Annotated in this window: 93 protein-coding genes, 2 tRNA genes and 2 pseudogenes; 10 read left to right on the top strand and 87 right to left on the bottom strand. The window is 48.9% G+C overall.

Annotated features, from left to right (window positions below):
* A pseudogene (locus BN1234_RS02505) lies at positions 1-294 on the top strand (MBL fold metallo-hydrolase); the annotation flags it as partial.
* 78 nt (positions 295-372) lie between these two features.
* Positions 373-603, top strand: a complete 231-nt coding sequence (locus tag BN1234_RS02500) for a DUF3892 domain-containing protein (RefSeq protein ID WP_054955093.1) — start codon at positions 373-375, stop codon at positions 601-603.
* 100 nt (positions 604-703) lie between these two features.
* Here BN1234_RS02500 and BN1234_RS02495 read toward each other — a convergent pair whose 3' ends face one another.
* Positions 704-1147, bottom strand: a complete 444-nt coding sequence (locus BN1234_RS02495) for a GNAT family N-acetyltransferase (RefSeq protein ID WP_054955092.1) — start codon at positions 1145-1147, stop codon at positions 704-706.
* Between the two features lie 315 nt (positions 1148-1462).
* Positions 1463-1729, bottom strand: coding sequence for a hypothetical protein (locus tag BN1234_RS02490; protein WP_054955086.1), 267 nt, complete (start codon positions 1727-1729; stop codon positions 1463-1465).
* Between the two features lie 125 nt (positions 1730-1854).
* Here BN1234_RS02490 and BN1234_RS02485 point away from each other — a divergent pair.
* The 3 genes from BN1234_RS02485 to BN1234_RS02475 all read left to right on the top strand — a co-directional run bounded on the left by BN1234_RS02485 (position 1855) and on the right by BN1234_RS02475 (position 4004).
* A tRNA-Val gene (locus BN1234_RS02485) sits at positions 1855-1927 on the top strand.
* 1132 nt (positions 1928-3059) lie between these two features.
* The gene (locus BN1234_RS22425; RefSeq protein WP_170307974.1) at positions 3060-3215 is read left to right on the top strand and encodes a hypothetical protein; all 156 of its coding nucleotides are present in this window, start codon (positions 3060-3062) and stop codon (positions 3213-3215) included.
* A 270-nt stretch (positions 3216-3485) separates the two neighbouring features.
* Positions 3486-4004: a L,D-transpeptidase gene (locus BN1234_RS02475; RefSeq protein WP_245640063.1), complete on the top strand. Its 519-nt coding sequence runs from the start codon at positions 3486-3488 to the stop codon at positions 4002-4004.
* 119 nt (positions 4005-4123) lie between these two features.
* On the opposite strand, the gene BN1234_RS02470 is transcribed toward BN1234_RS02475, so the two are convergent.
* The 17 genes from BN1234_RS02470 to BN1234_RS02390 form a co-directional block, all read right to left on the bottom strand.
* Complete coding sequence (locus BN1234_RS02470) at positions 4124-5107, bottom strand: 1-phosphofructokinase family hexose kinase (protein WP_054955084.1); 984 nt, start codon at positions 5105-5107, stop codon at positions 4124-4126.
* Entirely contained in the window at positions 5104-5973 is an 870-nt protein-coding gene (gene fba / locus BN1234_RS02465) for a class II fructose-1,6-bisphosphate aldolase (protein ID WP_054955083.1), read from the bottom strand. Before fba ends, BN1234_RS02470 begins: the two co-directional genes overlap by 4 nt.
* Positions 5974-6013: 40 nt before the next feature.
* Positions 6014-6982 carry an ROK family protein gene (locus BN1234_RS02460; RefSeq protein WP_054955082.1) on the bottom strand — a complete coding sequence of 323 codons (969 nt, stop codon included), beginning with the start codon at positions 6980-6982 and terminating at the stop codon, positions 6014-6016.
* A gap of 21 nt (positions 6983-7003) precedes the next feature.
* Positions 7004-7786, bottom strand: a complete 783-nt coding sequence (locus BN1234_RS02455) for a DeoR/GlpR family DNA-binding transcription regulator (RefSeq protein ID WP_054955081.1) — start codon at positions 7784-7786, stop codon at positions 7004-7006.
* A gap of 86 nt (positions 7787-7872) precedes the next feature.
* A complete protein-coding gene (locus BN1234_RS02450; RefSeq protein ID WP_054955080.1) occupies positions 7873-8922 on the bottom strand; it encodes an SIS domain-containing protein in 1050 nt (349 codons plus the stop codon).
* Positions 8923-9190: 268 nt separating this feature from the next.
* The gene (locus tag BN1234_RS02445; RefSeq protein WP_054955079.1) at positions 9191-11917 is read right to left on the bottom strand and encodes an alpha-mannosidase; all 2727 of its coding nucleotides are present in this window, start codon (positions 11915-11917) and stop codon (positions 9191-9193) included.
* Positions 11918-11923: 6 nt separating this feature from the next.
* On the bottom strand, positions 11924-12922 hold the full coding sequence (locus BN1234_RS02440; RefSeq protein ID WP_054955078.1) for a glycoside hydrolase family 130 protein: 999 nt from the start codon (positions 12920-12922) through the stop codon (positions 11924-11926).
* A gap of 53 nt (positions 12923-12975) precedes the next feature.
* Positions 12976-14295: a glycoside hydrolase family 125 protein gene (locus BN1234_RS02435; protein WP_054955077.1), complete on the bottom strand. Its 1320-nt coding sequence runs from the start codon at positions 14293-14295 to the stop codon at positions 12976-12978.
* 32 nt (positions 14296-14327) lie between these two features.
* Positions 14328-17444, bottom strand: coding sequence for an alpha-mannosidase (locus BN1234_RS02430; protein WP_054955076.1), 3117 nt, complete (start codon positions 17442-17444; stop codon positions 14328-14330).
* A 3-nt stretch (positions 17445-17447) separates the two neighbouring features.
* Positions 17448-19745 (bottom strand): glycoside hydrolase family 3 N-terminal domain-containing protein, encoded by a 2298-nt coding sequence (locus BN1234_RS02425; RefSeq protein ID WP_054955075.1) that lies wholly within the window; start codon positions 19743-19745, stop codon positions 17448-17450.
* A 28-nt stretch (positions 19746-19773) separates the two neighbouring features.
* Positions 19774-20691, bottom strand: coding sequence for a carbohydrate ABC transporter permease (locus BN1234_RS02420; RefSeq protein WP_054955074.1), 918 nt, complete (start codon positions 20689-20691; stop codon positions 19774-19776).
* A 31-nt stretch (positions 20692-20722) separates the two neighbouring features.
* Positions 20723-21652 (bottom strand): ABC transporter permease, encoded by a 930-nt coding sequence (locus BN1234_RS02415; protein WP_170307976.1) that lies wholly within the window; start codon positions 21650-21652, stop codon positions 20723-20725.
* An 87-nt stretch (positions 21653-21739) separates the two neighbouring features.
* Complete coding sequence (locus BN1234_RS02410) at positions 21740-23227, bottom strand: ABC transporter substrate-binding protein (protein ID WP_054955073.1); 1488 nt, start codon at positions 23225-23227, stop codon at positions 21740-21742.
* 141 nt (positions 23228-23368) lie between these two features.
* Complete coding sequence (locus BN1234_RS02405) at positions 23369-24880, bottom strand: response regulator transcription factor (protein ID WP_054955072.1); 1512 nt, start codon at positions 24878-24880, stop codon at positions 23369-23371.
* A gap of 6 nt (positions 24881-24886) precedes the next feature.
* Entirely contained in the window at positions 24887-26698 is a 1812-nt protein-coding gene (locus BN1234_RS02400; protein ID WP_054955071.1) for a sensor histidine kinase, read from the bottom strand.
* Positions 26699-26862: 164 nt separating this feature from the next.
* Positions 26863-27333 (bottom strand): general stress protein, encoded by a 471-nt coding sequence (locus BN1234_RS02395; RefSeq protein ID WP_054955070.1) that lies wholly within the window; start codon positions 27331-27333, stop codon positions 26863-26865.
* Between the two features lie 299 nt (positions 27334-27632).
* On the bottom strand, positions 27633-29663 hold the full coding sequence (locus BN1234_RS02390; protein WP_054955069.1) for an outer membrane protein assembly factor BamB family protein: 2031 nt from the start codon (positions 29661-29663) through the stop codon (positions 27633-27635).
* 427 nt (positions 29664-30090) lie between these two features.
* Here BN1234_RS02390 and BN1234_RS02385 point away from each other — a divergent pair, with 427 nt between their 5' ends.
* Both BN1234_RS02385 and BN1234_RS02380 read left to right on the top strand, forming a co-directional pair.
* Positions 30091-30426 (top strand): L,D-transpeptidase, encoded by a 336-nt coding sequence (locus tag BN1234_RS02385; protein WP_054955068.1) that lies wholly within the window; start codon positions 30091-30093, stop codon positions 30424-30426.
* A 150-nt stretch (positions 30427-30576) separates the two neighbouring features.
* Complete coding sequence (locus BN1234_RS02380; RefSeq protein ID WP_054955067.1) at positions 30577-31653, top strand: AI-2E family transporter; 1077 nt, start codon at positions 30577-30579, stop codon at positions 31651-31653.
* Positions 31654-31748: 95 nt separating this feature from the next.
* Here BN1234_RS02380 and BN1234_RS02375 read toward each other — a convergent pair whose 3' ends face one another.
* From BN1234_RS02375 to BN1234_RS02350, 6 genes are all read right to left on the bottom strand, one after another.
* The gene (locus BN1234_RS02375) at positions 31749-32147 is read right to left on the bottom strand and encodes a hypothetical protein (RefSeq protein WP_054955066.1); all 399 of its coding nucleotides are present in this window, start codon (positions 32145-32147) and stop codon (positions 31749-31751) included.
* A gap of 16 nt (positions 32148-32163) precedes the next feature.
* Positions 32164-32850 (bottom strand): uracil-DNA glycosylase, encoded by a 687-nt coding sequence (locus BN1234_RS02370; protein WP_054955065.1) that lies wholly within the window; start codon positions 32848-32850, stop codon positions 32164-32166.
* A 372-nt stretch (positions 32851-33222) separates the two neighbouring features.
* A tRNA-Leu gene (locus BN1234_RS02365) sits at positions 33223-33308 on the bottom strand.
* A gap of 159 nt (positions 33309-33467) precedes the next feature.
* On the bottom strand, positions 33468-34070 hold the full coding sequence (locus BN1234_RS02360) for a replication-relaxation family protein (protein WP_054955064.1): 603 nt from the start codon (positions 34068-34070) through the stop codon (positions 33468-33470).
* On the bottom strand, positions 34070-34858 hold the full coding sequence (locus tag BN1234_RS02355) for an FtsK/SpoIIIE domain-containing protein (protein WP_245640065.1): 789 nt from the start codon (positions 34856-34858) through the stop codon (positions 34070-34072). The genes BN1234_RS02360 and BN1234_RS02355 overlap by 1 nt, the downstream gene beginning before the upstream one ends.
* Positions 34859-35510: 652 nt before the next feature.
* A complete protein-coding gene (locus tag BN1234_RS02350; protein ID WP_156337118.1) occupies positions 35511-35720 on the bottom strand; it encodes a hypothetical protein in 210 nt (69 codons plus the stop codon).
* A 129-nt stretch (positions 35721-35849) separates the two neighbouring features.
* On the opposite strand from BN1234_RS02350, the gene BN1234_RS02345 reads away from it, so the two are divergent.
* Complete coding sequence (locus BN1234_RS02345) at positions 35850-36074, top strand: hypothetical protein (protein ID WP_054955061.1); 225 nt, start codon at positions 35850-35852, stop codon at positions 36072-36074.
* Positions 36075-36120: 46 nt separating this feature from the next.
* Here BN1234_RS02345 and BN1234_RS02340 read toward each other — a convergent pair whose 3' ends face one another.
* The 29 genes from BN1234_RS02340 to terL all read right to left on the bottom strand — a co-directional run bounded on the left by BN1234_RS02340 (position 36121) and on the right by terL (position 57215).
* The gene (locus BN1234_RS02340) at positions 36121-36630 is read right to left on the bottom strand and encodes a DUF4352 domain-containing protein (protein ID WP_054955060.1); all 510 of its coding nucleotides are present in this window, start codon (positions 36628-36630) and stop codon (positions 36121-36123) included.
* Positions 36631-36757: 127 nt separating this feature from the next.
* A complete protein-coding gene (locus BN1234_RS02335) occupies positions 36758-36994 on the bottom strand; it encodes a phage holin (protein ID WP_054955059.1) in 237 nt (78 codons plus the stop codon).
* A 1-nt stretch (position 36995) separates the two neighbouring features.
* Positions 36996-37694, bottom strand: coding sequence for an N-acetylmuramoyl-L-alanine amidase (locus tag BN1234_RS02330; RefSeq protein ID WP_082423073.1), 699 nt, complete (start codon positions 37692-37694; stop codon positions 36996-36998).
* Between the two features lies 1 nt (position 37695).
* Complete coding sequence (locus BN1234_RS02325) at positions 37696-38061, bottom strand: hypothetical protein (protein ID WP_054955058.1); 366 nt, start codon at positions 38059-38061, stop codon at positions 37696-37698.
* Positions 38062-38074: 13 nt separating this feature from the next.
* The gene (locus BN1234_RS22165) at positions 38075-38215 is read right to left on the bottom strand and encodes a CD1375 family protein (protein ID WP_156337117.1); all 141 of its coding nucleotides are present in this window, start codon (positions 38213-38215) and stop codon (positions 38075-38077) included.
* Positions 38216-38276: 61 nt separating this feature from the next.
* Entirely contained in the window at positions 38277-38417 is a 141-nt protein-coding gene (locus BN1234_RS22420; protein ID WP_170307973.1) for a CD1375 family protein, read from the bottom strand.
* The gene (locus BN1234_RS02320) at positions 38410-38823 is read right to left on the bottom strand and encodes a hypothetical protein (protein WP_054955057.1); all 414 of its coding nucleotides are present in this window, start codon (positions 38821-38823) and stop codon (positions 38410-38412) included. The genes BN1234_RS22420 and BN1234_RS02320 overlap by 8 nt, the downstream gene beginning before the upstream one ends.
* A gap of 13 nt (positions 38824-38836) precedes the next feature.
* On the bottom strand, positions 38837-39799 hold the full coding sequence (locus BN1234_RS02315) for a tail fiber protein (RefSeq protein ID WP_082423072.1): 963 nt from the start codon (positions 39797-39799) through the stop codon (positions 38837-38839).
* Positions 39732-40376: a putative phage tail protein gene (locus tag BN1234_RS02310; RefSeq protein WP_245640062.1), complete on the bottom strand. Its 645-nt coding sequence runs from the start codon at positions 40374-40376 to the stop codon at positions 39732-39734. The genes BN1234_RS02315 and BN1234_RS02310 overlap by 68 nt, the downstream gene beginning before the upstream one ends.
* Positions 40373-41470: a baseplate J/gp47 family protein gene (locus BN1234_RS02305; protein WP_054955055.1), complete on the bottom strand. Its 1098-nt coding sequence runs from the start codon at positions 41468-41470 to the stop codon at positions 40373-40375. Before BN1234_RS02305 ends, BN1234_RS02310 begins: the two co-directional genes overlap by 4 nt.
* Entirely contained in the window at positions 41470-41886 is a 417-nt protein-coding gene (locus BN1234_RS02300; RefSeq protein ID WP_054955054.1) for a DUF2634 domain-containing protein, read from the bottom strand. Before BN1234_RS02300 ends, BN1234_RS02305 begins: the two co-directional genes overlap by 1 nt.
* Before the next feature lie 3 nt (positions 41887-41889).
* Positions 41890-42294: a DUF2577 domain-containing protein gene (locus BN1234_RS02295; RefSeq protein ID WP_054955053.1), complete on the bottom strand. Its 405-nt coding sequence runs from the start codon at positions 42292-42294 to the stop codon at positions 41890-41892.
* Positions 42291-43448 carry an XkdQ/YqbQ family protein gene (locus tag BN1234_RS02290; RefSeq protein WP_211751788.1) on the bottom strand — a complete coding sequence of 386 codons (1158 nt, stop codon included), beginning with the start codon at positions 43446-43448 and terminating at the stop codon, positions 42291-42293. Before BN1234_RS02290 ends, BN1234_RS02295 begins: the two co-directional genes overlap by 4 nt.
* A complete protein-coding gene (locus BN1234_RS02285) occupies positions 43448-44125 on the bottom strand; it encodes a LysM peptidoglycan-binding domain-containing protein (protein ID WP_054955052.1) in 678 nt (225 codons plus the stop codon). Before BN1234_RS02285 ends, BN1234_RS02290 begins: the two co-directional genes overlap by 1 nt.
* A 12-nt stretch (positions 44126-44137) precedes the next feature.
* Entirely contained in the window at positions 44138-46204 is a 2067-nt protein-coding gene (locus BN1234_RS22580; RefSeq protein WP_054955051.1) for a phage tail tape measure protein, read from the bottom strand.
* Positions 46205-46402: 198 nt separating this feature from the next.
* Positions 46403-46786, bottom strand: coding sequence for a phage tail assembly chaperone (locus tag BN1234_RS02275; protein ID WP_054955050.1), 384 nt, complete (start codon positions 46784-46786; stop codon positions 46403-46405).
* Positions 46787-46853: 67 nt separating this feature from the next.
* Positions 46854-47306, bottom strand: coding sequence for a phage tail tube protein (locus BN1234_RS02270; RefSeq protein ID WP_054955049.1), 453 nt, complete (start codon positions 47304-47306; stop codon positions 46854-46856).
* Positions 47307-47322: 16 nt separating this feature from the next.
* The gene (locus BN1234_RS02265) at positions 47323-48366 is read right to left on the bottom strand and encodes a phage tail sheath subtilisin-like domain-containing protein (RefSeq protein ID WP_054955048.1); all 1044 of its coding nucleotides are present in this window, start codon (positions 48364-48366) and stop codon (positions 47323-47325) included.
* A 50-nt stretch (positions 48367-48416) separates the two neighbouring features.
* Positions 48417-48839 carry a hypothetical protein gene (locus BN1234_RS02260; RefSeq protein ID WP_054955047.1) on the bottom strand — a complete coding sequence of 141 codons (423 nt, stop codon included), beginning with the start codon at positions 48837-48839 and terminating at the stop codon, positions 48417-48419.
* Between the two features lies 1 nt (position 48840).
* Entirely contained in the window at positions 48841-49269 is a 429-nt protein-coding gene (locus BN1234_RS02255) for a hypothetical protein (RefSeq protein WP_054955046.1), read from the bottom strand.
* Positions 49269-49910, bottom strand: a complete 642-nt coding sequence (locus tag BN1234_RS02250; protein WP_054955045.1) for a hypothetical protein — start codon at positions 49908-49910, stop codon at positions 49269-49271. Before BN1234_RS02250 ends, BN1234_RS02255 begins: the two co-directional genes overlap by 1 nt.
* On the bottom strand, positions 49910-50758 hold the full coding sequence (locus BN1234_RS02245) for a structural protein (protein ID WP_054955044.1): 849 nt from the start codon (positions 50756-50758) through the stop codon (positions 49910-49912). The genes BN1234_RS02250 and BN1234_RS02245 overlap by 1 nt, the downstream gene beginning before the upstream one ends.
* Positions 50755-51180 carry a hypothetical protein gene (locus BN1234_RS02240; protein ID WP_054955043.1) on the bottom strand — a complete coding sequence of 142 codons (426 nt, stop codon included), beginning with the start codon at positions 51178-51180 and terminating at the stop codon, positions 50755-50757. The genes BN1234_RS02245 and BN1234_RS02240 overlap by 4 nt, the downstream gene beginning before the upstream one ends.
* Positions 51181-51402: 222 nt before the next feature.
* A complete protein-coding gene (locus BN1234_RS02230; RefSeq protein ID WP_054955041.1) occupies positions 51403-52419 on the bottom strand; it encodes a major capsid protein in 1017 nt (338 codons plus the stop codon).
* Between the two features lie 75 nt (positions 52420-52494).
* Positions 52495-52869: a hypothetical protein gene (locus BN1234_RS02225; protein ID WP_054955040.1), complete on the bottom strand. Its 375-nt coding sequence runs from the start codon at positions 52867-52869 to the stop codon at positions 52495-52497.
* 25 nt (positions 52870-52894) lie between these two features.
* Positions 52895-53242: a hypothetical protein gene (locus BN1234_RS02220; protein WP_054955039.1), complete on the bottom strand. Its 348-nt coding sequence runs from the start codon at positions 53240-53242 to the stop codon at positions 52895-52897.
* Between the two features lie 16 nt (positions 53243-53258).
* Positions 53259-53822, bottom strand: a complete 564-nt coding sequence (locus BN1234_RS02215) for a capsid assembly scaffolding protein Gp46 family protein (RefSeq protein WP_054955038.1) — start codon at positions 53820-53822, stop codon at positions 53259-53261.
* Positions 53823-53903: 81 nt separating this feature from the next.
* Positions 53904-55415, bottom strand: coding sequence for a phage portal protein (locus BN1234_RS02210; protein ID WP_054955037.1), 1512 nt, complete (start codon positions 55413-55415; stop codon positions 53904-53906).
* 21 nt (positions 55416-55436) lie between these two features.
* Positions 55437-57215, bottom strand: coding sequence for a phage terminase large subunit (gene terL, locus BN1234_RS02205; RefSeq protein ID WP_245640061.1), 1779 nt, complete (start codon positions 57213-57215; stop codon positions 55437-55439).
* A 350-nt stretch (positions 57216-57565) separates the two neighbouring features.
* On the opposite strand from terL, the gene BN1234_RS02200 reads away from it, so the two are divergent.
* On the top strand, positions 57566-58126 hold the full coding sequence (locus BN1234_RS02200) for a recombinase family protein (RefSeq protein WP_054955036.1): 561 nt from the start codon (positions 57566-57568) through the stop codon (positions 58124-58126).
* Positions 58127-58230: 104 nt separating this feature from the next.
* Here BN1234_RS02200 and BN1234_RS02195 read toward each other — a convergent pair whose 3' ends face one another.
* The 13 genes from BN1234_RS02195 to dcm form a co-directional block, all read right to left on the bottom strand.
* A complete protein-coding gene (locus tag BN1234_RS02195) occupies positions 58231-58611 on the bottom strand; it encodes a phBC6A51 family helix-turn-helix protein (RefSeq protein ID WP_054955035.1) in 381 nt (126 codons plus the stop codon).
* 519 nt (positions 58612-59130) lie between these two features.
* Complete coding sequence (locus tag BN1234_RS22155) at positions 59131-59307, bottom strand: hypothetical protein (protein ID WP_156337116.1); 177 nt, start codon at positions 59305-59307, stop codon at positions 59131-59133.
* A 183-nt stretch (positions 59308-59490) separates the two neighbouring features.
* Positions 59491-60339 (bottom strand): hypothetical protein, encoded by an 849-nt coding sequence (locus tag BN1234_RS02190; RefSeq protein WP_054955034.1) that lies wholly within the window; start codon positions 60337-60339, stop codon positions 59491-59493.
* Positions 60340-60513: 174 nt separating this feature from the next.
* Complete coding sequence (locus BN1234_RS02185; RefSeq protein ID WP_054955033.1) at positions 60514-60732, bottom strand: hypothetical protein; 219 nt, start codon at positions 60730-60732, stop codon at positions 60514-60516.
* A gap of 116 nt (positions 60733-60848) precedes the next feature.
* Positions 60849-61064: a hypothetical protein gene (locus tag BN1234_RS02180; RefSeq protein ID WP_054955032.1), complete on the bottom strand. Its 216-nt coding sequence runs from the start codon at positions 61062-61064 to the stop codon at positions 60849-60851.
* Positions 61051-61737, bottom strand: a complete 687-nt coding sequence (locus tag BN1234_RS02175; protein ID WP_054955031.1) for an AP2 domain-containing protein — start codon at positions 61735-61737, stop codon at positions 61051-61053. The genes BN1234_RS02180 and BN1234_RS02175 overlap by 14 nt, the downstream gene beginning before the upstream one ends.
* Positions 61737-62120, bottom strand: coding sequence for a hypothetical protein (locus BN1234_RS02170; protein ID WP_054955030.1), 384 nt, complete (start codon positions 62118-62120; stop codon positions 61737-61739). Before BN1234_RS02170 ends, BN1234_RS02175 begins: the two co-directional genes overlap by 1 nt.
* 115 nt (positions 62121-62235) lie before the next feature.
* Positions 62236-62835 carry a hypothetical protein gene (locus BN1234_RS02165; RefSeq protein ID WP_054955029.1) on the bottom strand — a complete coding sequence of 200 codons (600 nt, stop codon included), beginning with the start codon at positions 62833-62835 and terminating at the stop codon, positions 62236-62238.
* The gene (locus BN1234_RS02160) at positions 62835-63101 is read right to left on the bottom strand and encodes a hypothetical protein (protein WP_054955028.1); all 267 of its coding nucleotides are present in this window, start codon (positions 63099-63101) and stop codon (positions 62835-62837) included. Before BN1234_RS02160 ends, BN1234_RS02165 begins: the two co-directional genes overlap by 1 nt.
* Positions 63098-63493, bottom strand: coding sequence for a sigma factor-like helix-turn-helix DNA-binding protein (locus BN1234_RS02155; protein WP_054955027.1), 396 nt, complete (start codon positions 63491-63493; stop codon positions 63098-63100). Before BN1234_RS02155 ends, BN1234_RS02160 begins: the two co-directional genes overlap by 4 nt.
* Positions 63493-63705 (bottom strand): hypothetical protein, encoded by a 213-nt coding sequence (locus tag BN1234_RS22150; RefSeq protein WP_156337115.1) that lies wholly within the window; start codon positions 63703-63705, stop codon positions 63493-63495. The genes BN1234_RS02155 and BN1234_RS22150 overlap by 1 nt, the downstream gene beginning before the upstream one ends.
* Positions 63706-63911: 206 nt before the next feature.
* On the bottom strand, positions 63912-65198 hold the full coding sequence (locus tag BN1234_RS02145) for an HsdM family class I SAM-dependent methyltransferase (protein ID WP_054955025.1): 1287 nt from the start codon (positions 65196-65198) through the stop codon (positions 63912-63914).
* Positions 65191-66543, bottom strand: coding sequence for a DNA (cytosine-5-)-methyltransferase (gene dcm, locus BN1234_RS02140; RefSeq protein WP_054955087.1), 1353 nt, complete (start codon positions 66541-66543; stop codon positions 65191-65193). Before dcm ends, BN1234_RS02145 begins: the two co-directional genes overlap by 8 nt.
* Positions 66544-66803: 260 nt before the next feature.
* Between dcm and BN1234_RS02135 the strand changes: the two genes are divergently transcribed.
* Complete coding sequence (locus BN1234_RS02135) at positions 66804-67169, top strand: hypothetical protein (protein WP_054955024.1); 366 nt, start codon at positions 66804-66806, stop codon at positions 67167-67169.
* A gap of 72 nt (positions 67170-67241) precedes the next feature.
* Here BN1234_RS02135 and BN1234_RS02130 read toward each other — a convergent pair whose 3' ends face one another.
* From BN1234_RS02130 to BN1234_RS22415, 20 genes and pseudogenes are all read right to left on the bottom strand, one after another.
* Positions 67242-67808, bottom strand: coding sequence for a nucleoside/nucleotide kinase family protein (locus BN1234_RS02130; protein WP_054955023.1), 567 nt, complete (start codon positions 67806-67808; stop codon positions 67242-67244).
* Positions 67805-68014: a hypothetical protein gene (locus BN1234_RS02125; RefSeq protein WP_054955022.1), complete on the bottom strand. Its 210-nt coding sequence runs from the start codon at positions 68012-68014 to the stop codon at positions 67805-67807. Before BN1234_RS02125 ends, BN1234_RS02130 begins: the two co-directional genes overlap by 4 nt.
* The gene (locus BN1234_RS02120) at positions 68014-68871 is read right to left on the bottom strand and encodes a hypothetical protein (protein WP_156337114.1); all 858 of its coding nucleotides are present in this window, start codon (positions 68869-68871) and stop codon (positions 68014-68016) included. Before BN1234_RS02120 ends, BN1234_RS02125 begins: the two co-directional genes overlap by 1 nt.
* Before the next feature lie 345 nt (positions 68872-69216).
* Positions 69217-69651 (bottom strand): 3D domain-containing protein, encoded by a 435-nt coding sequence (locus BN1234_RS02115; RefSeq protein WP_054955020.1) that lies wholly within the window; start codon positions 69649-69651, stop codon positions 69217-69219.
* 231 nt (positions 69652-69882) lie between these two features.
* The gene (locus BN1234_RS02105) at positions 69883-70149 is read right to left on the bottom strand and encodes a hypothetical protein (protein WP_054955018.1); all 267 of its coding nucleotides are present in this window, start codon (positions 70147-70149) and stop codon (positions 69883-69885) included.
* A 1-nt stretch (position 70150) separates the two neighbouring features.
* The gene (thyX, locus tag BN1234_RS02100; RefSeq protein ID WP_054955017.1) at positions 70151-70957 is read right to left on the bottom strand and encodes an FAD-dependent thymidylate synthase; all 807 of its coding nucleotides are present in this window, start codon (positions 70955-70957) and stop codon (positions 70151-70153) included.
* Positions 70954-71190 (bottom strand): hypothetical protein, encoded by a 237-nt coding sequence (locus tag BN1234_RS02095; protein WP_054955016.1) that lies wholly within the window; start codon positions 71188-71190, stop codon positions 70954-70956. Before BN1234_RS02095 ends, thyX begins: the two co-directional genes overlap by 4 nt.
* The gene (locus tag BN1234_RS02090) at positions 71187-71540 is read right to left on the bottom strand and encodes a dUTPase (RefSeq protein WP_054955015.1); all 354 of its coding nucleotides are present in this window, start codon (positions 71538-71540) and stop codon (positions 71187-71189) included. Before BN1234_RS02090 ends, BN1234_RS02095 begins: the two co-directional genes overlap by 4 nt.
* 18 nt (positions 71541-71558) lie before the next feature.
* Entirely contained in the window at positions 71559-72212 is a 654-nt protein-coding gene (locus tag BN1234_RS02085; protein ID WP_054955014.1) for a PhoH family protein, read from the bottom strand.
* Positions 72213-72415: 203 nt separating this feature from the next.
* Positions 72416-74641 carry a ribonucleoside-triphosphate reductase, adenosylcobalamin-dependent gene (nrdJ, locus tag BN1234_RS02080; protein ID WP_156337113.1) on the bottom strand — a complete coding sequence of 742 codons (2226 nt, stop codon included), beginning with the start codon at positions 74639-74641 and terminating at the stop codon, positions 72416-72418.
* A 69-nt stretch (positions 74642-74710) separates the two neighbouring features.
* The gene (locus BN1234_RS22145) at positions 74711-74860 is read right to left on the bottom strand and encodes a hypothetical protein (protein ID WP_156337112.1); all 150 of its coding nucleotides are present in this window, start codon (positions 74858-74860) and stop codon (positions 74711-74713) included.
* Complete coding sequence (locus BN1234_RS21690) at positions 74857-75195, bottom strand: DNA methyltransferase (RefSeq protein ID WP_082423069.1); 339 nt, start codon at positions 75193-75195, stop codon at positions 74857-74859. Before BN1234_RS21690 ends, BN1234_RS22145 begins: the two co-directional genes overlap by 4 nt.
* A 15-nt stretch (positions 75196-75210) precedes the next feature.
* On the bottom strand, positions 75211-75960 hold the full coding sequence (locus BN1234_RS02075; RefSeq protein WP_054955012.1) for a DNA methyltransferase: 750 nt from the start codon (positions 75958-75960) through the stop codon (positions 75211-75213).
* On the bottom strand, positions 75957-76433 hold the full coding sequence (locus tag BN1234_RS23015) for a crossover junction endodeoxyribonuclease RuvC (protein ID WP_370733779.1): 477 nt from the start codon (positions 76431-76433) through the stop codon (positions 75957-75959). The genes BN1234_RS02075 and BN1234_RS23015 overlap by 4 nt, the downstream gene beginning before the upstream one ends.
* Positions 76434-76473: 40 nt before the next feature.
* Entirely contained in the window at positions 76474-76698 is a 225-nt protein-coding gene (locus BN1234_RS22690) for a hypothetical protein (protein ID WP_054955010.1), read from the bottom strand.
* Positions 76698-77315, bottom strand: coding sequence for a hypothetical protein (locus BN1234_RS22685; RefSeq protein WP_245640059.1), 618 nt, complete (start codon positions 77313-77315; stop codon positions 76698-76700). The genes BN1234_RS22690 and BN1234_RS22685 overlap by 1 nt, the downstream gene beginning before the upstream one ends.
* Before the next feature lie 408 nt (positions 77316-77723).
* A complete protein-coding gene (locus BN1234_RS02055; RefSeq protein WP_054955008.1) occupies positions 77724-77978 on the bottom strand; it encodes a hypothetical protein in 255 nt (84 codons plus the stop codon).
* Complete coding sequence (locus tag BN1234_RS02050; protein ID WP_054955007.1) at positions 77979-78278, bottom strand: hypothetical protein; 300 nt, start codon at positions 78276-78278, stop codon at positions 77979-77981. It abuts the gene before it with no gap.
* A 2-nt stretch (positions 78279-78280) separates the two neighbouring features.
* Positions 78281-80233, bottom strand: coding sequence for a DNA polymerase (locus tag BN1234_RS02045; protein ID WP_245640064.1), 1953 nt, complete (start codon positions 80231-80233; stop codon positions 78281-78283).
* A 299-nt stretch (positions 80234-80532) separates the two neighbouring features.
* A pseudogene (locus BN1234_RS22415) lies at positions 80533-80886 on the bottom strand (hypothetical protein); the annotation flags it as partial.

Here is an 80886-nt window from a genome sequence, read left to right as displayed (position 1 = left end):
AAGAACAGTTACTCCATCTATTTCAATGACCGTGTTTTTTATAGTGCAGATATGACCTTTAATCCTGATCTTCTTGTACAATTGGTGAATGAACGGGGCTGTGAGATTATTTTGCATGAATGTCAGCTTGAAGGAGTTGGAGCAGTACATACGACACTGGAAGAGCTGCTGAGCCTGCCTGAAGATATACAGAAGAAAATATATCTCATGCATTACGGGGATGAAATGAAGCGCTTTGAGGGCCACACCCGTGCCATGCAGTTTCTGGAGCAAGGACGTCTTTATACACTGTAGCTGCAAAGTTCATTTTCAGAAGAATAGATGAGCGCTTACCCAGGGGATACTACATCTTGGGAGGCGATAATTATGGGTATGAATCAACAAGCAGAAGTCGTTGCCGTTCGTAAAAATGGTGATGGTGACATCGTTCAGCTAAAGCTGAATACAGGCAGTGTTGTCGATTATAAAACCGCGCAGCAAATGGTTCAGAATAACGAGATCAAGAATCTTAATGTGTTCCGCGGGCGTGATGATGAAATGCATCTGCGGTCCAATGCCGATGGTGATCCAAGCAATAACCTGGATAACCTGCCGATATTCTAAGGATTCGAATCACATTAAAAGGGCATTCCCGAAGACCAGGAGTCTTTGCCGGGATGCCCTTTTCTGTTAATTCGCTTCATATAAGAATCAGCGGCAGGAATTATAATTCTTTTTTCATCCGCACATGAGGAATGCCCGCATCATCGAAAGGCTCGTCTGAAACGGTCACATAACCGAGCTTACTGTAAAATCCCTCGGCCTGACACTGCGCATCAAGTACAGAGTACAGAAGCTTCAGCTCCCTCGCCTGAGTCTCCATAGCCATCAAAAGCACCCGGCCTAATCCCTTGGAGCGATAAGCCTTACGAACGGCAATGCGCTGCATTTTAGCTGAGTCTTTATTGTAATAGATCACCCGGCCCGTTGCCGCATACTCTCCGTCATATTTAATCAGGATATGAAACGCGTCGGCTTCCAGTGTATCGTACTCATCAATCTCCAGATCAGCCGGCACCTTCTGCTCCTGTACGAATACCTCCATACGAATATCCAGCGCTTCACGCAGCTGTTCCTCTGTCGTTACATTTATAATCTCTGCTGCCAATTCAAACACCTCATCTTCGGGTAAATTTGCTGCATATCCAGCTAAGTCAAGTTGAATCATTATACAAAATTTTAGTTTTCCTGTATAGTAAATTAAAACGCTTCATGTAGAAAGGAGTTGACGAGCAGGCATGGGTATTGGGGGCACTATTTTCTGGGCTGTTGTCATTTCGGTGATATTGATTTACCCCATGTTCTATACCATCAAAAAAGGCTACTCCCGTAAATGGGATGAAGAATAATCACATGCCATAAAACCGTCAGCCACTATTGGTCGACGGTTTTTACGTTCTGGATATTCATTCCTTCCCGTATGCTATTGAGTTGAATCCCGGATTGGAGCCTCTTGCAGCATAGACGGTTCGGGAAGGATACTCTCTCCCCGGCGGCTGTCCCTGGAGTACACATCCTTATTCACTGATCGTTCATAGACATCTCGCAGAACCGGTGCAGCGGGCTGAACTGTTTCCTGCGTTTCTGGTAATACTCTGGATGGAATACTGCAACCACTAAGCCATAGAACAGCTAAAAATACAGTGAAAAGCTGGGCTGAGCTGCGGTGAAGAAACTTTCGGGCTATCATGCTGTCTTCTCTCCTTATGGAAAAATCATGCTATCCATAGTGTGAACCAGCCCGCCTGTTTTTATAACGAGAAAAGCATTGACACCCTTAGGGCCAGCTGATAATATAAAGCTACATATTTTCATGATCTGTTAGCTCAGCTGGGAGAGCACTATCTTGACAGGGTAGGGGTCAGTGGTTCGAGCCCACTACAGATCATCAACGAGAACCCTTGTGGCAGTAAGCCGCAGGGGTTTTTCTTATTTACAGGATTAATTTGCACGATACACAAACACTGTATAATCATAGGTATAATTTACTATTTAGGCAATACAGATTCTATAAATCACATTCATCTTGAACTCTGGAATTAAAAGTATAGTTAAATTTCCCTGCACCTGATAAAATGTACGTAGTTCTATGGACCTTGAGGTGAAGAAGTTGATTAACGAGATAAAAGCAGCCATACAGAAAAAGCAAATCGTGATGATACATCTTATTAGTGGTGAAGTAATGCACGGTATACCCGAGAGCTGCATCGATCGTTTAGAGTTGCGGAGTGCTTATGGCCGTGTGTGGGTGCCTTTGGATGAAGTCGAACATGTGAGTAGATTGATTCCATTTAAGAAAGCAAAGGAAAAGAACAGATTATCTACCACAGGAATTACAACCTTATAATTCATAACGTACTCCTCAAACAATAAACCTCTACCATGTCTTAAAGTCGATTCGATTCAGGAAGAGACTAATATCCCACGAACAACACAAAGAAGCTTCTCCATGCTGGCGCGGAGAAGCTTCTGCTCTATATCTTAAAAGGGGTATCTTTATAATAATCTGCAAATCTTAAAGGAAACTTAAATATACCTTAGTAATTCATAAAACTTCCCACAGAAATTAAATAATTGTCCTGATCATAAGCACCGCTAGTACAAACAGCACCAAAATCCCGAGGACTATAGCCATTTACAACAAAAAGCCCTGTGGAGTATCCACAGGGCCCTATTCGTGGGAAGCGATTGTATGATCTAAGCAACTTTCCAATTGCTAGGGTGTTTTCCTTTGAAAAACCGCCGAAACTTCGACCGTTTTCTTTTCCATTTCAGGGAGCTCATGGTAAACCAACAACCTTTCGGAATGACATGACTTCTTTCCGTGTGCTGAATGATTGAAACCACTTCCCACTTGTTATTATTATAACCTGTAATGGAAGGTTCGAATCCATTTCTCCCAATTTTTTTCATAAATTTTCTACCGTATTCACAAATCCTTCACCAGTATTTAATATCCTCCATCAGGGAAAACTTTATCAGTGTATATTGCACCCTAACGAAAGGATGGTGAGTCAAAGATGAATATTAAAACGGAGGAGTATAAGATCGCATCTCTCAGTGAAGATGAGCAGACCGTTGATGCAATAAAATCAGCTGAAGCAGAGATCGCAAGCCTCTCAGGCAAAGAGGTCACACTCATTGCTTACGAAAAAACAACCGGGCAAGAGCAGTAGAGGTATATTAGACCATAAAATCTGCCTTTAAGCTTGAAAGCAGCAGAGCCATCGTATTCAGGTGGACTGCCTTGACGAGCTTAAAGGTTTTTTTATGCTAAAATTTCAAAATTAATGGTTTCCTTTTTCCGGAAAGTAACGTATATTACATATCGCGGTTTCTCTTCTCCATCAGCCAGCATCAAAAAAGTCGACTTGTACCCATACATAAAAACATTAAATACCGGCACCTTTCGAGTTCAATCGCATACACTGGAATAGCGAAAAGAGGTGATTAACATCTTCAAGTCTTTAACACGTGTACTTATCTTTACCTTGCTTCTTGTGTGTCTCTTCCCTGTCTGGAACCAAGCGGACGCCGCCAGTGCTCAGAAGCTGAGCAGTAAATATGCGAATTATCCGCAGTTTATAATCATTGATAAATCCAGCAACAAGCTGACTTACTACGAGAAGGGTATACTTATCAAGACATTTCCGGTTGCCACAGGAAGGAAACCTACCTATACGCCCGAAGGGTTGTTCAAAATTCATGAAAAAACAAAAAACAGGCCTTATTATAAAGAAAAGATTAAAGGCGGGGATCCCAGGAATCCACTAGGTGACAGGTGGCTCGGTATTAATGTAAAAATCAATGGCAAAACCAGTTATGCTTACGCTATTCACGGCAACAATAATGAAGCATCTATAGGCAAATACGTTTCTGAAGGCTGTATACGAATGCATAATAAAGATGTTCGCTGGCTGTTTGACAAGGTGAAGATGAATACTCCTGTACTCATTCAAAAATAATCTAATTATCCGCAAAAAAGCTAAGCACACTCTGATGTGTTTAGCTTTTTTCATTGAATTCACTGCATAGCGTACAAAAAAATGCCCGGTCTCAAATTTCGAAGACCAGACATTAATCCTTAATCAATCCACTTCTCTACCTCAATTTGCTCCATAAGGCGCATGTGATCCTCAGGCTCCACACACCCCGCCGTCGGTTTCAATGCATTTGCACTTCCTGCAGCAGCGGCATAACGCAGACACTGCTCCACAGGCATTTGGCGTACATGTGCATAGGCAAAGCCGGCTACGAAGGAATCTCCACTGCCTACTGGATTGACGGCTTTCAGCTCAGGGATCCGAATCCGGTACAGCACGCCATCCATACAAGCTAAAGCCCCTTTAGCGCCAAGGGATACAATGATTCTTGGTATTCCTGTATCTTTTGCGATATTTTGAATCGCCCTGCCGTAGCTGCGTAGAGAAATCCCATTTTCCATACCGAATGCATCTTTCCCGTTTCCGTCAGGCTTCAGCCAAGGCTTAATCTCATCCTCATTGGGCTTGATTAAAGCCGGTTTGCCTCTCATCCCTTCAACGAGTCCGTTTCCACTGGCATCCAGGAAGACATCAACACCTTGCAAAGTGCATATTTCAATCAACTCTTTATATAACTCAAGGCGACATCCCTTTGGCATACTCCCGGAAATAATGACCAGAGAAGCTCTTTGTGCCAATTCCTTCATATGCTCTTTCATTCTGGCCTCATCATCAATCGTGACCAAGGGACCCGGCTCCAGTACTTCTGTGAAAGAATGATTCTCTTCATCCACAATACTCAGGCATACTCTTGACTCGCCTTTGATATCAACAAATTCAGTGTGAATCCCCTCATCCTCCGCTGCCTTGGCAATAAACTGCCCATTGTATCCGGCCTTAAAACCGGTAGCAGTGACATCCTTATGCCCCAGCTGCTGCAGAACTCTGGCCACATTTAGCCCTTTTCCCCCGGCAATCGCATGGACACGGTCAACACGCATCACACTACCGCTTTCAAAGTGATTCATATAATAGGTTTTATCTATGGCCGCATTTAAAGTGACGGTGATGATCCCGGTATTCATTGCAGATAATCCCTTGCTTTACCAAAAGATCCGCACAGGCGCATTTTTTCGATCGCTGCCTTTTTCAAAGCTTCTTTAGCAGGTACCATGTACTTACGCGGATCATTTTCCTCTGGATTTTGATTAAATACTTCTTTAATAGCATTCGAGAATACAATTCGAAGTTCTGTTGCAACATTCATCTTGGACATGCCAGCTGCCACACATCTTCTAACCTGCTCTTCAGGAATTCCAGAGCCTCCGTGAAGTACCAATGGAATGGACACCTTCGATGCAATTTTCTGAATCCGGTCAAAATCAATATTAGGCTCTCCCTTATAAATGCCGTGTGCGGTCCCAATCGCAGGAGCCAGTGTATGAACGCCAGTTAATTCAACAAAACGTGCACAGTCATCGGGATCTGCAAGCAGCGCATGTTCATCGTCTACGATGATGTCATCTTCTACACCGCCAACTCTCCCGAGCTCTGCTTCAACGTTGACGCCAATCGCATTTGCTGCCTCTACCACTTGCTTGGTCTTGGCAACGTTTACATCGAACGTTTCATGGGATGCATCAATCATGACGGATGTATACCCGGCACGAATGCATTGCATGATGACGTTAAAATCAGAACAATGATCCAAATGAAGTGCAATGGGTACACTTGATCTTTCCGAAGCCACCAAGGCTGCCTTAGCTATATAATCCGGGCCCAGATGCTTTACCGTTCCCACAGTAGATTGAATGATGAGCGGTGACTGTGTTTCTTCAGCGGCTTCAACAACTGCCTGCAGCATTTCAAGGGTATGGACGTTAAATGCTCCAATACAATACCCACCACTGCGAGCCGTCTGTAATAATGGAGTTGATGATACTAATGTCATACTAAAGCCCTCCCGTGTTGATTAGAAATTAATGATTCAACTAGCTCATAATGCTGTGACGCTGTTTAGCCTGCATTGCACTTCCTATAACCCCCGCACCATCACCAAGAGACGCCGTACGGATACTGACATGTTGTCTGTAATCCGGAAGCAGACGAGTCATCAGGATGCCCCTAACCGTTGTTAGAAGCCGCTCCCCTGCATTTGCACCGCCGCCGCCTATAATAATAACCTCCGGACTCAAAAGATGTATGGTTGGAACAAGCGCTTTCCCCAGCAATTCTCCGGCGTGGTTTATAATTTCAGCAGCAAGTACATCTCCAGCATCCATCGCTTTTGAGAGATCTGCAGCCGACAAATACTGGAGCCGCTCGCCGGGAAACCACTCTGTTAGAATCGTCTTTCTTCCCTGATGAATATAACGTTTGGCTTCACGTACCATACCAGAGGCTGATGCTGCTGCTTCCAGACATCCTTCAAATCCGCAGCCACATGGAGCGGACTCTCCATCCATTGGACCGTGGCCAATCTCGCCAGCCAAATTGAGATGTCCGTAGTACAGCTGTCCCCGATTCACCATAGCGGCAGAAAGTCCGGTTCCTATGGTTAACCCAAGCACAAAGTCCACCCCTTGACCTGCACCATAGACCGCCTCACCGTAAACATACATTCGTACATCATTGTCTATATAGACAGGTAAGGAGGTTCTTTGTGTCAGCTCCGAACTGAGTGGGATATCACGCCAGTTTAGATTGGCGGAATATTGAGCTATTCCTTTCCATGGGTCAACCAGCCCTGGTATACCGATCCCAATCCCGGCGACCTGATTTTGAAGCCCCGATCCGGCTGCGAGCTCTAACGACATTTGAGCTATTTTATCAAGTACCGAAGAAGAGCCGAGAGAAGCCTCCGTAGGCTTCTTCACGGAATCCAGCACTTCACCCTTCTCATTGACAATCCCGCATACGATGTTTGTTCCTCCAACGTCTACACCTATCCAGAAACTCATTGCTTCACCCCTTAAAGATGATCAATCCTGAGCCACATATAAGGTCGTATCCGCTTCCTTGAGTGCACTCACCAATGATTCAGATGGCTGCCCATCCGTGATGCAACCATGAAGCTCATTCAGATGAGCGACCGTAAAGAGCGATGCACGCCCAATCTTCGTATGATCAAACACAGCAATTGTCTTTGCCGAACGACGCATAAGCATACGGGCAATGTTCGCTTCCAGCTCAGAGTAAGTGCTTACTCCTCCCACGGTAAAACCGTCAATACCCATGAACATCAAATTAATGTTAATCGCATTAACTGTTTGTTCCGCCAGCGGACCACACAGCTCAAAGCTTTTGTTACGAAGCACACCGCCGGTCAGAACGACCTGAAGATCACTGTTCTCCGATAGCTCCATTGCGATATTTACTGCGTTCGTAACCACTGTAATATTTTTACGCTGCTTTAATTGCTGGGAGATCAGAAATGTAGTTGTTCCTCCGGTAAGACCGATTACATCTCCCTCCTGAACCAAAGAGGCAGCCAAACGTGCAATAGCCATTTTCTCTGTGTATAAGACCTGCTGTTTCTCAATAAAAGGAACCTCATAAACCGAAGCCGGCTTTATATACATTGCTCCGCCGCCAACGCGTCTGATTATACTCCCGCTCTGCTCCAATTCCTCAAGGTCCCGCCGAGCTGTAGCTTCTGAGCAGTTGAATGTCGTCATAAGCTCTTGAAGGGACATTTCACCCTTGATCGCCAGTGTACTTAGGATCTGATTTTGTCTTTCTGCTTTCATACCAATGCGTGCCATAACTTTTCTTATCCTCCCAGCTGGTGATTAACGATTACGCCTCTTCAAGTAACCTTTCGGACATCCCCTTGATCTGTGCAGCCCGCTTAGATTTTGACGACCTGTGTCAGGTTGCGCGGTTCATCGGGATCTACCCCTTTGTTCACTGCCATCCAAAAGCCTACATATTGAAGAAGCGGTAAATACATAACAGCGCGAGCTTCATCACTAACCTCTGCTCCGCCGATTTCAAATACAGAATCCGCAAAAGCGGTGTCTTTGTCGATACGAGATGTAAGTACGAGCACGTGGGCGCCGTAATCCTTCATCTCTTCCGCAACCTTCAATTCATAGGATCTGGCGGTTTCTGACAGGAGCAATATGACTAATGACCCCGGCTCAATGATTGATTTAGGACCATGTCTAAACTCCATTGTGCCATAGCTCTCTGTCCAAGTATAAGACATTTCCTTCAGTTTAAGGCAAGCTTCTTGTGCAATTCCAAAGTAACTGCCCATACCCAGATAAATCGTTTTCGTAAAGGCGTTGTCCGCAAGCAGCTGCTGAGCAAATTCATCAGCCTCTTTAAGCTTAGCGCCGGCAAGATCCATAACCGTCTTCATTTCATTGGAGTAATTCCCGCCTGCGGCCGCCGCAATCGCTGCCTGCATCATAAAGGTCATACTCACGAATGACTTGGTCATAACTGTGCTTTTTTCTTTGCCGAACGGTGACACCAGGCATTCTGTCTGCTTAGCCATGCCACTATCCTCATAACATGTAATTCCGCAAGTATCCCAGTTATCCAGTCCTTTAACCGAATCAATCGCCAAAATGACTTCCGTTGATTCTCCCGAACGGGAAACTCCTATAAGAAGCTTCTTCCCGCGCTTTGCCGAAGATTGATCTCTGAATAAGAAGATATCCGAAGAAGGAAATGCACTGGCCGGTCTTGCAAGCCATAAACGAAAAGTAGTCGCCATCGTCTGAGCTTGATAATAGGAGGAGCCGGAGCCTATAAATATTACCTCGTCATAGGCTTCATTTCCAATGTATTTATCTACCCAATCCTGCTGCTTCGATAACTGCTCCCAAGCTGCTGCAATAGCTTCGCCCTGCTGCCCAATTTCTGGGTAAGTTAACTGTCCCTTCGTCATAACAGAACTCTCCTCTCAAGGTTATAATGTCATATTAAATCATAATAATGATATTAACAATCATTATTATGATTTAATATTTCAAAATATTGAAAAAATTAATTAGCGATAAGATCGTCAAGGCGAGAATCCCTTGCAAATCCTGTGCCTAACCCCTTTGACATAAAAAAGCAGCTGCCTCTTAGTAGAATACTTCTACTTATGGGACAGCTGCTTGTTCAAACACTATAACTTACTTTATGAAATGGTATAGTTCAATTGAATACTGTTAGGCTTTGACGCCTACCGTGATAATTTCATAAGGCTTCACAGAAAGTGAATACTCCCCGGCTTCGGTAAATGGCTGTAATTCCCCTTCATCCTCGAGAATGGTTGTCTTGTAAGCCTTTGTACCGGAAAGAGCGGAATGCAAAGCAAGTTCTACAGGAGATCCACCCATGTTAAACCAACGCAGCATCAGATCACCGGATTTACGGCTGACTTTAAGCGAAGAGAATGCCAGCTCATTACTTTCCCACTTGAATACAGTTTGATTCGGAGCAACTTTCCCCTCATGGATCCCGGTCTGGCTTGCAGTCCACGGAACCTGGAATTGATATGCCTCTGCATAAGCACCAGATGCCATACCGTCTCCATCATGCGGAATGACTTCCATACGCACTGTATTTTCACCCAGACACTGTGCCTCTGGTGTCGGGAAGTACCCCCAGTCACCCAGCTCACCAACAGCGCGAAGCATCGTTACAGCGATCGTATTTCTACCGTCACGCAGTACTTCATACTCGTTCAGTCCAAGGTTAGCTACAGTAAGACCTGCACCCTCACTGCTTACATCTACAAATGCCTGCTGGTGAGCGGTATTGCTAGGGTTCTCCCACTCTTTCGCCGGCATGTTGTTCCGCTGGGCGATTTCGAACATCGAATCGGCACGATGAACAGAAGTCTCTAGGTCCGTAGGGAACAACGCACGCAGACGATGATCCTTCGCCTGATTGTTAAAGGTTGCTTCCAGCTCTACGCCCTTCCCTTCTCTATTCAGTGAGATGAGCGTGCGGATCGACAAGGTAACCATCTCTTTCGAACGCTGAGCTTTACGTTCCGGATAGTAGATCAGCTCATGCTGCTCTTCATCCAGCTTGGCATCGGCTGAAGCAGGGATTTCCCATTCATGAATCACTTCCAGTGATGCACGGAAAGGTGTATCTTCCACGATACGAATCTTCGCAGCAAGCCCCTTGGTGGTCAGTGCCTCTTCGCCTTCCGGCTGCTTGAACATATATTCGTTACCGATATCTCCCGTGTTCTCATACACACCAAGATCACGGAAGATCTGACCATTACGTTTATCTGTCAATGTGAATGAGCCATCGTCTGCCACCTCAACCTTCAGGTTTGCGTTCTCAAGCACCTGTTCACCCGTAATTAATGATGCTGTAACTGCAGGAGCCATGTCACCTTTTACAAGTGCGTACGTTTGGATTCCTAAAGCTGCAATATCCTTAGCTTCCAGAGTCAGCTTCACCCTGCGGCACATATATGGCTGGCGGAACTTGTCGTCAGGCAGGTCATATCCGAATTGCAAGCCAAGATCCTCCATCGTGAACGCAATTGCATTCCCTTCATGATCTACAACCGCACGTCCGGTGATATCCATATCTTTCATGCAGCGGCTTGCTTCGTTCAAGGAATATCCATCGCGGAAATATAAACGTTCAGCATCCAGCTCTACGGTTACTGTGCCACTGCGCTTCCACCCTGTTGTATTAAATACAACGAAAGGCACTGCATTATCGCCATATTTAGCAAAAGATGTGGTATCAACCGCTTCAGCAATCGCCTTCTTGCTGTCATCAATAATGGATTCCGCTACATGGCGGCTATTCTCGAAACGAGTAACCATTCCACGGTGAACCTCGTCAACACTGCAGCCGCAAATACTATCATGCGGATGGTTCTGCATCAGCGTCTTCCAGGCATAAGTAAACAAATGGTGCGGATACTGCTGCCCAACCAGGCTTGCAAAAGAAGCAAGCGGCTCTGCAACCTTCTCCAGCATGCTCTGACCAACCTGGTTCATCTGCTTTAAATAAACACGAGCGGAAGCCGTATTTACCAGCGTTCCCCATCCGTCTGTCCGCTGGCTGCGAAGCTCACCTTGTACAGACGATAAGTCTTGACGAATATTGTTATTCAAATCTTCCAAATAATCGACAAAATTAGAATGGACAAACTCTGTATCCGGATAAAGCTTCTTGGCGGTTTGAATCGCTTCCGATAGATCACATTGTATCGGCTGGTGATCGCATCCGTTCATGTAGAGCAGCTGTCCTGTGGATGCATATTTCTCAGCATCAGCAAGCTTTTTAACCCAGAAGGCTTTAGCCTCTTCTTCATCAACCGGTACTTCATTACCGTTACTGTACCAGTTTGCGAACAGAATCCCGAGCACCTTGGAGCCATCCGGGCCTTCCCATACCAATTCAGAGAAGGAAGACTCAAAGTCTCCATCCGATACCGTATTGTTAAAGCCTGTAGGCTTAACACCGCGGCCAAAGAAGGCATTGTCAATACCGGATTGCTTCATCAGTTGAGGTGTTTGACCGGCAAGACCAAATGTGTCAGGGAAATAGCCGATTTTTGAAATCGTGCCGTAAGCCTCGGCGTCTTGATGTCCAATCTGCATGTTACGAACGTTCGCCTCACTGCTCGTCAAGAATGCATCCTGCAAAATATACCACGGACCGATCTGGATACGTCCATCATGGATAAGCTTCTCCAGCTGATCCTTCTTCTCCGGACGAACCTGCAGATAGTCCTCCAGAATAATGGTCTGTCCATCCAGAAAGAAATAACGGTATTCCGGGTCTTTCTCCATAGTCTCAAGCAATTGATCCATCAATTGAATAAGCCTTACATGATGCTTCTCATAAGGCAAGTACCATTCCCTGTCCCAGTGCGTATGTGAGATGATATGTGCTTTTCTAGATTGGGTCATGGTTATCTACGCCTCATCTACCAAAGGGTATTCTTCCATATAACTCATCAGCTCATCAACGGTCGTAAATGCAAGTCCGGTTACCGTGTCAGCGCAGCCATAGTAAATGGCGATACGACCTGTATCCGCGTCGGTAAGCGCCGCGCAAGGGAAGGTTACGTTAGGTACATCTCCCATGCATTCGTACGGCATTTCAGGTCCCAAGATATAGTTACGGGAACGTGCTTTCACTTTCCATGGCTGATCGAGATCAAGCAGAGCAGCACCCATGCGATAAACGAAACCGTTACATGTATTAATAACACCATGGTAAATCAGCAGCCAGCCCTTGTCTGTTTCGATCGGTGCTGGTCCAGGCCCGATTTTCTTGGACTGCCAAGCCGAAGCATCTCCATTAACGGTTCCCATAACATAACGGTGCTTGCCCCAGAAGGTAAGATCAGGGCTTACACTGTAGAAAATATCCCCGAACGGCGTATGGCCTGTATCACTCGGACGGCTGAGCATTGCGTAATAATCACCAATTTTTCGCGGGAATAATACCCCGTTACGGTTATATGGCAAAAAGGCGTTTTCAAGCTGATGGAATGTTTTGAAATCGGTTGTATAACCAATGCCGATTGTCGGTCCGTGATATCCGTTACACCAGTTAATGTAATAACGGTCTCCGATTTTAACCACTCGAGGATCGTAGCGGTATTCACGCTTTGTTATCTCCTCATCACCCTCAAACACAATCGGATCATGATTAATCGTCCAGTTTACACCATCTTCACTGAAACCGGCGAAGATATCCATGCTGACCGATCGGGAATCGCAGCGGAACACGCCAGCGAATCCGCCTTCAAACGGAACAACGGCCGAGTTGAAAATACTGTTGGAATTCGGGATTGCATGACGATCAATAATAGGATTTGCAGAATAGCGCCATACCGGACCATTGTAACCCTCAGGCTTGTCCTGCCAAGGAATGTTATTTAGGGATTCGCCAATAATTTTGCTCATTGTAATGTCTCCTTTTTTATTGCAAATATGGATAAATTCGGATGGATACAATCTTACAAAATGCCTTCCTTCATCGCCTTATACACCAGCTGCGAGAAGAGGCTGTTCGACCAAGCAAACCAAGATCTCGTAAACACTTTCGGATCATCTGCGTTAAAGCCTTCATGCATAAACCCGGTATCTGCATCTGTCGATACCAGCATTTCGATCATTTCAAGTCTTTCCTCAGTCGTCTGCGCAGTAATCCCCTGCATAGATAACGCCATATGCCAAATATAATGAGGAGGTGTGTGCGGGCTTCCAATTCCCTTAGCCGCTTTACCTTCGAAATAGAACGGATTCTCCTTGCTTAAGGCAAAGCGTCTGGTGTTCTGGTAAATTGGATCATCCGCGGTTACATAACCGAGATAAGGAATTGACATCAGACCTGGTGTTCCTGCATCATCCATCAGGCAGTAGTTACCGAATCCGTCGGTTTCGTATGCATAGATCGGTCCGAATTCCGGATGACGATAAATACCGTAAAGCTTGATGCCATAGTCAATTTCAGTCTCAAGCTTTTTAAGATCAGCAAGCAGCGTCATATCACGGAAGATCCACTCTGCGAATTCTTGCATGTGACGCAAAGCTACAACAGCAAACATATTACCTGGAATGTTGTAGTGGAAATCACAAGCATCATCGCTTGAGCGGAAGCCTGACCATACCATTCCTGTGTAATTGACCGGCATGCCGAGTCCGTTATTGCGCAGGGAGTCTTCCAGAATTCCGTTATCCCGTGTAAAACGGTATGGGGAACGTTCGAAATGGTGCTGCTCCGTCTTGAACAGCTCCACGATTTTCAGCATGGCTGCTTTAAATCCGGCATCGAACACATCCGTAAGTCCTGTCTCTTTCCAATAAGCATAAGCCAGACGCATGGAGAAGCACAGTGAATCGATTTCGAACTTGCGCTCCCACACCCAAGGGGACATATCCGTCTCATCATCTGTGTTCCAATGCCAGTCATTAGCGGATTCATTAAAAGCATTCGCATATGGATCAATATGAATATAGTTTATATGGCGCTTGATTACGCCGCTTAGAATAAGCTGCAATTCAGGATCGTTCTTGGCAAAAGGCACATAGTGAATAACTTGTTCAACGGAATCACGAAGCCACATCGCGGGAATATCTCCGGTGATGACAAATGTAGTACCATCCTCCATCAGCTTCGTTGTTGTCTCGAGTGTGTTCGGAAACGTATTCTTGAACAGCTGCAGCAATTTGGGGCGATGTGCCAGCTTCTCTTCTGCCTCATCCAGTACCTCTTGAATCGATTGGGGCAGGGTAAGTGCAGGCATCGGTATTTTAGGGAGTCTGAATTGTTCCATGTATACTGGCTCCTTTAAAGTTAAGTATTGGTTTATGAATATACGAGTTTTACCGTTTGGATCTCATAAGGCGCAAGCGAGAGTGTTATCACTCCGTCTTCGTGTGGAAGAATCTCTCCTTCTTCCTCAAGCGCGTTAGACTGATAAACCTTCACACAGGAATGAGGCCATCTTAAAGTTATAGACTCCCGGCCCCCGGAGGCTTCATACCAACGGAGAATAACACCACTGCCGTCTTCAGCCAGCTTGACCGTATCCAGAACAACATGCTTGCTCTCGAAAGGAATCCAAGAGTGGGTAGAAGGCAGTAATCCTTGCTTCGGCTCTGCCGCATGTACAGGAATTTCATAATTCAGTTCAGCAGCTTTTCTAAATGTATGCGCTTCACGCCAGTCACCTTTATGAGGATATAAGGAATAAGTGAATTGGTGTTCTCCTAAATCCGCAGTAATATCCGGCCATTTCGGAGCGCGAAGTAAGGACAATCGAATGGTGCTGCCCTGTACATCATAGCCGTACTTACAATCATTTAGGAGGCTTACACCATACCCGAACTCGGATACATCCGCAAACCGATGTCCGCATACTTCATATTGAGCCTGTTCCCAGCTCGTGTTCCGGTGGGTCGGCCGCTCAATCGTACCGAATGGAATCTCGTAAGTTGCCTTCTCCGCAATAACATCGATCGGGAACCCGACCTTCAGCAGCTTATGCGATTCATTCCAGCTGACATGGGTTTCAAAATCAATTCGGCGGTCCTGGTGATACAGAATCATATCCTGAGTAATCTCCGATTGATTCAGCCGCCAGCGGAAGCGGATAACATCCTTAACCTTCCCGGACAGAACAACCCGTTTCTCCAGCAGCTCGGCTTCACCAGCAACCTGCTCTTCATAACGGGTATCAATGTCCCAGGCATCCCACAGCGTAGGACGGTCGTGAAAGAAGTGGAAACGATTCGCCTGTTCACCATGCTTCACAACTTCACGATCAGCCTCTTTATCATACAGACTGACAATCTCACCGCGATCATTAAACTGAATTTTGTAGTACGCTGTTTCCCAGCTAGAACCCGGCATTTTCGAATCGCTCGTCGTAGTCGTATGTTCAACCGGAGTCTCTATCGATCTAACCCAGATCGTCTTGCAGCCGAACGCCGGTATCTCCGGCACGCGAACGATAATGCAGGCTCTTCCCGCTTCATCTGTTGAGGCATCACTTTCAAGCCGAGTCCCTTCAGCATCATAGACAGCATGTTTATCCGGCTGAGCATCACAATCTATCGAAATAACAGCATCACGGGACCATCCCAGGCTATTAAAGACCAGGTAAGGCATCCCGTCACCTTCCGTATTCACTTGTGCTGCCAGTATGCTTATCCCCTGCTCAAGCGAGCTGTTACCCTTCTCAAACACTTCTCCATATTCCTTCTCAGAGGTCACATAAGATTCTGTAATTGCTGAGCCAGGAATAATATCATGGAACTGGTTGAGCAGGATGAGCTTCCAGCCGTCATGGAGCTTCTCCTTTATACGATCCAGCTGACCAGCCTCCATCACTGGTTCAGCCAAGGCGTTCCACAGTTCCGCTTCACGATAGAGCATCTCCGCTCTCCGGTTATGTCTCTTATTACGGCCATGTGTAGTATAGGTGCCTCTATGAAGCTCTAAATATAGATCTCCTCTCCAAGTTGGGAGTTTCGGAGCTTTCTCATCAATATTTCTGAAAAAGTCCGCCGCTGTGCTGTAACGGCTTGAAGGTTGTCCAATCATTAACTCGGACCGATCGATATATTCCAGCATTTCGCGAGTTACACCCCCGCCGCCATCCCCATGCCCGTAAAGCAGCATCTGTTCTTGGTGAACATCCTTCTGGCGGTAAGACTGCCAATGATCATGAATGTCTTTCGGAAGGGTGTTCTCGTTCACTCCATGGTTTAAATAAGAGAGCATCGGCGTTCCATCAATGCCTACCCAGTGGAAGAGATCATACGGAAAAACATTCGTATCGTTCCAGCCAAGCTTGGTGGTCATGAAATAACGGATTCCGCCATGCTTCAAAATTTGAGGCAAAGACGCGCAGTAACCAAATGTATCAGGTAACCACTCAATGTCAGAGGTCTTCCCGAATTCCTCCTGATAGAAGCGCTGGCCATACAGCATTTGACGCATGAGCGATTCACCGCTTGGTATGTTCAGATCCGGCTCAACCCACATACCTCCAACAAGCTCCCAGCGTCCTTCAGCTATTCGGGCTTTAACCCGCTCAAACAGCTCCGGATCATTGTCTTTCAAAAACTGAAACAGAAGCGGCTGACTCTGAGCATATTTAAATTCAGGATATTCCTCCATCAAAGCATCCATCGTTGAGAATGTTCGACTCGTCTTACGTACCGTTTCCCGCACAGGCCACAGCCATGCGATATCAATATGAGACTGGCCAACCATATGCTCGGTTCCCTCAGCATTTCCTCCGATTTCCCGAACCTCACGAACAAGATCCTCTTCTAATTTTTCAACCTCTTGTCCAATACGAATCGCTGCCTCATTCATGGCTACAAACCGATCCATTGCCCGGTATAGTGCCTGCATAAGACGGGTCCGCCGGAAATCTTCTTCCGGCAGCAGCACCATGGAGTCACGAACAATCATAACAGTATACAGCAGACTCTGTACGGGTTTGTTGACGCGTACAACCATACTCCGGATTGATGTAATCGGAGGCTGTATAACTGCCTGTTGATTGAGCGGATCAACAGGCTCTGGAATCGGGTCAAACAGCTCAATTTCAAGCTCCATGGTTGTGCCCATGCGAGCAGGATCCAGGGTTACAAACTTATGGTTTCTATCAAGGCCTTGATGGGAACGGCCGTTAATACGAAGCAGACCTTCACCGCCGGATTCGAATATCAATCCGACTGTCTCATTACTCCATGCAACAGGAAGCTCTAGCTGTTTACGGAAGAAATATGTCGTGCCCTGCCTGCTCGGAAACCGATCCAATTTGTCTCCTTCGGGATATGGTGCCATGTCTTCGTATAAACCGGGGGTTTTATACGTAGAGCGCGTAATAGTCCAATCCCTAAGTCCCATCTGCTCTATCCATTGACGCTCCGACAACTCGCGGATAAATCGTCTGATTCGCTCCATGGATTAATCCTCCCGTACTGTCAAATCTACGCTTAGTGTATCGTTAACATTTCTGCCTACCATCACGCGGAACAATCCTGGCTCAACGACATATTTATAATCTTTACCAATATATTGGAGCTCTTCAGGTCCGATAGTAAATTGAACGCTTTGGGTTTCCCCCGGTTTCAGATTGATCTTGCTGAAGCCCTTTAGCTCCTTCGCAGGTCTGGTATACTGACTAACAGCATCGGAAACATACAGCTGAACGACTTCACTGCCTTCGCGTTCTCCTGTATTGGTTACATTCAGGCTAACGGTAGCATATTCATCAAGCTTGATTACTTCAGGCTCCACTTTCAAGTCGCTGTAACTGAATTCCGTATAACTCAAGCCATACCCAAACGGATAACGCGGCTGAGAGTCTTCTTCCAGATACCGTTTACCGCGGGAACGTTTCCCGCTGTAATATACAGGGAGCTGTCCGACATGCTTCGGAATAGAAATGGTCAATCGTCCGGAAGGGTTGACATCACCATATAAAATATCAGCGATTGCATGCCCGCCCTCCTGGCCTGGATACCATGCTTCAAGTATGGCATGGGCATGTTCATCAATCCAGGACTCTGTGATTGGTCTGCCGTTAATGTAGATAACTACAATCGGCTTGCCCAGCTTATGAATCGCTTGCATCAGCTCAAGCTGAACACCCGAAAGCTGAAGACTCAACCGGTCAATCCCTTCACCACAATCCATATCGCTCCACGAATGCTCTGTAACTTTAGATGCTCCGGTTCGAAGATCAATCGTGCCTTCCCCAAAATCACGGGCGCTGGACCCGCCAAGAACCATCACAATCGTATCGGCTTGTTCTGCACAGGACAATGCTAGTTCAAAACCTTCCCGCGAATCATCCTTGATGCGGCAGCCTGGCGCATACAACACACGCTTACTTTCTTCGTGAAGCTTGTCCTGAATTCCTCTTAATACGGTTGCAACATGCTTCGTTGGCTGTGGTGATGTGTAGTCTCCCAGCTGATTGTACCCTTGGTCCGCATTCGGGCCGATAACAGCAATCGTGCCGGAATCTTTTGATAAAGGAAGAATTCCACCCTCGTTCTTCAGCAGAATGGTTCCTTCAGCAGCAAGCTGACGGGCAATTCTTTGATGTTCATCGCTGCCGATAACCTTCTCGGCACGGTCAGGATCAACATATGGATTTTCAAACAGTCCTAAACGGAACTTTAGGGACAAAACGCGCAGAACGGCCTTGTCGATCACCTCAGCCTCCAGCTTGCCGAGCCTTACAGCTTCCAGCAAATGCTTACCGAACATTTCACCGGACATCTCCATATCAATCCCAGCGCGAATGGCCTGAACTGCTGCATCCATGCCGTCCTCTGCTGTATCATGACCGGAGGCAAGCATATCAATTGCTCCGCAGTCTGTAATAACCATTCCGTTAAAGCCCCACTCCTTGCGGAGTATATCTTCCAGAAGTTCAGAATTCACCGTACAAGGAACTCCATCAATCTCGTTGTATGCCGGCATAATCGATTCGGCCCCAGCTTCAACCGCTTTCTTGAATGGAAGCAAGTCAACTTCCAGCAATTCTCGTCGTCCCATATGAACGGGACCTGCATTTCTGCCGCCCTCTGAGCTTCCATACCCTGCAAAATGCTTCAGAGTGGCAGCCACACTGTCGTCTTTATCCAGCCGTTCGCCCTGGAGTCCTTCCACGGAAGCCACACCAAATTGACTAATCAGATAAGGGTCCTCTCCGAAACACTCCTCTGTCCGACCCCACCGTGGATCGCGCACCACATCAAGCACCGGAGAATAAGTTGCCACACCGCCTTGACTTCGGGTCTCCAGCGCAACGGCACGGCACATCTCGCGGTACAAATCGATGTTCCAAGTGCTGCCTATGGATAAAGGCACCGGAAAAACTGTGCCCCCAATGGCCATATGCCCGTGTGAGCATTCCTCTCCAATAAGGATCGGAATGCCCAAACGGGAATGTTCAATTGCATAGCGTTGAATCTCGTTTACTGCTTGAGCGCCTTCTTTTGGAGAAAGTCCATTCTCCAGCGTAACGCCTGTCCAGGGATCAGCACGAAGCACCCCATAGAGGGAGCCCACGCCGCCATTTGCTATTTGCTGTTTAAACGATTCTGTCAAAGAAATGCGACCATCTTCATTTTCATAGGTCTGCCAGCCAAAGGGTTGAATCAACTGGCCGACCTTTTCCTCAAGCGTCATAAGCTCCAGCAAGAGTTCAGCCCTTTCAAGGGCTGGTTTACTAGGATCTTTAAATGTCATTCCCATTTCCTCCGGTCACCTGCTTTATTTATTCCTTCACTGCACCTATCGTCAAACCTTGGATAAAGTAACGCTGGAAGAACGGATAAGCGAGAATGATAGGACCTGTTGCTAATACGACCATCGCCATACGACTTGTATCCTGAGGCAGTGATTGCAGAGCACTCATGCTCAGTGAAGCGTTCTGAGAATTCTGAAGGATAAACTGCATGCTTGTTTCAATTCTCATCAGCATCGATTGAAGAGGAACCAGATTTGGGTTGTCAATGTACAAGAGTGCGTTAAACCAGTCATTCCAGTATCCGAGTGTGCTGAACAAACCGATGGTTGCCAGGCCCGGGAGAGAGAGCGGTAGTACAAGCTTGTAAAAGATCTTAAATTCGCTTGCGCCGTCAATTTTACCGGACTCAATAATGGCATCAGGGACACTCGTGCTGTAGAACGTACGGAGAATCATAATGTAGAACGCATTTACAGCCAGCGGCCAGATTAACGCCCAGATCGAATCTTTCAGTCCTAGGAGCTGAGTAGCTACAATATATGTTGGAACCAAGCCACCGTTAAAGAGCATCGTAAAGAATGCAAAGAAAGAGAAGAAATTACGGTATCTGAAGCTTTTGCGTGACACAGCATACGCATAAAGTGCAATAACAACAAGGCTGATGATGGTACCCACAACGGTTACAAATATCGTTACACCATATGAGCGAAGCAGCATATCTCCTGTTTCAAAAACGTATTTGTACGCTTCCAGACTCCATTTTTCAGGGAGAAGCTGATACCCGTTACGAGCGAGGGAAGTCTCATCCGTAAAGGATATGATCATTACAAACAGGAACGGAAATACACAGATGAAGGCAAATATACCTGCAATCAGATTCGCTGCAATGTTCCAGCCTGTGGAGAGCTGATGAAAGTCTTTACTCTTGGTTTTTCTTTTAAACACGGCTTGTACCCCCTTTGAAGTAATTCGCTTGTTAGAACAATGCGTTGTCTTTATCGTATTTACGAACGATGTAATTGGAAGTTATAACAAGAATGAATCCGACAACGGATTGATACAAACCAGCTGCAGTACTCATACCAATTTCACCTGTTGTTTTCAGACCGCGATATACGTACGTATCAATAACGTTCGTTACCGAATAGAGAGTACCGGAATCTCTCGGCACCTGATAGAACAGTCCGAAATCCGCGTAGAAGATTTTACCGATAGCAAGCAAGGTCAGAATTGTCATAAGCGGCTTCAGCATTGGAATGGTAATTGCTTTAATCTGCTGCCATTTGTTCGCACCGTCGATCATAGCAGCTTCATACAAGGATTTGTCTATACCCATAATGGCTGCGAGGTACACAACACTGTTATAGCCGATCGCTTTCCATAAGCTGACCAATATCAAAATATACGGCCAGTATTTCGCTTCTGAATACCACTGAATTGGATCTACGCCAAACCAGCCTACAATTTGGTTGAGCATCCCTTTATCCATGCTAAGGAAGCTGAATGCAAAATAACCTACGATAACCCAAGATAAGAAGTATGGAAGAAACATACCGGTCTGGTACACTTTCGCCAGGCGTTTATTTACGATCTCCGACAATACAATCGCCAAAGCAACAGACAAGATGAGACCTAATACAATAAAGGCGAAATTGTACAACACCGTGTTTCTCGTAATGATATAAGCATCATCCGTACTGAACAGGAATTTAAAGTTCTGAAATCCAACCCATTTACTGTTCACTATACTCGCTATAAATCCTTCGCGGCTAAAGCGGTATTCCTTAAATGCGATAATTGTACCGAACATCGGCAAATAAGAGAAAAAGAGAAACCATATAGCCCCCGGCAAAACCATGAACAGCATGGCTCTATTGGTCATAATATTCTTAAAAAACTGCCCGATTGCTCTCACGTTAATCCCTCCTCGTGATGAATGAAAAAAGAAGGGCGGGAGATAATCGCCGCCCAGTCCTTTGAAATTGTCTCTCTACTACTTAATTGCTTTCCAAGCGTCAATCTGACTCTGAACTTCTGTCATAATTTTGTCCAAGCCAGCAGCTTTCAATTTCTCAACTGCTTTAGGTACGAACTGCTCAGGATCAACGGTTCCCGTCATCAAAGGAGACCAGAACTCTTCCTTAACGTTGTTGACAGCAGCAAGCTCTGTAGATACTTTGGATGGATCAAAGTTAAATCCGAGAAGTGGAGCGTTCACACCAGAAGCGTTAAACTTCTTGAATTCTTCCCACTTGTTCTCTGGATCAGCCGGATTCAGATAAGTAAGCATGACGTTTCCAAGTGAGAATGTAGGCATATCATAGTCTTTGCTCTTCGGAAGATTTTCCATTACATTTTCACTAAGCTTCTTGTAGTGCTCGCCTTCAATACCGGAGTCAACAAGGTTACGAAGATACACATCAGTATTAAGAAGGTTCAGGAATTTCATCGCTTCTTCAGGATGTTCAGAGTTAGCAGAGATTGCTTGCATGGAACCCATTACAGACCAGTTGTAAACGACTGGATCATTCGCTGGTACCGAAACAATTGGGTAACCATAGCTTTCACTCCATAGATTGTCTGCGAACGGCTGAGTAGCAGCACGGTCAACAAACCAGTTGCCGGATGTAAACAAATCTTGTGTTGAAGTGGTTGTTGCAGCTTCAGGAGAGATGTACCCAGCTTTGTAGTACTTGTTCATCGTTTTCAGACTTTGCATCATTTCAGGAGTTTCCAGAGTGTTTACTACTTTCACGTTCTCTGTGTCATCCAGTTTAACGCCCATTGGCATTTTCTCAATAACCGCGTCATATGGAGTCCAAGGACCGAAATCTTTGTTAATTGCAAGCGGCACAACATTTGGTTCGTTCTCTTTAATCACTTTGAGCAGCGGCTCAAGGCTTTCAAGGGATTTTACATTACTGATATCCAAGTTGTACTTGTCAACCAGTCCCTTGTTGAAACGCCATACTTCTTGAGCTGGAAGCTCTTTGTTAGCAGGGATTGCGTAGTTATGTCCATCAACCTTGGAACCTATGAGGAACGCTGGGTCCAATACCTCTTTAATGCCTTGGCCATGCTTCTCAATCAGGTCATCCAATTCCATGAATGCACCTTTTCTTGCATTTTGTACATAGTCAAATGCCCACGAAGAGGTGAACAAGATGTCCATAGGCTCGCCGGAAGCGGCCATAACCTGCATTTTCTGGTTGTAGTCACCGAAGTCAATCATCTTAATATCAAGCGTTACACCGATTTTTTCAGCAGTGTACTTATTTATTTCAGCTTCTACCTTCTTCAAATCTTTCGCAGGTGCTCCGATTGTGTACCAAATCAATTCAACTGGCTTTTCTGTAGCTGTGCCGCCAGTGCTTGTGCTTTCATTGGCAGGACTCTTGTCCCCGCCGCACGCGGACAGCAGCATTGAAAACGACAGCAGCATTGTAATCGGAAGCAGCCATTTCTTTCTTGACTTACTCATTTCATTTCCTCCCTTTTTTGTCCCTCTTGTTTGTTTGTCTGTTCTACAAATTAAGATTAACGGATGAAAGCATTTTCACATAGGCGAAAAATTAAAGTTATTATGGTAGAAACTAAAGAAAGAACTGCTCTGATTGATTCATCAGAGCAGTCCTTTAAAGTCTCTTGGGGAAAGGCCTACATACTTCTTGAATTGCTTGTAAAAATATCCAGTTTCCCAATATCCCACTTCTCTTGCGATTTCCTGAACTTTAAGCGGTGTTGTACGCAGGAGCTCCTTCGCCTTCTCAATCCTGTACCGGTTAATATATTCCGTAAAGCTCTCTCCTGTTTCCTTATGAAAGAGATGTCCCAGGTATACAGGGTGAATATGATAATGTGCGGCAAGCACTTTTAGTGATAGATCCTCATCATACGATTCATGAATATGATTAAGCGTCTGCTGAATGACCGGGCTTTTAATGTCACTATTCAAGGAGTCGACAAGGTTGCCGATCCCCTCTTTAACCGCTTGGATCAAGTCATCAATGGAGACGGAATCCACTATGCGTCTCAGTGTATTTTTGACAAAATCCGGAGCTGCACCATAGTGGATGTCACTGAGTTCAATTTTAAAGCGGATAATAAGTTCTACCGCTATGCTCTGCAAGACACTCGGCACAATCCCAGGAGTCATGCGAAGCCGTTCAAAGTCGCGGTCAATGATATTAAACAACTCCTGCTTGTCCCGCGCTGCAATCCCTTTGGCATAATCCGGCCAGTGCAGTGAAAAAGATCGTGAAGCCTCATCCTTGCGTTCCTGAATATCGACATAATCTATATAAGAAGGCTGTTCTAGAACAAGGAAATATTCCTGCGCTTCTTTCGCATGTCTGTAGCTTTCGGTATTATGCTCATGAAGTGCCTCCACACTGCCAAGCGAAATACTGATTTCTTCTCCGTAACATTGTTCCCGAACCTGCTGCAGCAGACGGATGGCTCTTGGTTTCTCTACGATCGGATCATCCATCGTAAAAATAGCAACCAGATCCCCGTCATAATCGACTAAATACATCACGTTGTCTTCTTGCTCCACCAAGCGCATAAGGACCTCTTCCAGCTTAATCGACTGGGACCTAAGCACGGCCACGAGAATATAAGGCTTATCCAGACGCAGGTCAAGAAGCGCAGCGCGCTCTGACAACTCTTCCATTTCGATTTTTCCGGTAAGCCACCGATATAAAATATTACTTTTCAGAATAGAAATATCATACTCATCAAGTGAATATTGCACTCTTGAAGCATTAATTTTATTCGTGGTTACAGAAAGGGTCTCTTCCAGCTCTTTAAAATTAATAGGTTTGAGCAAATAGTTCTCGATTCCAAGCTGCATAGCCTGTTTCAAATAACTGAAATCGTCAAAGCCGCTCAGAACGATAACTCTTAGCGCAGGATTGGTTTTTCTGGCCTCAGCGATAAGAGTAAGCCCTGTCATCTTAGGCATGGAAATGTCCGTTATTAGAATATCCACCGGAATACTCTCCATTTTTTCGAGCGCCTGCTGTCCGTTTTCCGCACTTCCGACAATCTCAATATCAAATCGCGGCCAATCAACCGCATCATACAATCCTTCTATGATAAAAGGTTCGTCATCCACTAAAAATACCTTGTACATTGTTCGTCACTCCTCTTGTGCCACCGGAAACTCGATAGATACCGTTGTACCAAGATCCGGATTGCTCTGGATGTTCATACCAAACTCATTACCATACGTTAGTTTCAGACGCTCATTAACACTTCTCAGGCCGAATGATTCTTCGCTGGACTCGGGAAGCCGAAGCCGATGAAGAATGCTGTCCAATTTCTCAGCTGAAATCCCCTTTCCGTTATCACGAATTTCTATATGAACCCGGTCCCCATCATGGATCCGAACCACTTTAATGCATACGTGATTATCATTGGATTCCTTCCTCAGCCCATGAACAATATAATTCTCGATAAGCGGCTGCAGTGACATCTTGATCATTGGAATGTGCCCAATTTCTTCATCACAATCTATTTCATAACTGAATTTGTCTTTATAACGAATGCGAAATAACTCAAGATATAACCGGCATGCTTCAAGTTCATCCTTAAGCCTGTAGTTATGCTTGGTCTGCACCATGTTCTTGAAAAGAACGGATAAGCTGTATATCATCTCTGCAACATCATGCGCGCCATGTGACAGCGCCCTCATCCGGATCACTTCCAGCGTATTGTATAAAAAATGAGGGTTAATTCTGGCCTGAAGTGCAGATAGCTCCGCATTTTTCTGATTAATTTCTGCTTTATATACAATTTCAATATGCCTTGTCAGTTCATCCAGCATCTCGTTAAAGCTCTGCGAAATTTGTCCCAGCTGATCCTCTTTCGGATCCTGGATTCTGGCTACCAGATCGCCGGTCTCCACTTTACGCATAAACCGGATAATGTTGTTGGTCCTCTTCGAATAATTCACAATCAGTATGGCTGGAATAAAGATGGCAATCAAAATACATAACAAGGCAATCAGGATGATCGTATTCTGAATTTTCTTATACGATGCTGCAACTTCCGATTTGGGAGCGATTCCCACAACGGTGTATCCTGCTTGATTAGGCAAGGAAGTTATATAAGATTCTTCGTCAAGTACAGCGACACCTTTCGGGTTAATAAGTTCATCTGCGTAAGGATAGCGCTTTCCGTAATATTGACGTGAAGAATCAAATAGCACTTGTCCATCTGCCGCCAGAACCAGAATATAGCCTTTCATTTCAGGATTAGAATTCTTCAGGATCTGATACATTCCCTCTGAACGAAAATAGACGAGCAGTTGGCCCAGATTTTTATATGTTCTCATATCATTAATGGGACTTCTTATGGAATACAGCAGTGCATCCTTATTTCCGGTAAGCTTATGAACCCATTGGTTAGGCAGTGTCACACTCTGGGTGTCCAGAGCCATCACATCCGGGATATAAGAATATGTAGAATTCGCCTGATAGAGCTTATTCATGCTTCCTTGTTTATAAACATACACATACTGCTTCTCGGCACTATAAAGAATGATATTCTCAATGTCAGCATCATCTTCTAGACGCTGCTTGAAATAGGCAAGGACACTTTCCGACCGGGAGCTGGCTGCTCCCGAAAACCGATCAATTCTTTTACCCATATATTCATTAAATGTATTTTGAAGAAAAAAGGAGACGTCGTCACTTAAAGCGTTATTTCGGTACAAATCATTTACATAAGACTGCACTGCCTCATACTTCTGATTCATGTACCTCTCGATCCGCTCCACTGCTTCACGCTGGTTCTGAATTTCACTGCGAATCGCCGATTGGGACATGAAATAATACATTAGATATGATAAAGAAAGTATAGTTATAATGGCAATTCCTGAGAACGACAACAGCATTTTAGTGAACATATTATTCTTTATATAATTGTTATAGAAACGAATTGGAGACATCTTTTTCTGACTCCCCCCTGCTGCAATAAAAATCTTTAATGCCGTCCATTTTCTAATATAGCATGTTTTGCCACTTTAAAGATGATGTAATAATATGGATGTACTCGGGAACAAAAAAAAGCCAAGGGTTATTATAACACCTCGACTCTTCCTGTAACAGGAAATTAGATATAAAGAGCACCTGTCTCCTTAAATAAAGCCTCCACTTCCTGCTGCTGCTCCTCATCACATTCCAGCATGACCAAGAAGCGATCTGCCTCCACTTGGCTTTCATACGCTCTCGCATCCTCTTGCGGAATGCCTAGTCCGCTTAATGCAACTGCCAGACTATTCTCTTCACCATTGCCGATCCCCGCTCCGGCTGCTCTTTGAGCAACGGGCCCAACTGCAGCAACCGGTTCAGTTAACACATCTAACCCGGATACAACGGTCCGAAGCGTACCAAGCAAACCCGTGGATGCTGGCCCTGTCTCCGGATTTTTCGTCCCTGCTATGTCACTCAAATCCTTAAGCACATCCACGTTTCTACTGATCATGGAAATGTCCTTCTTCTTGAATCCGAGCTCTTCTAATCCCTTAATGGAACGATACAGATCCGCCTCTGCTTCAAAGACACCTACCATTAGAATTGCCATCTTTATTTTCCTCCGATGCAAGGGAATTCCCTTCGATTCATATTTAATACGTACCTATTAACCATTCAATAGAAGAATTAAACGATCAGAGGGTAAGGGCTATTTTAGCTGTTCAATGCGCGTATATCTATCCTTGACATTCCTTTCCGGTCGCTTTAGGTAAACTGGCTACCCAAACGCCAGCAGGCAACAAAAAAAGCCAAGGGTTCATGTAACACCTTGACTCTTCCTGTATTAGAACATTAGATATTAAGAGTGCCTGTCTCCTTGAATAAGGATATCACTTTCGATAACTATTGTCAGTCTGCATCCTGCACGGTTATACGATCCAGCTGTGTCTTCTGATTGAAGTTGGAATAATAAAGATGACCATCATTACCCATTTCAAACTGATGTGCTTTTACAATATCTTTGTGCTCCATCGTCTTTGGATCCACGGCAATGAGCTGAGTGCCGAATAAGGCATACAGCAGACCGTCTTTGGAAAATTCCATAGGAACCGACGACCATGCCCCGAAATTGTAGTCTCCTGTAAACACTTCCTTGCTCTTGACCACCTTGAGGTTTGCCGGATGGAGAGCAAAAATATGACCATTTGCAGCCCCCCAGATCAGCTTATCAGGACCCGCAGTCAATCTTCCGATAAATTCCGGTTTATCTACGCCTTTAATTTTCGGTGAAAATTCAGTTATCTTTACACCCTTCTTAACATCGTATACAAACATTTTAGCTTCTTCGGCTGTCGAAACACTGCCGAGTCCATTATTAATATTGGTCGAACCAAAGATTTTACCGTTAAGGTATGCTAATCCCACAACGCTTTGATTTTCGACAATATTGCGGTATACCTGGATTCCTTCGGAACCTGATGCGGGATTATAAACCGTTAAGGCGCCGCCTAATTTACCATATGTGGACACACTGCCCATAAATATCTTTCCTTCGCCGGAAGTCATGACCACCACTCGATCCTGCTCATCACCGATCTGAAAGGAAAGCTTCGGATTCTGATCGCTGGGAGCTGCTTCGGTATCATACTGATATACATTTGCCCCCGGATAAGTACCCATATACATTTGAGTTCCAGACGTGACCATGCTGTCCGCCTGACCGATTTTTATTGCCTGATTAAGTCCGGAAGCTGGATCATAAACGGCTCCCGCTCCCCCGCCTAGTGAACTCATGTAAATCTTGCCGTTATGATCTTTTTCGATGGTATGGATCACCGACGCCGGCGTTTTAAGTACCGAATCCAGCACCTTCACCGTGCCGTTCTGGATATTGAAAATCGAAATAGCACCACCAAACTGCATGGTGACCAGATTCTTGCCCGGCAGCTCCGGATTGTTCGGGAATTCTGCCCAATCCGCTCCCCTCAGCCCGCTGCCATAGGTAATAGAGGTTTCTTCCAATACTTCGTTATACGGGTCGAATGATTTTAATTTCCGATCAGCTATAAAATACACCTTACCGTCCAGGGAGTCGGCTACATGCAGGCCGTTTACATTATTTATGGACTGATTCAGCCACGTCCCGCTCTCCAGATTGTACACATACATTTTCTGGGACACCGAGTACCGGGCAAACAGGAACTTGTCATCCACCACATTCAAATCGTATACAAAACCTGTATCACCAAGTGTAGAGGCAATATCCTGCTTCTCTCCAGTTACAACATCCACCTTCATAATTTTGTCATGAGCTGTCCCCGCATAGATATACCCGTTATGATAAGCAATCGATCGAACATACTCCTGTGGAGCTGCATCGATCATTCTTCCGTAATCGCGGGTCTCTCCTGTACTTGGATCATATTTAAAAACATTACCGCCTGGGTACGTCCCGACGTATGCATTTCCTTCAGGGTCTGTAACCAGAGCCCATAAACCTTGGGAACCGAACTCCGCCGCAATCGTGAGTTCTTTGCTCACCGGTGAGTAAGCCCACAGCTTATTGCTTCCTGTGATGTAAACGGTTCCGTCCACGGCCACTTCATGGTGCCATGATTCTCCTACCCCTGTCAGAGGGAAACTTCTTAGCAGCTTGTTGTTATCTATATCAACGACCTGGAATATAGCAGGTTGTCCCTTTGCCGTTGTATACATAACATTCACACCATCTTCCTTGCCTGCTGCTCCATCATAAACGCTTGGTGAAGAAGCAATAGGCTCGAGCAGCGGTTCGGGTGTTCCATACACTTTTCTGTCCAATTTTGATTTTCCCTTTGCATAAGTGGATTCTGCCGGCAGCATACTGAGCACCAGCATAAGCGCCATGGTGATCATCATCCATTTTTTAACCTGGACCAGTCTGTGTGGGCCTCTTTTCATCAATCATCTCACCTTCCATAGTCTTTTTATTTTTTAAACACCCGATTGGTCAACCAATCGAATAAATCGTTGTATGTATGCCTCCCCCCTTCCCTTTCGATCCTATCAACGAGAAACTGGAGTTCTACGTTCAGGGCAAATCGTACATGACTACCTCTAAAATGTAAAGTAACCGTTTTCACCAAGTAAGCATTTTTCTGCTTCGCGTTGTGCACGATGCATTCTCAACCGCTTCTGATCAGTCTTCAGCAAACGTGGAAAATAGGCCGGAGAAGGAAAATGATAATATCAGCGTCATGCCAGCAACGTACCTATTAAACATTCATCAGAAGAAATAAACAATTAGAAGGCAAGAGCCCATTTTAGCTGCTCTAATGCGCGTGTATATATCCTTGCACATAAAATAAGTGAAAAGGAGTGATGAAATATGCCTAAGTACCGGATTATTGTCGATCGGTCGAAATTTCAGCTTCATCTGCTTGACGGCAACCGTGTGGTGAGGACCTTTCCGGTCGCTTTAGGTAAACTGGCTACCCAAACGCCGGCAGGCAGCTTTACTATTATCAGCAAAGCCCCCAATCCAGGCGGCCCTTTCGGGACTTACTGGCTCGGGTTATCCAAGCCTCATTACGGTATACATGGCACGAATGACCCTTCCTCTATTGGCAGAGCCGTTTCACATGGTTGTATTCGGATGTACAACGAAGATGTGAATGAGCTCGCCTCTCTCGTACCTATCCATACTCAAGTCACAATACGATAGACTATATTACGATAGACTATATTCGAAATTCCCCCTGGCTAATATGCCCTCATTCAAATTTAACAATATTGGTTAATGAGAATTGTTAAGAGTAGAAAAATGCGAAGCAGTACTCATTGCGATACTATACATAGCCTGGAGGGAACGCTTATGATGCAGAGCAAATATTTTCGAACCTGCCTCGGTATTATTGCACTGCTGTTAATTATCTACCTTGGTACAAAAATCAGCTTCTTGTTTAATCCCATCGTCTCCATATTCAAAATACTGCTTGTACCGATAGCTGCGGCGGGGTTTTTCTATTATCTGCTTCGCCCCATCGTAGACTATCTGGAACGGCGTAAGATCAAGCGTCCGCTTGGAGTGCTTATGATCTATTTTGTATTCATCGGCTTATTTGCCATTTTTTTCCTTTTGGTATGGCCGACACTGAGAGAGCAGATTGAAAATTTCATAAAAAATGCTCCCAATTTGGTAGATGATCTTCAAAGTCAGGTCAATCTGCTGAGTGAAAATCCATTCTGGGGAAGATTCATGCCATCTGAGTCCGAGCTTTACAACGGCTTTATGGAATATGTTAATAATGCAATGACGTGGATCAGCAACTCCATCAGCAATCTGATTACGGTTGTATCCAGCGTTGTCGTCGTTATCGCAACAGTTCCTATCATTCTGTACTACATGCTGAAAGAGAGCGGCAAGCTCCCTTCCAGACTTCTCAGTATTATCCCAAGAAAATATCGCAAAGATGGACAAGATGTAATTAGTGATATCGATAATGCACTGAGTAATTTCATCATTGGAAAGGTTGTTCTCAATCTCATCCTTAGCGCTCTTATGTATATCGGCTTTCTTATTATTGGCCTGCCTTATTCACTGCTGCTCACACTCATTTCTTTTGTTTTAAACTTCATCCCTTATGTCGGTGCTCTTCTCGCAGCAATACCAGTCGTCATCGTCGGATTCATCGAATCCCCCAGCATTGCCATCTGGTCTGTTGTCGTCATCGTCATCGCGCAACAAATTCAGGACAATATATTAACACCTGTGATATACGGTAAACAGCTAGATATTCACCCGCTTACCACGATTATTCTTCTCCTTGTCGGCGGCGATTTCTACGGTATCCTTGGAGTTCTTCTTGCCATCCCAGCCTATATGGTTATCAAAATCGTTGTCACCCGGGTCTATGAGCTCTTTCTTGCAGAAAAGGTTGAGGATGCTTGATACAAGTAGGGGGTTATGGACCAAAAGCCAGAAATGGCGGTGCCAAGATGAGCTTGATACGCTCCCTGGCACCGCCATTTTTCATTTCTATACCTTCACCAAACCTTGCCTCTCAAAGAACGTACCACGAAGTTGTGCTCTGCTTTACGCAATCGCACTCCGTTCGACAATGTGACCGTTTCCGCATCATGTGCTGTCAAAATCGATTGGGCTGAGAGTAAGGAATTCTCTTTCCATATCATCACACGGGAACGAAAATAGACCGCATTATCAAATTGAATGGAGTGCTTCATCTTATATCCGATACTATTTAACGAAGGTGACATATCAGCCCGCTCAATCTTTACAATCGCGTGAAAAGGTACCACAATATCTCCCGGTACCATTACAATTTTTTCATGGATGTTGTCCCATATCTTTAATACCCCTTCAACCGCGACCCTTGCACCATCACGACGGTGGACAACAACTCGTCTTCCAACCCAATGCTTCAACACGGTCACCCCCGGACTATTTACCCACCGTCACCGGTATATCAGGAATTTCCCAGCTTATCGGTTCAATCCCCTTCTCTTCCAAAAAAGCGTTCGCTGCCGAGAAAGGCCGGCTCCCCAAAAAGCCTCTTCGTGCCGAGAGAGGACTCGGATGACTGGATTCAAGCACCATATGCCTGCCCCGGTTAATAAAAGAACCTTTTTTTTGCGCGTAACTGCCCCATAAAATAAATACCATCGGCGTTGTCCGCTCATTCAATTTCGCAATGACCGCATCGGTAAATCTTTCCCACCCTATCCCTTTGTGAGAATTAGGCTTTCCGTCCCGAACAGTAAGAACCGCATTTAACAACAGAACTCCTTGATTAGCCCAATGCATTAGCGAACCATGCCGCGGTGCTGAAACGCCCAGATCTGATGCCATTTCTTTATAAATATTATGTAATGATGGAGGTATCCTTACCCCTGGCTTCACAGAGAAGCTTAATCCCTCGGCCTGCCCTGGCCCATGATACGGATCCTGACCGAGAATAACAACCTTTGTTTCTTTAAATGGCGTTTGTTTCAATGCACGAAAAATATCCTCTTGCGGCGGATAAACCGTATAATTAGTATACTCTTCAGCGACCTTTAATCGCAGCTGTTCAAAATAAGGCTTCTCGATCTCTTCTTTCAGAAGCATATCCCAATCATTGTTAAACACCGATGTTCCCCCTTGCAGATATTCTTCGTATCTTCATATATATAGTATTGCAAATATTGCACCCATTCTAGTGAAAAATGAACCAAAGTCACTCGGGATATCCAAAAATAATATGTAAGCCCTTACAATTGTTATAACATAAAAACATCTTGCTTGCAGGATCTGCGGCAGATCTTGCAAATAAGATGTGATATTTAGCATTATCTGGGTACTGCGAGGCGCTAAAGATACGAATCATTCCTACCATTGCTGGATCGCTCATGATAAGTCCTGTGTGACTAGTTATACATAGTATAAGCGCACAGGATTCTTCACTTTTAAGATACGCTCTAAATAAAAAGAAACCTTGATTTCTCAAGGTTTCTTTCCGTATGCCGAGGACGGGGGTCGAACCCGTACGGTAGTCACCTACCGCAGGATTTTAAGTCCTGTGCGTCTGCCAATTCCGCCACCCCGGCATGTTTGACGCGGGTTTGCCGCGTTTTTAACTTCGCTTTATTCGAACCTCCGCATGGGATTCGGACCGACTAGCGGAATGTTCCTGCGCGCCGACCTACGCAATATTTGTGTCAGCGGCGACAAGAATGATACTACCACGAATCGACGAACCTTGTCAACTACCTTTTTATTTTCGCCAGCATCTCGTCAACGCTCGCCTGATAAACGCGGTAAGGCCGCTTACCCACGTCATAGCGCCCCGCACCGATAATCCACACGTATGGAAATATCCGCTTATTTGCCGGCTGCCACGGCGCCTGCTCCCATTCTCCGCTATTGTAATACGCCTCATAACGGTTTAGTTTCTCCGCCATCTGGCGCTCGGTATATGTCGACCGCTGTATCTCCGCAAACCACGGCGCGCCTTTCCAAATCGCAAACGCATCCGGTTCCGGACGCCCCTTACCGCCGAGCTTCGGCTCGACTTCGAACACTCGCGGCTCCTCATCCGCACGTATCCGCTTGTAGAACTCCGCGATCGCCAGGAAATGCGCTACCTTCTGCGACTCCGCTTTTAACTTGCGGTCGGCCGCGTAGTATACGTATTTGCGCCGCTCAGTCGAACACTTTACGTAGCCATCGCGTCTCAGCCGCTTGAGTACGAGGTTAGTTTGCGTTATTGGATGGCGCGTGTGGCCGAAGTATAAATCCGCAATATCATCGCGTGTGAGATAGCGGAACCGCTCGATATCCGCGATTATCGCCTTGTCTCGCGCATTCATTACAGCACCTCCAACTCGATAATATCGTTATCACTAACGCTAGTATTAACGTTAGGCTTCGCGATAGCATTTGCGTTTTTATATGGATTAAGCAAAGTACGCGCCGCTGCCAGCGTTAAATGCGGACCTTGTACGTATTCGCATCCGTTAAGTTTAAAGACCATGCGCCCCTTATCGCGGTCGAGTATACGCGCAGCTTCGTCTGATCCGATCGTTATACGGCTGTTAATCGCGTCAGAGTGGCGGAAGGCCATACGCACGGTTAAGTTATTTTTCAACCGTCCGTCTAATACGCCGGCATCCGGTCGCTGCATCGCGAGTACAAGGAATACGCCGAGCGCGCGCCCTATCGTACTTATCTCCTCTACGCCGTCCATAACGTCTTTCTCGCGCTTGAGTAGCGCCACCTCATCGATTGCCAGCACGATATAAGGCGGCCGCTTATCCGCAGGCAAGTCGTCAATATGCGCAACTTCCTCCGCATCCATTAAGTCGCCACGATGCCGCATTTCGCGCTGCAGACGGAGGACTATGCGCTCCAATCCGCTGACATCCGTTACGACTTCGCGAGCAACTCCGCGAAATACGTGAAACTCTGACCGCTTGAGATCCGCGCAATATAATTCGAGTTTAGCGCCGACCTGCCGTATAAGCGACGTTAATATCGAGCGGAGGGCGACGGATTTTCCGCTGCCGGTTTCGCCCGCGATAAGTAGATGCGGGTGGTCAACCATATCGTACGCGACGTCGCCCGTGCGCGATTTGCCGACGTAAACAGGCAGGCGCATATTACGGAGGGCCGCCGCTACTGATTCCGCGTCATATTCGAACGCGCCTATAACGCCGCTGTACTTCCGCATACTAAACGTGCGCCCATCGTCGGCAAGCGCTAACTCTACGCCGCTACCGAGTACCTGGCGGAACAGCCACGCCGATTCCGTTATGCGCGACGGGTCCATGCCGACCGGCAATTTAAACGCGGCTTCTGTGCGGTCGATATACGTTTTGACTCCGATTACTCGCGGGTAACTTCGCAACTCACGTCCGCGATAACCGCGCATCTTATAGTACAAGTCGCCGCGTATAAATACGTCGTTCAGTGACCGCCGCATAACTTGATCCGGTTGATTACGCCATAAAGCCCACGCCGCCACTCCGCAACCTCCTGCGCTCACAAGTTTAAATAACTCCAGGCTGCCGATAATCATTCCGTTCGCCTCCCGTTAGCACTTCGCACATTTATCGCAATAGCCCATCGAACTAAGTGTTACGCCGCACTTAACGCAATGCGGTCTTGGCTTCACTTCTTCTCTCATTTCCGCCGCCTCCTTCCGCTATTTTGCCGTTGTAAACAATTTCGAAAATCTGCGCCGCTATGCGGTTTTTGCGCTAATTACATAAGCAGCGATACATACGTTGATACATGCGCAAATACATACGTTATAACGATACGTGGACGCCCAGTAATCGGCCCGCATAACGGAAGAGATCGCGCCATTGATACATAGTTATTCCGGCGTAAATTACATACGTAATTATGCGGATATATAGGACGCGCCCACCGTGTCCAGCCCGTTCGACTTTGCGCTCGATTATATGCGCTGTCAGGCCTACCGCCGCCATCTGCGCAAATGGTACGTAATTTATCATCGCAAACACCGCCTTTTTCGTCTTTGCTAAATACATATGTAGCACCGCCCGTACAACTTTCCGCATTTTTGCGGATAGAGACGTATAAATTTCGCTAGACTCGTCCAAACTGCGGATGAGGTGAGCGTTATGGGACTTGGTAAGCAGCGCAGTAAATTCGGCGCTTACATTGACCGGAAGAGGATTCCGCAGGAAAGAATACGCGAGGAAACGAAGCTCGGACGCGATACATTAACGCGAGTCTGCAGTAACTCCGCGTACTACCCGAACGGTACGACTATGCGCAAATTAGTCGCCGCCGTCCGTAAGTTAACGGGCGAGAACGTATCGGTCGACGATTTCTGGCCTATGTAACGCAAAAAAGGCGCCCGATCCGAAGACCGAGCGCATTGTAATCCGTTTATAATCCGATATCTACAATCGTATACTTTACGTCATTGCCGAGTTTATTTCCGACGGCTGATTCGATTGAGTTCGTGTTGACCGCGGCTTTAAGTCCGCGAGCATCCTCCGGCACCTCAAACGTAATTACTCCGTCAATTTCGATTCCGGGATTAAGCGTGCCGTTTAAACTATCGCGATCCTTATCGTAAAGGTTGCCGCTGGCATCGCGCAATCTCATCGTGCCGCCGTAAAGTGTTTCCGCCTTACTAGCGATATTCTTAGCGCGTGCCTTAACGGTAACGGTATTGCCTTCGCGTGATGCCTCCGTTATTGTGTACGCGAATTTACCGTCCGTAAACGTATCGTTAAGGCCGGGCGACTTTGGCGCTTCGATAGGCGGACCTGACGTGCGTATAGATGGCGATTTATTGTTATCGATGATTAATCCGATTATTGACGCGATAAGTATAAAGGCGATGATGCCGCCGTATATTACGTAATCTTTTTTCGTTAGTTTGATATTCAACGCAACCACTCCTCGTCTACCTAAATATACCATAGTATCGCCAACTCCGCCATATACGAAGAAAAGCGCCCACCAACGAATCCCTCACGTTTATATACGCAGGAATCCGCCGGTGGGCGCAATTATTTTAGATGTCTTCGTCAGTGTCCGTATATCCTTTTCCGGCTTGCGGATTGCTTACGATGCCGAGTACGACCAGCACACCAAGCACCGCGTTAACAGCGCCGACCACACCGTCGTATTGTTCCGGCGTAATCGTAAAGCCGAAGATACCGCCGACCGCTTGTACCGCGAGCAGGACCGCCGCAGTTAGCGATACCCACATTCCGTAGTTTTTCCATTTAGATTCGCGTGAGTTACGCATATTACTTCGCCTCCTTCGTTGTAATCGTCGCCAATTTCGCCTTGTTATCCCACGTAATCGTAGCGCCTATCCGTTCGCTAATATCACGTAGCGGCACGTAAACTGAGCCGTCGATAATAACGCCGTCCTTCGCATCCTTACCGTTAACCTTAACGTTAGCCTTATCGATTTTCATATCGCTAACCTCCGCCTTTCCTTCGTTTAACTTAGCGGCGACTCGCGCCTTAAACGTGTGCCAGCCGGTCCATTTCCCGTCATCGTACATTAGGCGCGGACATATCTTTCCGGACCAATCGAAGTGACGGCGCAAACGATCTACGCCCCATCCGCGGTCCTTTAGCATCTGCGCGATTAATTCGACCGCGTTATCGAGAGTCTTCGCATAATTACCGCTTTCGCATATCTCAACGCCGATCGACGTCCGATTGCCGGAATTAACGCCGCTACCATCCCCCGCGTGCCACGCGTTTTCGTTAAGCGGAATGCACTCGATAGCACCTAACTCGTCAACCGCAATGTGAAACGATGCTTGACGCAGATTAGCCGGATTCGTTAGCCAATTGCGTTCGCCGGCCGCCGATGATGTCGGATTGCCCGTATTGTGTATCGTAAGGGTAGTCGGCGCCATCCGGTATTCCGGCCGCCTATTTTGCGGAGTGTCCTTCGGAATATGATTCGTTATATAACGTATAGCTGCCATATTAGCCGCCTCCTTTCGTAACCGCGTACGTGACTAGCGCGAAGATTGTACCGGTGAGTACGAATTTGATTAGCGATATCCAAGCGCGTTGATTCGCCGACCGTTCCTTCGTGCTATCCGTGTGCGATTGCTGTACCAACGAAAAAAGCTTCGTCTCAAGCGAGTCGAAGCGTAAGATTATTTGCGTATAGTGTTCCTTAATCGCGCCAGTCGTTACCTTTAATTCGCGTATATCGTCGTCATGGCGCTTCTGCGTTTCTTCGAGCAGTTTCATCCGCGTTTCATCCGCTATGGCCGCCGCAGATAAGCGCGTAAACTCGGCGGCGAGCGTTTGTAATTGCGCGTTTACTTCGTCTTGATCCGGCATCGTGCCGTCCTCCTTATTCCGTCGTTTCGCCCATTCCCAAATCCGCCATTACTATATCGCGGATGATCGCAGGCACTTCGTCAATCGTGCGTCGTCCGTTGAGAATCAAATGGACGTAAGTTGTCGCGAAGATGCGTTTTTGTTGTTCCGTCATGATTGCGCCACCTCCTTTCGCGAGTAAACCGAACGCAAATAGAAAAAGCCGCGTCCGTAGCTTACGCATTAGTTGCGGTCGCTGTGGATTCGGCTTTAATTTCGTCATATTCCGTTCGGATAACGTTAGGTACGCTATCTTCCGTGCGGCGTCCGGCTTTAACGAGATCGTAGTAAATCTTCGCTAGTGCGCGCTTATCCATTCGTAAGCACCTCCGTTCCTGCGAGGACCATTTCGAATAGTGATGCGATGGCTTCTTTATTATCGAGGTCAGCCGCTTGGAGTTGCGCGACTTGTTCGGTGAGTGGCGGTTGATATACCGGCGGATCATCCGGCGAATTCCCTATGTCACGATAGTTAAACTCAATTTGTTTCGTTTCAATATTAATGCGCCATCCGTTAGATTCATCAAAATCCTGGTCGTATTGTCCGTACTCAAGTTCGATATAATCGAATGATTCCCGAACCCGATCCCGAAGCTCGGGGAATATGGAAATGAGATAATCTATTTCAAACGGCGTAAAATAGTCACCTCTTTGAGAAGGAGCCTCAATAATTTTATTCCCTGTTGAATTGTCGTAAAAAAGAACTCTCCCCTGTTCAGTCATGTATCATCCCTCCTCACTCATATATTCTGTAGTTATAGGTTTCACTATAGTGATAGGTTCTTGCGCTAATAACCCCACTATTATAATATAGAGCGCTCCCCCAGGAGCTAGAGCTAGTACCCGAGCAGTAAAATAAAGGCATATATGCAGCGCCGCGTATAACACCTATAGAGAAATCGTTATCAACAGTCCCATCACCACTACCCCGCCATAGGAGTATAATCTTTGGAGCAAACTCTGCGTTAAAAGGTATTGATACCGCTCCGCTCGTCGGCGTGACGGAACCCTCGACAAAGCGTTTTCCGGGAATTAGCGTACCAAGAACGTTGAAGACATTCGTGCCTGAGCGGATGTTTGACGACACTAAATCCAGATCCCCAAGTATCGTAATCGCTGACGAATAATAACCTGCGGCCTTCGTTTGATTCGTCGTTCCCGGCGTGACCGTGCCGCCTGCGCCTCGATTTGGCATTGTACCAGTCAATCCATTAGCCCCTGCATTACTAAACAGTTTTCCCGTCAGCACGTCCGCTGCAGTTGCGTTACCTGTTGCTCTGATTATCGCCGCCATCTTCGGGATCAACTGCGCCCATGATTCACTTGTGGATGCCGCTACACCTATGGAATTGAGCGCGGCAACCACTTCCGCTTTACGATCAATTCCAGCTTGCTTTCCCGCAAGAGCCTCGTCATACGCCTTCTTCACCGCATTAGGCGTAGCCGCTTGCGTTGTTGACGTACTATTCACCGCATCATTCAGTTGGACGACGCCTTTTCGCGTAGTCGACGCATCAGCCGGAGCCTGTACGCTTAATTGCTCCGCCGGCACCTTACCGTCCGCCCCTAACGTAGCCAATCCGCCTGCGACGCCAACCTTCGCATCGATTCCGTTAGCCAATGCGTTCATATCACGCGGTACGTCCGCGGTCATATTCGCGTCGATAAGCGGTAATTTTAGTTTCGTTGTGTCCGCCATATATTACGCCAACCCCCCGATTATAGATTTCGCCATACGTTTTACCCGACGCCTTAACCGCGCCATATGTCCGCCCGCCTGCCGCCAATTCCGCGTAAGTGTAAAAACGGAACACGTAATCAATCGCTAAGTGAGCCGGAGTTATATCGCGAACAGCCGCTTTCAGTTCCGCAATTTGTTCCGGTACGCCCATCGTACTGACGAACGTAATCACGATTGTGTATTCCGCCGTCTTACTCGTAACCGCGACATCACCGTTCGAATACGCCGACGCCACGTTTTCTATTAAATCCGCCGATACCGCGCCAACTCCGCGCAAACGGGACAGCAATATCTCGCGCCGCTGTCCGTACGTCTTCGTTTGGTCCGTCGCTAGTCCGAATATGCGCTCCCACCGCGTAAGTCCCCACGTTGCGGTTTCGATATAAAACTGCGCCAATACATCGTCAATGCTCGCGTTAAGCCGCGCAAACTCTTCCGCCTCGCGGTCGATAATGTTCGTCGCGGCGTCTATCTCGCGATAATAGTCCGGCGCATAATCGAGCATGTCGAGCGCTATTTCTTGCGTTGATCTCATACGGCCGCCACCGCCTCCGTTACGATAACCTCGCCGAGTACCGCAACTTCTCCGTCAGCAATCGCAATGTTTCCACCGCCACCATTAACCGTTAAGTTTTCGTAGTCAATAACCGGCGGCACGTCGAGGATAACGTTGGCAATCCGCGTAACTCGAACGAGCGGATCAGCAAACGCAAGCGACCGAAGATAAGTACGCACTCCCGTTTCAATCTGCGCCTTAACTTCCGCCGTTGTTGCGCCAGGTGCGAGTGTCACATTAACCGTAATATTAATCGGAATTTCAACCGCGCCCGTCACCGTTGCAATTGCGCCGATAGGAGCCGCACCAAGTCCACGTCCGTCCTGCGTTGGGTCGATATACGTTTGAGCTGCGTTAACTACCGTTGGATCAGGCGCTGTTTTATCATCGTCAAGTAATACGACTTTAACGGTGCCAGGACCCGCCCATATCGGATAGACTCGCGCATCACTAACGCCGGGTATTTCTAGCGCCCATTGGCGGTATTGATTCGCATTGCCCGATGTAGCCGGCCGCCGAGCCCGTTCGAAGTATCGCGCGAGTAATGACGCATCTGACTCCGCATCGACGCCGCCTTCGAAATATGACGCGTTGGTAACGGTAAGAATCCCCGCCAAGTCGCCGATTACCGTATTAACTGCGCCTGCCCCTACGTTGCCACGTGCGCCGCCTACTTGCGCCTCTACCGCGACTGTAACGGAACCGCCTGCGATAGTTGCCGCCGCCAATGTTACGTAATAAACCGGAGTCTCTCCGCTTGTTCCTACGACTGTTCCCGCCGGTATCACCGTGCCGTCTGGTCCGCTAAATGTAACGGAGCCTATCGCCTTAACCGCAGGCTTCCGCGCTAACCCGTACTCTCGCGCTTTCCTATCGAGTAGCGCTCCGTACGTCGTGTCCGCGAATCCTGCGTTAAGTACCGCGTCTAACTCGACATATGCGTGTTCTAATTCGATAGCTGCAGGCGCGGTCAAATCGTACGTAACGGAGCCTTGGCGCTTATCTATATCCGGAGGTGACGCGTCAAGCATCCGCCCGTGTATTGCGGCTTGTGTTTCCGTTTCATACGCCATTAAATCGTCACCTCCATCGGAATAGTTTCTTCGTTTATCTCCACGTAAAAAGACACGTAAAGGCGGTCGCCCTCGCGTGTCAGTTCGAAATCATATACGTCTGTTATGCGGTCATCGTAAAGCAGCGCCTCTTCGATAACTCGCGGTATTTCCGTCTCCAATAGCGATAGTGTCGCGCTTGATCCGATTAAATCGTCAATTTCGCTTCCGTAATCATCGTCGTATATCGCGAATCGGTAGCGCGACGTCTTAATCGCCTTGACGACGAATTGCTTTATCGCGTCAATGCCGTCAACCACGCCGCCAAGAACTCCGTTATCGAAGTCGAGCGCGTACGTCTTTAGCGGTTGTTCTTCAGCGATTTCTGCGAGTTCTTCCGCCGCAATATCGACGGGCTGTAGTGGACTAAGCGCCATTATTTAAACGCCTCCTATCCGGTCGAGTACTACGTATCCTTGGCCGCTATTGTATGACGCGACGACAACGCGGTCCCCTTTCGTGAGAGCCGCGCCCATCTTAACGTCAGCGTCCGTTATCGTAAACGCCGTTATTTTATGCGTATGTGCCGGATCGCCCGCCTGCGTCGTTGTTAGTGTTATTTCGCCACCGCTTATCGTTGCTTTGCGCGTATGCTCCGTCAAGTGTTCGCAAACTGCGAAGTCGTCTTCGTCAAGTTCTAGCGGCATATTATCGATTTTGATACGGAGGGGCGACGCGGATACTACCGTTGCAAATTCGATATCGACATCGCGATTATGGCCGAGCGCCTTAACCATCGCCTTAAATTGACTATAACCGCCGCCTTCGATTAACTCCGGTTTCATAGCGGCTTCTCCCCTCCGTTTCGTTTGCGTATTTGTTCGATGAATAAGTCCGTCGAACTCTTTTTCTTCGCCTTAGCCGGCGCCTTTTTCTTCGTTGTCGTCTTCGTTGTTTTCTTCTTCGCGGCAGTCTTCGCTTTCTTAGCGGCTTCCTTCTTCTCCGGACTTTCCTCGTATTCCAATTTCGGCAAGTCGTCCGTTTTAGATATCGTTACTTCCATCCGGTGGGCGCCGTTTTGGAACGTATGAGTATCTGCGTTAACGTAAAATCCGCCAACTAAATCCGTCATTGATTCGAACGCATAAACGGCCGAGCCTGCGACGACATCCGTAATGCCAAGCGCTTCGACCGTTATTTCCTCCGATACCTTCGCGAGTTCCTTTAGGCGCTGTTTCGCGAGCTGCTTAATCGCGGATTCTTTCATTTGGCTATCGGCTTGTTCGACGTGCTGCATAAGTCCGTATTTCTTCGCGAGAGTCGCGTCCTTTTCCGTTGCCGTTAGCGGCTTTTTATCGTCGCCTCCGATAACCTTAACGGATGTACGCATATCCTCGATTGATTGCGTTCGATTTGCGCTGAGTATATTTACGCCGTCTTCGAGCATCCAACGGACGGCGCCGTCTTTCTTTTCGCGAAGGAACAGTTTACCCTCGCGCGAATATACCGCAAACTTATCGCCGTTCTGTTTGCGCGTTTGAGTTAGCGCCGTGACGACCATATCCCATAGCGTCATGTTGCGCAAAATAAGCTTCGGAATAACATAACGAGTAGACGCGATGGTTCCCGTCGGTATCTCGAAAGCTGCGCATATTTCCTTGACGATAGCGCCCGCCGTCATGCCGACAAACTTGCGCGTATCCGCATTTTTCGTCAGATAGACGTTTTCGTCATACGCGAGTACCGTCGCGTCGCCGCGATCCGTTATTGAATACTCGAAGATGATGCCGCGGAACAGGCCGACGTTATCCGCGTAGAATCGGAGTTCCTTACCGACTTCGAAGTTTACCGCCTGTTCCTCGCCATCGAGCGTATTATTTAACGTTAACTTGAGTGTGCGGTGTGGTTGCGCCACATCTCCGGACCAGACGGCCGTTTTAACTAGCGGCTCGATATAGTAAGTTCCGTCGTATAAAACGCGAATATCTACGCTTTCCATTACGGTATCACCAACTTAACGCCGGGTTTGATTACGTTTGGATTCGGACCAATCGCCTTTTTATTCGCGTCATATATCTTTCGCCAATCATTGCCTTTACCGTAAACGTTGGCGCTAATCTTAAATAGCGAATCGCCGGATTTAACCGTATAGGATTTCGGAACCTCACGCGTTGATGGGCGTTGAGCGGACGTTTGAAGCTTCGGCATTGTTGCGCTTCCGCTTCCGGAAACTTGTTCGCCCTTTTTCGCGATTTTGATAAACGTGTATTCCTTGAGGTCAAGCGTAAAGTATATATCGCCAGGCTCGCCACCGCGCTCTTCGTATTCGAAATTACGGATTGTGACCGCAATGTTAATCGGCGTATTCGTAACGATGTAGCGTATCGGCTTGCCCGACCGCTGCCAGCGTTCGATTGTTTTAACGTATTCCCACGGGTCCTCAATATCGGGATATTCGCAATAGGAGGCGTTATAGTCACGCGGGAAAAAAGAAGATATCGAAAACTCCTTCTGGCGTCCGCTACCAATTACGGTATATTCGCCAATATCGGATACTTCGATATCTTCGTAGCCGTGCGCAGATACAACGGAAATAGATTCCGGATTAACCGGCAACCATATCTCCTCTGCGCTGTTATTAAATTTAAGCCAAAACTCCGGCTTTTTACGTGCCATCTACTCGCCTCCTTACTGCGCCATTTCGTACGCCAGGCGCTTCGCAATCTTTTCGATATCGGCTTCTTCGCGTACGTAAAAGTTATTTCCGCTGATTACGACCGGACGAGAACCGCCCGTACCGTTTGCGCCATTTTCGCCGCGGTATCGTTTGGACTCTTCGCGTGTCAATACTTCCTCGCCTTTGTGCAGGCGCGCAATCATTCCGTTATATGGGACGTTGTTGATTCCGCCGCTGAAACCGAATGCTTTCTTTTTAATCATCGCGACACCCATTTGTTCGAACGCCGCTTTCTCATCTGGAGACATTTTGCCGCTTCGGTACTTCTCAACGAGGTCATCCCGTTTTTGACCGCCTTGGATACCGCCTGTTACCGCACCTGCTGCAGCTCCGACGGCTAATCCCGGCAATCCTGCTACAGCACCGCCAGCACCACCGAGTAACACCGCGTTTGCGATTGGATCTCCCTTTATCGCGGATAATATACCGCTAACAAGCTCCTTACCCATCGATAGCCCAACGGCCGCCATCTGCGGAACTGCCGCTTGAAGTCCACCCACGATAAACTTCGTAATCTCCTCAACCATCTTCTTAAAATGACCGGCACCGGCTTGGCCCCACCATTTGCGGAATGATTGCATTACGTCTTCGAATATAAACACGATTTTACTTGGGATGTCGGGAAGCTGGGCAAACTCCGGATTATCGATGAAATGCGTCTTAACGTAACTCTTCGCGTTATCAACCATCGACTGAACGCCCGCCACAATTTTCGGCGTATAACGCTCTACGAAATCAGCCGCAGCATTAGCGAGATCCTTAACGATAGGAAGTACCGGCATCATTCCGGCAATCTGCAACGTCTCGATTGCGCCGCTAAACTGTTCGACCGCTCCTGATGCGTTGTCCATCTTCTTACGTGCGACGTCTAGCGCTGTTACGTTCGACATTTCCTTCCGGAATTTATCCACGCCTTCTGCGCCCTCTTTGTACAGAATCGTTGCCGCACGTACCGCGTCCGTTCCGAACATGAGTTTAAGCGCATGTTGGCGTTCTTGATTCGTCAGCTTGCCGAGTGATGTGCGCAAGGTTCCCGCGATATCATTAAGCGATTTAATATTACCGGCCGCGTCGAAGAACTTATTCGAACCGTCCTCCGTCATTAAACCGAGTTCACGGAATAGTCCGATTTGCTCGTCCGTTACCGGCTGTAGCGTTTGAAGCATCGTTTTGAGCGACGTACCTGCGTCCGAACCTTTAAGGCCGCGGTTAGCGAATACGCCGAGCGCAACGTTAGTGTCTTCGAATGTCATGCCGAGTCCGGACGCTACCGCGGAAGCCATCGAAAGTGAGTACCGCAAGTCCTCGACGCCTGTTGCGGATGCGTTCGCTGTACCTGCGAGAATATTCGCCGCCTGTGCAGCGCTCATTCCGTCTTCCTGGAACGCGTTTAATGCGGTCGACATAATTTCCGCCGCAGATGCGAGATCAAGTTCGCCCGCCGTTGCGAGATTAAGCGCCGCTTCAAGTGCGCCCGTTTGTACGGTGGCCGGCGTAAGGCCCGCCTTGAGAAGCTCCTCTATCGCCTGTCCGGCTTCTAGCGCGTTATACTTAGTAGCCGCGCCCATTTTGAGAGCGAGCGACTGCATTTGTGCCATTTCCGTTTGTGATGCGCCAGTTAACGCCGCAATCGAAGACATCTGCGCTTCAAAGTCCATCGCCTTATTCAGCGATTTATATCCGGCATAAGCTGCCGTTCCGAGCGCCGCAATACCGGTGATTCCTGCGCCTTTTATTGCGCCGGAACCGAGACTGCGGAATAAGTCTTTCGTTTTCGTGTTGAGATTCTTCATGGCTTTTTCAGCCTTTTTAGTTGCCTTCTCGATTAGGCTTAAACTCGACTGCGCCTTGCCCGCACCCGCAACAAACTTACCCTGTGCATCACGTAATCGCCCGTTAGCATCGCGATAAGATTCGGCTGCTTTATGCGCTTTTTCCATCGATTTCTTGACATTATCTAGCGCTTTACTAGCGCCATCGTCCTTTATTCGGATGCGTCCTTCGAGATTAAATGCCACTTACTCGCCGACCTCCTCCCTGTCGGTTTCGCGCCTTCTCCGCACGCTTCCGTTCCTTTTCCTCGTCTTCCAATACGAGGAGCATCGACGCAAATAAAAATATCTGGTGTCGCTTTTCCTTCGCGTAAATCTCATCAGGCGGGATGTGGTGTCGTTGGAAGATGGCGTGGAGAAGGAACGGAACACCGCCCGCCTTGATTAGTTTTTTGCGTCTTCGATTAACTCGTCTTCATTCCCGAAGCCAGAAAGATCAAGAATCGCCTGCATCACTTTGACCATCTCGCCCGGTAACAGCGCCTTAGTCACGCAATCAATCTCGTCAGCCGCGCCATAATGTGCCTTGAGCGCTTTGTCATTAAAATCTGGATCAACGCAGCCCTTTACGATAACCAGTCCGTTAAACATGTCGTTATTCGTCTGCTTTCCGCCTTTACCGTCCGGAACCGTTGACCGTTCGCCGATACGCCGCATATCCTCGTTACTTAGCGCCTTAACGGTAAAATGCGTCTTCAATCGCGCGATATAAACCTCTTTCGTTTGTTCCAATGTTGCGCCGAGTAGCGCGTCCAATCCTTTAGCCATGCGTTTATCCCTCCGATAAAATTAAAGAGCCGGACAAATGCGTCCGACCCTCGTTTATTTGCGTTGATTACTGCGGTCTAATTCCCTCGATAACTTCGTAGCCGGAGAATACAAACGTGTACTCCTGCTCGACGATCGAACCAACTTCGAAATTGATTACCGGAATATTGTCGAATGTGACGTTTTTCAGACGTACACGATACGCGCCAAATGATTCCGGATCATCGAGTACGACCTGCAGCTCGGTCACGAACGGTGAACTTTCGTCGTCCGTAACTTGGTTCATTTTCTCGATCCATACGGACGTAATCATGTAGCCGCCGATACTTCCGGAACCTTTAAGCGTTGTTGTTTTATTGCCGAGCCAACGCGTACCAGCTCTGCGGATTTCCTCCATGCCGATTTCGATGTTCGCTTCAATCGATGTGACATTCGACAACCACTCGCCGTCCTCATCGTACAAGAATCCGTAGTTACCGCTGATAACGCGCTTAGCGTCAAGCGTGCCTTGTTGTGCCATCTATTTTTCACCGTCCTTAAATATTGATTGTTAAGAATATCCGCTCGATGCTATCCGTCTCGCTGTAGCTAATCTGCAGGAACACCGAGTCACCGACGCTAGGACGCGTTGGATCAAGCGCAACGGCCGGCGAAGTCAGTACCCCGTCAGCTTCCAACGTTTCCAAATACGCCTTAATCGCGATCATTAACGTTGCTTGTCCGTTTGCGTTGTTATTGAGCTTGCCGATATAGTTGTCGGCGGCCGTGCGCGAGATATCGGTCGCAATCGCTTGGCGAGCGCGTACACTTCGGATCTTTTGACCCGACGTTGTGATGCCGCTAACGATTTTCACTTTTACGCCATCGTGTACGAGGACCAGCGAGCCAGCCGTTAATGCCGCGTTAATCTGCGAATTGGTCATGCGCTTATTAACGTCTTCGAGCGGCATTGGATCGTATGTCACCGACTCGTTAATCGGAGTGCCTGCGATATCACCCGCGATAAACGGCGCAAACTCGGACGATGTGTAAACCGTGTCGCCAACCGTACCGCCGACCGTAAGGTTAACGATATAGTCGTCGCTATTAAGCGTAGTCCGTGCGTCGCCTGCCGTTGGATCTGCGTCTGTTACCGCGTCACCGCCGATAACGACGATAAAGTGCTTGCCCTCGTCACGATTGCGCTTGACCCACGTCTTAACCGCCGATTGCTGATCCGCATCATATTCGCCGTCGAATACAAATACGTTAAATCCGCGTGTGTCGAAGGCTTCACGCATATCAACGTAATCCTGTTCGACCGGATCGTCGGGCATCGTATAAACGAGTACCTCTTTGGCGCCGCCTTGGAGCGCGAGCAATATCGAATCAATATTCGCGAGTCCGAATAATTCCGCCGCCTCTGCTTCGGACGCCACCGTATAAAACGTCTTGGCCGACGCTGTATTCGCGTAGTCCAGTAACGGGATAGCGACGATACCGCGAGCGCCTCCGTTAATTTGGGCGGCCGCAGCACGTTTGAAGTTAATGTAAATGCCCGGCTGTATTGGTAGTGCGGTAGGGTCCCAACTTCTTGCCATGTTTAAACCTCCTTTGGATATAAAAAGAGCGCCCCATTTCGGGACGCCCGCTAAACTTTGCGTATTCCAACGTTATTAATTTTCGGATATTGCGCCTGGACTCGCGCCTCTCTTACGCTTGTGTCTAGCACGCCGATAATCACGAACAATCCGTTATCCGTTTTCGCCGGTTGCGATATCGAGAACGCATTAACGCGAATATGTCCGATTAACTCCGATTGATATATCGCCGTACTAAGCGCATCCATATTCGCCAGCACCGTATCCGGCCGCTTATCAACGTGTACGATTTGGTACGCGCGATCAACTCGGTAATGATACCGCGTTTCCGTCTCGCGGTCCTCGTCAATCATGCGGACATAAAACGAGTTAACGGGCGGTTGTGCCGGTACATCTTGCTTGCCGGTTGTTGCGGTCGGGAATAACGCTTTGATATACGCCTCAATCGCAACCATGTCGTTAATTACGCTCAAATTACGTCATCCCCTTTCGCCGCAACTCCGCCTCGATTGCGTCCTCAATTAAGCGGTGCATACGCGATTCGCTATCGTTCTTCGCCTGCTCGAGGAAATCGAGAACCGTGCCGGGTTCACGCGCGCTTAGTCCCGTACTGTTATGCAGATAATACGCGTAGTTAAATCCGTTATTAAACGCATTCGCTACGACCGATCCGCTGATGCCATCTAATCCGACTTTAGGCGTTGTATGGTCGATACGTGCGCGCAAGTTACCGCCGCGGCGCCCTTTATAGCGTCCGATTGGCGCGAGATTCGTCGCCTTGAGTTGCCAGTATTCTAGCGCATCGTTTACGCCATTTATAGCGCCTTCGATAACGGCTTCTTCCGCGCGGTCTAGCGCCTTTTCGAACGCCTTGAAGTCCATTTCGAAATCAAACGACGCCATTACACGTACACCTCCGTTACCAAAGGCGTCCCGTCAACGCGTCGTTTAACTACGATACGAGTCGGCTCGCGCTCGACCACTACGCCAATCTCGTTTACATAGCGGACTTTATCCCGATATGAAACTTGCGCCAATCCTTCGAGTACAATGCGGAGCTGTACAACCGCTTCCTCTCCGTATTGGTTCGCGACTGTCCGCGTTTCCTCTTGTACAAACGCATCGAGCGTAAATGGCGGAAGCTCGACCGGCTGTCCCCATCCGTCATCAACTCCGCTCGGTATAACGGTAATCATCTGACCGTCTGTGACCGCGAGCATCAGGCGGCATTCATATCGATTTAATCCGCCGAGTCCGCGCTCATCAATATCGGTCAAAATGTACCGATTACCTTTGCGCCATATTTTTAACGCGGTGTATATGCCAACATCCGGATCAAACGACGCCATATAATCGTTCGTGTCAAACGTGTAATCGCCGAATGCGCGTACGGGGCTTCCGTTAGGGACGCGCGGCTCCGCCCATATCGCGTAGGCAACCGTTTGGCTTCCATCCGTATGTTCAATTGTTACCGGTTCGGTGCGGTGCTGTTTGATATCCGCCCGATTAGCGCGTATAAAAGCCACGTCTGCGTCCGTTAACACTACCGCACCTCCTCCGATAAGATGTATTGCGTATAAGCGGTACAATTCGGATGTATCGAAAAAATATCGGTGTCCGACGGAAGGAATATCCCCGCGCCTAATCCGTGGCGATCTTCCGCCGCTTTACTAACGCATTTCTCCGATTGCTTGCGGCCCGGTATTAGGCGGAGCGCGCTAACGAATTTCGATTTCTCGGCCGTATAACCTATCGCGGTCCTATATGCCGTATTCGATTCCGTTATCGCGAGCCTCCGCGCTTTCCAGGACTCCGTTTCGTAAACGCCTCTTATCTCGCGGACCATCTTCGCCGTTGTGTCTCCGCGAATGATTCCGCGCCGAAGTACGTTACCCATTTCCGCACGCTGTTCGCCGGCAAACTGCCACACGCGGTCAGACAGCGTTAAGCCGTCCGGTCCCGTACGTTGCGCCAAGTATTGCGCCAAGTTACGCGGCGATGGCGATTTTCCCGTTAACGTCGGCAGTACGACACTCTCCGCAACTTTAGCGGTTAGCACGAAATCAGCCGATAAGCCTAGCGCCTTCTGAAACGCCGTGAATGCGTCGGCATATCCGATTTCTGCGCTGTCTACCATAGCGCGATTAAGCGATGATTCCGTTATACTGCGGATTTCGCGTTCTATATCCTCCAAGTCGCGGAGTAGAGTATTGACGCGCGTTCGATTTATCGTATCGTCCTTATTCGCGTATTCCTCTACGAGATCCACGACCTGCAGGCGTGTACTAGCGACATCGCGCGCAACCTTATCGGACATGGCGGCGGATGTTTCGAGATAATCGTTATGGAGTTCGGTTAATAATTCGTTTAATCTGCGTTCGTTTTCCGTCACAGACGCCACCACCCGTAACGCGGCGGCACTTCATAATCACGGTCAATTCGGCGCGCTACCTTAAACGTTGATCCGCCCTTACGCGCATCGATTACGCCTTTTTCGCGTTCATACTCAAGCGCTAGGTCGGCGGCAATTTTGCGATATTGATCGGCGACCATCGTCTTATCGACCGCTTCTTCTCCGTCCGTATACTTAAAGTAATGCGCGACTGAAAACGCAATAGCGCGGGCGCCGTGTATCTGCGCGAGTAAGAGTAATAACGCTGCTTCCTCGTTATCTACATCGAAGGCGGTCATCGGCGCATATCCGTATTGATAGAGCGCTTCGGCTAACCACGCCTCGATGTCCGCCGGTTCTACGCCCGGCACTTGACGAAAACGTGCGGTCAGGCGCTCGATTAATTGCGGATAGTTCGCCATATATACCGCCGCCTCCTTATTTACGTTTGGATTTCGCAGGCTTAGACTCCGGTTTATCATCGGACTCGTCCGCTTTCTGCTCCGTTTTTCCTTCGTCCAAGATGCGCACATAACCGATATTGGCGAGGTGTTGCGCGGTCTTCGCTTCCACGTCGAGTACCGCGCCCTTTCCTTGCCCATCGACTACTGCGTCGAGGACTTCGATCTTAACTTTCGCGGACATTACGGAGTGTAGACGTCAGCGTGGAAGAGCAGTGCTGGCGCTTCAACAACCGGGAAGCCGGCGGCTGCTACACGGATAACGGATTCGATTGGCTCGAATTTATCGTAAGCGCGAAGATCAATGCCTGGCTGATAGTTGTTTTCCACCGTTGGGCCGTAAACGAAATTACCTACGCCAGCAGACGCAAATACTACGCGGTTAACCGGCATAAATTCGATAACTTCGTCGTTGCCTGTATAGATGTCTTTAACGGTAACCTTGCGGTTAGATACGACTTCAACCGGCGGCAATCCGTAACCACCGAGTACGCTGTTTAATTCAGCGGTAGATACGCGGCCGGAATTGATAGAACGACCAGCTTCCGCAACAATTACGGAGTTCTTCAGGAGCAACGCTTGAGTTTCGCGAGACATCAGGATAACGTCCGGTTGCTTACCGTTAGTAGCTTCGTAAGTTGCGGCCCAATCGAGCAAATCGCCGATTACGTCATGATCTGCGCTCTTCCAATCGTCAGACGAAGACAATGCGACTTTATGTTCCGCCGGGATACCGTAATCAACCGTAATTTTTACGCCGTTTTTGTTGTATGTGAACGTACCTTTAGCGATTGCTTCCATTTTGGAAACGTCTACGCGGAGCTGCAGTGCTTTAACGAGATCCTCGGCTTGTATTGTCAACTTGTCGATCATCGCGGATTTCTCGGAGTCGGAGCGTGCTTGATTCAGTGCGAGAAGTTCTTCTTCCGTTGCGATGTATTTCAGACCCATCTTCGCCAGTTCGCCCATTTTGGACGCTACTGCGTCACGGTCAACAACCGGAGGCTCTGCGCCGTATCCGATCATAGCTGCGATGTGCTTCGATTTCTTAATAACGTCATATGCAAATGTCGTTGAGAATACGCGGTCATCCGGCATAAAACGGTCCGCCAGTGTTGGTACGCGCTCCTCTACTGTAACGTCAACTAGGCCGCGCAATTGCGGCTCAGTAAAAGCCTCTAAATGTGTAATTCCTGCCATTTATATATCTCTCCCTTATTTTTGGATACAAAAAAGACGCCTCCGTATTTGGGGCGCCTCTACTTGTTCCTTATATTAGATGTGCTTAACGAAGCGAATCATTGGATTAGCGGTTTTGAATGCAGTAAGTGCGGCATTAGTAGGTAATTTTGCCTCGTAAACGGAACCGCGAACGATAACCTCACCGACGATCAAATCGTTCTTACCGTCAGAGATAGCGTCGATATTCAAAATACCGAAGTTATCAAATCCGGTTGCTGTCGTGAATTTTTCGAACTTACCCGAAGTAGTATTGCGCGCAATCAGCGTACCGAGTTCGATTTTGCCTGCCGGAAACTTAGTGCCGTCCAGTGTTGCGCCGCCCTCGATAAATTGCAGATGTTCACTTGCGAGAATATTTTTACCGCCGACAAATGGAGTCTCGGTAAATTTAGGTGTGTAAGCTGGCATTTATTTCACTCCTCTTATTTTTGGTTTAAGCCTTGAGCGCCGCAATGAGCGCATTTAACTTTGTCGCGATATCCTGCGCAGTAGCCGTCGCCGGATCAGTGATTGGCGTTACGCCATTAACGGATGACTTCGCAATCTTACCGCCCAAGTCCGCCGTCAGATTCGTAATTTTCGACTGTGCCAACGTCGGAATCTGCGCTTCCGTTGCGGTGCCTGTAATCGTTGTAAACGCTTGGTTATGTGTAGCCGGCGCGAATGTCGTAGGCTTGCCGGTAACGTCCGCCCATGTAACGGTGCTAGGGCCTCCGCCTGCATCTTCCGCAATTTCTAGCGCCTTATGCGCAACGGATCTTGCGTAAATATCTTTCGCCATTCTGTCTCACCTCCTCTCAGCGTTTGCCGGACTGTTTAAGGCGGTCGAGACGTTCTTTTACCGCGGCTTTCGGATCGTACGTCTTAACTGGCGGCCGCCCTCCGTTATTTAAATTCGGATCAATTCCGCCTGACTTCGGTGGCATGTCCGCGATTACTTCGTCAATACTCGCCTTAATCGCTTCCTCGTCTTCGCCAACAACGTACTTACTAACGCGAGCTAGTTGTTCCGCTGAATAACCGGCCTCGACGAGTAATTGCGTTTTCGTGGCGTTTAGTGCGGCCGTCTTTGCTTCGGAGCGAGCGCGGTCGAGTTCCGCCTGTGCGCTTTCGTACAGCGCTTTGTATTCCTCGTTTTTCTCGCGTTCCTTACGTTCGGCTTCCGCTTGTGCCGCGGTCTTTTCGTCGTCGAACTTCTTTTTTTGGCGCGATAATCGGTCTTTAATTAGCGCATCAACCGCCGCCTGCTGTTCCGGTGTAAGCTCGACTTTCTTAGGCGGTGTGTCTTGCGTATCAGTGTCCGCCGGATCTCCTTCGCCAAATAGTTGTAAGTTTAGCGGCAATCTAAATCGTTGTTTCATCGCAATACCTCCGTTTAAAGTCCGTCGACTATAGCGTTAAATGACCGTCAGTTTAACGACGTGACGTCGGTCGTGCGGACATTATTCCGCAGATTGATACGGATCGGTTACGGCTCTGTTTGCCGCTGTTTCTTCGGATATTTCCGCCTTCTTAGCGGCGACATTTTCAACGCCGAGCCTACGCATTGCGCCCGCGATAGATTCGAATCCATTCGCGGTTTCCAGCGATAACAATTCGACGAGTGATGCGCGGTTGTCCGGCAATGGAAGCACAAATTTAATTTCGTTAGTGTAGTCGGTAATCGAGCGTATAACCGTTTTGTCGTACGCAAAAACAGCGCGATTAGCCCGCGCCTGTAGATAACGTATAGACTTTTCGTGAAGCTCTTGGAGTCCGTCCTGCCACTCTAACCAGTGCTCTTCCGTCTCCTGGATAATCGACTGGAACAATACGTGTAGCGCATCGCCATTTAATCCGCCGAAGTTAAGTTCCTGCGGCACAACGTTAGGTAACGAAGTGATTTCGTGTAATGCCGCCTTCAAACGCGAATACTGCGCGTCAAATGCCGCCGACCACGAGAACGTTCCCTCAATCCGTTTGACGTCCGGTTTAACGTCGCTATTGTGTCCCGCAACAACTTCGAGACTTGCGCCTGGTGCGATTTGCACCTTATCGGCTGTTCCCGGCGGTACATTTAAAAAGGCCGTCATTGCGAACATTTCGAATTTAAGCGAATCGGCTGCGTCTTCATTCATCGCGTTCAAACGGTCGGTAACGGCGCGCATCGCTTCGATTTCGGACGTATCCATTTCCTCACCGGAAAGTCCTGGCACCGCGAACGTTACGATCGGTAGGAAGTCGAGGCCCATCGGTATAGGTTTCTTTTTAGATCCGTCCTCATTCTTGTCTAACCTTTCGAGTGCCTCGTTGTAAATTCCGTCATCGTAATAGCAGACGCCATTTTCGAGCGTAAACGATTCCTTGTGGATGAGCGTACGCCCGTCTTCTTCGATTTGTGTTATAAAGTGTCCACCGTTCATTAACGTTGCGTCTGCGTCAGAGTACTCCGGCACAAACTCCGCATCAGGACGCCATACCCACCGGAGTTTACCGCTATTTACGTCGAATACGATTTTACATACGACTCGGCGTGCGATAAGGTAATCGCGTGCTGCTCGCGTTAATGCCGTGCGCATCTTATTCTCGCGCCACAACTGGTAAAGAAGCGCCTCATATGCGGACGCCATTTGCGCTTGTTCCGGCGTCGGCTCTTGCGGAGTCGGTACGTTTATGCCGTGCTGTCCGCCCATTAGCCAGCGCGCTTTTTTATCGATAAACGATTTAAAATAGTTCGTCGGGAATCGCGTCGGATCGTAATCGAGTCCGGGCGGTCGCGGCATATCTTCCGCAGTTACGAGCTGGCCCGTTTCCGGATTAACGTGTTGCTTGCCGCCGTAATACTCGTAATCGCGTAATTGGCGGTTAATCCGTTGCCACGTCGTAGCGCCTAACGCTTGCTGCAGCGGAGAGAATATTAAGCGCTCGTATACGTCTTGGCTTATCGTCGAGTACGGTATAAATTTCGTTAACATGTGCGTCCTCCTTTCGTTGGGTTATCGTGTTCGTTTGCGTGTGTTGCGTACCGTTACCGTCATCTGTTTCAGCGCGGATACGGCCATTTCGCAGCTATCGGGCAGATCATCGTGCGTTCCTGTTCCGTATAATTCGAACTGTTCGAGTAATAGCGCGTGTTTGCGGCTAAACTGTAATTCCTTGCTTTCTATTAGCGGTAACAACATTTCGATACGCATCTCTTTACGCGACCGCTGATGTACCTTCTTCAATCGTGAATGTGCCGGATATCCTACGCGCGCCAATTCCTTCGCCAACGTATCGACGAAGAACTCCTGCGCCGCTTGCGCCTCGGCCGCGATAATGTCCGGCTGCCAGCGAAGTACTTTTTCCGTTATGACTGCGATAAACTTGTCCGGATGGATGCGCTCACCGTACGAGTCGATAACGTAAATTGTTCCGGTCTTGCGGTGCTTGGCCGCGACGGTAATTGCGGAATAGTCTCCGCGAGTCTTACCGAGTGCGAAGTCGACGCCGAGCGATATTTCGTATTCGTCATGGTTGCGCCGCGGGTATTCGTTTATAATCTCGCGCACTTTATCGTCCCAATACGTAAAGTTCGCCGGATTGAATATCATGTTTTCCTCGTCAACCGGATTATTCATATACTCCGTGTTAAACGCCTTCGAACCGTTGTTCCATTTCCACGTCATTAGCGTCCATAACGGCTGCACTTCCGGCCACAATACGATCGAGCCGCCGTCCATTTCCGCCTTATTTGCGTGATAGAACTCTTCCGCAGCTTCGGCACGGTCAGGATTATCGCGGTCGGTATATACCTGGCGGCATTCTTCCCACAAATCCATACGCGCCGGCCACTGGATAACGGCGCGAAATAACCGCGTCTTAAAGTCCGAGCGGCTTTCCATTACGTAGCGCAGTAAGGAATCGTGGTGAACCATCGTTCCCATGTAGATTAGCGCGGTCTTCTTGCCGGCCGGATCGCCGAGTGGTACGACTACTTGCGTAAACCAATCGCGCATTTCCTGGCGCAGTAGATCCGTATTCGTATTCTTTTTACCTTCGAGATCATCGCATATAATCAAGTCCGGCCGCACGCCGTTCCAGTTACGTCCACGAAGCGCCTGTCCCGTTGATGCCGCTTCTACTCGCGCAAGTAGTCGCTGACCGCCGCCCTCTCGCGGTTCCCATGCGATAAATTCCGAACTGTTATCCTTCGGATTTTCCTGCTGCTTAACGGATAATAGCGGTCCAAAGTCCGCGCGCAATTTAGCGTTAGACTTGAGTTGCAGCGCCAGCCAATCGAGGTTACCGGTCGCTACCGTTGGCGTCTCCGATATAATGATTACGTATTTGCGGCGCCTATATACGATTTCATGCAGCGGATTACCTTTCGACAAGAACGATGACTTTGCGTGTGAACGCGGCGCCGCCACCGCAACCTTATCGTTAGTGACTCCGTTCATGATTTCGCATATCTCGCGGTGGAACTGCGGCGCGTGTTCGATTTCTATCGGTATCCAGTTGCCGTCGTTATCCGCGTTATAGTAGTCGCCGAAATATTCGTAACAAAAGTAGAGTAGATCATTCTCGGCGTTATTTATACGTTCCAGGCGTTCGAGTTCGGACATTTGTTCGTCAATAATACGCAGATCATCCGGAGGGAGCAGCGTTATGTCAATCTTAAAGGTGCCCGCCTCCTCGTCGTATATTGCGTCTCTCAGCGTCCTTAACCGGTGAATTTCCGCCTCGCGTTCCGGCCGCTTGAGCCAGCGATTATTTACCCATGCGATTGACATCGCCTCCCTTCCGCTAAATCTGAGCGTTGACTTTGCGTTATTTTGCGTTGGATGAGCGTTTATACTTCCGCACGGCGAAAACGCCTAAATCAACGGTGAGATTTGGCGTAGGGCATACGTGCTTGCGTCGGACTCCGAAAAGTCAAACGTTATTTTTGATACGCGGATTTCTCTGGCGCCTGATTCGCTAACTTTTCGTAAGGTACCCCCGCCCCATGCCGCGTTCGTACTATCGTAGTCAACCGTCGGTGTCGTATCTTGAAGGTATTGACACCGCAAAAGAGATAGCGTATTATCAAGGTATGAAACGGTGTCAAAACTTAGTGTCACAATCGAAAGGGGTAGTTCGCATGATTTACGGCTATGCTCGCGTATCAACGTTAGGACAGGATTTAAGCGCACAGATTGCGCAGCTTAAAGAGAACGGTGCCGAAATAATATACGCGGAGAAGCATACGGGCACGAAAAAGGATCGGCCAGAGTTTACGAAGCTGCTCTCCGTTTTGCAATCGGGCGATACGCTAATCGTAACGAAGGTTGACCGCTTTGCCCGTTCGACTGTTGACGCGATTACCACCGTTAAGGAGCTGTACGAACGCGGCGTTAAGATTAACGTACTCAATATGGGCGTTATCGAAAACACCGTAACTGGACGCCTAATCCTCACGATATTCAGCGCATTCGCTGAATTTGAACGCGATCTAATCGTAGAACGTACGCAGGAAGGCAAGGCGATTGCGCGCCAGAAAGACGGATTCACCGAAGGCCGTCCGCGTGCTTATACGAAGAAACAAATGGATCACGCAATAGCGCTTTTAGACGCGCATTCCTATAACGAAGTAGCCGCAATGACCGGAATCAGCAAATCTACGCTAATTCGCGAGGTAAATCGGCGGAAAACGCCTCTCTGAAAAATTTCGGAGGGGCTGTCCGCCAGAGGCTTGCGGCAGGTGAATCGGACACCTTCGGACACATCCGCAAATAAATCGCTACTATTATATACGCGAAATAAACGTCAACTGTCCGCAGTCCCTTTCAACGCCTGTATACGCAACTTAAGCGCCTCTAAATCGGTGCCTTCCGCATTCTTAGCGTCAACCTCTACGCGATCCGTAAGCATATCGTTAACTTGTAGCGCTAACTTCGCCATAGCTGCGTTTCCATCGCGTATAGCAATATCCGCAAGTGATTCGACTAGCTCCGGCAACTTATCGCTGTTATTCCGTATAATTGCGCGTTTCAACTCGCGATCAAATGCGGCATCCTTGCGCCACTGTTTAAGCGTATTAACATGAATACCACATATTGCCGCAATCTCTTCGAATGTCTTTCCGCCTTTCTTTGGCTGCGATAACCATTCGATAGCTACGTATTGTTCCGCTGTAATATTCGCCATATTAACGCACACCTCCCTCCGTTAAATCTGCGACCCACCAAACGCTAGTTCTGCAATGCGTCGATCTCTTTCGTTCCTTATACCTTGCGTGATGTTAACGCCTTTATATTGTGAATCCGAGTGTTGCGGTCTAAGAACATAATACGCAATCTCCTGCGGTGTTCCTTCGATTAGTACACCGTCAATTATCGCTTTCATAGCGCAATCCCTCCGTTTATTCAGCGTAGTAAAGAGCGCCAGGTAAACGCTCCTTACTCGCGCAAGTGATAACGTTAATGTTAGCGTTATAAATAAGGTTTGGGTTTTGCCTACATGAGATACTTCTTTGAGTATGCTTCATGTTAAACCTTAAAGGCTTGTCCGAGGAAAACCGCCTCGTCCATCTGTCCGGCGCTGCCGTCCAGAACCTTATATTATTTAGACCGCGAATCTTTAACCTTAAAAGAATACGCGCCAAAAATATATAGTACACGACGTCGCCGAAGGCGGCGGAAGTGTCGGACGTGCTTTTCGTCCGATCTACAGCGCTATTACTGCGCTATTTACTCCGTCAGGCAATCCGTCTTCAAACTCGTAATTATAATCGTCAGCCTTTGCGTAGCTACTAAACGTTTGATACCGCTCTTTACCTTGCGCCAACAAAACGTAATTCTCTCCGTTAACATCCGTAATCTGAATACCGTATCTTTGCGCCATAATAGCGTATCCCCTTTCGCATTGGACAAGATTAAGAAATAATTTGAAAACGCGATTCTAAAAATCACTATGTTTCCTTCGATTACCTACGAAATCCTCCGTTTTCCTCCGTTTTCCTCGTGTAAAGAAAATGCCCGATAGATCGGCGATTTTGTAAAGAAAATGCCCGATAGTTTTAGCCTATCACTTACGCCGTTTCCGATAGTTATTTCTTATCGAGAACATTTCGCGCAGCGTAGCGTCAGGCGTGCCGACTTTGCGGTAGAATACGAACGGATTAACCTTGTAGTAGCGCGCATTCCCGTAAACGACTTCGGCGAATACGTATTGATCCCCGAATTTAAGTCCGCGCATCTTCCGGTATACCGTCTTCGCGTCAACGCCCGTTAGCGCCGCGATATCCTCTTTCGTAAGCGGCAGCGTATTCTCTACGTCGCGTTCGAATGGATTCGCGCATACCGTATTCGTTTCGAGATGAACGTGCGGCAGCAGCTTATATACGAAGCCGAGATCCTTCGCGCTAACCTCCGAGTACAGCCGCTTAACCTTCGCAACAAAAGAACGGACGATATGCGTATTATCCGTGCGTCCCTGGAAATGGTAACGCGGATTCATACGATATTGTCCGCCATCTTCGTACATGACGCCATTCTCGATCATAGCCGCGATAAACTCCGTTGCTGTCGGTCGGCTTACGTCGAGTGTGCGCCGTATATCTTCGCGACTCATGGCGGTCTTGTCCGCATTAGCGAGTATCGCGTCGTAATTAACGAAGCATTGTAAATACAGCAGATATCCGCAGTGTTTATCGGATACACGCTCGATTACTTCGTCGATATTATCCATATTCGTTATCGTAAATTCCGAAGCGCGGCCGTTCTTCTTCGCTTGTTCGCGCTCCTTATACGCATCAGCCTGCGCAATGTTAACGACTTTATGCGTTTCAGCCGGCGCAAATACGAGCGCTTCGCCTGTTGCCGGGTCGTATGCGGTGCCTGTGCCGGTAAATGCGATGTGTTCAGCGCTAAGCAATCGTCATCCCTCCGCTAAATAAAAATAGCGCAGGATCGTCCGGAGTCTACCCGGAACGTGCGTAGTCCTTGCGCCTTACTTCTTCATTGTATATAGTCATGAAAACCCTAAAAATGCACGATTAAGCATGAAAAAAGACGCCATTATCGGCGCCTCGCTTGCGTTATTATTCGATTAAAACTTCATAATTCCAGAAGGGTTCTCCCAATCGCACATACTCGACTCATCCGTAATCTCTTCGTACCCATCAACAACTTGCCACACAACAATACACTCTTTGCCTTCTTCATCAACTCCGAGCGCTTTGTATATCGGACGCTCATCGATTGGACCGTCTATATACGGGTCCTGCATTAATGTGATCGTTTTGCCTTCGATTTTGACGACTTCCATGATAATATCCTCCTCGTCCTCATCCGGTATATCCGGCCTGTTGGCGCTGCTTAATCCGAGTCTCTCTCGTTGTTAATACCATTATAGCATGTAATTAATTATATGTAAAGTAGTATTTATCGTTGTGGACGTTTATTTTTCCGATATTCTTCGAGATCCGAACGCAAGTATAGCCGTGTCTTCCGCGCCGATCCAAACTCGGCAAACGGAATAATTCGCCCTTCCGTTACGGACTGATTAAACGCCGATACCGACTGTTCCGTTATCTGGCGTGCCTCATCCTGCATGACGAGATTATCGTTGATCCAGCGTTTTATGTCATCGTTTGTCATCGTTATTTTTCCACTCCCCTAACGCCTCAATATATGGCGCGTGATATCGCTGTTCGCCAGCTCTCCGTGCAGCGGTCGCGGCCTCAATCGTGGCATATTCGCCTAAATAGTACGTCTTTCCTTTGACGCGTATAGTGGCGCGATATACTTCGCTGCCGTCCTTTTTGCGCCGAATTGATACGCCCTTAATACCGGTTTCATTATCGCGCCTGGCCTTGCGCTTAAGTGTCGGAGTCATAACGCCGTCGATCCGCAAATTCTCTTCGTTATACGTCTGCATCACTACGCCATTTTCTTCGCGTAAACAGCCGCATGATTTCGTTGTCCCATTGCGCAAGTTTAGCGCATCGACGCTCGTTTCCTCCCCGCAATCACAGCGGCATATCCAGTGTACATGGCGCTGTTTATCCGTCTCGCCGCGCCGTATTACCGTTAGTTTGCCGAAGCGTTTGCCGGTCATATCGTCGAGATTCGCCTCGCTTGTCCGCTCGCGTTGAGCGCAGCCACAGGATGTTGTATGGCCGTTGCGTAAATTAGACATTGTAACCGGCACTTCATTTCCGCAATCACAGCGGCACAGCCATCGCCGTGTATATCTATTGCGCTCGATTTCTTTGATAACGGTAAGGCGGCCGTAGCGCTCGCCTGTAATATCGATTAGTTTCCGGACCATTACGCAATCGCCGCCAATACGTCGGACTGCTCAACTACGCGATACTCACCGTTAGCCACTTCGATAATAGCGCGGCCGCGTCCGTTGTTGTATTCGTAAAATCCGTTGTTTAAACGGAATACTTTATCGCCATCTTCATTCGCATAGTCTGCGTTCAGAAACTTGCGCTCTAACTTATAAACCGGATGCGTGCCGACGATTTGCGCCAGCCATGTGCGTGTCTTACGAGTATCGGCAGCCAATTCGAACGTAACGCGTGCTTTAGCGGCTTTGATATTGGTCCACGCCTGTTTCAGTGCTTCCGCAAAATAATCCTTAGCCGATCCTCCGAAAATTGTTGCGCCTCTTCTTGCAATCTTCCAAGCCACTGTCATTACGTTCATTTTGATTACCTCCCCTTTCTTTATATTTCCATTATAGCATGTAATTATTTATATGTAAAGCATTTATTTTAACTACCCTAATGCAAAGAAGACGCCATTTCTGGCGCCTAATCGTTTAACGGTAATATTCCGGAACAGCGCGATATTTAATACTGCGACATTTTACGAATGGTTCTGTTAACTCTCCGTTTGTGTCGTGTAAGTTATACCTCACTAATTTTCCGGCCGCTGTGTCTTTTTTATATTGTAGGCTTCGTTCTTCGTTTCGTATTTTAGCGGTCGCATCTACGTAAATTAATTCGTCTATTGTACGCTCTCGCCTGTTCGGATAGCGGTAATCTCTTCCATCAACACCGACATGTTCCGCCTTTTCTAACGATGTTTCGCCTATCATATTAGTATCGTTTCCGCGTCCTCCGAATCTGCGGCGGTCTAGTTGCTTATGACTTAGTATCGGATATTCCCCTTGCGTAGATTTGTGGGGATTTTTGTCTCGAAGATCGCTGAACATCACTAAGTCACTAAGTCTGTCTAATTGCGCTGATTCTGGGCGCGTCCCTGTCTGGGCTATATATGCATCCGTGAGGTCTGTGACTTTGAGCATCCTCTGCGCATATGTTGTGTTCGACTTATTAACCAAGTAAGAGAGTAGTCGTACATGATCTATGAGCTGCTGTTTATAGTCCCCTTGAAATTGATAGAATACATTTCCCACTAAAGCTCTCCTCTCTTCGCCTTTTCGTAGGCTGCATCTGCTTCACTTCTGTCTGACGTACTTAATCGCCACTCTGCGTCTACAAAGATACTGTATATACGCCGTTTATTCGCGTAATCAGCGACTTGATAAAACTCTACGTCACCGTCTTTACAGAGAAGAGCCATATCGAAGCCCTCCGTTGGGTAATCGGAGTATACCGGCTCCCTTTCACCACTTGCGGGATTAATGCGCCATCCTCTATGTTCGTCTCTCTCCGTTATCATTCGCTGTCCTCCGTAAGTCCGTCGTATTCTACGCTAACCTCTCCGTATTCCCACCGCTTGTACACTTCCGCAATCGCTTCGGCTGCCCGGTCAATTGCGCCGGCTACGTTCTGACGCGCAACCCCCATAATCTCCGCCGCCTTTGCCTGCGTAATGTCGGCGCCATACACCCACGCAATCGCCTCCGTTTGGCGCTCCGTTAGGCCGGCGTTATAGATAGCGCTGTTTAAATCGATGAGAATATCGCTGGCCGCGTAGTCGCCGCGGAATCGTGCGGAACTAATGCGGTGGCGATCGCGTAATAGCGCCTTGACGCCGGCTGCGTCATCGAGGCAGTATTTGATTTCGTAGGCTCGCGCGCCCTTTTCGATGTCCGTTTTAACTGCGCCCATTATGGCGTCACCTCTTCCGTTAGTTTTGCGTCTGCCTTGCGGACCGACTCTAACTCTTCATCTAACGTCGTCCCCGTCAGCCTCCGCATTAATTCAGTGCCATTCAGCGTCCATATCGTTATACCAACACCGCAATCATGCCGCTCTGTCCACGTTGCGCCAAGCGCTTCCCATCGCTCCTTTATAGCGACGACTTCACGCGCCTTAGCCATCCACGCCTCCTCTGAGGCCTTGTCCGCCTCTTTTGCAAGCTCTAAGTTACGTAGATATCGTTCGAGCTGTACGACTCTCCGTTCCCTGAAGGCTGCGTCTGGCGTTTCGGTTAGATACGCTAAGTAGTCACGCGCCTCCGCCTCGGTTAGCGTCTCACTGCGCTCAATAAAGTGGGCGATATACTTGCGCTGCATTTCCGCAATATTCAACTAACCGCCTCCATTTCGCTAGAACTCACGCTTACCTGTTGTGCAAGTTCCGCATAATAATCGCTAACTATCCGATCCTGCCATTCAAAGTCAAACGTACTTACCGACTCACCACGCCACTCTATCTCCGCGCCGGCCCCGAGCGTTAACTCGTTCCAGCGGTATGATCCCTCCGCATACGTCCTGCTCGCCTCACGGTATCCGTCTCCGTTATTATTCGCGTGCTGAAACATGAACGCGCTAACGTCCTTAACGCTATGCCACGACGGAATATGCGGATACAAATTTTCGCGGACTAACGTATCGGTAAAGTCGTCGACCAGCTCGTCTAATTGCGTTAGCCCATCATCCCACTTCGAAGGCGTTGGCGCGCCTTTAGCGTCATATCCGATATCGGTTATTTGCGCAAAGTAAGACGGCGCCTGTCCCGCGAGAAACTTGGCGTCAAAGTCAGTTATATCATCGTAGCCGCCGCGCTTAAAATTAGATCCCCAACGCTTCTCGACCGTAGGAATTAGCGGAGTACCGGGCGGCGCCTTGCGTACGATAAGAATCTGCGTTTGAATCGTCGTTCCGGTTAGCGCAAAGGTTTCGCCGGGCAATCCGATCGTGGCAACGTGCCAACACGTTTCATAAAGTAAGCGCCGAACCTTTTCCGCATAGTTGGCGTAGTTTAGGCCGAGCGGAAGCACGAACGCAATATAACCGCCCGGTTTCGCTGCCTTAATCGCGAGTTCAATAAACGCAACCTCCGACTTTCCGCCGAGCCGTCCGCCTTTCTTTTTCGAAAGAGTCGCGTATTCGTCCGGCACATCTTCCGCAGCGATATCGATAGTGACGCCGTACGGAGGATTTCCGATTACATAATCGTAATAGTCGCGGCGATCATGGCGGAATGCATCGCCCTGTATAACGTTAGCGTGCGGATACAATAGCGACGTTACGGTTGCGCTAGTCTCATCGAGTTCGAGCGCTATGATTTCCGCGTCATCCGGTAAATGTTCGATGAATACGCCGGAACCTGCGGACGGTTCGAGAAAGCGTGAGCCTGACGCAAATGTGCCGCCATTTAAGCCGCACAACGCTTCAATAACGAAGCGCGCAACGTGTGTCGGCGTATAGAAAGCGCCGCCGGCGTAAGCGTTCGGCAGTAGTCCGCCTGTTGACGTATAGTTTTCGCGGAGGAAGGCGATGTCTTCCGCTGTTATTTGGTCGCGTGGCTTTGCGATTATCGCCATTGAGCGGACATTTCCGTCCCATCTGGCGCGGGAAGCTTTACCCAATAGTGACCGCCTCCTCCTGTTTTAATCGCTTGGCTAACGGAATACCTATCGCATGAATAACGTTAACCGTCACTGCGTTACCTGATTGCTTATAACGCTGACTATCGCTAATTCCTGCGTCCATTACTGTGTCATGCTGCGCGTCGGTAAATCCCTGTAATCGCCAACATTCACGCGGAGTTAACTTACGGATTCGATATCGCGGATAACTGCCGATGGCGACCCCGTGCTTGTCCTGTGTATTTAAGGTAAACGCGGCTTCGTCGTTTTCTTTGAATCGACGCCCCATTTGGCGCTTTTCTTCACGATCTGGCGTTAGAACTGCGCGGACTTCTTCGGTTACTTTCACGCCTTCGCCCTTATTAGTCGTCAATGTAGGTGATAATCCGTTTGAGTCGAACACATTTCCGTTCATTCCATTACCAGACGGATTTGTATTTCCGACGCGCATTACGACAGGCTCCACAATCTTCGGCTCACGCCCACCGCCTTGCATCGTCAGTAGAGTACGGCTAATTCCCCCAACGCCCATTACTCCGTACACTTCCATATAATAGTCGTCTTTTTCTGGATGAATCGAGCCTACCCATTCAATGTCGTCAGACTTAGAAGAAGGCGTACTCTTTTCGTTAAGCTGCGCAATTAACTTCGACGTCTTTTCCTCGCTCAGATAATACTTCTCGTCAACTTGCGTCTCTAGTACGTCCCTCAGTCGCGTCGTCACTTCGTTATTCTCCGGCCAATCGAAGTTAAACGTACGCACATCAAGCGCCTGTACCCTGCGTTTAGCCTTCGCAACTACGTCGTTTCCTGTGACATTCCAATCCACATGTTCAGCGTCAAGTTCCGCAACGATAAAGATACGCTCGCGATTCTGCGGAACTCCGAAATGCTTAGAGTTAAGAACACGGAAATCAATCGCATAACCAATATCGTTAAGAATGGCGCACATGGTTTCGAACGTCTTACCGCCGTCATGCGATAATAACCCCTTCACGTTCTCAAGCAACATCAATCGCGGCTGTTTAGCGGAAGCAATGCGTGCAATCTCGAAGAATAACGTACCGCGTGCATCTTCGAACCCTTTACGCTGTCCTGCGACTGAGAACGCCTGGCATGGAAAACCGCCGACCAGTACGTCATGATCCGGTACTTCCTGCGCATCAATCTGCGTAATATCTCCGTGCAGTTCTGGCGCTCCGTCATATAGTGCTTTGTACGCTCGCGTCGCGAACGGGTCAATCTCGCTCGCGAATACGCACTCGCCACCTAACCGATCAAGCGCTGACCTAAATCCGCCAATCCCCGCAAACAATTCGATATATTTAAACGATATTTTCTCGATTGGCTCCACGTCCTTAATATGTTTATTTGCGAAGTCATAGCCTCCCGCACTTTCGTCAACTAAGTAAACACCGGCACCACTACCTCCAAGTCCCCCCGTTTGACTGGCGATGGTCGCAGATAATCCTTGCGAGTGGTAAACCCGGTTTCCCTGCGTGTTAGACGAGATAAAACCAACCTGCTGTAGTTTCATTAAACCGCCTCCATATCGTTTACTTTCCGTACAATTTGCGTATAATTATCGTTATAAGGAGTGATAACGTGTATAATATCGAAGTTATTCCGCTCGTTAACTTATTCGTCGCGACCGATAGCCAGCGCCGCCTACGCCTGTCCGCCGACATTATCGCCATGTACGGACTGGACAGCGGCAACCGCGTCGCGCTCGGCTACGATCACAGCGCGAAGGTAATTGCGCTAAGACTCGCGGATAATGGCGCCGATCCGACCGCAGCCAACGTTGATAAGCGCGGCTACGTATCGGCAGCGCAGTTTTACCGTAAGACGCGTATTCCGCAAGAGGCGCGCCGCTACGTATTTGTGTCGGAGCAAGACGGCTGGCTGCTGTTTAGCGCGGAGGATAGCGGTGTTTCTGGCGCCTCTAATCCGAGCCTGCCCGCCGTATAGCCGCGCTGATAACCGCGTTCGTACGCCTCATCGACCGCCTTTGCGATAATCTCATCGTACATATGCGATATCTCAAGCGGAGTCATTGCGTGATATCTCCGCTATAATCGCGTCAATCTTCGCGTATAGTTCCGCGAGTGTGCCGTCGTTAACGATTTCGTAGTCGACCGCAAATGTATCGACGTGGCTTTCGGTGTCGTGCGTTAGTTCCGCTAAAGTGAAGGTATCCTTGCTTCCTACCGCGCGATCAATCCGCAGCCATTCCGGTGCGGTTATGCGTATGATGGCGTAGCCTTCCGCGCGGCAGCGGTCAAATTCGTTTGGCTGGCGGAGGTCCGTTATGACGGCGTTAGGCCACGGCGTGTAAACTCCGCTATCTATCGCATATTTGAACGCGGCTATAAAGTCAAAACACTTGCGCAGCCATATTTCCGGATCGTATTGGCGGCAGAACTGCCCGAACGACTGGTAACCTTCGCGCGGCTTCGTTTCCGTCTCGCCGAATATATCGTGATAATGGCGCTTGAGCGCGTCGCCGAACGCAAACTGCGTATAGCCGTAGTTAGCCGTGAGATAATCGGCGACCGCGTTCTTGCCGGAGCGCAGGCGTCCGGTTAGCGCGATGTTAGGGAGCGTCATTCGGCGCCCACCTCCGCCCATTTACCGTTTTCGTCTACCGCTGTAACTGGCGTCAGACTGCCGGACACTTTCGCGATATAAAACAATTTAGCGTAATCTCCGTAAGAGCGACGTAGCGCTGATTTTGCGTTAGTTAAATCGGTATAGAGGGCGCGACTATGCGTCAACTTTCCCGTACGGCGGTCGACGATGATAAATACGTCCATTACTTCGCCACCTCCTCGCGGCTGTCTTCGATGATGCGATATTGTTTGTCCGCAATCCATCCGCCCTTAGACCAGTAGAATGCGTTTTCTCCGAAATGCGATCCGTCAAACTCTTCGGCTCTTTTCGTGAGCGTACCGGTAAGTGAGAAAACGTCGCCTAGACCGTGGCAGAACACAACGTCACCCACGCGCGGCTCCTCCGGATTCGGCACGCGCAAGTATTCCGCCGGCACTTCGAGACCAAGCGCACGACGCAACGCGATAGCTCGTCCGATATGTGCGTTGAATACGTCGTTTGGTGCGCATTTGGCGACACCTTTGCGGAATGGCTTTCCGTCAATTACGCTAATCAGCGCCACAACCGTACGCTTATCGCGATTAACGATGAAATCGCATTTATCCGTTATTGAAGATCCGTCTCTATCCGTAAACCAAATAGTCGGATTGTATCCGAAGTAGTAATTTCGGTCGAGCAGCGCCTTAACGTCAGCCTTCGCACGCTCTACGATTTCATCGCGGAGTTGTTGCGGCGTCTTAGCGCGCGGAATCGCAAAACTCGGCAGCGCATCGTCAACGGGACCGGAAGCTACGACTTTGGCGGGCTTCTTTTCTAGCGCAGTTACGCGTGATTCCAGCGCCTTAATCTGCGTCTGCAGAGCGCTAATCGTTGCGGCGACTTGGTCAAGCGGAGGCTGTGCGGATAGTGGGGCGGATTTAATCGGTTCGAGTACGCGGAACTCTCCGCCTCCTGTTCCATATTCTCCGTCTGCAAATGCGATAAATCCTTCGCGAATATTCGCGCCTGGATGAACGGTGATTATCTCGCCTGCTTCGAATTTAAAACCGCTCTTCGTCATGACAATGCGCTCGCCCACCGCGGCCTTGCGATCGACCATGCGAAGGCGCTCGGAGTTGATACGCAGGATATCAGAGGCTTCGAGGACTACGTAATCACCGTCCCTGTGCGACAACAATTGCGCCTCTCCGTCCTCGCGCTTAAACATCACGCCACTAGCTATCCGCCCGTCTAGCGATTCCGCGGTCACTATATCGTTTACTTCGAAATTGTGCCCGGCTGTGCCGACTATCTTAGCGAGTTCACCAACGCACGCCTTCCGTTTAACCTCGCGATACTCACGTAAAAGCCCGCCGAGTGATTCGTCTTTTAATACCGTAATATTTCCGCTCATTTAATCCGCTCCCTATTCGTCAATTTTTATACTTACCGCTTGCCTTCCGAAATCCCACGCGTCACTCTCACGCGCCATTAATACGTCAACTTTGCGCCCTTTAATCGCGCCTCCTGTATCGAGCGCTATCGCTGCGATTTCACTTCCGTCAGCCAGTCGGATTGTTAACGCTGTGCTTAACGGAATAACCGCCGGATCAACTGCGCATACTCTACGTCCGTCAACTTCGATGTGTTGGCGCACATCAAGTCCGGTTGCGGTAATTCCGGTACATCCGGTATCACATAGCGCGATATACGCGGTTGCCTCGAACGTGCGCCACTCCGATTCCTCCGCCTTATTCCGCTGATACGCACTTTGGAACGGATAATTACCTGTGTTATCCGTTCTTGTTTCAGCGGACGTTAGCGGAGTCGGCGTCGTTTCTGGCGCGTTTATTACGCTCAAGGCGAGCGCTAGGCTAACGCTGATTATTACGTTGATTATTCGGATTAAACCGCCTCCTTTCCGTTCCTGATGACGAGCGCCTCCCGTAGTTCCGCCCGTCCGAGTATCGTCGCGTCGTATACGTCGCCTACGCGGACAAATTCGTTATCGCGCGATTTGATGCAGCGTAGTTGGTGTCCGTAGATTTCGAACGCGTAAGCGGCGTGGTCTAATTCGTTGGATATGCGCAAGTTACTTCGCCTCCTCTATGAACTCTCCGGTTAATATTCGTACAGGACGGAGGGTTCCTTTATATTTTCGTTTGCAGGCGCGGATTCCATTGCGGCATTCTTCCAGGCTTCCGTATACGCGATACGTACGAGGCCGCCCGGAACTTACATAGTCGGATATGTCGCCGTTTCCGTCGCAGATAGCGAGTAGGTATAAGTCTATCGGCACGTCTTCGGTTTTGTACGGATTATGCGTGACAATGCGCCACGTTTTACCTTGAATGCGCAAGTTACTTCGCCTCCTTATCGCTAAAGTATGGCGCGAGCCAAGCGTCTACCTTTACGATTTCATCGCGGATCTTCACGGACAAATCCGCTATCTCGTGCTGCGCTCCTTGGCCCGGCCGTCTCTTCGCGTAGAAATCGAGGAACGTGCGGAGGTTTCCGGTCATGACGAGATTACAGGCGGCGGCATTCGGCAGGACCATGCGCGCGTCTTCGGGCGGGACTCCGGCTTTGCGCAGTTTATCGTAAGTCTCTTGCGCGACAACCATCGCGTCGTCAAATATCTCCTGCGCAGTCGTATCCGGCTTAAGTCCGAACCATTGCGTATAACTTTCGTAATAGTCGACGGTCTTATCTCCGCCATGTACGCTCGCAGGCGTCACGTAATTGAATCCGCCAATCTTATCCGCGCTGCCCATCCGTACATAACGTTGTGACTGCACGCTGAACGATAGGTGGCGGTGGCGTGTGAGCTGCGCCAGGAGCGCGCGACTTACGCCTTCGATTGCGAATGTGTACGTCAAATGTTCCAGAGTAGAAACGTGTTTGCTGCGGATGATGTGGCGGAACAACCGGTCGGCATCCGTACCGCCTTCGCCATCTGACGCCGCGTTACCGAAATACTTGGCGCCTTCCTTTGCGACGATTTCCGTTGGCTTAAGCGGAGAGTAACACGTACGGATTGCGGTTAGTGCGACGGCGGCGCGGTGATTATACGAAGGATTTTCGTAGTAGTCATCGAAACATTCGTCCGGCAATGCGTATCTGAAATCGTCTGATAACTCAGTATGGGCGATTAGTTTAACGTTCAATTTTCGTCCTCCTTCTTAATGGAGATGCCCGAGTCTTCTATTAGGCGTTGGTATTTATTAATGTCAACGCGCTGAGAGATGTTTATTGCTAAAATAACAGCCTGTTCCTGGTTTAATATTATGTCCACCGCGTTCTCTGTGTCGGAGTACGCAATTAGCACTTTGTCCGAAGTCTCTTTCGTAACCTTTGCGTACACTTGCTGTTTCCGCGAATAGTCAACTTGAGTTCTCACCGATACCCCTCCTTCGTACCCGTTCCGTCCTGCCTCGCATGATTCTCCGCATTCTTTGCGCAGTAGACGGCGTACACATCTTCCGCAGTCAGTCCGACTTTATCCGAAAGGCTGACAAGGAAATGCCATACGTCAATCACTTCCTCCTGCAGCGCCGCCATATCGATTGGCTTCGGATTCTTCCACCAACGCCAGTTAACTTCGCGTCGGATCTCGTCTATTTCCGATTCCATCGCGAGTGTGATTCCGATAACCCATTCTTCGACCGTCTTATCGATAGCGCGCTCGGATATGATGCGGTCGTCTAGCGCTTTTTGCATCGCGAATATTTGCGTTAGTTTATCATTCAATTTGCGCTCCCCTTTCGTTTACCACGCCAGCCGGTCCGCATGTTGCGCCAACTTACCACGGAAGTTAACCGTTAGCTCACATACGGTCGCGTACGGTTCTTTGCGGTAATGTTCGATATACGGCGCGAATCCGGACTTCTTAACGTCGGCTAAGTCGCATTGCTCCGTATGTCCTTCGATTATCACGCGGCAGTCGTCATGCAACCTTGTTAAAACTTTTTTGAGTTCGCCGCGCGTAAAATTCTGTGCCTCCGCGATGATGACCGTTTTCCCCTTAAGATTCATGCCGCGCGCAAATACGTGTGACATCGGATATACCCAAACATCGCCGCGTTTCTGCGCCTCCATATTCTCCGGATCGTAAATGACCTTCGCTGGATTCTCGCCGATTTCATACAGCGCATCGGTCAGCGGCGTAATATAGGCGGCTTCCTTTTCGCGCTGCGTGCCCGGCCGGAATCCCATGCGCCCCTCCTCGACCGGACTGAATACGTAGACGAGCGGCTTGCCGAGCATTTTCGCAACCGCAACGGCGAGCGTCGTCTTACCGGTACCGGATGGCGCGTTAACGATCGTAAGCTGGCGGTCGAACATTGCGTCAGCATACGTCCGCTGTTCGTCGGTCAAGCGCGGTGCGAATCCGAAAAATAGCGAATCTTTCGGCAGTGGCATTATTGCGTAACCTCCTTCGTTTAGTTGGCGCTCATTTGCGCCTTTCAACTACTTCGACGGACGCCGAATACATTTCGCACACTTTTGCGCTAATTAATTCGGATTGCTTCCGTCCTATACTGTATTATCTACGGTGATTTTGGCGGTCGTACACTTTAAACGAAAAAGGAGACGGAAATATTTCTCCGCCTCCTTAACGTTACCTATCGTATTGGACACGCGCCGCCCTCGCATCCATCCGCGCCTTCCAAATCGGAAAGCCCCGTTGTTTCATAACGTTGCAGAATCGCAGGATCAAACGGAGCCATAGAACCCGCCATCCGCTCGTATTCTTCGCGCGTAATCGCCTCGTACGGAGCGAGCGTATAGGAGCCGCCATCTAGCGCCAGAAACGATACCGCCGTGAACTCGTCCCATTTATCGTAAACAATGCGCTCGACTTCCGCCCATTCATCCGGCCGCACCGTTATCGTATTTGACGAGTTGTGTTCCGTATAATGGCGCTGGAATGCGAAGTACGTATCGAGTTGGCGTGCGGCTGATACGTCGTCCTTCGTTTCCTTGGCGCCTGATGCGACCGGAAACTCAATGACGAGTGTGCGTGCGTTAGCCATGCGCTCGTCGTGCGTATCGCCTGGCGTTCCGACTTCGGGATTAACGGTCCATCCGAGATCAATTACGGCGCGTGCTAACGGGTCGGACGCGTTAATACGGATGCGGCGGATGTAATGCGGAGAATGCGACCAGTGGAGACCGGATGATACTCCGCCGGCTACTTGCGATATCGTGCCCTCCGGTTTAACCGTTGTGACGAGTAGTGGCGATGATACGCGGAGTTTCTTGGCGTAGTCGTCCGCCTCTTGGCGCGCCTGGTCGCCGAGAACGGAGAGGACTACGCTCTCTATCTCATCGCCAAACTTAACCGCAGCAAATGCATCCTTAACGCCTGTTAACGATGTACCAAGCAGTCTATCGCGTTGTTGAACCGCGTTCCAGTGCGGTAGCTCTAATTCTGCGAGTGTCATACGCATGCCGGCGCGAGCTGATAGGCGCTGTGCTTCGTACAATCCCTCGTAATCGAAATCGCCGCCTTTAACGAACGCCGTCATGTTAACGGTGGTCAAGTTGCAGACGCCGTAGCTGTCGAGGAGTATCTCGGCGCAGGGGTTCAACCCTTCCGCATTTGGTCGCCGTCTACGCGCTTCCTCCAAGTTAACGAAGCCCGGCTCACCTTCCGCCTGCATCATCTCGAACGCGAGGTTTAATTGTTCGCGCGATGGTTTCGCCTCAAACGCGATCGAGTTATTAGACATGCGGCGGTGGTGCAGCGGACGCACATTCGGATCATTTAACGCCAGGCTATCGAGGAATTGCGCTTCCTTTTCGAGTCCGAGCGCACGAGTCTTCGCAATTACCTTCGCGTGCTGCTCCGCATTCCAGATTCCGTTGATTCCGTATTTGGCGAAGATACATTCGTAATCGTCCGCATCCATCAGGAATATTTCGGCTGTCCTGCGCACACCTCCGACAACAACGTTATTTCCGATAAGGTTTCCGATATCGAGAATATGAATCGGACGGACGCGCTTGTATACGATAGGCGGTTCGTAGTCGGTAAACGTCTCCCCGTCTGCGTTTACCTCCGCATACTTGGCTGACGCATATTTCAATGGAGCCAATGACGGATCAATTTCGTTTTTCAATACGCGGTTTATCCCTTCAAACATCTCACGCAAAGGTTCCGGACCGGATGCCGTGCCGCCAAATGTAGCCAGGCGCTCGCCATTCGGCCGTACGGAGTTGTACGAAATCTTAACCGTGTGAATGTGCTCGTACTTAGTCTGCGTTAAGATATCGAGGTATAGGCGCAAGGATTCGACCCAGCCTTCCTTCGAATCGCCAACGTAAATCTTCGCGTATCCATTCGTCATGTCGCGGAATTGCGTGCGCTCGTAGCGTGCCGACTTAGGCACCGGTTCATAGTCGGAGTGGAGCAGCGTTGTATTCGTACGGATCGGTGCGAGATTAGCCGCCATCTCCTTCGTACATTTAAATCCTACGCCGGTACCGACCATGAGCAAGTAAAACAAGTCGCCGAGATCCGACCATGCCGCGATATTGACGAAGCTGCAGTTAAAGTTCGCGAGTGGATATTTCTCCGCCACTCCGTTCTCCGCGCCGCCGACCCACAACGTACGCCCCGATAGGAATTGGCGCAAATGGAACATATTATCGAAAAGCAATTCCGCCTCCTTACGGTGCCACTCGATATCTGCGCCATATCCGATTTTGTCCATATGCTTAACGCCTAGGCTAACGTTATATTCCGTAGCGCGGCGGACAGTCTCGCGCCACGTCTCACGCCGGCCCTTTTCGGGCAGCCAGCGCGAGTACGTACGCAGATATACGAACTGGCCAAGCGGATTCATTTCCGCAGGAAAGTCCGGATACTGCTCGATAAAGGAATCGGTAAGAAGGCGGTTAGTTTGCGTAATAAGTCATCGCTCCGTTTCGTATTTTTGTAGTTGGCGCTCAATCTGCGCCTTTCTTTCGTTAAGTATCGCTATGTCTTCGTATTTGATGCGCAGGATATATTCGATATTGGCGCGCTCAATGCGTAGATAGGCGGCGAGGCGTTCGTTAGTCATGCCGTTCGCGACCTCGCTATCTCAACGTATTCCGGCTCGCGTTCAACTCCGACATATCCGAAGCCTTCGAGCTTGGCGGCGACTAACGTACTGCCGGAACCGGCGAACGGATCGAGAACGGTTCCACCCGGCGGCGTTACCAAGCGCACGAGCCACGCCATAAGTGCGGTCGGCTTAACGGTTGGATGCGTATTGCCTGCGCCTCTGTCCGTCTTAGTCGCCTTTTTGCAGACCTCGCGCGGCGTTACGTTAAAGTACGAAGAGTAGAACGCGTCCTCGTCCGTTGTTACGCAATTCGCGGGGAATCGACCGGATTCGTCCGGTACGTATCCGATCCTCTTACGTTCACCCTACACATTGTCCGTTAGGCTCGACGGCGCTGTGAGGTAATTTCCGTATTCCGTACGGTCACCCGCAGCGCGACCAATCCGGCACCCATCGATATTAATCGCGCCCGTGCCATACTTCTCAACCGTTTCCGCCACGGTCCCGGCGAGTGGCTTCCTGGCAACGATAATCGGTTCGTGTGCGGGCTTGAGTGCGGTTCCCCATCCGTCCCATTTGCGGGCGAGTTCGGTCTGTCTTTCTGGCATTAGAATACGGTGAGAAGTGACGTTATACCCGCCTTTTCCCTCTGCGTTCATAAACCCGACACCTTCAGCCTCTACGCGTTCACCTTGAATCCCGGCCCTCTTATCGAACGCCTTCCCCACGTCCATACTCTTCGGAAATCCGCTGAAATAAAGCCACTCGATAACGTCGCGGATCTCGAACCCGCCAAGCCTCATCGCAATCGTCATTAAATCCTGCGTACGCGTGCCGGCGAATACCAGCGCGTGGCCTCCCGGCTTCAACACGCGGAATACCTCACGCCATAAATCCGGATGCGGCACGAACGAATCCCACGATTTACTCATAAATCCGCCGTTACCGTGGTCGTACGTCTCGCCCGCAATCCATTTCGTCAGGACTTCGGTTATGTTCGGTTCCTTCGATAATCCATACGGCGGATCGCAAACCACGCTATCGAAAAATCCGTCCGGATACTGTCGCAATACTTCCGCTGAATCACCACATAACACCACGTTGATATCGTTCATTCCGCAACCCCTCCGTCTATAAGATCGTTCCGTATCAGATGCGCAAGTATTACAGCGGCCGCGTCACTGTCATCGTAGCCCGTACGCCACTTATAATCCGCCGGCAACCGTAATAACCGCGTAACAGCCGCCGCCACTTCCGCCTTTTCCGCTTTACCGTTGCCTGCTACGAGTTTCTTAACGGTAGTCGGCGCTAGTTTTAAGCTCGCCGGATCGACCGCGTATCCGAACGTATGGAGCGCACGGTCTGCGGCTGACCATGCGCTAAATATCGTTTGTGTTGCGCGTTTATTTCGTCCGGACGTGAAGTCTTCGCGCAGCACCGTATCGAACGGCTTATATGCGTAGATTGCCTGCGCAATGAACGCCTGGACTACCGCTGACCGTTCCGCGTCTTTATCGTCCGAAGTTGTGGCGACGGAATCCGCATATACGAGCGATGGGATGCGGTTTTTAACGTCGATTACCGCGATGCCGGGCGATAACGATAAGTCGAGTCCGAGATAGCGCGCCTTAGTTTGCGTTGTCTTCGACAGAATCGTCCGCCTCCTTTTCGTCGCGCTCGAAGAATCCGAGTAAAAATGCGACCACTGCGAGCAATCCGATAACGATACGGAATGATAGTGAATTGCCGGCGTCAATAACTGCGAGAATAAAGAACGCGAGTCCGAGCATAATCGCGCCAATCGATCCGACGACACCAATTCCGTTAATAATCCGTCCTACTACGTTTTTCATTACGCAGCGCCTCCGTTTCTTAATTCGAGGATATCCGCCAGCACTCCGGCGGCATCATGTTTCTTCCAATCCGGTAATCCCGACCGTTGTATCGCGTTAACCTTACGTTCTATCTCCGCAATTTCATCGTCCGTCAGCGTTGCGGCAATTCGGCGTTTGAAATCGTTGAAAAGCCACTTGCCGATATCGAGTTTAGGCGGTGTGCCGGCCTCTGCAGCCGTTACGATGTCCGCAAAATGGTCGAGGACTTCTTGGCGCATATCATCCGTAATGTAAACGCCGAATGCCGCAATATCCGGATTCTTCGCGAACTCATCCTCCGTCATATTCCACGATTTCTTGGCGCCGTTTACGTAGAGGATGACGTAAATATCAACGTTATACATAATCGAGTAGCAGACGCATTGCTTAACGTGGTCCTCTTTCGGACCATTTCGCGTTGAATAGGCGGACGTCATAGCCGACGTTGTTTGCTTCGATTTCACTTCGAGTCCGACGCGGAGTACTTCGCCATCTTCGGAGACATAACGCATGATGCCGTCGCCAGTTCCGTATAACGCGAACCTTTTACCGCGATGCTCGATAATGGCGCCTATCTTCGCGAAGTCCTCAAACATCGGCTCGCCGCGGTCGTTACGTTCGAACGTGAAGCGAGGATTAGCCGTGTGTTTCTCCGCGAATAAGATATCGCGCTGGATAACGTCGCCGATCGCTGTTCCGAGCCGTACCCAGCGGCCTTGGTGCGGAGGACGTGCGCCTGATTCACGTTTAGCGCCGCGCATCTTTTCGTATAGGCCGCGTGGGTCTGCGTTGGCCGACGATGGCGAGAAGTACGGAATGCCTCGCGGCGGCCATACCTTGCGCGACTTGTCCGTGAGGATGTCCGCGTACCAGCGGTGTATCTGCGCGTCGAGTGCGTCGTCATATACTTCTGGCGCGGAATGCCAGGCGTTAAGATAGTCCGTAAAGTCTTGCGCTATTTGATTCGCGATTGATTGGTTAGCTGCCGTCAGTTAAACCGCCTCCTAGTAACTTTCGTATTGGTAGTCGTATATCGCTAAGCCTGCGTCATCGGTCACGTAAGCAATCGCATAACAATCGACGTCATAGCCGGCACTGTCGAAGCCACCGCAGTACTCATATATACATGAGATACCGAACGTTTCCGTAACCGCATTAACCGCAGCTCTTAAGATATCGTCAGCTCCGGTGTCCTCAACTTTCTCCGCCGTTTCAATCGCTTCAGCAATCCTCGCATCAATATCCGCTCTATTCGCCACCTATATCGCCTCCCATACTTCGATTGTCTTCGCTACCTTGCGGACTTCCACGACGTCGGCGTCTCCGTCATCCCATTCGCTGCTATACGCATAGTCCGTGAAATACGAGCCGGATCGCGATGCTGTTGCGCTGTAATACCGCTCGCCGTCCGTAAAGATGACTTCACAGCTTTCGTACTTACCTTCGGAAACCCAATCGCCTTCCTCAACTACGCGGAGTTCTACACCGTCGAGCGTTACTCCGGAACCCCCACACGCCATATTTTCGACTTGCTCAACGCTCACTTTAATTGCGCTCATATTTACGCACTCTCCTTCGATTCTCTATTCGCGAACCAATCGTCCGGCGTTACGCCTTTACCCCACCGCGTCATTATCGCGATATCCGTACCGTTCGCCACAACGTCGCCCCACCGATAGGATTGCGTCATAATGCGCTCAATAACAGCGATATCCTCACGCGTAAAATCCTCCGGAATCTCGAATACTAATTCGTCGTGTATCGTTCCCCATAGCGCCCATCCTTCGCGTTTAACGCATTCCGCATGCGCCTTAATCATCGTCACTTTCGTTTGGATGGCGGAGCTGCCCTGTACGCGAGCATTCGTACCCTGGCGCATAGCACGTCCGATTTTAGCGTTATGCTGGCGCGCTTCTTCGTACTTCGGATCTTGCCACTTGCCGTACGGAATCTCCTTACGTTTAAGCCGTCCGTCAGGCAGGCGCCGTTTACGTTGCTGCTTATCCGCCCATACGAATCCGTACTTTGCGACGTCCTGTTCGTTGGCTTTAAGCCACGCGGACAGCTTCGGCATTCCGCTAAACAATTCGTCCTTAAACGCGGTCGCTTCCGCCTTCTTAAGTCCGAGCATGTCCGCGAGTGAATAATCGCTCATACCGTAGAGTGTCGCGAGCCATACGACTTTCATCGCTTTACGTTCGGGCGTATCCTCGCCGTTCGGAAGCTTATTAACTTCGTGATACGGGCGCTTGTAGTACATGCTCGCCATATTTGCGTAAGGATCGATTCCCTTTTCGAACGCTTCGATTAGGACGGGTTCGCCGGACATATACGCGGTACAACGTATCTCCTGCGCTTTAAAGTCCGCAGATACGAGTACCTTGCCCGGCGGCGCCACGAACATTTTACGCGCATCTTCCGGCTGATTCTGGACGTTGAAAGAGTTCGATTCCGCCGCGTCCTCGTCTTTACCGGAACTAAAGCGACCGGTCACGGTGCCTATCGGATTAAACCGCGAGTGCCAGCGCTTAGTCGTCGGATTCTGTTTCGTCGGCAACGCGTCGATATATGTGCCGCTTAGCTTCGTTATCTTGCGGTATTCAAGTAAATCCGCGATAACTTCGTATTGTTTGGCGAGCGGCTTTAACGTCTTCTTCGCGTCCATGTTCGGCAGTTCCCGACCGATTGCCTTCGATATGGCCGCCTTCATCTGCGGATTAGAGTTAAGGTTAATCGGCTCGGCTCCGTCGTGATATTGCGCCAGGACTCCGATAAGTTTCGCCTGCAGCTCGTTGGCGCGAGCGCGGAGTTGCTCACCGTATTCCTTCGCGAAGTCGAGATCGAGTATATACCCGTTAGCTTCGAGGTCAACGATTACGTAAAGCAGCGGAACTTCTACCGTTTGGTAATATTCGAGTACGGTCGGTAGTTTAGCGAAATGCCTCCGCTGGAACTCATATAGGCGCCACGTTAAGTCCGTATCCTTTGCGGCATAAGCGAGCGCAATGTCTAGCGGAATCTCATTAAACGGTGTCTTGCCGAAGAGTTCCGCGAATGTGTCTGATTCAACTCCGAGATATTTCGGCGCGAGATCCTTTAGGCGGTATGACGGCTCGTTTTCGTTTAGCAGGTGCATCGCAACCATCGTATCCCACGTAACGCCGCGTAAATCGTAGCCGTGGCGCCGGAACATCGCTATATCGAATATCGCGTTATGGAGGACTTTGCCGATATCGTCGCTATCGAGAAACCAGCGCAATTCCGATAAAACGTAATCTCGCGCAAGTTGGTCGCCCTCATCGTGCATAACCGGAATATAGGCGTGCATACCGCGGTCAGCGAGCGGCGGAATACTTACAGACGGCAGCGTTAAGGAGATGCCGACGATAACGTCCGTATAGACGTCGACGCCGGTTGTCTCCGTATCGACCGCCACTTCCGTTTCATCGCGCAGCCTTTCGTTAAGTCGGGCGAGCGCCCTTTCGCTGTTTATCAGAAAGTAGTTTTTCGGCATGTTCGCGACTATATTTCGCAATGTTTCTTCGCGGATCGATTGGCGTAAATCCGCGTATATACGGAGCGCTTCCGCCTTGCTGAAACGCTTGCCGGCGCTGGACGGGTGTCTACCTGTCACACCCGTATCCATAGCGCGCTTAACCGCGAGTAACTTTTCGCAGTCGGCATCCGTATTCTTCATCGCAAATATGCGTTCCCATGCGTCCTCTAACGTTTCTGACGCATCTTTCTTCCGCTGGACCGCCGCCTTGACTGCAGCTTTCGCTGCGCCTTCGTCCGGACGATTAAGCGAAAGTTTTATTTCGATAGGTCTTCGCCCTCCTTCCGTGATGCGCCCCCCTCCGCCTTATCGAAGCGCTGTTCGACCGGTACGATTAGTTTTGCGGTATTAGCGTCGACCGCACGATAAAGTCCGTTAGGTATGCGCAGTCCCATAAGCGTTCCGAGACGTTCCTTGCGCGGAGTGTCCTCTACCTCGCCGTATATACGGTCATCGCTTCCCACTACGCACGTAGCCTCAACGATGTCGCCCGCCTTAAACTCGCCGACTTTACGATTGATCGCCGCCCATTTCGTTTCCTCTTCGATACGTGCGGATTCTTCTGCGCTGACCTTTTCGAGTTGCTCCGGTTTGGCGTACGCATAACGCTG

The organism is Paenibacillus dakarensis, assembly GCF_001373415.1.
Lineage (GTDB): Bacteria > Bacillota > Bacilli > Paenibacillales > Paenibacillaceae > Paenibacillus_AQ > Paenibacillus_AQ dakarensis.
This window is presented reverse-complemented; position numbering and strand designations above follow the sequence as displayed.

Coding starts and splice junctions, on each gene's coding strand:
- BN1234_RS02425 (WP_054955075.1), bottom strand. CDS start 19,745: ATGACATTTAAAGATCCTAGTAAACCAGCCCTTGAAAGGGCTGAACTC.
- BN1234_RS02335 (WP_054955059.1), bottom strand. CDS start 36,994: ATGCGTAACTCACGCGAATCTAAATGGAAAAACTACGGAATGTGGGTA.
- BN1234_RS02240 (WP_054955043.1), bottom strand. CDS start 51,180: ATGGCGAACTATCCGCAATTAATCGAGCGCCTGACCGCACGTTTTCGT.
- nrdJ (WP_156337113.1), bottom strand. CDS start 74,641: ATGAATCCGCTTGGCCAGTTCGTATATCTGCGTACGTACTCGCGCTGG.
- fba (WP_054955083.1), bottom strand. CDS start 5,973: ATGACATTAGTATCATCAACTCCATTATTACAGACGGCTCGCAGTGGT.
- BN1234_RS02350 (WP_156337118.1), bottom strand. CDS start 35,720: ATGATAAATTACGTACCATTTGCGCAGATGGCGGCGGTAGGCCTGACA.
- BN1234_RS02355 (WP_245640065.1), bottom strand. CDS start 34,858: ATGCGCCTGCCTGTTTACGTCGGCAAATCGCGCACGGGCGACGTCGCG.
- BN1234_RS02270 (WP_054955049.1), bottom strand. CDS start 47,306: ATGGCACAACAAGGCACGCTTGACGCTAAGCGCGTTATCAGCGGTAAC.
- BN1234_RS02325 (WP_054955058.1), bottom strand. CDS start 38,061: ATGCCGGATCAAGACGAAGTAAACGCGCAATTACAAACGCTCGCCGCC.
- BN1234_RS02330 (WP_082423073.1), bottom strand. CDS start 37,694: ATGGCAGCTATACGTTATATAACGAATCATATTCCGAAGGACACTCCG.
- BN1234_RS02385 (WP_054955068.1), top strand. CDS start 30,091: ATGCCTAAGTACCGGATTATTGTCGATCGGTCGAAATTTCAGCTTCAT.
- BN1234_RS02305 (WP_054955055.1), bottom strand. CDS start 41,470: ATGGCGTATGAAACGGAAACACAAGCCGCAATACACGGGCGGATGCTT.
- BN1234_RS22420 (WP_170307973.1), bottom strand. CDS start 38,417: ATGGATAAGCGCGCACTAGCGAAGATTTACTACGATCTCGTTAAAGCC.
- BN1234_RS02500 (WP_054955093.1), top strand. CDS start 373: ATGAATCAACAAGCAGAAGTCGTTGCCGTTCGTAAAAATGGTGATGGT.
- BN1234_RS02405 (WP_054955072.1), bottom strand. CDS start 24,880: ATGTACAAGGTATTTTTAGTGGATGACGAACCTTTTATCATAGAAGGA.
- BN1234_RS02435 (WP_054955077.1), bottom strand. CDS start 14,295: ATGGAACAATTCAGACTCCCTAAAATACCGATGCCTGCACTTACCCTG.
- BN1234_RS02170 (WP_054955030.1), bottom strand. CDS start 62,120: ATGAACGTAATGACAGTGGCTTGGAAGATTGCAAGAAGAGGCGCAACA.
- BN1234_RS22425 (WP_170307974.1), top strand. CDS start 3,060: ATGAATATTAAAACGGAGGAGTATAAGATCGCATCTCTCAGTGAAGAT.
- BN1234_RS02410 (WP_054955073.1), bottom strand. CDS start 23,227: ATGAGTAAGTCAAGAAAGAAATGGCTGCTTCCGATTACAATGCTGCTG.
- BN1234_RS02275 (WP_054955050.1), bottom strand. CDS start 46,786: ATGGCTAAAGGATTGGACGCGCTACTCGGCGCAACATTGGAACAAACG.
- BN1234_RS22150 (WP_156337115.1), bottom strand. CDS start 63,705: ATGGCTAAGGCGCGTGAAGTCGTCGCTATAAAGGAGCGATGGGAAGCG.
- BN1234_RS02210 (WP_054955037.1), bottom strand. CDS start 55,415: ATGTTAACGAAATTTATACCGTACTCGACGATAAGCCAAGACGTATAC.
- BN1234_RS02390 (WP_054955069.1), bottom strand. CDS start 29,663: ATGAAAAGAGGCCCACACAGACTGGTCCAGGTTAAAAAATGGATGATG.
- BN1234_RS02255 (WP_054955046.1), bottom strand. CDS start 49,269: ATGGCGTCGTTTGATTTCGAAATGGACTTCAAGGCGTTCGAAAAGGCG.
- BN1234_RS02455 (WP_054955081.1), bottom strand. CDS start 7,786: ATGGCACGCATTGGTATGAAAGCAGAAAGACAAAATCAGATCCTAAGT.
- BN1234_RS02345 (WP_054955061.1), top strand. CDS start 35,850: ATGGGACTTGGTAAGCAGCGCAGTAAATTCGGCGCTTACATTGACCGG.
- BN1234_RS02450 (WP_054955080.1), bottom strand. CDS start 8,922: ATGACGAAGGGACAGTTAACTTACCCAGAAATTGGGCAGCAGGGCGAA.
- BN1234_RS22145 (WP_156337112.1), bottom strand. CDS start 74,860: ATGACTAACGAACGCCTCGCCGCCTATCTACGCATTGAGCGCGCCAAT.
- BN1234_RS02155 (WP_054955027.1), bottom strand. CDS start 63,493: ATGGGCGCAGTTAAAACGGACATCGAAAAGGGCGCGCGAGCCTACGAA.
- BN1234_RS02175 (WP_054955031.1), bottom strand. CDS start 61,737: ATGGTCCGGAAACTAATCGATATTACAGGCGAGCGCTACGGCCGCCTT.
- BN1234_RS02395 (WP_054955070.1), bottom strand. CDS start 27,333: ATGGCAATTCTAATGGTAGGTGTCTTTGAAGCAGAGGCGGATCTGTAT.
- BN1234_RS02430 (WP_054955076.1), bottom strand. CDS start 17,444: ATGGAGCGAATCAGACGATTTATCCGCGAGTTGTCGGAGCGTCAATGG.
- BN1234_RS02185 (WP_054955033.1), bottom strand. CDS start 60,732: ATGGAAGTCGTCAAAATCGAAGGCAAAACGATCACATTAATGCAGGAC.
- BN1234_RS02300 (WP_054955054.1), bottom strand. CDS start 41,886: ATGGCGCTTAGTCCACTACAGCCCGTCGATATTGCGGCGGAAGAACTC.
- BN1234_RS02380 (WP_054955067.1), top strand. CDS start 30,577: ATGATGCAGAGCAAATATTTTCGAACCTGCCTCGGTATTATTGCACTG.
- BN1234_RS22690 (WP_054955010.1), bottom strand. CDS start 76,698: ATGAAAAACGTAGTAGGACGGATTATTAACGGAATTGGTGTCGTCGGA.
- BN1234_RS02125 (WP_054955022.1), bottom strand. CDS start 68,014: ATGGACGTATTTATCATCGTCGACCGCCGTACGGGAAAGTTGACGCAT.
- BN1234_RS02120 (WP_156337114.1), bottom strand. CDS start 68,871: ATGACGAAGAGCGGTTTTAAATTCGAAGCAGGCGAGATAATCACCGTT.
- BN1234_RS02225 (WP_054955040.1), bottom strand. CDS start 52,869: ATGCCAGCTTACACACCTAAATTTACCGAGACTCCATTTGTCGGCGGT.
- BN1234_RS02220 (WP_054955039.1), bottom strand. CDS start 53,242: ATGGCGAAAGATATTTACGCAAGATCCGTTGCGCATAAGGCGCTAGAA.
- BN1234_RS02265 (WP_054955048.1), bottom strand. CDS start 48,366: ATGGCAAGAAGTTGGGACCCTACCGCACTACCAATACAGCCGGGCATT.
- BN1234_RS02310 (WP_245640062.1), bottom strand. CDS start 40,376: ATGAGATCAACGCAAGAAATAGCGCTCGACATGCTCGATTATGCGCCG.
- BN1234_RS02215 (WP_054955038.1), bottom strand. CDS start 53,822: ATGAAACAACGATTTAGATTGCCGCTAAACTTACAACTATTTGGCGAA.
- BN1234_RS02130 (WP_054955023.1), bottom strand. CDS start 67,808: ATGACGCTCCCTAACATCGCGCTAACCGGACGCCTGCGCTCCGGCAAG.
- terL (WP_245640061.1), bottom strand. CDS start 57,215: ATGTCAATCGCATGGGTAAATAATCGCTGGCTCAAGCGGCCGGAACGC.
- BN1234_RS02490 (WP_054955086.1), bottom strand. CDS start 1,729: ATGATAGCCCGAAAGTTTCTTCACCGCAGCTCAGCCCAGCTTTTCACT.
- BN1234_RS02045 (WP_245640064.1), bottom strand. CDS start 80,233: ATGCCGAAAAACTACTTTCTGATAAACAGCGAAAGGGCGCTCGCCCGA.
- BN1234_RS02230 (WP_054955041.1), bottom strand. CDS start 52,419: ATGGCAGGAATTACACATTTAGAGGCTTTTACTGAGCCGCAATTGCGC.
- BN1234_RS02290 (WP_211751788.1), bottom strand. CDS start 43,448: ATGGAAAGCGTAGATATTCGCGTTTTATACGACGGAACTTACTATATC.
- BN1234_RS02360 (WP_054955064.1), bottom strand. CDS start 34,070: ATGAATGCGCGAGACAAGGCGATAATCGCGGATATCGAGCGGTTCCGC.
- BN1234_RS02075 (WP_054955012.1), bottom strand. CDS start 75,960: ATGAACGATATCAACGTGGTGTTATGTGGTGATTCAGCGGAAGTATTG.
- BN1234_RS02400 (WP_054955071.1), bottom strand. CDS start 26,698: ATGTCTCCAATTCGTTTCTATAACAATTATATAAAGAATAATATGTTC.
- BN1234_RS02195 (WP_054955035.1), bottom strand. CDS start 58,611: ATGGCGAATATTACAGCGGAACAATACGTAGCTATCGAATGGTTATCG.
- BN1234_RS02440 (WP_054955078.1), bottom strand. CDS start 12,922: ATGAGCAAAATTATTGGCGAATCCCTAAATAACATTCCTTGGCAGGAC.
- BN1234_RS02295 (WP_054955053.1), bottom strand. CDS start 42,294: ATGAAACCGGAGTTAATCGAAGGCGGCGGTTATAGTCAATTTAAGGCG.
- BN1234_RS02285 (WP_054955052.1), bottom strand. CDS start 44,125: ATGGCACGTAAAAAGCCGGAGTTTTGGCTTAAATTTAATAACAGCGCA.
- BN1234_RS22685 (WP_245640059.1), bottom strand. CDS start 77,315: ATGTTTGAGGACTTCGCGAAGATAGGCGCCATTATCGAGCATCGCGGT.
- BN1234_RS02180 (WP_054955032.1), bottom strand. CDS start 61,064: ATGACAAACGATGACATAAAACGCTGGATCAACGATAATCTCGTCATG.
- BN1234_RS02320 (WP_054955057.1), bottom strand. CDS start 38,823: ATGACTGAACAGGGGAGAGTTCTTTTTTACGACAATTCAACAGGGAAT.
- BN1234_RS02200 (WP_054955036.1), top strand. CDS start 57,566: ATGATTTACGGCTATGCTCGCGTATCAACGTTAGGACAGGATTTAAGC.
- BN1234_RS22165 (WP_156337117.1), bottom strand. CDS start 38,215: ATGACGGAACAACAAAAACGCATCTTCGCGACAACTTACGTCCATTTG.
- BN1234_RS22155 (WP_156337116.1), bottom strand. CDS start 59,307: ATGGCGCAAAGATACGGTATTCAGATTACGGATGTTAACGGAGAGAAT.
- BN1234_RS02085 (WP_054955014.1), bottom strand. CDS start 72,212: ATGCCACTGCCGAAAGATTCGCTATTTTTCGGATTCGCACCGCGCTTG.
- BN1234_RS02160 (WP_054955028.1), bottom strand. CDS start 63,101: ATGATAACGGAGAGAGACGAACATAGAGGATGGCGCATTAATCCCGCA.
- BN1234_RS02460 (WP_054955082.1), bottom strand. CDS start 6,982: ATGAGTTTCTGGATAGGTGTAGACGTTGGAGGAACAAACATCGTATGC.
- BN1234_RS02470 (WP_054955084.1), bottom strand. CDS start 5,107: ATGAATACCGGGATCATCACCGTCACTTTAAATGCGGCCATAGATAAA.
- BN1234_RS02050 (WP_054955007.1), bottom strand. CDS start 78,278: ATGAGCGCAATTAAAGTGAGCGTTGAGCAAGTCGAAAATATGGCGTGT.
- BN1234_RS02315 (WP_082423072.1), bottom strand. CDS start 39,799: ATGGCGGACACAACGAAACTAAAATTACCGCTTATCGACGCGAATATG.
- BN1234_RS02445 (WP_054955079.1), bottom strand. CDS start 11,917: ATGACCCAATCTAGAAAAGCACATATCATCTCACATACGCACTGGGAC.